113 protein-coding genes, 4 tRNA genes and 1 pseudogene are annotated in these 110964 nt (G+C 70.5%); 22 read left to right on the top strand and 96 right to left on the bottom strand.

The window, feature by feature from the left end; genetic code table 11:
• Nucleotides 1-251: 251 nt before the first annotated feature.
• Nucleotides 252-1310, top strand: a complete 1059-nt coding sequence (locus IG62_RS0117555) for a hydroxyacid dehydrogenase (RefSeq protein WP_078872054.1) — start codon at nt 252-254, stop codon at nt 1308-1310.
• A gap of 323 nt (nt 1311-1633) precedes the next feature.
• On the opposite strand, the gene groL is transcribed toward IG62_RS0117555, so the two are convergent.
• Complete coding sequence (groL, locus tag IG62_RS0117550; protein WP_030803232.1) at nt 1634-3259, bottom strand: chaperonin GroEL; 1626 nt, start codon at nt 3257-3259, stop codon at nt 1634-1636.
• A gap of 133 nt (nt 3260-3392) precedes the next feature.
• A complete protein-coding gene (groES, locus tag IG62_RS0117545) occupies nt 3393-3701 on the bottom strand; it encodes a co-chaperone GroES (protein ID WP_030803229.1) in 309 nt (102 codons plus the stop codon).
• 547 nt (nt 3702-4248) lie between these two features.
• On the opposite strand from groES, the gene IG62_RS0117540 reads away from it, so the two are divergent.
• Both IG62_RS0117540 and IG62_RS0117535 read left to right on the top strand, forming a co-directional pair.
• A complete protein-coding gene (locus IG62_RS0117540) occupies nt 4249-5604 on the top strand; it encodes an FtsW/RodA/SpoVE family cell cycle protein (protein WP_030803222.1) in 1356 nt (451 codons plus the stop codon).
• 582 nt (nt 5605-6186) lie between these two features.
• Nucleotides 6187-7473, top strand: coding sequence for a class I SAM-dependent methyltransferase (locus IG62_RS0117535; protein ID WP_030803220.1), 1287 nt, complete (start codon nt 6187-6189; stop codon nt 7471-7473).
• Nucleotides 7474-7480: 7 nt separating this feature from the next.
• On the opposite strand, the gene IG62_RS0117530 is transcribed toward IG62_RS0117535, so the two are convergent.
• The 4 genes from IG62_RS0117530 to tsaB all read right to left on the bottom strand — a co-directional run bounded on the left by IG62_RS0117530 (nt 7481) and on the right by tsaB (nt 10525).
• Entirely contained in the window at nt 7481-7846 is a 366-nt protein-coding gene (locus IG62_RS0117530) for a hypothetical protein (protein WP_030803217.1), read from the bottom strand.
• 242 nt (nt 7847-8088) lie between these two features.
• Entirely contained in the window at nt 8089-9255 is a 1167-nt protein-coding gene (gene tsaD, locus IG62_RS0117525; RefSeq protein WP_030803214.1) for a tRNA (adenosine(37)-N6)-threonylcarbamoyltransferase complex transferase subunit TsaD, read from the bottom strand.
• A gap of 5 nt (nt 9256-9260) precedes the next feature.
• Nucleotides 9261-9734 (bottom strand): ribosomal protein S18-alanine N-acetyltransferase, encoded by a 474-nt coding sequence (gene rimI, locus IG62_RS0117520; protein WP_051798184.1) that lies wholly within the window; start codon nt 9732-9734, stop codon nt 9261-9263.
• A gap of 80 nt (nt 9735-9814) precedes the next feature.
• Nucleotides 9815-10525: a tRNA (adenosine(37)-N6)-threonylcarbamoyltransferase complex dimerization subunit type 1 TsaB gene (tsaB, locus tag IG62_RS0117515; protein WP_030803207.1), complete on the bottom strand. Its 711-nt coding sequence runs from the start codon at nt 10523-10525 to the stop codon at nt 9815-9817.
• Between the two features lie 89 nt (nt 10526-10614).
• Here tsaB and IG62_RS0117510 point away from each other — a divergent pair, with 89 nt between their 5' ends.
• The gene (locus IG62_RS0117510) at nt 10615-11184 is read left to right on the top strand and encodes a L,D-transpeptidase (protein ID WP_030803204.1); all 570 of its coding nucleotides are present in this window, start codon (nt 10615-10617) and stop codon (nt 11182-11184) included.
• 45 nt (nt 11185-11229) lie between these two features.
• Here the strand turns inward: IG62_RS0117510 and IG62_RS41980 are convergent, their stop codons facing one another.
• From IG62_RS41980 to IG62_RS0117465, 9 genes and pseudogenes are all read right to left on the bottom strand, one after another.
• The gene (locus IG62_RS41980; protein ID WP_420711070.1) at nt 11230-11475 is read right to left on the bottom strand and encodes a hypothetical protein; all 246 of its coding nucleotides are present in this window, start codon (nt 11473-11475) and stop codon (nt 11230-11232) included.
• A 204-nt stretch (nt 11476-11679) separates the two neighbouring features.
• Nucleotides 11680-12213 carry a tRNA (adenosine(37)-N6)-threonylcarbamoyltransferase complex ATPase subunit type 1 TsaE gene (gene tsaE, locus IG62_RS0117500; protein ID WP_030417072.1) on the bottom strand — a complete coding sequence of 178 codons (534 nt, stop codon included), beginning with the start codon at nt 12211-12213 and terminating at the stop codon, nt 11680-11682.
• 119 nt (nt 12214-12332) lie between these two features.
• On the bottom strand, nt 12333-13670 hold the full coding sequence (locus IG62_RS0117495; RefSeq protein ID WP_030803201.1) for an alpha/beta fold hydrolase: 1338 nt from the start codon (nt 13668-13670) through the stop codon (nt 12333-12335).
• A 275-nt stretch (nt 13671-13945) separates the two neighbouring features.
• Nucleotides 13946-15082: pseudogene (gene alr, locus IG62_RS0117490) on the bottom strand (alanine racemase); the annotation flags it as partial.
• 59 nt (nt 15083-15141) lie between these two features.
• A complete protein-coding gene (locus IG62_RS0117485) occupies nt 15142-16005 on the bottom strand; it encodes a L,D-transpeptidase family protein (protein WP_199812488.1) in 864 nt (287 codons plus the stop codon).
• A gap of 267 nt (nt 16006-16272) precedes the next feature.
• Nucleotides 16273-17697: a bifunctional ADP-dependent NAD(P)H-hydrate dehydratase/NAD(P)H-hydrate epimerase gene (locus IG62_RS0117480; RefSeq protein WP_030803189.1), complete on the bottom strand. Its 1425-nt coding sequence runs from the start codon at nt 17695-17697 to the stop codon at nt 16273-16275.
• Between the two features lie 10 nt (nt 17698-17707).
• Nucleotides 17708-18076: a holo-ACP synthase gene (locus IG62_RS0117475; protein WP_030413039.1), complete on the bottom strand. Its 369-nt coding sequence runs from the start codon at nt 18074-18076 to the stop codon at nt 17708-17710.
• Nucleotides 18073-19920, bottom strand: coding sequence for a glutamine--fructose-6-phosphate transaminase (isomerizing) (gene glmS / locus IG62_RS0117470; RefSeq protein ID WP_030803186.1), 1848 nt, complete (start codon nt 19918-19920; stop codon nt 18073-18075). The genes IG62_RS0117475 and glmS overlap by 4 nt, the downstream gene beginning before the upstream one ends.
• Before the next feature lie 24 nt (nt 19921-19944).
• A complete protein-coding gene (locus IG62_RS0117465) occupies nt 19945-20214 on the bottom strand; it encodes a hypothetical protein (RefSeq protein WP_030803183.1) in 270 nt (89 codons plus the stop codon).
• Between the two features lie 167 nt (nt 20215-20381).
• On the opposite strand from IG62_RS0117465, the gene coaA reads away from it, so the two are divergent.
• Both coaA and IG62_RS0117455 read left to right on the top strand, forming a co-directional pair.
• Nucleotides 20382-21371, top strand: a complete 990-nt coding sequence (gene coaA / locus IG62_RS0117460) for a type I pantothenate kinase (protein WP_030803180.1) — start codon at nt 20382-20384, stop codon at nt 21369-21371.
• A gap of 16 nt (nt 21372-21387) precedes the next feature.
• Nucleotides 21388-22335 carry a DUF389 domain-containing protein gene (locus IG62_RS0117455; RefSeq protein WP_030803177.1) on the top strand — a complete coding sequence of 316 codons (948 nt, stop codon included), beginning with the start codon at nt 21388-21390 and terminating at the stop codon, nt 22333-22335.
• Nucleotides 22336-22366: 31 nt separating this feature from the next.
• Here IG62_RS0117455 and glmM read toward each other — a convergent pair whose 3' ends face one another.
• The 4 genes from glmM to IG62_RS0117435 all read right to left on the bottom strand — a co-directional run bounded on the left by glmM (nt 22367) and on the right by IG62_RS0117435 (nt 26808).
• Nucleotides 22367-23725 carry a phosphoglucosamine mutase gene (gene glmM / locus IG62_RS0117450; protein ID WP_030803174.1) on the bottom strand — a complete coding sequence of 453 codons (1359 nt, stop codon included), beginning with the start codon at nt 23723-23725 and terminating at the stop codon, nt 22367-22369.
• A gap of 160 nt (nt 23726-23885) precedes the next feature.
• Nucleotides 23886-24395, bottom strand: a complete 510-nt coding sequence (rpsI, locus tag IG62_RS0117445) for a 30S ribosomal protein S9 (RefSeq protein WP_030803171.1) — start codon at nt 24393-24395, stop codon at nt 23886-23888.
• Nucleotides 24396-24438: 43 nt separating this feature from the next.
• Nucleotides 24439-24882, bottom strand: coding sequence for a 50S ribosomal protein L13 (gene rplM, locus IG62_RS0117440; protein WP_030803167.1), 444 nt, complete (start codon nt 24880-24882; stop codon nt 24439-24441).
• A gap of 297 nt (nt 24883-25179) precedes the next feature.
• Complete coding sequence (locus IG62_RS0117435) at nt 25180-26808, bottom strand: ABC-F family ATP-binding cassette domain-containing protein (RefSeq protein ID WP_030803164.1); 1629 nt, start codon at nt 26806-26808, stop codon at nt 25180-25182.
• A gap of 56 nt (nt 26809-26864) precedes the next feature.
• Between IG62_RS0117435 and IG62_RS0117430 the strand changes: the two genes are divergently transcribed.
• Nucleotides 26865-27737 (top strand): membrane protein, encoded by an 873-nt coding sequence (locus IG62_RS0117430; RefSeq protein WP_030803161.1) that lies wholly within the window; start codon nt 26865-26867, stop codon nt 27735-27737.
• Between the two features lie 24 nt (nt 27738-27761).
• Here the strand turns inward: IG62_RS0117430 and truA are convergent, their stop codons facing one another.
• The 47 genes from truA to IG62_RS0117195 all read right to left on the bottom strand — a co-directional run bounded on the left by truA (nt 27762) and on the right by IG62_RS0117195 (nt 64733).
• Nucleotides 27762-28619, bottom strand: coding sequence for a tRNA pseudouridine(38-40) synthase TruA (gene truA, locus IG62_RS0117425; protein WP_030803157.1), 858 nt, complete (start codon nt 28617-28619; stop codon nt 27762-27764).
• Nucleotides 28620-28707: 88 nt separating this feature from the next.
• Nucleotides 28708-29190, bottom strand: a complete 483-nt coding sequence (gene rplQ, locus IG62_RS0117420) for a 50S ribosomal protein L17 (RefSeq protein WP_030803154.1) — start codon at nt 29188-29190, stop codon at nt 28708-28710.
• A gap of 127 nt (nt 29191-29317) precedes the next feature.
• Nucleotides 29318-30340 (bottom strand): DNA-directed RNA polymerase subunit alpha, encoded by a 1023-nt coding sequence (locus tag IG62_RS0117415; protein WP_003956430.1) that lies wholly within the window; start codon nt 30338-30340, stop codon nt 29318-29320.
• Between the two features lie 133 nt (nt 30341-30473).
• Complete coding sequence (gene rpsD, locus IG62_RS0117410; RefSeq protein WP_030803151.1) at nt 30474-31100, bottom strand: 30S ribosomal protein S4; 627 nt, start codon at nt 31098-31100, stop codon at nt 30474-30476.
• Between the two features lie 27 nt (nt 31101-31127).
• On the bottom strand, nt 31128-31532 hold the full coding sequence (gene rpsK / locus IG62_RS0117405) for a 30S ribosomal protein S11 (RefSeq protein ID WP_004571845.1): 405 nt from the start codon (nt 31530-31532) through the stop codon (nt 31128-31130).
• A gap of 64 nt (nt 31533-31596) precedes the next feature.
• Nucleotides 31597-31977 (bottom strand): 30S ribosomal protein S13, encoded by a 381-nt coding sequence (gene rpsM, locus IG62_RS0117400; RefSeq protein WP_018090888.1) that lies wholly within the window; start codon nt 31975-31977, stop codon nt 31597-31599.
• A gap of 197 nt (nt 31978-32174) precedes the next feature.
• A complete protein-coding gene (gene rpmJ, locus IG62_RS0117395; RefSeq protein ID WP_003956441.1) occupies nt 32175-32288 on the bottom strand; it encodes a 50S ribosomal protein L36 in 114 nt (37 codons plus the stop codon).
• Nucleotides 32289-32348: 60 nt separating this feature from the next.
• Nucleotides 32349-32570, bottom strand: a complete 222-nt coding sequence (gene infA, locus IG62_RS0117390; RefSeq protein WP_003956442.1) for a translation initiation factor IF-1 — start codon at nt 32568-32570, stop codon at nt 32349-32351.
• 171 nt (nt 32571-32741) lie between these two features.
• A complete protein-coding gene (gene map, locus IG62_RS0117385; protein ID WP_030803147.1) occupies nt 32742-33578 on the bottom strand; it encodes a type I methionyl aminopeptidase in 837 nt (278 codons plus the stop codon).
• A 101-nt stretch (nt 33579-33679) separates the two neighbouring features.
• Nucleotides 33680-34333 carry an adenylate kinase gene (locus tag IG62_RS0117380; protein ID WP_030803144.1) on the bottom strand — a complete coding sequence of 218 codons (654 nt, stop codon included), beginning with the start codon at nt 34331-34333 and terminating at the stop codon, nt 33680-33682.
• Nucleotides 34333-35646, bottom strand: coding sequence for a preprotein translocase subunit SecY (gene secY, locus IG62_RS0117375; protein WP_030803141.1), 1314 nt, complete (start codon nt 35644-35646; stop codon nt 34333-34335). The genes IG62_RS0117380 and secY overlap by 1 nt, the downstream gene beginning before the upstream one ends.
• 228 nt (nt 35647-35874) lie before the next feature.
• Entirely contained in the window at nt 35875-36330 is a 456-nt protein-coding gene (rplO, locus tag IG62_RS0117370; protein ID WP_030803138.1) for a 50S ribosomal protein L15, read from the bottom strand.
• 1 nt (nt 36331) lies between these two features.
• Entirely contained in the window at nt 36332-36514 is a 183-nt protein-coding gene (rpmD, locus tag IG62_RS0117365; protein ID WP_030413023.1) for a 50S ribosomal protein L30, read from the bottom strand.
• Nucleotides 36514-37116, bottom strand: coding sequence for a 30S ribosomal protein S5 (gene rpsE, locus IG62_RS0117360; protein WP_030413022.1), 603 nt, complete (start codon nt 37114-37116; stop codon nt 36514-36516). Before rpsE ends, rpmD begins: the two co-directional genes overlap by 1 nt.
• Before the next feature lie 46 nt (nt 37117-37162).
• Nucleotides 37163-37546 (bottom strand): 50S ribosomal protein L18, encoded by a 384-nt coding sequence (rplR, locus tag IG62_RS0117355; RefSeq protein ID WP_030413021.1) that lies wholly within the window; start codon nt 37544-37546, stop codon nt 37163-37165.
• A gap of 3 nt (nt 37547-37549) precedes the next feature.
• Entirely contained in the window at nt 37550-38089 is a 540-nt protein-coding gene (gene rplF, locus IG62_RS0117350) for a 50S ribosomal protein L6 (RefSeq protein ID WP_030803135.1), read from the bottom strand.
• 22 nt (nt 38090-38111) lie between these two features.
• On the bottom strand, nt 38112-38510 hold the full coding sequence (rpsH, locus tag IG62_RS0117345) for a 30S ribosomal protein S8 (RefSeq protein WP_030413019.1): 399 nt from the start codon (nt 38508-38510) through the stop codon (nt 38112-38114).
• A 239-nt stretch (nt 38511-38749) separates the two neighbouring features.
• A complete protein-coding gene (locus IG62_RS0117340; protein WP_003956452.1) occupies nt 38750-38935 on the bottom strand; it encodes a type Z 30S ribosomal protein S14 in 186 nt (61 codons plus the stop codon).
• Nucleotides 38936-38940: 5 nt separating this feature from the next.
• On the bottom strand, nt 38941-39501 hold the full coding sequence (gene rplE, locus IG62_RS0117335) for a 50S ribosomal protein L5 (protein WP_030413018.1): 561 nt from the start codon (nt 39499-39501) through the stop codon (nt 38941-38943).
• Nucleotides 39501-39824: a 50S ribosomal protein L24 gene (gene rplX, locus IG62_RS0117330; protein WP_030413017.1), complete on the bottom strand. Its 324-nt coding sequence runs from the start codon at nt 39822-39824 to the stop codon at nt 39501-39503. The genes rplE and rplX overlap by 1 nt, the downstream gene beginning before the upstream one ends.
• Before the next feature lie 3 nt (nt 39825-39827).
• On the bottom strand, nt 39828-40196 hold the full coding sequence (rplN, locus tag IG62_RS0117325; protein ID WP_003998823.1) for a 50S ribosomal protein L14: 369 nt from the start codon (nt 40194-40196) through the stop codon (nt 39828-39830).
• Between the two features lie 104 nt (nt 40197-40300).
• A complete protein-coding gene (rpsQ, locus tag IG62_RS0117320) occupies nt 40301-40582 on the bottom strand; it encodes a 30S ribosomal protein S17 (protein ID WP_006604882.1) in 282 nt (93 codons plus the stop codon).
• On the bottom strand, nt 40582-40806 hold the full coding sequence (gene rpmC, locus IG62_RS0117315; RefSeq protein ID WP_006604881.1) for a 50S ribosomal protein L29: 225 nt from the start codon (nt 40804-40806) through the stop codon (nt 40582-40584). The genes rpsQ and rpmC overlap by 1 nt, the downstream gene beginning before the upstream one ends.
• A complete protein-coding gene (gene rplP / locus IG62_RS0117310) occupies nt 40806-41225 on the bottom strand; it encodes a 50S ribosomal protein L16 (protein ID WP_004571829.1) in 420 nt (139 codons plus the stop codon). Before rplP ends, rpmC begins: the two co-directional genes overlap by 1 nt.
• 5 nt (nt 41226-41230) lie before the next feature.
• Nucleotides 41231-42058, bottom strand: coding sequence for a 30S ribosomal protein S3 (rpsC, locus tag IG62_RS0117305; RefSeq protein ID WP_018090897.1), 828 nt, complete (start codon nt 42056-42058; stop codon nt 41231-41233).
• The gene (rplV, locus tag IG62_RS0117300) at nt 42058-42405 is read right to left on the bottom strand and encodes a 50S ribosomal protein L22 (RefSeq protein WP_009997296.1); all 348 of its coding nucleotides are present in this window, start codon (nt 42403-42405) and stop codon (nt 42058-42060) included. Before rplV ends, rpsC begins: the two co-directional genes overlap by 1 nt.
• Before the next feature lie 44 nt (nt 42406-42449).
• Nucleotides 42450-42731: a 30S ribosomal protein S19 gene (rpsS, locus tag IG62_RS0117295; protein ID WP_030016988.1), complete on the bottom strand. Its 282-nt coding sequence runs from the start codon at nt 42729-42731 to the stop codon at nt 42450-42452.
• 12 nt (nt 42732-42743) lie between these two features.
• A complete protein-coding gene (rplB, locus tag IG62_RS0117290) occupies nt 42744-43580 on the bottom strand; it encodes a 50S ribosomal protein L2 (RefSeq protein ID WP_006604876.1) in 837 nt (278 codons plus the stop codon).
• A gap of 39 nt (nt 43581-43619) precedes the next feature.
• Nucleotides 43620-43943, bottom strand: a complete 324-nt coding sequence (gene rplW / locus IG62_RS0117285; RefSeq protein ID WP_030413013.1) for a 50S ribosomal protein L23 — start codon at nt 43941-43943, stop codon at nt 43620-43622.
• Nucleotides 43943-44596 carry a 50S ribosomal protein L4 gene (rplD, locus tag IG62_RS0117280; protein WP_030413012.1) on the bottom strand — a complete coding sequence of 218 codons (654 nt, stop codon included), beginning with the start codon at nt 44594-44596 and terminating at the stop codon, nt 43943-43945. The genes rplW and rplD overlap by 1 nt, the downstream gene beginning before the upstream one ends.
• An 8-nt stretch (nt 44597-44604) precedes the next feature.
• Nucleotides 44605-45249 carry a 50S ribosomal protein L3 gene (rplC, locus tag IG62_RS0117275; RefSeq protein ID WP_030413011.1) on the bottom strand — a complete coding sequence of 215 codons (645 nt, stop codon included), beginning with the start codon at nt 45247-45249 and terminating at the stop codon, nt 44605-44607.
• Nucleotides 45250-45267: 18 nt separating this feature from the next.
• Nucleotides 45268-45576: a 30S ribosomal protein S10 gene (gene rpsJ / locus IG62_RS0117270; RefSeq protein WP_003948644.1), complete on the bottom strand. Its 309-nt coding sequence runs from the start codon at nt 45574-45576 to the stop codon at nt 45268-45270.
• A gap of 424 nt (nt 45577-46000) precedes the next feature.
• Nucleotides 46001-47194, bottom strand: a complete 1194-nt coding sequence (gene tuf, locus IG62_RS0117265; protein WP_030803122.1) for an elongation factor Tu — start codon at nt 47192-47194, stop codon at nt 46001-46003.
• A 166-nt stretch (nt 47195-47360) separates the two neighbouring features.
• Nucleotides 47361-49481, bottom strand: coding sequence for an elongation factor G (fusA, locus tag IG62_RS0117260; protein ID WP_030803119.1), 2121 nt, complete (start codon nt 49479-49481; stop codon nt 47361-47363).
• Between the two features lie 39 nt (nt 49482-49520).
• On the bottom strand, nt 49521-49991 hold the full coding sequence (gene rpsG / locus IG62_RS0117255) for a 30S ribosomal protein S7 (protein ID WP_030413008.1): 471 nt from the start codon (nt 49989-49991) through the stop codon (nt 49521-49523).
• 2 nt (nt 49992-49993) lie between these two features.
• Nucleotides 49994-50365, bottom strand: a complete 372-nt coding sequence (gene rpsL / locus IG62_RS0117250) for a 30S ribosomal protein S12 (RefSeq protein WP_003948652.1) — start codon at nt 50363-50365, stop codon at nt 49994-49996.
• A gap of 355 nt (nt 50366-50720) precedes the next feature.
• Nucleotides 50721-51200: a DUF1707 and DUF4190 domain-containing protein gene (locus IG62_RS0117245; RefSeq protein WP_030803116.1), complete on the bottom strand. Its 480-nt coding sequence runs from the start codon at nt 51198-51200 to the stop codon at nt 50721-50723.
• A 209-nt stretch (nt 51201-51409) separates the two neighbouring features.
• On the bottom strand, nt 51410-55309 hold the full coding sequence (locus tag IG62_RS0117240) for a DNA-directed RNA polymerase subunit beta' (RefSeq protein WP_030803112.1): 3900 nt from the start codon (nt 55307-55309) through the stop codon (nt 51410-51412).
• A 97-nt stretch (nt 55310-55406) separates the two neighbouring features.
• A complete protein-coding gene (gene rpoB, locus IG62_RS0117235; protein ID WP_030803109.1) occupies nt 55407-58889 on the bottom strand; it encodes a DNA-directed RNA polymerase subunit beta in 3483 nt (1160 codons plus the stop codon).
• Nucleotides 58890-59513: 624 nt separating this feature from the next.
• Complete coding sequence (gene rplL / locus IG62_RS0117230) at nt 59514-59900, bottom strand: 50S ribosomal protein L7/L12 (RefSeq protein ID WP_030413004.1); 387 nt, start codon at nt 59898-59900, stop codon at nt 59514-59516.
• Between the two features lie 126 nt (nt 59901-60026).
• Nucleotides 60027-60554, bottom strand: coding sequence for a 50S ribosomal protein L10 (rplJ, locus tag IG62_RS0117225; protein WP_030413003.1), 528 nt, complete (start codon nt 60552-60554; stop codon nt 60027-60029).
• Nucleotides 60555-60860: 306 nt separating this feature from the next.
• Nucleotides 60861-61706 (bottom strand): hypothetical protein, encoded by an 846-nt coding sequence (locus tag IG62_RS0117220; RefSeq protein WP_030803106.1) that lies wholly within the window; start codon nt 61704-61706, stop codon nt 60861-60863.
• A gap of 144 nt (nt 61707-61850) precedes the next feature.
• Complete coding sequence (gene rplA / locus IG62_RS0117215; RefSeq protein ID WP_030803104.1) at nt 61851-62567, bottom strand: 50S ribosomal protein L1; 717 nt, start codon at nt 62565-62567, stop codon at nt 61851-61853.
• An 80-nt stretch (nt 62568-62647) separates the two neighbouring features.
• Nucleotides 62648-63082 (bottom strand): 50S ribosomal protein L11, encoded by a 435-nt coding sequence (gene rplK / locus IG62_RS0117210; RefSeq protein ID WP_030803101.1) that lies wholly within the window; start codon nt 63080-63082, stop codon nt 62648-62650.
• A gap of 194 nt (nt 63083-63276) precedes the next feature.
• Complete coding sequence (nusG, locus tag IG62_RS0117205) at nt 63277-64185, bottom strand: transcription termination/antitermination protein NusG (protein ID WP_030803098.1); 909 nt, start codon at nt 64183-64185, stop codon at nt 63277-63279.
• A gap of 72 nt (nt 64186-64257) precedes the next feature.
• Entirely contained in the window at nt 64258-64554 is a 297-nt protein-coding gene (gene secE / locus IG62_RS0117200) for a preprotein translocase subunit SecE (RefSeq protein ID WP_030412997.1), read from the bottom strand.
• Nucleotides 64555-64660: 106 nt separating this feature from the next.
• Nucleotides 64661-64733 (bottom strand) — tRNA-Trp (locus IG62_RS0117195).
• 183 nt (nt 64734-64916) lie between these two features.
• Between IG62_RS0117195 and IG62_RS0117190 the strand changes: the two genes are divergently transcribed.
• Nucleotides 64917-66152: a pyridoxal phosphate-dependent aminotransferase gene (locus IG62_RS0117190; RefSeq protein WP_030803095.1), complete on the top strand. Its 1236-nt coding sequence runs from the start codon at nt 64917-64919 to the stop codon at nt 66150-66152.
• A 127-nt stretch (nt 66153-66279) separates the two neighbouring features.
• Nucleotides 66280-67323 (top strand): adenosine deaminase, encoded by a 1044-nt coding sequence (locus IG62_RS0117185; protein WP_051798176.1) that lies wholly within the window; start codon nt 66280-66282, stop codon nt 67321-67323.
• 88 nt (nt 67324-67411) lie between these two features.
• Here the strand turns inward: IG62_RS0117185 and IG62_RS0117180 are convergent, their stop codons facing one another.
• From IG62_RS0117180 to IG62_RS0117155, 6 genes are all read right to left on the bottom strand, one after another.
• Nucleotides 67412-68476 carry a UDP-N-acetylmuramate dehydrogenase gene (locus tag IG62_RS0117180; RefSeq protein WP_030803091.1) on the bottom strand — a complete coding sequence of 355 codons (1065 nt, stop codon included), beginning with the start codon at nt 68474-68476 and terminating at the stop codon, nt 67412-67414.
• 91 nt (nt 68477-68567) lie between these two features.
• Nucleotides 68568-69002 (bottom strand): MaoC family dehydratase, encoded by a 435-nt coding sequence (locus IG62_RS0117175; protein ID WP_030803088.1) that lies wholly within the window; start codon nt 69000-69002, stop codon nt 68568-68570.
• 1 nt (nt 69003) lies between these two features.
• Entirely contained in the window at nt 69004-69456 is a 453-nt protein-coding gene (locus IG62_RS0117170) for a MaoC family dehydratase N-terminal domain-containing protein (protein WP_030412992.1), read from the bottom strand.
• Between the two features lie 84 nt (nt 69457-69540).
• Nucleotides 69541-69705, bottom strand: coding sequence for a 50S ribosomal protein L33 (gene rpmG, locus IG62_RS0117165; RefSeq protein ID WP_006604855.1), 165 nt, complete (start codon nt 69703-69705; stop codon nt 69541-69543).
• 88 nt (nt 69706-69793) lie between these two features.
• A tRNA-Met gene (locus tag IG62_RS0117160) sits at nt 69794-69866 on the bottom strand.
• Nucleotides 69867-69912: 46 nt separating this feature from the next.
• Nucleotides 69913-69985: transfer RNA gene (locus tag IG62_RS0117155), tRNA-Thr, on the bottom strand.
• 182 nt (nt 69986-70167) lie between these two features.
• On the opposite strand from IG62_RS0117155, the gene IG62_RS0117150 reads away from it, so the two are divergent.
• Entirely contained in the window at nt 70168-71436 is a 1269-nt protein-coding gene (locus IG62_RS0117150; RefSeq protein ID WP_030803085.1) for an amidohydrolase family protein, read from the top strand.
• 101 nt (nt 71437-71537) lie between these two features.
• Entirely contained in the window at nt 71538-72200 is a 663-nt protein-coding gene (locus tag IG62_RS0117145) for an NAD(P)H-binding protein (RefSeq protein ID WP_030803083.1), read from the top strand.
• 89 nt (nt 72201-72289) lie between these two features.
• Here the strand turns inward: IG62_RS0117145 and IG62_RS0117140 are convergent.
• Nucleotides 72290-72371 (bottom strand) — tRNA-Tyr (locus IG62_RS0117140).
• A gap of 190 nt (nt 72372-72561) precedes the next feature.
• Here IG62_RS0117140 and IG62_RS0117135 point away from each other — a divergent pair.
• Together IG62_RS0117135 and IG62_RS0117130 are read left to right on the top strand one after the other, a co-directional pair.
• On the top strand, nt 72562-73050 hold the full coding sequence (locus tag IG62_RS0117135) for a YajQ family cyclic di-GMP-binding protein (protein ID WP_030803080.1): 489 nt from the start codon (nt 72562-72564) through the stop codon (nt 73048-73050).
• 147 nt (nt 73051-73197) lie between these two features.
• Nucleotides 73198-73956, top strand: coding sequence for an antibiotic biosynthesis monooxygenase (locus tag IG62_RS0117130; RefSeq protein ID WP_078872051.1), 759 nt, complete (start codon nt 73198-73200; stop codon nt 73954-73956).
• A gap of 296 nt (nt 73957-74252) precedes the next feature.
• Here IG62_RS0117130 and IG62_RS0117125 read toward each other — a convergent pair whose 3' ends face one another.
• The 17 genes from IG62_RS0117125 to IG62_RS0117050 all read right to left on the bottom strand — a co-directional run bounded on the left by IG62_RS0117125 (nt 74253) and on the right by IG62_RS0117050 (nt 91348).
• Complete coding sequence (locus tag IG62_RS0117125; RefSeq protein WP_030803075.1) at nt 74253-74474, bottom strand: hypothetical protein; 222 nt, start codon at nt 74472-74474, stop codon at nt 74253-74255.
• A gap of 70 nt (nt 74475-74544) precedes the next feature.
• On the bottom strand, nt 74545-74742 hold the full coding sequence (locus tag IG62_RS0117120; protein WP_030803073.1) for a hypothetical protein: 198 nt from the start codon (nt 74740-74742) through the stop codon (nt 74545-74547).
• Nucleotides 74743-75187: 445 nt separating this feature from the next.
• Entirely contained in the window at nt 75188-75637 is a 450-nt protein-coding gene (locus IG62_RS47245) for a hypothetical protein (protein ID WP_158795051.1), read from the bottom strand.
• A 249-nt stretch (nt 75638-75886) separates the two neighbouring features.
• Nucleotides 75887-76279: a YccF domain-containing protein gene (locus tag IG62_RS0117115; protein ID WP_030803071.1), complete on the bottom strand. Its 393-nt coding sequence runs from the start codon at nt 76277-76279 to the stop codon at nt 75887-75889.
• A 124-nt stretch (nt 76280-76403) separates the two neighbouring features.
• Nucleotides 76404-77270, bottom strand: coding sequence for a zinc metalloprotease HtpX (htpX, locus tag IG62_RS0117110; protein WP_030803068.1), 867 nt, complete (start codon nt 77268-77270; stop codon nt 76404-76406).
• A 205-nt stretch (nt 77271-77475) separates the two neighbouring features.
• The gene (locus tag IG62_RS0117105) at nt 77476-78999 is read right to left on the bottom strand and encodes an NADH-quinone oxidoreductase subunit N (RefSeq protein WP_030803065.1); all 1524 of its coding nucleotides are present in this window, start codon (nt 78997-78999) and stop codon (nt 77476-77478) included.
• Nucleotides 78999-80642, bottom strand: coding sequence for a complex I subunit 4 family protein (locus tag IG62_RS0117100; RefSeq protein ID WP_030803062.1), 1644 nt, complete (start codon nt 80640-80642; stop codon nt 78999-79001). Before IG62_RS0117100 ends, IG62_RS0117105 begins: the two co-directional genes overlap by 1 nt.
• Nucleotides 80643-80645: 3 nt before the next feature.
• On the bottom strand, nt 80646-82682 hold the full coding sequence (locus IG62_RS0117095; RefSeq protein WP_030803059.1) for an NADH-quinone oxidoreductase subunit L: 2037 nt from the start codon (nt 82680-82682) through the stop codon (nt 80646-80648).
• Nucleotides 82679-83047 (bottom strand): NADH-quinone oxidoreductase subunit NuoK, encoded by a 369-nt coding sequence (gene nuoK, locus IG62_RS0117090; protein ID WP_030803056.1) that lies wholly within the window; start codon nt 83045-83047, stop codon nt 82679-82681. Before nuoK ends, IG62_RS0117095 begins: the two co-directional genes overlap by 4 nt.
• On the bottom strand, nt 83047-83676 hold the full coding sequence (locus IG62_RS0117085; protein ID WP_030803053.1) for an NADH-quinone oxidoreductase subunit J: 630 nt from the start codon (nt 83674-83676) through the stop codon (nt 83047-83049). The genes nuoK and IG62_RS0117085 overlap by 1 nt, the downstream gene beginning before the upstream one ends.
• On the bottom strand, nt 83673-84287 hold the full coding sequence (locus IG62_RS0117080) for a NuoI/complex I 23 kDa subunit family protein (protein ID WP_030803050.1): 615 nt from the start codon (nt 84285-84287) through the stop codon (nt 83673-83675). Before IG62_RS0117080 ends, IG62_RS0117085 begins: the two co-directional genes overlap by 4 nt.
• Nucleotides 84284-85252: a complex I subunit 1/NuoH family protein gene (locus IG62_RS0117075; RefSeq protein WP_030803047.1), complete on the bottom strand. Its 969-nt coding sequence runs from the start codon at nt 85250-85252 to the stop codon at nt 84284-84286. Before IG62_RS0117075 ends, IG62_RS0117080 begins: the two co-directional genes overlap by 4 nt.
• A complete protein-coding gene (locus IG62_RS41975; protein ID WP_030803044.1) occupies nt 85249-86661 on the bottom strand; it encodes an NADH-quinone oxidoreductase subunit C in 1413 nt (470 codons plus the stop codon). The genes IG62_RS0117075 and IG62_RS41975 overlap by 4 nt, the downstream gene beginning before the upstream one ends.
• A complete protein-coding gene (locus tag IG62_RS0117065; protein WP_030412976.1) occupies nt 86658-87302 on the bottom strand; it encodes an NADH-quinone oxidoreductase subunit B in 645 nt (214 codons plus the stop codon). The genes IG62_RS41975 and IG62_RS0117065 overlap by 4 nt, the downstream gene beginning before the upstream one ends.
• Nucleotides 87293-87694, bottom strand: coding sequence for an NADH-quinone oxidoreductase subunit A (locus IG62_RS0117060; RefSeq protein ID WP_030412975.1), 402 nt, complete (start codon nt 87692-87694; stop codon nt 87293-87295). Before IG62_RS0117060 ends, IG62_RS0117065 begins: the two co-directional genes overlap by 10 nt.
• A gap of 274 nt (nt 87695-87968) precedes the next feature.
• Nucleotides 87969-89498 (bottom strand): hypothetical protein, encoded by a 1530-nt coding sequence (locus IG62_RS41970; RefSeq protein ID WP_234326581.1) that lies wholly within the window; start codon nt 89496-89498, stop codon nt 87969-87971.
• Nucleotides 89499-90199: 701 nt separating this feature from the next.
• Nucleotides 90200-91348, bottom strand: coding sequence for a hypothetical protein (locus tag IG62_RS0117050; protein ID WP_030803038.1), 1149 nt, complete (start codon nt 91346-91348; stop codon nt 90200-90202).
• Between the two features lie 309 nt (nt 91349-91657).
• On the opposite strand from IG62_RS0117050, the gene IG62_RS0117045 reads away from it, so the two are divergent.
• The 7 genes from IG62_RS0117045 to rarD all read left to right on the top strand — a co-directional run bounded on the left by IG62_RS0117045 (nt 91658) and on the right by rarD (nt 101115).
• Nucleotides 91658-92923, top strand: a complete 1266-nt coding sequence (locus tag IG62_RS0117045) for a sensor histidine kinase (RefSeq protein WP_051798172.1) — start codon at nt 91658-91660, stop codon at nt 92921-92923.
• 169 nt (nt 92924-93092) lie between these two features.
• Entirely contained in the window at nt 93093-94412 is a 1320-nt protein-coding gene (locus tag IG62_RS0117040; protein WP_030803032.1) for a sensor histidine kinase, read from the top strand.
• A gap of 163 nt (nt 94413-94575) precedes the next feature.
• Complete coding sequence (locus IG62_RS0117035; RefSeq protein ID WP_030803029.1) at nt 94576-95235, top strand: response regulator transcription factor; 660 nt, start codon at nt 94576-94578, stop codon at nt 95233-95235.
• A 296-nt stretch (nt 95236-95531) separates the two neighbouring features.
• Complete coding sequence (locus IG62_RS0117030; protein ID WP_030803026.1) at nt 95532-97484, top strand: 2-oxoacid:acceptor oxidoreductase subunit alpha; 1953 nt, start codon at nt 95532-95534, stop codon at nt 97482-97484.
• Nucleotides 97477-98571: a 2-oxoacid:ferredoxin oxidoreductase subunit beta gene (locus tag IG62_RS0117025; protein ID WP_030803023.1), complete on the top strand. Its 1095-nt coding sequence runs from the start codon at nt 97477-97479 to the stop codon at nt 98569-98571. Before IG62_RS0117030 ends, IG62_RS0117025 begins: the two co-directional genes overlap by 8 nt.
• A 235-nt stretch (nt 98572-98806) precedes the next feature.
• The gene (locus IG62_RS0117020; RefSeq protein WP_030803020.1) at nt 98807-99673 is read left to right on the top strand and encodes an SDR family oxidoreductase; all 867 of its coding nucleotides are present in this window, start codon (nt 98807-98809) and stop codon (nt 99671-99673) included.
• Nucleotides 99674-99987: 314 nt separating this feature from the next.
• Entirely contained in the window at nt 99988-101115 is a 1128-nt protein-coding gene (gene rarD / locus IG62_RS0117015) for an EamA family transporter RarD (protein ID WP_078872050.1), read from the top strand.
• Here rarD and IG62_RS0117010 read toward each other — a convergent pair.
• From IG62_RS0117010 to IG62_RS0116985, 6 genes are all read right to left on the bottom strand, one after another.
• Complete coding sequence (locus IG62_RS0117010; protein ID WP_030803014.1) at nt 101105-101977, bottom strand: ABC transporter permease; 873 nt, start codon at nt 101975-101977, stop codon at nt 101105-101107. The two genes, rarD and IG62_RS0117010, sit on opposite strands and share 11 nt — an antisense overlap.
• Nucleotides 101964-102977 (bottom strand): ABC transporter ATP-binding protein, encoded by a 1014-nt coding sequence (locus tag IG62_RS0117005; protein ID WP_051798182.1) that lies wholly within the window; start codon nt 102975-102977, stop codon nt 101964-101966. Before IG62_RS0117005 ends, IG62_RS0117010 begins: the two co-directional genes overlap by 14 nt.
• An 85-nt stretch (nt 102978-103062) precedes the next feature.
• On the bottom strand, nt 103063-104343 hold the full coding sequence (locus tag IG62_RS0117000; protein ID WP_030803008.1) for a LolA family protein: 1281 nt from the start codon (nt 104341-104343) through the stop codon (nt 103063-103065).
• A 245-nt stretch (nt 104344-104588) separates the two neighbouring features.
• Complete coding sequence (locus IG62_RS0116995) at nt 104589-105602, bottom strand: polyprenyl synthetase family protein (RefSeq protein ID WP_030803005.1); 1014 nt, start codon at nt 105600-105602, stop codon at nt 104589-104591.
• A gap of 352 nt (nt 105603-105954) precedes the next feature.
• The gene (locus IG62_RS0116990) at nt 105955-107157 is read right to left on the bottom strand and encodes an FAD-dependent oxidoreductase (RefSeq protein ID WP_030803002.1); all 1203 of its coding nucleotides are present in this window, start codon (nt 107155-107157) and stop codon (nt 105955-105957) included.
• The gene (locus tag IG62_RS0116985) at nt 107154-108533 is read right to left on the bottom strand and encodes an ATP-grasp domain-containing protein (protein ID WP_234326579.1); all 1380 of its coding nucleotides are present in this window, start codon (nt 108531-108533) and stop codon (nt 107154-107156) included. Before IG62_RS0116985 ends, IG62_RS0116990 begins: the two co-directional genes overlap by 4 nt.
• 499 nt (nt 108534-109032) lie before the next feature.
• Here IG62_RS0116985 and fahA point away from each other — a divergent pair, with 499 nt between their 5' ends.
• Nucleotides 109033-110259 carry a fumarylacetoacetase gene (gene fahA / locus IG62_RS0116980; protein ID WP_030802996.1) on the top strand — a complete coding sequence of 409 codons (1227 nt, stop codon included), beginning with the start codon at nt 109033-109035 and terminating at the stop codon, nt 110257-110259.
• A complete protein-coding gene (locus IG62_RS0116975) occupies nt 110256-110897 on the top strand; it encodes a GOLPH3/VPS74 family protein (protein WP_030802993.1) in 642 nt (213 codons plus the stop codon). The genes fahA and IG62_RS0116975 overlap by 4 nt, the downstream gene beginning before the upstream one ends.
• Nucleotides 110898-110964: the final 67 nt, after the last annotated feature.

Below are 110964 nucleotides of genomic sequence, written 5' to 3'. Positions count from 1 at the left end.
GCTTTACGCTCCGCTGCGCTCCGCCTTCGCTCCTTATTGAGTCCTTGGAAGCGAAGCCCACACAACCGGCCCCTCCGGCCCGTCCCCTCCCGTTGGGGGGAAAGGGGAAAGGTGAGTGGGGGCGCGCGTTGTTGAGGAGCGCTTTGTAGTCGCCTTCAATGCTCTCCGGCCACACTGGAAGGTGGCTCGCCGCCGGCGGCGGCAAGTGACGGGCCACGACGGGCGACCGTGAAGGAGCACCGTTCATCACTATGCACCCCACCACTGACAATCCCGCCGGACCTGCGGAAACACCGTCGGTGCGGCCCGCGTTGCTGCTGTCGATGGGCCCCGGCATCGCCGACCGGCTGCTCGACGCCCGCCACCGCAGCCGCCTCGCGGCGCTCGCCCGCACCGACCCCCGCCTCGTCGCGCACGAACTGGCCGACCCGTCCCCCGCGGTCGCCGCCGCTCTCGCCGACGCCGAGGTCCTGCTCACCTGCTGGGGCGCGCCGCTGCTCACCGCGCGGGTGCTGGACGCGGCGCCCCGCCTGCGCGCCGTCATCCACGCCGCCGGCTCGGTCAAACACCACATCACCGACGCCTGCTGGGAACGCGGCCTCGCGGTCACCTCGGCCGCCGCCGCCAACGCACTGCCCGTCGCCGAGTACACGCTCGCCGCGATCCTGCTCGCCAACAAGCGCGTGCTGCACTCCGCGCACCGTTACCGCACCCTGCGCGGCCCGCACGACTGGCAGCGGGAACTCGCCGGTGCCGGCAACTACCACCGCACCGTCGGCGTCATCGGCGCCTCCCGCATCGGACGCCGCGTCATCGAACTGCTGCGCCCCTTCGACCTGCGCGTGCTGCTCCACGACCCGTACGTCGACGCCGCCGAGGCCGCCCGTCTGGGCGCCCGGCCGGTGCCGCTGGACACGCTGTGCGCGGACAGCGACGTGGTCACCGTGCACGCCCCTCAGCTGCCCGCGACCCGCCATATGCTCGGCGTACGGGAACTGGCCCTGATGCCCGACGGGGCGACCCTGATCAACACCGCCCGCGGCTCACTCGTCGACGAGACGGCCCTGCTGCCCGAGCTGCTCACCGGCCGCCTCAACGCGGTCCTCGACGTCACCGAGCCCGAACTCCCGCCCGCTGACTCGCCGTTGTACGACCTGCCGAACGTGCTGCTCACCCCGCACGTCGCCGGCTCCCTCGGCACCGAGCTCCACCGCCTGGCCGACCACGCCCTGGACGCCCTCGAACGCTACGCCCACGGCCTCCCGTTCACCGACCCGGTCCACCCGGAACACCTGCACCACTCGGCCTGACCCGCCCGCCCCGGCCGGACCACCGCCCCCGCGCCGGGCGATCGCTCGTGCCCTCCCGGGGCGGGTGCCTGTGCGCTCCCGGGGCGGGTGCCTGTGCGCTCCCCAGGCGGGTGCCCCCTGGGCCCTGCTCTCCCCAGGCGGGTACCCCGCTCCCGCGCCCGCAGGGCCCCGCCTCACCCGCCCGCCCTGAACGCCCACCCCCGAGCTCTGAAGCCCCCGAAACCAAGGCCCCGAAACGCCGAAACCCGGCCCCGCCGAAGCGGGACCGGGTTCCGTGGGTCAGCGAGGGGCGGCGGGGTGCCGCCCCCGGCCCGTACGGCGCGTCAGTGCGCGTGGCCGTGGCCGTGGCCGGCCTCGGCGGCCTCGTCCTCGGCGGGCTTCTCGACGACGAGGGTCTCGGTCGTCAGGAGCAGCGAGGCGATGGAGGCGGCGTTCTCCAGGGCGGAGCGGGTGACCTTCACCGGGTCGATGACGCCGGCCTTGACCAGGTCGCCGTACTCGCCGGTGGCGGCGTTGAAGCCCTGGCCCTTGTCCTGCTCGGCGACCTTCGCGGTGATGACGTAGCCCTCGAGGCCGGCGTTCTCCGCGATCCAGCGCAGCGGCTCGACGACGGCGCGGCGGACGACGGCGACACCGGTGGCCTCGTCGCCCTCCTTGCCGAGGGAGCCCTCCAGCACCTTGGCGGCGTGGACCAGCGCGGAGCCACCACCGGAGACGATGCCCTCCTCGACCGCGGCGCGGGTCGCGGAGATGGCGTCCTCCAGACGGTGCTTCTTCTCCTTGAGCTCGACCTCGGTGGCCGCGCCCACACGGATGACGCACACGCCGCCGGCGAGCTTGGCGAGGCGCTCCTGGAGCTTCTCGCGGTCCCAGTCGGAGTCGGTGGTCTCGATCTCGGCCTTGATCTGGGCGACGCGGCCGGCGACGTCCTCGGCCTTGCCACCGCCGTCGACGATGGTGGTGTCGTCCTTGGTGACGGTCACGCGGCGGGCGGAGCCCAGCACGTCCAGACCGGCCTGGTCGAGCTTGAGGCCGACCTCCTCGGCGATGACGGTCGCACCGGTGAGGGTGGCCATGTCGCCGAGCATCGCCTTGCGGCGGTCACCGAAGCCGGGGGCCTTGACGGCCACCGCGTTGAAGGTGCCGCGGATCTTGTTGACGACCAGGGTCGACAGGGCCTCGCCCTCGACGTCCTCGGCGATGATCAGCAGCGGCTTGGAGCCACCCGCCTGGATGACCTTCTCCAGCAGCGGCAGCAGGTCCTGGATCGAGGCGATCTTGCCCTGGTGGATCAGGATGTACGGGTCCTCGAGGACGGCCTCCATACGCTCCTGGTCGGTGACCATGTACGGCGAGAGGTAGCCCTTGTCGAAGGCCATGCCCTCGGTGAAGTCGAGCTCCAGGCCGAAGGTGTTGGACTCCTCGACGGTGATCACACCGTCCTTGCCGACCTTGTCCATCGCCTCGGCGATGAGCTCGCCGACCTGCTTGTCCTGCGCGGACAGGCCGGCCACGGCGGCGATGTCGGTCTTGTCGTCGATCGGCCGGGCGGTCGCGAGGAGCTCCTCGGACACGGCCTTGACGGCGGCGTCGATGCCCTTCTTCAGGGCGGCCGGGGAAGCACCCGCGGCGACGTTGCGGAGGCCCTCGCGGACCAGCGCCTGGGCCAGCACGGTGGCGGTGGTGGTGCCGTCACCCGCGATGTCGTTGGTCTTGGTCGCCACCTCCTTGACGAGCTGGGCGCCCAGGTTCTCGTACGGGTCGTCGACCTCGACCTCACGGGCGATGGTGACACCGTCGTTGGTGATGGTCGGGGCACCGAACTTCTTGTCGATGACGACGTTGCGGCCCTTGGGGCCGATCGTCACCTTGACCGTGTCGGCAAGCTTGTTGACGCCGCGCTCAAGGGCGCGACGGGCGTCCTCGTCGAACTTCAGGATCTTCGCCATGGGTTGCTTCAAGTCCTCTCATTGCGATCCTCGGCACGCAGTGGGGACCGCTGTCTCAAACGGAACTGCGCCCCTGCCCCGGGTTGTTTAGACGCGGGAACCAGGGGCGCAGATCACGGCAATTCGGGGTGACTTACTTCTCGACGATCGCGAGCACGTCACGCGCCGACAGAACGAGGTACTCCTCGTTGTTGTACTTCACCTCGGTGCCGCCGTACTTGCTGTAGAGCACGACATCGCCGACCTTGACGTCGAGCTCGACGCGCTTGCCGTCCTCGAAGCGGCCCGGGCCCACGGCCAGGACGACGCCCTCCTGGGGCTTCTCCTTGGCGGTGTCCGGAATGACCAGGCCCGAGGCCGTGGTCTGCTCGGCGTCGAGCGGCTGGACCACAATGCGGTCCTCGAGCGGCTTGATGGCAACCTTGGAGCTGGTGGTCGTCACGATCCGACCTCCCCCTTCGGAGATCTCACGGGGTTAACTGTCTGAGGTGGCGACCAGGTGGATCCGTCGTCGCGGGTGCCGGACCTGCCCGTCGCTGTGTCTGGCACTCCCCACTGGAGAGTGCCAACGCTGAGACTATGACGCGGTTAGCACTCGGTCAAGCGGAGTGCCAGCGCGGCGGGGGTGCATCGTGTGACGCGGGTTGACCGCCGGTCCGTACCAGGTGGACGGGCGGCGGGGATCCCTGCCAAATCGGACACACCTTCCCCTTCCCTCGCAACCACGCCACCGGCTGCTTCGTCTACCTCCCCGACTGCCGAGCCGGTGAACCGTGCGCGCGACGCGTGCGACGTCTCCACGCTTGCGACGTGCGATGCGCACCACGCATACGACACGTGAGGCGTGCGCGACGTGCGCGGCGTGCGCGACGACGTGTGCGACCGGTTCCGGGCCGGCGGCCCTGACCATCGATGGCGGAGGAACCGTGCATGGACTGACCAGCGCTTCCCGGGCGGCCGGGGAGCCGGAGAGCGATGCCGAACGCACCATGACGTTCGCCGCGCTCGCCCAGGCACCGAACCGCCGGAGGACCGAGGCCCGGCTGCTCGCCCTCGTCGTCGCGATCGCCGTCTTCGGCTACGCGTACACCGGCCTGTCGATGACCGGCCGGCTGCCCGGCGGACTGCCCGGCTTCGCGATCAGCATGCTCTTCGTGGCGCTGGTCCCGCACCTGGTCCTGCGCCGCTTCGCCCCGCGCGCCGACCCGCTGATCCTGCCGCTGGCGACGCTGCTGACCGGGATCGGCCTGGTCCTGCTGCACCGCCTGGACGTCACGTACGCCCAGACCCGCCACCCGAAGATCGCCGAGGCGGCCAGCGGGCAGCTGGTGTGGACGGTGATCGGGGTGGCGGTCTGCATCGTCATCCTGCTGGTGCTGCGCGACCACCGCATCCTGCAGCGCTACATCTATCTGACGATGGCGGTGGCGCTGGTGCTCCTGATGGCGCCGGCCTTCTTCGGCGCGGACATGTACGGCGCGAAGCGGTGGATCCTGCTCGGGCCGCTGTCACTCCAGCCCGGCGAATTCGTGAAGATCATGATCTCGGTGTTCTTCGCCGGCTACCTCACCGTCAACCGCGACGCCCTGGCGCTGGCCGGCCGCCGCGTCATGGGCATCCAGCTGCCCCCGGGGCGGCAGCTCGGCCCGATCTTCACGATCTGGGCGATCAGCCTGCTGGTGCTGATCTTCGAACGGGACCTGGGCACCTCGCTGATCTTCTTCGGCGTCTTCGTGATCATGCTCTACATGGCCACCGGCCGCACCAGCTGGGTGGTGTGCGGTCTGCTGATGGCCACCGCCGGCGCGGCGGTGGTCGGCTCCCTGGAACCCCACGTCCACGGCCGGGTCACCGCCTGGCTGGACCCGATGCGCGCCTTCACCAAACAGGGCATCGCCGAGGGCATGTCCAACCAGCTGGCCCAAGCACTGTTCAGCTTCGGCAGCGGCGGCATCAGCGGCACCGGGCTGGGCCAGGGCCACCCCGAGCTGATCGGCTTCGCCGGCAACAGCGACTTCATCCTCACCACCGTCGGCGAGGAACTGGGCCTCGCCGGGGTGATGGCCGTCCTGATGCTCTACGTCCTGCTCGCCCAGCGCGGCCTGCGGGTGGGGCTGACCGCCCGCGACCCCTTCAGCAAACTCCTCGCGGTCGGCCTCGCCGGCGCGCTGCTGCTCCAGGTCTTCGTCGTCTCCGGCGGCGTCACCGGCCTCATCCCCCTCACGGGCAAGGCCCTCCCCTTCCTCGCCAAGGGCGGTTCGTCGCTGGTCGCGAACTGGGTGATGGTGGCGGTACTGCTGCGCATCAGCGACCACGCCCAGAAACGGCGCGAGCCGGTGCGGTGACTTTTCTTCCCCACGTACCTGGCTTTCCCGCCGCGGTTGTTGCTCGCCGTTGCGCTTTGCGGCGCCGCGTACGTAGCTGGCTTTTCCCGCCGCGGGGCTCGCTCGCCGTTGCGCGCTTTGCGGCGCCGCGCACGTACCCGTCTGCTGCGCCGCGGGGCTTGCTCGCCGTTGCGCCTGGCGGCGGGCGTTTGTGTGTCGGGTGCGGTGACAGCCCTCCAGACTTCGTCCTCCGGTCTGTCCCCTCCCGTTGGTGGGAGGTGGGAGGCCGGTGGGGGTGGGCGTCGTCGTCCTGGTTGTACGTCGCGTCGTGGGGTGTCCCCCAACGGGAGGGGACGGGCCGGAGGGGCCGGTGTTTGGGACGTAAAGCGACAGCAGTCCCAAACACCGGCCCCGGAGGCCCGTCACCGCACCCACAACAACCCAGCCCGCCGCAGGCGCAACGGCGAGAAACCACCGCGGCGGGACAGACAACTACGTACGCGGCGCCGCAAAGCGCAACGGCGAGACGACCCGCGGCGGAAGAGACGGGTACGTGGGCGGCGCCGCAAACGCAGTGCGTCCGCAGGGGGAGACAATGGCTCCGTGACGGACGACCAGGCCCTCGACGACTTCTCTGCTCTCCTTGCCCCGGAGGGGCAGGCCCTGCTGTGGGAGCTGCGGGACCACGACCCCGCCGACGAGCTGGCGGCAGCCACCCGGCTGCGGCGGGACCACGCCGCACCGCTCGTTTCCGCCGCGCTCACCCAAGCGCGGCTCCGGCAGCGGGCGGCCGTGAAGTTCGGGGCCGACGCGCAGCGGATGTACTTCACGCCGAACGGGGTCGAGCAGTCCACCCGCGCCTCGGTCGCCGCGCACCGCGCGGCACGGCTGGCCGGGCTCGGCGTGCGGACGCTGGCCGATCTGTGCTGCGGGATCGGCGGGGACGCGCTGGCCCTGGCGCGGGCCGGGATCCGGGTGCTGGCCGTCGACCGGGACCCGCTGGCCTGTGCGGCGGCACGGGCGAACGCCGAGGCACTGGGGCTCGCGGAACTGATCGAGGTGCGCTGCGCGGACGTGACGGAGGTGGACACCAGCGGGTACGACGCGGTGTTCGTCGACCCGGCGCGCCGCACCAAGGCGCGCGGGGGCCGGGTCTTCGATCCCGAGGCGTACTCGCCGCCGCTGTCATGGGCCGTCGAGGCCGCCCGTACCGCCCCGTTCGCGGCCCTGAAGATCGCTCCGGGGGTGCCGCACGAGGCGCTGCCCGAGGACGCCGAGACGGAGTGGATCTCCTACGGGGGCGAGGTGAAGGAGGCGGTGGTGTGGTTCGCCCGGCCCGGCGGGAGCCAGGAGCCGGTGCCCGACGGGGACGAGGAGCCGGTGCCCGGCGGGGACGAAGAGTCGGTGCACGGCAGGGATTGCGCGCCGGTAGCCGGCGGGCGTCGGGCCACGCTGCTGCCCGGCGGGGACTCACTGCTCGGGGCCGGTCTGCCGGATCCGGAGCCCGGTCCGGTGGGCCGCTATCTGTACGAGCCGGACGGTGCCGTCATCCGCGCCCACCTCGTCGCGGAGGTCGCCGCCGGTCTCGGCGGGCGGCTGATCGACCCGACGATCGCGTACGTCACCGCCGACACGCTGCGCCCGACCCCCTTCGCCACCGCCTACGCGATCACCGATGTGCTGCCGTTCAACGTCAAACGGCTCAAGGCGCTGCTGCGGGAGCGCGGGGTCGGCGTCGCGGTGATCAAGAAGCGGGGTTCCGCGGTGGAGCCGGAGGAACTGCGCAAGAAGCTGAAGCTGGGCGGCGGCGGCACTTCCTGCACGATCTTCCTCACCCGGGTGGCAGGGGCGCCGACGATGCTGCTGGGGCAGCCGGCGGACGCGGTCTGACGGGTGGTCAGGCCAGGTCGGTGAGGTCCTCGGCGTAGATCTGGGAGAGCGGCTGCGGGCCGACGTACTGCTGGCAGGTGCACTGGCCGGCCTCGTACTGGACCGGTTTGTGGTCGGCGTCCCAGGCGACCGGGATCTCCACCCGCTCATGACACTTGCCCTTTTTGTCATGCTTCGCGAGGTGGTGGGTGCAACCGCACACCGGCTCCGGCGGCTTCTGGGAGGCCTCCAGCGCCTGCCGTGCCTGACGGGCGGACGCCAGCCGCTCCATCTTGCGCTCGTGGCGGGTGCGCAGCGCCGTACGGGCGATGTCCGCGACCTTCGCGAAGCCGCCCGCCATGAAGAAGATGAACACCCACCAGAACCAGTCCACAGCCTGCCGCCTCCCCACGCGCCCGGTGCTGCACCAGGGTAAGACCTCGCGGCGGCCGCGGAGTCCGGGGAGGCGGCGGTTGTCACGGATCCTCAGATGTCGCCGGTCCGGAGGCTGACATTCCGGACCGGCACCCCGTTACGAGGAGGATCCGGCACCCCGTTACAAGGAGGATGACGAGCAGGCCTCACCAGGTGATGAGCAGGGGTTCACGCGATGACGAGCAGGCTCACGAGTAGAGGTCACGAGTAGAGGTTCTGCTTGCTCAGCTCGTGGACGTGGTCGTGGCTGTGGCCGTCACCGTGGCTGTGACCATGGCCGTGGCCGTCACCGTGGTGGCCGTCGTCCTCGGTTGTCTCCGCCGGGACGTGCGGTTCGGTGACCGGGAGTGAGGAGTCCGCGGACAGGTCCCAGGCGGAGGCCGCGCGGCCGCGCGCCACCATCTCGGCGCCGAGGGCCGCGACCATCGCGCCGTTGTCCGTGCACAGCTTGGGCCGCGGCACCCGCAGTGTGATCCCGGCGTCCTCGCAGCGGCGCTGGGCCATCGCCCGCAGCCGGGAGTTCGCCGCGACCCCGCCGCCGATCATCAGGTGCTCGACGCCGTTGTCCTTGCAGGCGCGTACCGCCTTACGCGTCAGCACGTCCACCACGGCCTCCTGGAAGGACGCCGAGACGTCCGCCACCGGCACCTCCTCGCCGGCTGCCCGCTTGGCCTCGATCCAGCGGGCCACCGCCGTCTTCAGACCGGAGAAGGAGAAGTCGTAGGCGGGGTCGCGGGGGCCGGTCAGCCCGCGCGGGAAGCGGATCGCGTCCGGGTCGCCCTCGCGGGCGTAGCGGTCGATGACCGGGCCGCCCGGGAAGCCGAGGTTCAGCACCCGGGCGATCTTGTCGAACGCCTCGCCGGCCGCGTCGTCGATGGTCGAGCCGAGCGGGCGCACGTCGGAGGTGATGTCGGGGGCCAGCAGGAGGGAGGAGTGGCCGCCGGAGACCAGCAGGGCCATCGTCGGCTCGGGCAGCGGGCCGTGTTCGAGCTGGTCGACGCAGATGTGTGAGGCGAGGTGGTTGACGCCGTAGAGCGGCTTACCGAGCGCGTAGGCGTACGCCTTGGCGGCCGAGACGCCGACCAGCAGGGCGCCGGCCAGGCCCGGGCCCGCGGTGACCGCGATGCCGTCCAGGTCGCTCGCCGCGACGCCGGCGTCCTTCAGGGCACGCTGGATGGTGGGGACCATCGCCTCCAGATGGGCGCGGGAGGCCACCTCCGGCACCACGCCGCCGTAACGGGCGTGTTCGTCGACGCTGGAGGCGACCGCGTCGGCGAGGAGGGTGTGGCCGCGGACGATACCGACACCGGTCTCGTCGCAGGAGGTCTCGATGCCGAGGACGAGCGGTCCGCCGCGTGAGTCAGCCATGGTTGTCAGGTTCCTTGTACGGAGGGTGCTTCAGAGGAGGTCTGGGTGGTGCGGCGCATCACCAGGGCGTCGACGTTGCCGGGCTGGTAGTAGCCGCGCCGGAAGCCGATCGGCTCGAAGCCGAAGCGTTCGTAGAGGCGCTGGGCGCGGAGGTTGTCGACCCGCACCTCCAGCAGCACCTCGTGGCATTCGAAGTCCGTTGCGGCGCCGAGGAGTTCGGTCAGCAGCCGGGCGCCGAGGCCGGTGCCCCACTGGTCGCGGGCGGCGGCGATGGTCTGGACGTCGCCGGTGCCGTCGACGGCGGCGAGCCCGGCGTAGCCGACCAGCCGGCCCGCGAGTTCGGCGACCAGGTAGCGGCGGGTGGCCCGCGGGCCACGGGCGTGTGCCAGCTCGGACCAGAACATGCCGCGCGACCAGGCGTCCTCGGGGAACAGCCGGTGCTCCAGCTCCAGCACCGGGGCTATGTCCCACCAGCGCATCTCGCGCAGCTCGGCGGGTTGGGGGGTGCCGCCGCGCAGCGGTGCCCTCAAGGGGCGGTGGTCGGGCGACGGGCGGGAGCTCACTTGGGGGTGACCACCTTGTAGTTGGCGGGCACCTGGGCGTCCGGGCGGCGCAGGTACAGCGGCTGCGGCGGCAGCAGCTCCTCGCCCGCGGCCAGCTTGGCGGCGGCCAGTTCGGCGAGCGCGCCGGCGGACTGGTGCTCGGGGGCGTCGCGCCGTACGCCGGTGAAGACGGAGTCGTAGAGCAGCGCGCCCGCGCCGACGGCCGGGACGCCGGCCACCTGCTCGGCGATGTCGGCGGGGCGGTCCACGGCGGGCTCGGTGATCCGCGTGATCAGGCGGGGCGCGGCGGAGCCGCTCGCCGAGGGGTGGTGGTCGGGCGACGGGCGGGGCTGGTAGCGGGCCCAGTAGACCTCTTTGCGGCGGGCGTCGGTGGCGACCACGAACGGCTCGGTCAGGCCGGAGGCGTGGGCCAGGCCGTCGAGCGAGCACAGGCCGTGGACGGGGACGTCGAGCGCCGCGCCGAACGTGGCGGCGGTCACCAGACCGACCCGCAGTCCGGTGTACGGCCCCGGGCCCACCCCGGCGACGATGGCGCTGACCTCGTCGAGTTTGCGGCCGGCCTCGGCCAGCACCCGGTCGACGGCGGGCAGCAGCAGTTCGCCGTGCCGGCGCGCGTCCACCTGGCGGGACTCGGCGAGGACCCGCTCGCCGTCGTGGAGCGCGACGGTGACGGCGGGGGTGGCGGTGTCAAGAGCTAGCAGCAGCACGTCTTTAAGACTACGGCGCGGCGGGTGGTGCCCGTCGCGGTGCTACCGTCGGCCCGTGGTCCAGGCCCGTACGGAAAGGTGGCACAGCGGTGCCCGCTAAGAGCAGCACGATCGTCACCGCGCTGACCACGGCCGCCGTGGTCGTGGTCGGGGTGCTCGGCTACCAGGCCGCGGCCTCCGCCCCGGACTCCCTCGCCCCGGCCCGTAAGGGTCACCACGACACCGCCAAGGGCCATGAGGACGGCTCCGGCGAGAAGAAGCACCGCGCGCCCGCTCCGGCTCCGGTCCCGGCGGCGTCCGGCACCGGCAAGCGGGTGGTGTACTCGCTCGCCGCGAAGCGGGTCTGGCTGGTCGGCGCGAACGGCAAGGCACTGCGGACGTACCAGGTCGCGCCCAGCACGGTGAGCCCGCCGCCCGGCGCGTACGCGGTGACCTCGCGGTCGGTGAGCATCACCGGCTCGGACGGGGTCGCGATCGAGCACGTGGTGCTGTTCGGCGGCGTCGGCGGCGTCCCGGTCGGCTTCAGCGCGGCCGTCGACGGCTCCCGGCCCGACCCCGCCGCCAAGAAGAAGACCGGCGGCATCCGGGAGTCCCGGGCCGACGGCAAGGCGATGTGGGATTTCGCACTCCAGGGCACCAAGGTCGTGGTGGTGGCCTAGGGGCGTCCCCTGGGTGGGCCCCAGCGGTTTCTTAGCCCGTACGGGCTACGCCGCGGTGCGGCCCGGAGTGGACGCCGGGGTGTCCTCGCCGTCCGCCGGTGACTCCTCCGCGGCGGCGGGCCGGTCCTTGCGGGATTCCGGGCGGTCCTTCCGGGACTCCTCGGGGGCGTCGGGGGGCGTGGAAACGGCGTTGGCCGCGGCGCACGCCGCCAGCAGTTCGTTCATCGTCGGCGTCTCGCGCGCATCGTGCTGGTGGGCCGGCATGGACGCCTCCCGGGGCTCCTGGGGCAAGCGACAGAAGCTAGGCGCCTCCGAGCTCGGCGAGCTCGTTACTTAGGCTGACCTAACTGGGGTCACATCCCATGTGACCACGCCCGGTACCGGGTACGCAACATCTTGCCGACGGCTTGTCGGAAACTACGGGACCCACGGCCGGATATCCGCCCGCCCAAGGGGCCCACCGGCCCGATCGGGTCGGCCGTCTCCTCAGCCGGGTCAGATCCCCAGATCGGCCAGACCGGCGTCCGCCCAGCGCGCGCCGAAACCGCTGACCGTCACCTCACGGACGTCGTCCACGTCGTCCTCCGGGTGCCCGTGGGCGCCACCCGGGGCGTCGGCACCCACGGCCCGCCCGATGACGACGTGCAGCCGGTCCTCGGAGAGCTCCTCGACCTTGCCCTCGCCCCACTCGACGACCACCACCGACTCCGGCAGCGAGACGTCGAGGTCCAGGTCCTCCATCTCGTCCAGCCCGCCGCCGAGCCGGTAGGCATCGACGTGCACCAGCGCGGGGCCGCCGGTCAGGGAGGGGTGCACCCGGGCGATGACGAACGTGGGCGAGGTCACGGCGCCGCGCACGCCCAGGCCCTCGCCCAGCCCGCGGGTCAGTGTGGTCTTGCCGGCGCCCAGCTCACCGGTGAGCAGCACCAGGTCGCCGGGGCGCAGCAGCGGAGCCAGTCTGCGGCCCAACTCCTGCATCTGATCGGGGGACTTGACAGTGACATGCGCAACGGGGGCGGTGGTGCTCATGCCGCAAATGGTACGGCCCACCCGTCGCCCGACCACACCCCTGACCGGCACCGCCACGCCGTGGCGGAAGCCTCCCGCCGCCCCCGGCCGGCACCGCTACGCCGTGGCAGGGCCTCGCCTCACGCCCGTGCGTGGCCCGAACTGCGGGCCGCCGCTGCCGCGCGTTCCACGAGGGCCACCAGATGCTCGTTGACCAGCTCGGGCCGCTCCAGCATCACCAGGTGGCCAGCGCCGGGCACGCACACCAGCTCCGCGTCCGGCAGCACCTCCGCGATCGTCCGGCTGTGGTCGGCGGGGGTGATCAGATCGCTCTCACCGGCGAGCACCAGCGCGGGCACCGCGTCGTACGCCACCAGCGCCTCGGTCTTGTCGTGCACCGCGAACGCCGGGAAGAACTCGGCGACCACATCGATCGGGGTGCCCTCGATCAGCCGCTCGCCGAACCGTGCGATGCCCGGGTCGACGTCCTCCGGCGTGCCGAAGGAATACCGCTTGACCAGTCCGGCGAACAGATCGGCGGTGGCCCGCCGGCCGCGTTCGACCAGATCGGGCTGCCAGCCCAGCGCCTTGAGCACGCCCGGCGCGAGCGCGTGGAAGGCCTTCATGCCCATCGACGGCAGCCCGTAGGTGACCTCGCTGAGCCGGCCCGCGGACGTGCCGATCAGGGCCACGCCGATCACCCGCTCCGCGACGTACTCGGGGAACTGGTCGGCCAGCGCCATCACCGTCATCCCGCCCATCGAGTGTCCGACCAGCACGATCGGCCCCTCGGGCACCGCGGCGTCCAGCACCGCCTTCAGGTCCCGGCCGAGCAGCTCGATGGTGACGTTCTCGGTGCCGTCGATCTGGCCGTGGCCGCGGGCCGAGCGGCCGTGGCTGCGCTGGTCCCAGTGGACGGTGCGCACCGTGCCGCGCAGCGCGGCCCGCTGGAAGTGCCAGGAGTCCTGGTTCAGGCAGTAACCGTGGCTGAAGACGACCGTCGGGGCGGCCGACGGGCGCCGGCCCAGCGCCGCCGTCAGCCGCTTGCGCAGCCCGCCCTGGGCCTCTTGGGCGGCACGGGCCTGCTTGCCGCGGACCGGCCTGGCCGACGGGTCGTTGCGAGCGTGTTTGCCGCCCCGGCGGTCGCCCTTCTCCGGGCGGGCGGGCTCCGCGCCCACCTCGTCGATCTCGAAGTACAGCTCCGTGCCGTCCTCGGAGATCGCCGCGCCGGGGGTGCCGCGCAGTGTGCCGTACGGGCCGGCCGCGTCCAGGGCGAGCCGGGCCCGGCGGCGCATCCCGCGGCCGACCGTCAGCCGCTCTATGGCCACACCGGCCGCCGCCCCGGCCGCGACCACGCCGATCGCGGCTCCGGCGATGCCGGCGTGGCGGCCCGCCTTGGCCCAGTTGGTCGCGGCCTCGGCCGCCACCTCGGCGGCCGTCTCGACCGCCTGCACGGCGGCTTCAGTGCCGTCGGTCATGCCGTACCCCCCGTGAGCGCGGTGTCTCCATCGGCCGTTCCGGCCGTCGCGGTGTCGGATGCGTTGGTCGGTGCGGTGGTCGGTGCGTTGGTCGGTGCGGTGCTGATTGCGGTGCTGGTTGCGCTGTTCACTGCGAGGTCCGTCGTGCTGTTCGCTGCGCTCTCCGTTTCGGCTGCCGTTCCGGCCGCCGTTCCGTTCTCTTCGTGTGCCGCGTGTGCTGCGTGTGTCTCGTGTGCCTCTTCTGCCCCGTGTACCCCGAACACCCCGCCGTCCCTCTCGCTGTCCACATAGACGCGCGGGACGCGGGTTCCGATCCGGGTGACGATTTCGTACCCGATGGTTCCGGCCGCCCGGCCCCAGTCCTCCGCGGTCGGCTCGCCGCGGTCGCCGGGGCCGAAGAGCACCGCGAGATCGCCCACCTCGGCGCTGTCGCCGCCCAGGTCGACGACGAACTGGTCCATCGCGATCCGCCCGGCGACCGTCCGCCACTTCCCGGCGACCAGCACCGGGCCGGTGCCCGAGGCGTGCCGCGGGATGCCGTCGGCGTAGCCGAGCGGGACCAGCGCGAGCGTGGTCTCCCCGGGGGTGAGGTACCGGTGCCCGTACGACACGCCGTGGCCGCCCGGGACCCGCTTGACCGACGCGAGCGCGGCCTCCAGGGTCATCGCGGGCCGCAGCCCGAAGTCCCCGGACGTGCCGACTTCCGGGCTCGGCGAGATGCCGTAGATACCGATACCCGTACGGACCAGGTCGAAGTGGGCTTCGGGGAGGGTGAGCGTCGCCGGGGTGTTGGCGATGTGCCGCACCTCGGGGCGCAGCCCGGCCGACTCCGCCGTCCGCAGTGCCTGGCGGAAGACGTCGAGCTGGGCGGTGATGGAGGGGTGGCCGGGCTCGTCGGCGCAGGCGAAGTGCGACCAGACGCCGGTGACCCGCAGGGCGCCCGCGGCCTCGGCGGCGCGGGCCGCGGCGGTCAGCTCCGGCCAGTCGGCGGGCGGGCAGCCGTTGCGGCCGAGCCCGGTGTCGATCTTGAGCTGGACGCGGGCGGTACGGCCGGCCGCCCGCGCCGCGGCGGTCACCTCGCGCAGCGCCCACAGGCCGCTCACCGAGACATCGATGTCCTGCTCCACCACTCGCTGCCAGGGCCCGCCCGGCGTCCACAGCCAGCACATCAGCCGCCCGGTGTCACCGGCCGCGCGCAGCGCGAGCGCCTCCTCGGGGAGCGCGGTGCCCAGCCAGCTCGCGCCGGCCTCCCGGGCCGCTCGGGCACACGGCACCGCGCCGTGTCCGTAGCCGTCGGACTTGACCACGGCCATCAGCTCTGCCCCGGGGGCACGGTCCCGCAGGGCACGCACGTTCGCCCGCACGGCGGCGAGGTCGACGACGGCACGGGCACGGTTCGCTGTCTCGTTCATCCCCCTCAGTGTCGCAGGCGATCGCGCGGCGCCCCGGGGGACCGGCACGAAAACCGTGCTCACCCGCTGGGTTTCCGCCCCCAGACGTACACGAGGTCGTGCTTCTTGAGCACGTACCACAGGTTGCGGGCGTCCGACCAGGTCAGGTTGATGCACCCGTGCGAACCGGCCCCCTCGTAGATGTCGTCGTCGACGCCGTGGAACGCCTCCCCGCGGTCGAAGAACTGCGCGAACGGCATTGGCGTGTGGTACAGGTTCGAAATGTGGTACTTGCGCCGCAGATAGATCCGGTACGTCCCGGTACGGGTCTCCATCGTCGGCTGCCCGGAACGGATCGGCACCGGATCGAAGATCACCCGTCCGGCCTGCTGCACCCACATCAGCTGCCGGTCCAGGTCGACGCACGCGGTCCGCTCCGCACGGACCGGGCAATGGCCGGCCCGGTTGGGGTCCTTCCTGGCCCGCAGCAGCCGCACCACGGCTCCGGTGACCGGCCCCGCGTAACCGGTCGCCGGGGCGATCCGGTGCGCCTGCTGGAACCGCCGGATCGCCCGGCAGTCCCCCGCGCTCTGCCGCCCGTCCGGCTTCCGCCGCAGATAGCGCTCGGCCTGCCGCTGGAACGGCCCGGTGGACCGGGTGCAGCGCGCCCTCCGGGCGGCGTGCCCCGCCTCGGACCGGGGGACGTACTCGATGTGCAGCCGCCCCCCGGGCGCCGGGCGCCGGGGACCGCGCGGGATCCCGGGGACGAGTTCGGCGGCCGCGGACCGGGTTCGGGCCACGTACCCGGGTGCGTATCCGGCGGAGGGCGCGTACCGGGCGGGGGCCGCGGGCCGGGCGGCTGACGGGGCGACGGCCACCGCGGACGGCCCGGCGAGCGGGAACAGCGAGGCGCCGGCCAGCAGCGCCACAAGCGTGCGTTTCATGCCCTCACGCATGCCGTGACCGAACCCCCGTCCCGCCCGCCCGGCCACGAGGTTCGCCCTGCTGCCCGCGGCATTCCCCCGCGGGGCGTAACGGCGTAACGGTGTAACGGGCGGGGAGGTGGGCGGCGGGAGGCGTCAGGCGCGGGGGCCGCCGGAGCGGGGCACGGGGGCGCGGGGCGCAGGTGACGGTTGGTGGGTGGCGGGTGGCGTTGACGGGGTAACGCGGGGCGGGGATGGGCGGCTTGGGCCCCGACCCCCCCAAACCTTTCACCCCGTCACATCGCGCCAAGCCGCCCCCAGATGGTCCGCCACCTCCGTGGCGAGGATGGGGGCGCCCTCGGGGCCGGCTGCCCGGCGGGCCGCCAGGCCGTGGAGGTACGCGCCGACGGATGCCGCGTCGCGGGCGGGCAGGCCGGCGGCGAGGAGCGAGCCGGTGACGCCCGACAGGACGTCACCGCTGCCGGCCGTGGCCAGCCAGCCGGTGCCCGTGGGGTTCACCCGCACCGGGCCGCTCTCCCGCGCGACCAGCGTCGTCGAGCCCTTCAGCAGGACCGTCGCGGCATAGCGCGCCGCCAGTTCCCGTACGGACGCGAGCCGTTCCGCCTCGACCTCGTCGCGGCCGCGGCCCAGCAGCGCCGCCGCCTCGCCGGCGTGCGGCGTCAGCAGCGTCTCGGCGGTGCGCGCCCGAACCCGTTCCGGCGTCAGGAAGCGCAGCCCGTCGGCGTCCACCAGGACCGGTACGTCGGAGGCCAGCACGTCCTCCAGGGCGTCCGATTCGTCGCCGATGCCGGGGCCGATCACCCAGGACTGCACCCGGCCGGCCTTGTGCGGCGGCCCGGCGTGCACCAACGTCTCGGGGAAGTGGGCCAGCACCGCGTCCGCGGCCGGCCCGACGTACCGGACCGCCCCCGCGCCGCCGCGCAGCGCACCGGCCACCGCCAGCACCGCCGCCCCCGGATAGCGCGCCGACCCGGCGACCACACCGACCACGCCCCGCCGGTACTTGTCGCTCTCCGCCGCCGGGCGCGGCAGCAGTTCCGCCACGTCCGCGTGCTGCAGCGCCTCGAACTCGGCCTCCCCGGGCAGCGTCAGGCCGATGTCCACCAACCGCAGCGCCCCCGCCCGCTCCCGGGCCGGATCGATCAGCAGGCCCGGCTTGTACGCCCCGAACGTCACCGTCGCATCGGCCCGTACCGCCTCGCCGCGCACCTCGCCGCTGTCCGCGTCCACCCCGCTGGGCAGGTCGACCGCCACGACGGGCGCCGACTCCCATGCCGCGCGGGCGAGTTCGGCGGCGTCCGGCCGCAGTCCGCCGCGACCGCCGATGCCCACGATCCCGTCCACGACCAGATCGCACCGGGCGAGGTCCCGCCGCGCGTCGTCCGACACCCGGCCGCCGGCCGCCCGCAGCGCGCCAAGGCCGCCTGGGTGGGCCCGTTCCGGCGAGAGCAGGACGGCCACCACGCCGGCCCCGCGCCGGGCCAGCCGGGCCCCGGCGTAGAGCGCGTCCCCGCCGTTGTCCCCGCTGCCCACCAGCAGCACGACCCGGCTGCCGTAGACCCGGCCCAGCAACTCCCGGCAGGCGGCGGCCAGTCCGGCCGCCGCCCGCTGCATCAGGGCCCCTTCCGGCAGACGGGCCATCAGGTCCCGCTCGGCGGCCCGCACGGTCGATACGCTGTAGGCAGTCCTCATGGCCCCAGTGTCACCCCTCGGCGATCACCACGGCCGAAGCGACCCCCGCGTCATGGCTCAGCGAGAGGTGCCACGACCGCACGCCGAGCCGGGCCGCGCACGCCTCGACCGTGCCGCGCACCCGCAGCCGGGGCCGCCCGCTGTCCTCGACGTACACCTCGGCGTCGGTCCAGTGCAGCCCGGCCGGCGCGCCCAGCGCCTTGGCCACCGCCTCCTTGGCGGCGAACCGGGCCGCGAGCGACGCCGTGCCGCGCCGCTCCCCGCTCGGCAGCAGCAGTTCCGACGCGACGAACAGCCGGTCGGCCAGCTCGGGCGTGCGGTCCAGCGCCGCGGCGAACCGGTCGATCTCGGCGACGTCGATGCCCACCCCGATGATCACTCCACCGTCACCGACTTGGCGAGGTTGCGCGGCTGGTCGACCTCGTTGCCGCGGGCGGTGGCGAGCTCGCAGGCGAAGACCTGCAGCGGGACGGTGGAGACCAGCGGCTGCAGCAGCACCGGTGTGTGCGGGATGCGCACGAGGTGGTCGGCGTAGGGCACCACGGCCTCGTCGCCCTCCTCGGCGATCACGATCGTGCGGGCGCCGCGGGCCCGGATCTCCTGGATGTTGGAGACGATCTTGTCGTGCAGCACGGACCGGCCGCGCGGCGACGGGACCACGACGACGACCGGCAGATCGTCCTCGATCAGCGCGATCGGGCCGTGCTTGAGCTCACCGGCTGCGAACCCCTCGGCGTGCATGTACGCCAGCTCCTTGAGCTTGAGCGCGCCCTCCAGCGCCACCGGGTAGCCGACATGCCGGCCGAGGAACAGCACGGTGTTCTTGTCGGCGAGGCTGCGGGCCAGCTCCCGCACCGGCTCCATCGTGCCGAGCACCTGATCGACCTGGGTGCCGATGGCGGCCAGTTCGCGCACCACCGCCCGGATCTCGTCGCCCCATTTCGTGCCCCGTACCTGCGCGACGTACAGCGCGACCAGGTAGCAGGCGACCAGCTGGGTCAGGAACGCCTTCGTGGACGCCACCGCGACCTCGGGGCCGGCGTGCGTGTAGAGCACCGCGTCCGACTCGCGGGGGATCGTCGAGCCGTTGGTGTTGCAGATGGCGAGCACCTTCGCGCCCTGTTCGCGGGCGTGCCGGAGGGCCATCAGGGTGTCCATGGTCTCGCCGGACTGACTGATCGCGATCACCAGCGTGCGCCGGTCCAGGATCGGGTCGCGGTAGCGGAACTCGCTGGCCAGCTCGGTCTCGCAGGGGATGCGGGTCCAGTGCTCGATCGCGTACTTGGCGATCATGCCGGCGTGGTACGCCGTCCCGCACGCCACGATGACGACCTTGTCGACCTCGCGCAGCACCTCCGGCGGGATCCGCACCTCGTCCAGGGACAGCACCCCCGAACCGTCGATCCGGCCCAGCAGGGTGTCCGCGACGGCCTTGGGCTGCTCGGCGATCTCCTTGAGCATGAAGTAGTCGTAGCCGCCCTTCTCGGCGGCCGAGGCGTCCCAGTCGACGTGGTACTCGCGGACGTCCGCGGGCGCACCGTCGAAGTCGGTGACCGTCACCCCGTCCCGGCGGGCCTCGACGACCTGGTCCTGGCCCAGCTCGATCGCCTCGCGGGTGTGCGCGATGAACGCCGCGACGTCCGAGGCCAGGAAGGCCTCGCCATCGCCGACGCCCACCACCAGCGGGGAGTTGCGGCGCGCGCCGACGACCACGTCGGGCTCGTCGGCGTGCACCGCGACCAGCGTGAACGCGCCCTCCAGCCGCCGGCACACCTGCCGCATCGCCTCGGCCAGCTCACCGCAGGAGGAGTAGCACTCGGCGAGCAGATGCGCCACGACCTCGGTGTCCGTCTCGGACGTCAAGGTGTGGCCCCGCTCGGCGAGTTCGGTGCGCAGCGCGGCGAAGTTCTCGATGATGCCGTTGTGCACCACCGAGACCCGACCGGCGTTGTCCAGGTGCGGGTGGGCGTTCTCGTCGGTGGGCCCGCCGTGGGTGGCCCACCGGGTGTGCCCGATGGCGGTGGAGCCGGCCGGCAGCGGACGGTCCGCCAGCTCCTTGTCCAGGTTGGCGAGTTTGCCGGCCTTCTTCGCCGCGGCCAGCCCGCCGTCGGCCAGCACGGCGACGCCCGCCGAGTCGTAGCCGCGGTACTCCAGCCGCTTCAGCCCGGCCAGGACGACGTCCAGGGCGCTCTGCCCGCCCACATAACCCACGATTCCGCACATGGGGGCAGCCTACGACGCGGCCCCTCAATACCCGCGCGCTATCCGGTGGTGCGCCTCCCGCACCGTCTCCAGGAACTCCTCGTCGGCCTCCGTGTCGGCTCCGGGTCCGCCGGCCGGCTCGTACCGTTCCAGGAAGTCGGCGAGGTCCTCGCCCAGGTCCTCGTCGGGGAGTTCCTCGGCGAGTTCGGCGTGCACCCGGGCGACGAAGAGGTCCGTCGCCGTGCCGTCCGGTCCGTTCTTCCTGCGCCGGTACCGCAGTCCCGGCAGTGCTGGCTTGCGCGTGCGCACAGCCACCCCCTGTGTCTTCTTCGCGGCCCGGATTGCGGGCCGCCCCCGCGCCGACCGTACCGGGCCGCATCCGTCCGGTACAGAGGTGCAGGTGGCGAAGGCCACACGCCGGGCCGGGGTGGCGTATGACACCCCGGCATGAACGGCGTGTGACGGCTGCGCACAATGGGCGCGTGCCCCTGACGACCGATCCGCCCGCGCGCCGCCGCGCCGACAGCTCCCCCTACGTCGATCTGACGCGCGCCCAGTGGAGCGCCCTCAGGGAGAAGACTCCGCTGCCGCTGACCGCCGAAGAGGTGGAGCGGCTGCGCGGCCTGGGCGACGTCATCGACCTGGACGAGGTCCGCGACGTCTACCTCCCGCTGTCCCGGCTGCTGAACCTCTACGTCGGCGCGACCAGCAATCTGCGCGGCGCGCTGAACACATTCCTGGGCGACGCCGGCGACGGCCACGGCTCGCAGCCCGGCACCCCGTTCGTCATAGGGGTCGCCGGCAGCGTCGCGGTCGGCAAGTCGACCACCGCCCGGCTGCTGCAGGCGCTGCTCGCCCGCTGGCCGGAGCACCCGCGCGTCGAGCTGGTCACCACCGACGGGTTCCTGTTCCCCAACGCCGAGCTGCACCGGCGCGGCCTGATGTCCCGCAAGGGCTTCCCGGAGTCCTACGACCGCCGCGCACTGACCCGTTTCGTCGCGGACGTGAAGTCCGGCAAGGCGGAGGTCTCCGCGCCGGTCTACTCGCACCTGATCTACGACATCGTGCCCGGCGAGCGGCTCACCGTGCACCGCCCCGACATCCTCATCGTCGAGGGACTCAACGTCCTGCAGCCGGCGCTGCCCGGCAAGGACGGACGCACCCGTCTCGGTCTGGCCGACTTCTTCGACTTCTCCGTCTACGTCGATGCCCGCACCGAGGACATCGAGCAGTGGTACCTCGGCCGGTTCCGCAAACTGCGCGAGACCGCCTTCCAGAACCCGTTCTCGTACTTCCGCAAGTACACCCAGGTCTCCGAGGAGGAGGCCCTCGACTACGCCCGCATGATGTGGCGCACCATCAACAAGCCCAACCTGCAGCAGAACGTGGCCCCCACTCGCGGCCGCGCCAGCCTGGTGCTGCGCAAGGGTCCGGACCACAAGGTGCAGCGGCTGTCGCTGCGCAAGCTCTAGGAGGGGTGCGCGGACCGTGCTGCATCTGCGACTGATCGTGCCGGCGGACCGTACCGACGCGGCCCTGGAGCTGCTGGAGACGACGGTCGGTACGGCCCATGTGGCGGTGCTGGCCGGGGCCGCCCGGGACCCGCGGGGCGACGTGGTGCTGTGCGACGTCGCCCGGGAGGCCGCCGACGGGCTGCTGGCCGGGCTGCGGGCGCTGGGCCTGCACAAGGACGGCTCGATCGCGATCGAGAACATCGACCTGTCGCTGTCCGTACGGGCCGAACGGGCCGAGGAGGAGGCGCCCGGCGAGGGGGCCGACGCGGTGCTGTGGGAGTCGCTGACCGACGCCACCCACGAGGAGTCCACGCTCTCCGCCACCTACCTGGCGTTCCTGACGGTCGCCACGATGATCGCGGCCTGCGGTGTGGTCCTCGACAACGCGATCCTGATCGTCGGCGCGATGGCGGTGGGCCCGGAGTTCGGCCCGCTGGCCGGTATCTGCACCGCGCTGGTGCAGCGGGCGCCGCGGCTGGCCTGGCGCTCGGTGACGGCGCTGGTCGTGGGCTTCGCCGCGGCCATGGTGCTGACGGTGGGCTTCAGCCTCTTCATGGACGCGATGGGCCTGTTCCACGCCGGGGCGCTGGCGGCGGAGCGGCCCAACACGAACTTCATCTACCGGCCGGACTGGTTCTCGTTCGTCGTCGCCGTGCTGGCCGGGATCGCCGGGGTGCTCTCCCTGACGTCCGCGAAATCGGGCGCCCTCGTAGGAGTGGCGATCTCCGTGACGACCGTCCCGGCCGCCGCCAACGCCGCGGTCGCGCTCGCCTACGGGGCGTACGGCCAGGCCTGGCACTCCATGGAGCAGCTGCTGCTGAACCTGGCGGGCATCATCGTGGCCGGCACCCTGACCCTCCTCGCCCAGAAGCTGCTGTGGGCCCGGCACGACACGGGCCCCGCCCGCCGGCTGCGCCACTGACGGCGCGCCCGGCGAGCGGGGCCCAAGTGCCTTATCCCAGCGCGGACTTGACCACGTCCGCGAGCCGGCCGGCCACCGCCCGCGCCTGCTCCTCGTCGGCGGCCTCCACCATCACCCGGACCAGCGGCTCGGTGCCGGACGGCCGCAGCAGCACCCGCCCGGTGCTGCCGAGCTCCCGCTCCGCCTCGGCGACCGCCTGGGTCAGCTCGGGCGAGGTGGCCACCCGCGACCTGTCGACGTCGGGGACGTTGACCAGGACCTGCGGCAGCCGCTCCATGACGCCCGCCAGGTCCCCGAGCGGACGGCCGGTCGCCGCGACCCGGGCGGCCAGCATCAGCCCGGTCAGCGTGCCGTCGCCGGTGGTGGCGTGGTCCAGCACGATGACGTGCCCGGACTGCTCGCCGCCCAGCGCGAAGCCGTGCGCCTTCATCTCCTCCAGGACGTACCGGTCGCCGACCCCGGTCTGCACGAGGTCGATGCCCTCGCGCTCCATGGCCAGCTTGAAGCCCAGGTTGGACATGACGGTGGCGACCACGGTGTTCTTCCGCAGCGTCCCGGCCTCCCGCATGCCGAGCGCCAGCACGGCCAGGATCTGGTCCCCGTCGACCTCGTTGCCCTCGCGGTCCACGGCCAGGCAGCGGTCCGCGTCCCCGTCGTGGGCGACACCGAGGTCCGCGCCGTGCTCGACGACGGCCGCGCGCAGCAGCGCGAGGTGGGTGGAGCCGCAGCCGTCGTTGATGTTCAGGCCGTCGGGGTCGGTGCCGAGGGTGACGACCTCGGCGCCGGCCCGGGCGAACGCCTCGGGCGAGACCCGCGCCGCCGCGCCGTGCGCACCGTCGATGACGACCTTCAGCCCGTCCAGGCGGTTCGGCAGGACACCGACCAGGTGCGCGACGTAGTTGTCGAAGCCCGCGTCGTAGACGGTGACCCGGCCCACGCCGCCGCCGGTCGGCCGCTCCCACGGCTCGCCGGAGCTGTGCGCGCGGTACGTCTCCTCGATCCGGTCCTCCAGCTCGTCGGCGAGCTTGTGGCCGCCGCGCGCGAAGAACTTGATGCCGTTGTCGGGCATCGGGTTGTGGCTGGCGGAGAGCATCACGCCCAGGTCCGCGCCCAGCGAGCCGGTCAGGTACGCCACCGCCGGGGTCGGCAGCACGCCCACCCGCAGCACGTCCACTCCGGCGCTGGCCAGCCCGGCCACCACCGCCGCCTCCAGGAACTCCCCCGACGCCCTCGGATCCCGCCCGACCACGGCCACCGGCCGGTGACCCTCGAATGTGCCTGCCTCCGCAAGCACATGCGCCGCAGCGACCGAGAGACCGAGCGCCAGCTCCGCCGTCAGGTCCGCATTGGCGACGCCGCGCACACCGTCCGTGCCGAAGAGTCGTCCCACTGGTGTCCTCCGAGTTTCTGAGCTTGGACCAGAGCGTCACGTCCAGGTATACGCCCCTGGACGGGGATCTACGCCGCCCGGTCCCGGATAGCCGAACGCCCCGGCAGCACGGGAAGTGCCACCGGGGCGTACGCCACGAGCTGCATGCTGCAGCGCGTGATTAGCGCTTGCTGTACTGCGGCGCCTTGCGGGCCTTCTTCAGACCGGCCTTCTTGCGCTCGACCGCACGGTCGTCACGCTTGAGGAACCCGGCCTTCTTCAGCGCGGGGCGGTTGTTCTCGATGTCCGCCTCGTTCAGCGCACGGGCCACGCCCAGGCGCAGCGCACCGGCCTGGCCGGAGATGCCGCCGCCGGAGATGCGGGCGATGACGTCGTAGCGGTTGTCGAGCTCGAGCACCTTGAAGGGCTCGTTGACTTCCTGCTGGTGCACCTTGTTGGGGAAGTAGCCCTCAAGGGTGCGGCCGTTGATCTTCCACTGGCCGGTGCCCGGAACGATCCGGACGCGGGCGATGGCGTTCTTGCGGCGGCCCAGGCCGGCGGCCGGCTGCGGGTCGCCGAAGCGGGACGCGAGGGACTCGGAGGTGTACTCCGACTCCACGACCTCGGTCTCGGTGGTGTACTCCTCGACCTCGACCTCGTCCAGCGGGGTCTCGGGGGTGGTCTCAGCCACGATGCTCCTCAGATTCTCTCTGTGTCTTAGGGGGTGGCCGGACTTACTGCGCGACCTGGGTGATCTCGAACGGCACCGGCTGCTGCGCAGCGTGCGGGTGCTCGGCACCCGCGTAGACCTTCAGCTTCGAGAGCATCTGACGGCCGAGGGTGTTCTTGGGGAGCATGCCCTTGATGGCCTTCTCGACGGCCTTCTCGGGGTTCTTGGAGAGCAGCTCGTCGTAACGGACGGAGCGCAGACCACCCGGGAAGCCGGAGTGACGGTAGGCCATCTTCTGGGTCTTCTTGTTGCCGGACAGGTGCACCTTGTCGGCGTTGATGATGATGACGAAGTCACCGGTGTCAACGTGCGGTGCATACACCGGCTTGTGCTTACCCCGCAGGAGGGACGCGGCCTGGCTGGCCAGACGGCCCAGGACAACGTCCTGCGCGTCAATGATGTGCCACTGGCGCTGGACATCGCCGGGCTTGGGGCTGAACGTACGCACGGTCGTAGCCTTCGCTTCTTCAGTGATGGGACCCCCGGGCCGTGAGGACTCGGGGGTGGGTCCTGTACTGGTCACCACGATCGTTCACGCAGCAGGGCGGCACTACGGGTGACGCAACCCGATCGTCTGCCGCTGGTGATCGGTCCGGTGGACCGGCGTAAGGGCCCCTCACGTGAGATAGAGCAAGCCAATACGCATAACGAACCAGCAGAATACCGGGCCGTCCCCGGCGGGGTCAAAACGCCCCCCGAACCGCCTCCCGCGGCCCCTCCCCGACCCCTCCCCCGGGCCTGCCCGCTACCGCTCCCGTTCCACACGGCGCTCGTCCCACACCGGCTCCGCCGTCTCCCGCACCACCCCGTCCGCCCCGAACACCAGGAACCGGTCGAAGGAGCGCGCGAACCACCGGTCGTGCGTCACCGCCAGCACCGTCCCCTCATACGCCTCCAGGCCCTCCTGCAGCGCCTCCGCCGACTCCAGGTCCAGGTTGTCGGTCGGCTCGTCCAGGAGGAGGGCCGTGCTGCCGGAGAGCTCCAGGAGGAGGATCTGGAAGCGTGCCTGCTGGCCGCCGGAGAGACGGTCGAAGGGCTGCTCGGCCTGCTTCTCCAGTTCGTAGCGGCGCAGCGCGGACATCGCCTGGCCCTTGTCCTTGGCGTGTTCGGTCCAGAGGATGTCGAGGAGGGTGCGGCCCATCAGCTCGGGGTGCGCGTGGGTCTGGGCGAAGTGGCCGGGGACGACACGGGCGCCGAGTTTCCAGGTGCCGGTGTGGGCCACCGGGGCGTCGGTGTCCGTGGCCAGCAGGCGCAGGAAGTGCGACTTGCCGGAGCCGTTGGAGCCCAGCACCGCGACCCGCTCGCCGTAGAAGATCTCCAGCGAGAACGGCTTCATCAGGCCGGTCAGCTCCAGGTTCTCGCAGGTCACCGCCCGGACGCCGGTGCGGCCGCCGCGCAGCCGCATCGTGATGTCCTGCTCCCGCGGTGGCTCCGGCGGCGGCCCGGCCTCCTCGAACTTCCGCAGCCGGGTCTGCGCCGCCGCGTAGCGCGAGGCCATCTCATGGCTCACCGCGGCCGCCTGCCGCAGATTGACCACCAGCTTCTTGAGCTGGGCGTGCTTCTCGTCCCAGCGCCGCCGCAGCTCCTCGAAGCGGGCGAAACGCTCCCGGCGCGCCTCGTGGTAGGTGTCGAAGCCGCCGCCGTGCACCCAGACGTCCGAGCCCGCCGGGCCCGGCTCGACGCTGACGATCTTCTCCGCGGCGCGGGCCAGCAGCTCCCGGTCGTGCGAGACGAACAGCACCGTCTTACGGGTCTGCCGCAGCTGCTCCTCCAGCCAGCGCTTGCCCGGCACGTCCAGATAGTTGTCCGGCTCGTCCAGCAGCAGCACCTCGTCCGTGCCGCGCAGCAGCGACTCCAGCACCAGCCGCTTCTGCTCGCCCCCGCTGAGCGTGCGCGCCTGGCGCCACTGCGCCTTCTCGTACGGGACGCCGAGCGCCGCCGTGGTGCAGATGTCCCAGACCGTCTCGGCCTCGTAGCCCCGGGCCTCGGCCCAGTCGCTGAGCGCCTGCGCGTACGCCATCTGCGCGGCCTCGTCGTCCTCGGTCATGAGCGCCAGCTCCGCGGCGTCCACCGCCGCTGCCGCCTCCCGGATCCGCGGCTGGGCCACCGACACCAGCAGGTCCCGCACCGTCCGGTCGTCCCGCACCGAGCCGACGAACTGCGGCATGACGCCCAGCCCGCCGCTGACCGTCACCGATCCGCCGTGCGGCGCCAGCTCACCGGCGAGCAGCCGCAGCAGCGTCGTCTTGCCCGCGCCGTTGGCCCCCACCAGCGCGACCGTGGCGCCCTCCGCCACCCGGAAGGACACGTCCCCCAGCAGAACCCTCCCGTCCGGCAGGTAGTACTCCAGGTGCCCGGCTTCCAGATGTCCCATGAGCGGGATTGTGACCGGCCTATAAGCGTTCCACCAACCGCATTAGGATGCGCGCCATGAGTTTTGGGCAAGGCGGGCCCTTCGACGGCCCCGGGGGATCTTTCTCGTCCACGCCGGACTGGGACGCGCTCGCGGAGGAAAGCGAGGCGCAGTCCCGCCGCAAGCGGTGGATGTGGATCGGCGGCGGAGCACTGGCGACCGTCGCGGTGGCCGGCATCGTCGCCGCCGCGGTGATGGCCGGCGGCGACTCCCCCGGCGGCAACCCGACGGCCGCGCCCACCTCGTCCGGCCAGGCCACGGCCCCGGACGACAAGCCGTCCTTCCCGGACGTCTCCGTACCGCCGCCGCCGAACCCGCAGGACTACATCTCCGACCCCAAGAAGGACACCGCGCCGCTCACCCCGGCCACGCTCTTCCCGCAGAAGACCATGGTCATCGGCGAGCACAGCTACCCGCGGACCAGCACCGCCTCGACCAAGGACTGCACCGCCGCCGCCCAGGGCGCGCTGGTCTCCTCGCTGTCCCACAACGGCTGCAAGCAGCTGCTGCGCGCCACCTACGCCAAGGGCGGAGTGGCGGTCACCATCGGCATCGCGGTCTTCGACTCGCCGGCCAAGGCCACCAAGGTCATGAACGAGAACCGGACCAACCTCATGCCGCTGCCCGGCGGCGGCGTTCCCTCGGACTTCTGCCAGGGCCACAAGTGCCGGATGGCCACCAACGCCACCGGCCGCTACGCCTACTTCACGATCGCCGGCTACCTCAACGGCAAGGACGTCGTCACCTCGGAGACCAAGGCCCGGCAGATCGCCCGGGACGGCGGCTCCTACGCGTTCACCCAGATCACCCAGCGCGGCAAGGACCAGGCCGCCAAGGCCGCCGAACGCCAGCTGAAGGAAGCCCAGAAGAAGGCCGGCCGGTCGTCCTGACCGGCCGGCTCCCCGGCGGGCGGCTCAGCAGCAGCCGCCCGCCGGCAGCGCCCGCTTGTTCCGGGCCTCCTTGTTACGGGCCGCCAGCAGCTCGTCCGCCGGATACCCGACCTCTTCGAGCGTCAGCCCGTGCGGGCGGACCACGTGCACGGCCGAGTCGCGTATGCCGGCCGCGAGCACCTTCCCGGGCCAGTCGGCCGGCCGGTGCCCGTCCCCCACGAACAGCAGCGCCCCGATCAGCGAGCGCACCATGTTGTGGCAGAAGGCGTCGGCCCGCACCGTGGCGGTGATGATCCCGTCGTCGCCCCGCACCAGGCTCAGCTCCTGGAGCATGCGGATGGTCGTCGCGCCCTCGCGCTTCTTGCAGTACGCCGCGAAGTCGTGCTCCCCGAGCAGCCGCCGGGCCGCCTCGTTCATGGCGTCCACGTCGAGCGGCCAGTCGTGCCACAGGACGTGCCCGCGCAGCAGCGGGTCGACCCCGCCGGGGTTGTCGGTGACGCGGTAGGCGTAACGCCGCCAGATCGCCGAGAAGCGCGCGTTGAAGCCCTCGGGGGCCTCGCTGAGGCGCCAGACCCGCACGTCCTTGGGAAGCCGCCCGGCGAGCCGCTTCAGCAGCTTCTCCCGGTGCTCCGCCCACAGCTCCCCGGGCAGGTCCACGTGCGCCACCTGGCCCCGCGCGTGCACCCCGGCGTCCGTCCGCCCGGCCACCGTCAGCTCGTACGTCGTCTCCCCCGACCGCGTCACGGTGCGCAGGGCGTCCTCGATCTCGGCCTGCACGGTGCGCCGGCCGCCGGCCTGCTTGGCCCAGCCGTGGAAGGCGGAGCCGTCGTACGACAGGTCCAGGCGGATCCGGACGTGTCCGGGCCGTACTTCGTCACTCACGGGGAGATCCTCTCAGGGCAGATCCCTTGGGAAAGACGCGAAAGCGGGCCCGCCCTCTCGGACGGACCCGCTTCACGCGAGGTCAACCTCAGGCGTCCTTGGACTCCTCGGCGGGCGCCTCGGCCGGAGCCTCGGTCGCCGCAGCCTCATCGGCTTCCTTCACCGCGCGCTTGGTCGCGGCCTCGGCCTCGGCGACGGTCGCCTTCTTGGCGATCTCGCCCTCGACCAGCTCGATGACGGCCATCGGGGCGTTGTCGCCACGACGGTTGCCGATCTTGGTGATACGGGTGTAGCCACCCGGACGCTCCGCGAACCGCGGCGCGATCTCCGTGAAGAGCGTGTGCACGACGCTCTTGTCCGAGATCAGCTGCATGACCTGACGGCGGTTGTGAAGGTCGCCCTTCTTCGCCTTGGTCACCAGACGCTCCGCGTACGGACGCAGACGACGGGCCTTGGCCTCGGTCGTCGTGATGCGGCCGTGCTCGAAGAGCGCGGTGGCCAGGTTGCGCAGCATGAGACGCTCGTGCGCCGCGCTGCCGCCCAGACGGGCACCCTTGGCGGGCTTCGGCATGGTGTTTCTCCTTCATTGCTGCACCGGCCGTATCAGGTACCGGTGTCAGTTCCCACGAGGCGGCCGCCCCGCGGAAGATGCACACGGCAGGGGCCCGGGAAGGCTCCCGGACCCCTGCCGGTCGAACTCAGTACTGCTCGGTCTCCACGAACCCGGCGTCCGCGTCGTCGTCGGCGCCGAAGGCGTCCGCCGCGGCGGTCGGGTCGAATCCGGGCGGGCTGTCCTTGAGGGCCAGGCCCATGCCGGCCAGCTTCGCCTTGACCTCGTCGATGGACTTCGCACCGAAGTTGCGGATGTCCAGCAGGTCCGCCTCAGAGCGGGCGACGAGCTCACCCACGGAGTGGATGCCCTCGCGCTTGAGGCAGTTGTAGGAGCGGACGGTGAGCTCCAGCTCCTCGATCGGCAGCGCCAGGTCGGCGGCCAGGGCGGCGTCCGTGGGGGACGGGCCCATGTCGATGCCCTCGGCGTCGATGTTCAGCTCGCGGGCGAGACCGAACAGCTCGACCAGGGTCTTACCGGCGGAGGCCATGGCGTCACGCGGACGCATCGCCTGCTTGGTCTCGACGTCGACGATCAGCTTGTCGAAGTCGGTGCGCTGCTCGACACGGGTCGCCTCGACCTTGTACGTGACCTTCAGCACGGGGCTGTAGATGGAGTCGACCGGGATACGGCCGATCTCCTGGCCCACCTGCTTGTTCTGCACGGCGGAGACGTAGCCGCGACCGCGCTCGACGGTCAGCTCCATCTCCAGCTTGCCCTTGCCGTTGAGCGTGGCGAGGACCAGGTCGGGGTTGTGCACCTCGACACCGGCCGGCGGCGCGATGTCCGCGGCGGTCACGAGGCCCGGGCCCTGCTTGCGCAGGTACATCACGACCGGCTCGTCGTGCTCCGAGGAGACGACCAGCTGCTTGATGTTGAGGATGAGGTCGGTGACGTCCTCCTTGACGCCCGGCACGGTGGTGAACTCGTGCAGAACGCCGTCGATGCGGATGGACGTGACCGCCGCACCCGGGATCGAGGAGAGGAGCGTACGACGCAGGGAGTTGCCGAGGGTGTAGCCGAAGCCCGGCTCCAGCGGCTCGATCACGAACCGGGAACGGTATTCGTCCACGACCTCTTCGGTCAGGGAGGGACGCTGAGCGATCAGCATGTTTTTCGGTCCTTCAGTCGTGGGCGCCCGCTATTTGACGCCCGCTGTACTGACAAGGGTACGGGCGGTACGACGCCGAAGCTCCGTACCGCCCACACCCACCGGCCCCCGACGTGACGGGGACCGACGAGCCTTACTTCGAGTAAAGCTCGACGATCAGCTGCTCCTGCACCTGGGTGTCGATCACCTGGCGCTCGGGCAGGCTGTGCACGAGGATCCGCAGCTGCGAGGGGATCGCCTCCAGCCACGCCGGAACGGTCTTCTCGCCGGCCTCGGCCTTGGCCACCTCGAAGGGGGTCAGGTTCCGAGAGCCCTCGCGGACCTCGACGATGTCGTTCACTGCCACACGAGCCGACGGGATGTCGGTCTTGCGGCCGTTCACGGTGATGTGTCCGTGACGGACCAGCTGACGGGCGTGGTCACGGGACTTGGCGAAGCCGGCCCGGTAGACCACGTTGTCGAGGCGGGTCTCAAGGATGCGCAGAAGGTTCTCACCGGTCTTGCCGGACTTCTGGTTCGCTTCCTTGTAGTAGTTCACGAACTGCTTCTCAAGGACACCGTAGATGCGGCTGCACTTCTGCTTCTCACGAAGCTGGAGCAGGTACTCGCTGTCCTTGGTGCGCCCGCGACCGTGCTCACCCGGGGGGTAAGGACGGATCTCGATCGGGCACTTCGCGCTCTCGCACTTGCTCCCCTTGAGGAAGAGCTTCTGCTTCTCCCGACGGCAACGCTTGCAGTCGGCCCCGGTGTAACGCGCCATTGTCTAGTTGTCTCCTACTTCAGATGGTCAGACGCGGCGGCGCTTGGGCGGGCGGCATCCGTTGTGCGGGGTGGGGGTGACGTCCTGGATCGAACCCACCTCAAGGCCGGTGGCCTGGAGGGAGCGGATCGCGGTCTCACGGCCGGAGCCGGGACCCTTGACGAAGACGTCGACCTTGCGCATGCCGTGCTCCTGCGCGCGGCGGGCGGCCGACTCGGCGGCCATCTGCGCGGCGAAGGGGGTGGACTTGCGCGAGCCCTTGAAGCCGACGTGGCCGGCAGAGGCCCAAGAGATCACGTTCCCGGTCGGGTCGGTGATCGAAACGATCGTGTTGTTGAACGTGCTCTTGATGTGAGCGTGCCCGTGGGCGACGTTCTTCTTCTCCTTGCGGCGCACCTTCTTGGCGCCGGCCGTACGGCCCTTCGGAGGCATGAATTTCTCCCGTGGAGGTGGTCGGTCCTACAGCGAAGACCGCTGGTGAGCGTCCTGCTGAGGACTACTTCTTGCCCGGCTTCTTCTTGCCGGCGATCGCGCGACGCGGACCCTTGCGGGTACGGGCGTTCGTGCTGGTGCGCTGACCGTGCACCGGCAGACCGCGACGGTGACGCAGACCCTGGTAGCAGCCGATCTCGACCTTGCGGCGGATGTCGGCCTGGATCTCGCGACGGAGGTCACCCTCGGTCTTGAGGTTGTTGTCGACGTACTCGCGGATCTTGACGAGGTCTTCCTCGGCCAGGTCGCGGACCCGGGTGTTCGGGTTCACGCCGGTGGCGGCGAGGGTCTGCTGCGAGAGCGTCCGCCCGATACCGAAGACGTAGGTGAGGGCGACCTCCACACGCTTTTCGCGCGGGAGATCAACGCCTGCGAGGCGTGCCATTGATGTGGCTCCTGATGGCTATTCGGAGGTCTTCCGCAGCACCGTTCCCGTAAGACTCTGCAGAATTACGAGCCGGGTCCCCGGCCTCCGAGCCGGGGGTGTCGTCCCCACGCCGCTGGTGCGGGGGGTCGGGTGACTGCGTATGACGTGTGGTGCTTGCGTCGCGCGAACTGCGAAATGCAGGTGGTCGGCGTGCGTCAGCCCTGGCGCTGCTTGTGGCGCAGGTTGTCGCAGATGACCATGACCCGGCCGTGGCGGCGGATCACCTTGCACTTGTCGCAGATCTTCTTGACGCTCGGCTTGACCTTCATGGGATGTGAGGTTCTCCGGGTCAGTGCCGTCACCCCACGGGAGCGGGGTGCCGACAAGATCTACTTGTAGCGGTAGACGATCCGCCCACGCGTCAGGTCGTAGGGAGAGAGCTCCACCACGACCCGGTCATCCGGAAGGATACGGATGTAGTGCATCCGCATCTTGCCGCTGATGTGCGCGAGGACCTTGTGACCGTTCTGAAGCTCCACCTTGAACATCGCGTTCGGGAGGGACTCGATCACGGTGCCCTCGATCTCGATGGCACCTTGCTTCTTGGCCACGCTTCGCCCTTCGAATCGGCTACCTTATGGCGGCTGTCATTCACAGGTGAAACACCTGTGACGCGTCCGGACCCTTTAACAGGCATACGGATGCACGAGAGCCGACGCGTCAGTCTACGTCAGGGTCCGGGAAAAGACGAATCCAGGATTATTGCCCATGCCGGGTGATCCTTACGCCAGCGGGTCCGGCGCGGCGGTGATCCCGAGCTCCGCGAGCCGGGCCTTGCCGCCGTCGGGCGCGGTCAGCACCAGCGGGCCCTGCTCGGTCAGCGCGACCGAGTGCTCCCAGTGCGAGGACCAGCTGCCGTCGTTCGACTTCACGGTCCAGTCGTCCTCGAGGACGTGGGTCTTCGGGGTGCCGAGGTTCACCATCGGCTCGATCGCGATGCAGAAACCGGGCACCAGCTTGGGGCCGCGGCCGCGCTTGCGGTCGACGTAGTTCAGCAGGTGCGGGTCCATGTGCATCTGCGAGCCGATGCCGTGGCCGCCGTAGTCCTCGACGATGCCGTACTTGCCACTGGCCGGGCGGGGCTGGCGGCGGATGTAGCCCTCGATCGCCTTGGAGATGTCGACCAGCCGGTTGCCCTTGGCGACCGCGGCGATACCCGCCCACATCGAGCCCTCGGTGACCCGGCTGAGCTCGATCAGCTCCGCGGAATGACCGGAGCCGACGAACGCGGTGTACGCGGCGTCGCCGTGCCAGCCATCCACGATCGCGCCGCAGTCGATGGAGATGATGTCGCCGTCCGCGAGCACGGTGTCGGTGTCCGGGATGCCGTGGACCACGACATCGTTCACCGAGGTGCAGATCGTCGCGGGGAAGCCGCCGTAGCCGAGGAAGTTCGACTTCGCGCCGTGCTCGGCGAGCACCTTGCGCGCCGCGTCGTCCAGGTCCTTGGTCGTGGCGCCCGGCACCGCGACCTCCCGGGTCGCGGCGTGGATGGCGGCGACCACCAGCCCCGCCTCGCGCATCTTCGCGATCTGCTCGGGGGTCTTGATCTCCACCATCGCGGCTTACGCCCTTCCGTCCGTGCTGTCTGACGTTGTACCCGACCAACAGTACGGCCGCGGTGCCCGTGCTGGACACCGCGGCCGTACGGAGCTGTCGGCTACTCGCCGCCCTGGAGCGCGGCCATCGCGCGCTCCGTGACCTCTTCGACCTTCCCGAGTGCCGGGATGGTCACGACCAGGTCCTGGGCCTTGTAGTAGTCGATGATCGGCTCGGTCTGCGTGTGGTAGACCTCCAGCCGCTTGCGGACGGTCTCCTCGCTGTCGTCGTCGCGCTGGTACAGCTCGCCGCCGCAGACGTCACAGACGCCTTGCTGCTTCGGCGCGCTGTAGGACACGTGGAAGACGTGGCTGGAGTCGTTGCGGCAGATGCGGCGGCCGGCGATGCGCTTGACCACCTCTTCCTCGGGGACCTCCAGGTCCAGGACCGCGTCGAGCGTGACGCCGTCCTCCTTGAGGGCCTCGTCGAGCGCCTCCGCCTGCGAGACGTTGCGGGGGAAGCCGTCCAGCAGGAAGCCGCCGGCGGCGTCCGGCTGGTTCATCCGGTCGCGGGCCATGCCGATGGTGACCTCGTCGGGAACGAGTTCACCGGCGTCCATGAACGCCTTGGCCTGCTTGCCGAGGTCGGTGCCCTGGCTGATGTTGGCCCGGAACAGGTCCCCCGTGGAGATGTGCGGGATCACGAGGTTCTTGGCAAGGTACGCAGCCTGCGTACCCTTGCCGGCCCCCGGGGGCCCGACGAGGACGATTCGCATCAGCGGAGGAACCCTTCGTAGTTGCGCTGCTGAAGCTGGCTCTCAATCTGCTTCACGGTCTCCAGGCCCACACCCACGATGATGAGGATGCTCGTCCCGCCGAACGGGAAGTTCTGGTTCGCGTTGAACAGCACCAACGCCACTGTTGGTACGAGCGCGATCAGCCCCAGGTACAGCGAGCCCGGCCACGTGATCCGGTTGAGCACGTAGCTGAGGTACTCGGCCGTCGGGCGACCAGCCCGGATACCCGGGATGAAGCCACCATACTTCTTCATGTTGTCGGCAACTTCTTCGGGGTTGAAGCTGATGGCGACGTAGAAGAAGGCGAAGAAGACGATCAGCAGGAAGTACGTAACGATGTAAACCGGGTGATTTCCCTTGGTGAAGTTGGTGGCGATCCAGGTCGCCCATGCCGCCTTCGACCCGCTGAACTGTGCAACCAGGGCTGGAATGTAGAGCAGCGACGACGCGAAGATGACGGGAATCACACCCGCCTGATTCACCTTGAGCGGGATGTACGTGGACGTACCGCCATAGGACCGGCGGCCGATCATCCGCTTCGCGTACTGCACCGGGATGCGCCGCTGGGCCTGCTCGACGAAGACCACCAGCGCGACCATCGCCAGACCCACCGCGATCACCGAGAAGAACTCGATCCAGCCGTCCGCGAGCTTGCCGGTGAGCTTGATCTGCCACAGGGCGCCCGGGAAACCGGCGGCGATCGAGATGAACATCAGGATGGACATGCCGTTGCCGATGCCGCGGTCGGTGACGAGCTCACCGAGCCACATGATCAGGCAGGTGCCGGCGGTCATGCAGATGACCATCGTGATGGTGGTGAAGATCGAGTCGCTGGGCACGATCTCGCTGGCGACCGGGCAGCTCTGGAAGAGCGCGCCGCTGCGGGCGGTGGCCACCAGGCCGGTGCCCTGCAGGATCGCGAGCGCCACGGTCAGATACCGGGTGTACTGGGTGATCTTCCCCTGGCCCGACTGCCCCTCTTTCTTGAGGGCCTCCAGCCGGGGGATGACCACGGTGAGCAGCTGGAGGATGATGCTTGCCGTGATGTACGGCATGATCCCCAGCGCGAAGATCGTGATCTGCAGCAGCGCACCACCGCTGAACATGTTCACCAGGGCGAACAACCCGCTGTTGCCGCCGGCCTGCTTCATGCAGGTCTCGACGTTCGCGTAGTTCACCCCAGGGACCGGGACGTGCGCTCCGATCCGGTAGAGCACGATGATGCCCAACGTGAACAGCAGCTTCTTGCGCAGGTCGGGCGTCTTGAACGCTCGGGCGAACGCGGTGAGCACGGTGCCTCCTGCGCCCCCCGCCCCACGGGCGAGAGGTAACGGTCTTGAGGATCGACGAATACGTAACAGCCGGAAACCGCACGGGCACGGCCCACGCGGCGGGGGCCCGGGGCATTGGCCCCGGAAAACAACAGTGCATGCCACCTTACCGGCGACCGTACCCCCGTGGAACGACCAACCGGGGATGCCCCAATCGATGGGCATCCCCGGTCAGTTGAACCAGCGAACTCAGATGAGCTCGGTGACGGTGCCGCCGGCGGCGGCGATCTTCTCCTTGGCGGAGCCGGAGACGGCGTCAACCGAAACCTGCAGCGCCACGGAGACCTCGCCCTGGCCCAGGACCTTGACGAGCTCGTTCTTGCGCACCGCGCCCTTGGCGACCAGGTCGGCCACCGTGACCTCGCCACCCTGCGGGTACAGCGCGGCCAGCTTGTCCAGGTTCACGACCTGGAACTGCTTGTGGGCGGGGTTCTTGAAGCCCTTCAGCTTCGGGAGGCGCATGTGGAGGGGCATCTGCCCACCCTCGAAGCGCTCCGGAACCTGGTAGCGGGCCTTGGTGCCCTTGGTACCACGACCGGCGGTCTTACCCTTGGACGCCTCACCACGACCGACACGGGTCTTGGCGGTCTTGGCGCCCGGGGCGGGCCGGAGGTTGTGGACCTTCAGCGGGTTCTGCTCCGCCATGTCAGTCGACCTCCTTGACCGACACGAGGTGGCGGACGGTGTGCACCATGCCGCGGAACTCGGGGCGGTCCTCCTTGACAACCACGTCACCCAGCCGCTTCAGGCCGAGCGAACGCAGCGTGTCGCGGTGGTTCTGCTTGCTGCCGATGTAGGACTTGGTCTGCGTGATCTCCAGGCGAGCCATTACGCGCTCACCCCTGCACGCGCCCGCAGCAGAGCGGCGGGAGCCACGTCCTCCAGCGGCAGGCCACGACGTGCCGCGATCTCCTCGGGGCGCTGCAGGCCCTGAAGCGCGGTCACCGTGGCGTGCACGATGTTGATCGGGTTCGACGAACCGAGCGACTTGCTCAGCACGTCGTGGATGCCCGCGCACTCCAGAACGGCGCGCACCGGGCCACCGGCGATCACACCGGTACCGGGGGAAGCCGGCTTGAGCAGGACGACGCCCGCAGCCTTCTCGCCCTGGATGGGGTGCGGGATGGTGCCCTGGATACGGGGGACCTTGAAGAAGTTCTTCTTGGCCTCTTCCACGCCCTTGGCGATGGCAGCCGGAACTTCCTTGGCCTTGCCGTAACCGACACCCACGGTGCCGTCACCGTCGCCCACCACGACCAGCGCGGTAAAGCTGAAGCGACGACCACCCTTGACAACCTTGGCGACGCGGTTGATCGCGACTACGCGCTCAACGTACGCGGTCTTCTCGGCGGCAGCGCCACCGTCGCGACCCTTCCGGTCCCGCCGCTCGCCGCCACCGGCACCGCTTCCGCGGCGCTGGGGTCCAGCCATTGGATTTACCTCTCTCTGTTACGTCCGCTAGCTCCGGAACCGGGGCTTAGAACTTCAGCCCGGCTTCGCGGGCGGCGTCGGCCAGAGCGGCAATCCGCCCGGCGTACTGCTTGCCACCGCGGTCGAACACGACGGCCTCGACACCGGCGGCCTTGGCACGCTCGGCAACCAGGGCGCCGACCTTCTGGGCCTGGGCGCTCTTGTCGCCCTCGCCACCACGGATGGACGCGTCCAGGGTCGACGCCGAGGCCAGGGTGTGGCCCTGGATGTCGTCGATGACCTGAGCGGTGATGCCGCGGTTGGACCGCGTCACGACCAGACGCGGACGCTCCGGGGTACCCGAAATCCGCTTACGGATGCGGATGTGGCGACGCTTCGCAGCGGCGCGCTTGTACGCGTTGCCCTTAGCGATCTTCACACCGTATGCCATGGCTTACTTACCAGCCTTTCCGACCTTGCGGCGGATGACCTCGCCGGCGTACTTGACGCCCTTGGCCTTGTACGGGTCAGGCTTGCGCAGCTTGCGGATGTTCGCCGCCACCTCGCCGACCTTCTGCTTGTCGATGCCCTCGACGCTGAGCTTGGTCGGGGACTCGACCTTGAACGAGATGCCCTCGGGGGCCTCGATCAGGATCGGGTGGCTGTAGCCCAGGGAGAACTCCAGGTTGGAGCCCTTCGCCTGGACGCGGTAACCGACACCGCTGATCTCGAGCGCCTTGCTGTATCCCTGGGTCACGCCGGTGATCATGTTCGCCACCAGCGTGCGGGACAGGCCGTGCAGGGCCTTGTTCTGACGCTCGTCGTTCGGGCGGGTGACGCTGATGACGCCGTCCTCACCCTTGGCGACCTCGATGGGAGCCGCGACGGTGTGCGAAAGGGAACCCTTGGGGCCCTTCACGTTGACCGTGCGGCCCTCGATGGTGACGTCCACGCCAGCGGGAACCTGGATGGGCAGCTTGCCAATACGCGACATTAGCTCTTCCTCCGTTCCCGGGTTACCAGACGTAGGCGAGGACTTCCCCACCCACGCCCTTCTTCTGCGCCTGCTGGCCGGTGAGGAGACCGTGCGACGTGGAGATGATCGCCACGCCCAGGCCGCCGAGCACCTTCGGCAGGTTGGTGGACTTTGCGTAGACCCGCAGGCCCGGCTTCGAGATCCGCTTGATGCCGGCGATCGAGCGCTCGCGGTTCGGGCCGAACTTCAGCTCGAGGACGAGGTTCTTGCCGACCTCGGCGTCCTCGACGCGCCAGCCGGTGATGTAACCCTCCTGCTGGAGGATCTCCGCGATGTGCGACTTGATCTTGCTGTGCGGCATCACGACGGTGTCGTGGTACGCCGAGTTCGCGTTCCGCAGACGGGTCAGCATGTCTGCGATGGGGTCAGTCATGGTCATGAATTGGCCTTCGGCCTCTCTCGCCGGGGTTTCCTATGTGCGCCATCCCTCTCCCCGATCAAGGTCGGGACGGGTGCGGCGCGGGGACCTACGGCGTAGTAAGCGACGTTATGCGGGCACGGCCCGCGGTCGGTCTCGGGCGGCGGGACACCCAAACCCCTCCACCCTACGGGAAAAGGGGGCAGGTGCCCGCCGACCGACTGCTTACCGAGAGTCTCCGGGGAATCCCAACTGGGGGATTACCAGGAGCTCTTGGTCACGCCCGGCAGCTCGCCACGGTGAGCCATCTCACGAAGGCACACGCGGCACAGGCCGAACTTGCGGTACACGGAGTGCGGACGGCCGCAGCGCTGGCAGCGGGTGTACGCGCGCACACCGAACTTCGGCTTGCGAGCAGCCTTGGCAATCAGAGCCTTCTTCGCCATCTCGCTCACGCCTCCTTGAACGGGAAGCCGAGGTGACGAAGGAGAGCGCGGCCCTCATCGTCGTTGGTCGCCGTGGTGACCACGGTGATGTCCATACCCCGGGTACGGTCGATCTTGTCCTGGTCGATCTCGTGGAACATGACCTGCTCCGTGAGACCGAAGGTGTAGTTGCCCCGACCGTCGAACTGCTTCGGGGACAGACCACGGAAGTCGCGGATGCGCGGGAGCGCGAGCGACAGCAGACGGTCCAGGAACTCCCACATGCGGTCACCGCGGAGGGTGACGTGGGCACCGATCGGCTGGCCCTCACGCAGCTTGAACTGCGCGATGGACTTACGGGCCTTGGTGACGGCCGGCTTCTGGCCGGTGATCGTGGTGAGGTCGCGGATGGCGCCCTCGATCAGCTTGGAGTCGCGGGCGGCGTCGCCCACACCCATGTTGACCACGATCTTGGTCAGACCGGGGATCTGCATGACGTTCTCGAACGAGAACTCGTCCTTCAGCTTCCCGGCGATCTCTTCGCGGTAGCGCGTCTTGAGACGCGGCGCGTTGGTGGTGGCAGTCATCAGATGTCCTCACCGGTCCGCTTGGCAACGCGGATCTTGTTGCCCTCGTCGTCGAAGCGGTATCCGACGCGGGTGACAACCTTCTGGCCGTCCTTCTCCACCACGAGCTGAACGTTGCTCACGTGGATCGGGGCCTCGGTCGTCACGATGCCGCCGGTCTTCGAACCACGAGCGGTCTGGCCGGCCTTGGTGTGCTTCTTGACCCGGTTGACACCCTCGACCAGGACACGGTCCTCGCGGGGGAAGGCCTGGATGACCTTGCCCTGCTTGCCCTTGTCCTTACCGGTGATGACCTGGACCAGGTCGCCCTTCTTGATCTTCATCGGTTACAGCACCTCCGGCGCGAGCGAGATGATCTTCATGAACTTCTTCTCGCGCAGTTCCCGGCCCACGGGGCCGAAGATGCGGGTGCCGCGGGGGTCGCCATCGTTCTTGAGGATGACGGCCGCGTTCTCGTCGAAGCGGATGTACGAGCCGTCCGGACGGCGGCGCTCCTTGACGGTGCGAACGATGACGGCCTTGACGACGTCACCCTTCTTCACGTTGCCACCGGGGATCGCATCCTTGACGGTGGCGACGATGACGTCACCGATGCCCGCGTAGCGGCGACCGGAACCACCGAGAACACGGATGCAAAGGATCTCCTTCGCACCAGTGTTGTCGGCGACACGCAGTCGCGACTCCTGCTGGATCACGTCTATCTCCTGAATGTCTGCCGGTTCCCGGCGAGAAGCGCGAGTGGATCGCGCTTCTCGCCGAGCCTGGCGGAACTGTTCCTAGGGGGTCCCCCTAGGAGGGATTACTTGGCCTTCTCGAGGATCTCGACGATGCGCCAGCGCTTGGTGGCGGACAGCGGCCGGGTCTCCATCAGGAGGACGCGGTCGCCGACACCGGCAGCGTTCTGCTCGTCGTGCGCCTTGAGCTTGTTGGTACGGCGGATGACCTTGCCGTACAGCGCGTGCTTGACGCGGTCCTCGACGGCGACGACGACGGTCTTGTCCATCTTGTCGCTGACGACGAGACCCTCACGGGTCTTGCGGAAACCGCGCTCGTTCGTCTCAGTCACATTCTTCTCGCTCATCAGGCGCTCTCCACCGTCTCGATGCCCAGCTCACGCTCACGCATCAGGGTGTAGATCCGGGCGATGTCCTTGCGGACGGCCTTCAGCCGGCCGTGGTTCTCGAGCTGTCCGGTCGCCGCCTGGAAGCGGAGGTTGAACAGCTCCTCCTTGGCCTCACGAAGCTTGCCGACGAGGTCCTCGTCATTCAGCTCGCGCAGCTCGGTCGCCTTGGTACCGGCCGCCATCACGACTCACCTGCCTCGCGCCGCACGATGCGGCACTTCATCGGAAGCTTGTGGGCGGCGCGGGTCAGCGCCTCCTTGGCAACCTTTTCGTTCGGGAAGGACAGCTCGAACATCACCCGACCGGGCTTGACGTTCGCGACCCACCACTCCGGAGAACCCTTACCGGAACCCATGCGGGTCTCGGCCGGCTTCTTCGTCAGCGGACGGTCGGGGTAGATGTTGATCCACACCTTGCCGCCACGCTTGATGTGACGGGTCATGGCAATACGAGCGGACTCGATCTGCCGGTTCGTCACGTAGGCCGGGGTGACGGCCTGGATTCCGTACTCACCGAAGGCCAGCTCGGTGCCACCCTTGGCCATGCCGTTGCGCTTCGGGTGGTGCTGCTTGCGGTGCTTGACCCTGCGAGGGATCAGCATGTCGGTCAGGCCTCCGTTCCGGGGGTCTCCGCCGGAGCAGCGGCAGCGGCCTCGGCCTTGGGGGCCTCGGCAGCGGCGGTCTGCTGCTGCGGCTTGCGGCCACCGCGGCCGCCACGCTCGCCACCGCGGCGCGGGCGGTCGTTGCCGCCACCGCGGGCCGGGCGGTTACCCGCACGGGCGGCAGCGTTCTCGGCACGCACCTCGGCGATGTTCTTGACGTCGCCCTTGTAGATCCAGACCTTCACGCCGATGCGGCCGAAGGTGGTCTTGGCCTCGAAGAAGCCGTAGTCGACGTTCGCGCGGAGCGTGTGCAGGGGCACACGGCCCTCGCGGTAGAACTCCGAGCGGGACATCTCGGCGCCGCCGAGACGACCGCCGCACTGGATCTTGATGCCCTTGGCGCCGGCCTTCATCGTCGACTGCATGCTCTTACGCATGGCGCGACGGAAGGAGACGCGGGAGGACAGCTGCTCGGCGACGGCCTGGGCGACCAGCTGAGCATCGGTCTCGGGGTTCTTGACCTCGAGGATGTTCAGCTGGACCTGCTTGCCGGTCAGCTTCTCGAGCTCACCGCGGATGCGGTCGGCCTCGGCGCCGCGGCGGCCGATGACGATGCCCGGGCGAGCGGTGTGGATGTCAACGCGGACGCGCTCACGGGTGCGCTCGATCTCCACCTTCGAGATACCGGCGCGCTCCATGCCCTTCGTCATCATGCGACGAATGGCGACGTCTTCCTTGACGTAGTCCTTGTACAGCTTGTCGGCGTACCAGCGGGACTTGAAGTCCGTCGTCACGCCGAGGCGGAACCCGTGCGGGTTTACCTTCTGGCCCATTACCGGGTTCCTTCCTTGCTGCTGACGACCACGGTGATGTGGCTGGTCCGCTTGCGGATCCGGTAGGCACGGCCCTGGGCACGCGGACGGAACCGCTTCAGGGTCGGGCCCTCGTCGACGTACGCCTCGCTGATGACCAGCGTAGAGGCGTCCGTGTGGTCGTAGTTGTGCGCGGCGTTGGCAATGGCGCTGTCCAGCACCTTGCCCACCGGCACGCTCGCGGCCTGCGGGGCGAAACGCAGGACCGCCTGAGCCTCCGTGGCATCCATGCCACGGATAAGGTCCACCACGCGGCGGGCCTTCATGGGCGTGACGCGGATGTACCGCGCCTGGGCCCTGGCTTCCATGGTTGTCCCTTCGGTGTCAGTCATAGTCTTCGCACTCCGGTCGATCAGCGACGACGCGACTTGCGGTCGTCCTTCTCGTGGCCGCGGAAGGTGCGGGTCGGCGCAAACTCGCCGAGCTTGTGGCCGACCATCGACTCGGTGACGAACACCGGGACGTGCTTGCGGCCGTCGTGCACCGCGATCGTGTGGCCGAGCATGGCCGGGACGATCATGGAGCGGCGGGACCAGGTCTTGATGACGTTCTTGGTGCCGGCTTCGTTCTGCGTGTCCACCTTCTTGGAGAGGTGGTCGTCGACGAAGGGCCCCTTCTTGAGACTGCGCGGCATCTAAACCCGCTCCTAGCGCTTCTTGTTCGTCTTGCGGCGGCGGACGATGTACTTGTTGCTGGCCTTCTTCGGCGAGCGAGTACGACCCTCCTTCTGGCCCCAGGGCGAGACCGGGTGGCGACCACCGGAGGTCTTGCCCTCACCACCACCGTGCGGGTGGTCGACCGGGTTCATCACGACACCACGCACGGTCGGGCGGACGCCCTTCCAGCGCATACGGCCGGCCTTGCCCCAGTTGATGTTCGACTGCTCGGCGTTGCCGACCTCGCCGACGGTGGCGCGGCAGCGCACGTCGACCAGGCGGATCTCACCGGACGGCATACGAAGGTGGGCCATCGCGCCCTCCTTCGCCAGCAGCTGCACGGAGGCACCGGCCGAGCGGGCGAACTTCGCACCGCCGCCCGGACGCAGCTCGATCGCGTGGATCGTCGTACCCACGGGGATGTGGCGCAGCGGCAGGTTGTTGCCCGGCTTGATGTCGGCGCCAGGGCCGTTCTCAATCCGAGCACCCTGGGCCAGGCCACGGGGCGCGATGATGTAGCGCTTCTCGCCGTCTGCGTAGTGCAGCAGCGCGATGCGCGCGGTGCGGTTCGGGTCGTACTCGATGTGCGCGACCTTGGCCGGCACGCCGTCCTTGTCGTGACGACGGAAGTCGATCACGCGGTAGGCGCGCTTGTGGCCACCGCCCTGGTGGCGAACGGTCACACGACCGGCGTTGTTACGGCCGCCCTTGCTGTGCAGCGGGCGGACCAGCGACTTCTCCGGCGTGGACCGCGTGATCTCGACAAAGTCGGCGACGCTGGAGCCACGACGGCCCGGGGTCGTCGGCTTGTACTTGCGGATACCCATTTCTCAGTCCTCGTCCGATTCCGGACGACTCGGACTCCGTTAGGAGACCGGGCCGCCGAAGATGTCGATACGGTCGCCCTCGGCGAGGGTCACGATGGCGCGCTTGGTGTTCGCGCGCTTGCCGTAACCGGTGCGGGTGCGCTTGCGCTTGCCCTGCCGGTTGATCGTGTTGACCCCGGTGACCTTGACCGAGAAGACCGCCTCGACGGCCTGCTTGATCTGGGTCTTGTTTGCACGCGGGTCGACGACGAACGTGTACTTGTTCTCGTCCAGCAGCGCGTAGCTCTTCTCGGAAACCACCGGCTTGACAAGAATGTCACGCGGGTCCGTGAAGGTCTTGCTGGTGACGACGGCCTCAGTCATCAGGCGTCGCTCCCTTCGGTCTCAGCGTTGGCCTTGGGGCCGGACACGAAGGACTCGAAGGCGGCCTTGGTGAAGACCACGTCGTCGGAGACGAGCACGTCGTACGTGTTCAGCTGGCCCGGCTCCAGGATGTGAACCTGGGGCAGGTTGCGGGCGGACAGCCACGCGGCCTCGTCGCTGCGCTCGGCGACCAGGAGCACGTTCTTGCGCTCGCTGACCTTGCCGAGGAGAGCCTTGGCGGCCTTGGTGGAGATGTCGCCCTCGACCACGCCGGAAACGACGTGGATGCGGCTGTTGCGGGCCCGGTCGGTGAGGGCACCGCGCAGGGCGGCGGCCTTCATCTTCTTCGGGGTCCGCTGGCTGTAGTCACGCGGCACGGGGCCGTGGACGATGCCACCGCCGGCGAACTGCGGCGCACGGGTCGAACCCTGGCGCGCGCGGCCGGTGCCCTTCTGGCGGTACGGCTTCTTGCCACCGCCGCGGACCTCGCCACGGGTCTTGGTCTTGTGCGTGCCCTGACGGGCCGCGGCCAGCTGTGCAACAACGACCTGGTGGATCAGCGGAATGCTGACCTTGGCGTCGAAGATCTCCGCAGGGAGCTCGACGGACCCGGCCTTGTCGCCAGCAGGCGAAAGGATGTCAATGGTGCTCATCGGTTACCTCAGGCCCCCTTGGCCGCGGTACGGACCAGGACGAGGCCGCCGTTCGGACCAGGAACTGCGCCCTTGATGAGCAGCAGACCCTTCTCCGCGTCAACGGCGTGGACGGTCAGGTTCTGGGTGGTGACCCGCTCATTGCCCATACGGCCGGCCATCCGCATGCCCTTGAACACGCGGCCCGGGGTGGCGCAGCCACCGATGGAGCCCGGCTTGCGGTGCACGCGGTGGGCACCGTGCGAGGCCTTGCCGCCGCCGAAGCCGTGACGCTTCATGACACCGGCGAAGCCCTTGCCCTTGCTCTTGCCGGTCACGTCCACCTTGACGCCGGACTCGAAGGTCTCAGCGGTCAGCTCCTGGCCGAGGGTGTACTCACCGGCGTCGGGAGTACGGACCTCGACGAGGTGACGGCGGGGGGTGACGTCGGCCTTCGCGAAGTGGCCCTTGAGGGGCTTGTTCACCTTGCGCGGGTCGATCTCGCCGAAGGCGATCTGGACGGAGTCGTAGCCGTCCTGGTCATTGGTGCGCACCTGGGTAACGACACAGGGCCCGGCCTTGACGACGGTGACCGGAACAACACGGTTGTTCTCGTCCCACACCTGCGTCATACCGAGCTTCTCGCCCAGGATGCCCTTGATCTGCTTAGCCATCTCTCAGATCACCGGCCCTCAGAGCTTGATCTCGATGTCGACACCGGCCGGGAGGTCGAGTCGCATCAGGGAGTCAACGGTCTTCGGCGTCGGGTCGAGGATGTCGATCAGGCGCTTGTGCGTGCGCATCTCGAAGTGCTCGCGCGAGTCCTTGTACTTGTGCGGCGACTTGATGACGCAGTACACGTTCTTTTCAGTGGGCAGCGGCACCGGGCCCGCGACCGACGCACCAGTGCGGGTCACCGTCTCGACGATCTTCTTCGCCGAGGAGTCGATGACCTCGTGGTCGTAGGCCTTGAGCCGGATGCGGATCTTCTGTCCCGCCATGGCTACTTCGTAGTCCTGTCTCTCGTAACGCTCTGGGACCCGGGAGGTTCGCGTCCTTCTCCGACCCACGCGGTCGGGCGTGTCGCACCCCTTCTCGTAAATCTCCGCACGGAAGATCCCTCAAGAAGGAGGAGGCGGGGGAAGGACACCCACCGGGCGCCTGGCCGAGGCACCCCGCTGACGCTTCCCGGAAGATTCCCGTACTTCCGCCCCTGAAAAGGGACGACGAATACCTGGGACTCGCTTCCGGTCCTCCCGGCGGGAGGCGCGCAGCATCGGCACTCAACCGAGCAACCTGGACAGTGTGCCATACGCCCGGCACCCAAGGCCAATCGATCCCCAACTGTCAAGGAGCCCCGCCCACCTTGCGGTGTGCGGGGCTCCTTGGGGTGCTCCGGGGAGCTACCAGGTCGAGCGGACCGTCTTACTTGACGATCTTGGTGACCTGGCCGGCGCCGACGGTCCGGCCACCCTCACGGATGGCGAACTTCAGGCCCTCCTCCATGGCGACCGGCTGGATCAGCGAGACGGACATCTCGGTGTTGTCGCCGGGCATGACCATCTCGGTGCCCTCGGGGAGGGTCACAACGCCCGTCACGTCCGTGGTACGGAAGTAGAACTGGGGACGGTAGTTGTTGAAGAACGGCGTGTGGCGGCCACCCTCGTCCTTGGAGAGGATGTAGGCCTGCGCCTCGAACTCGGTGTGCGGGGTGACCGAGCCCGGCTTGATGATGACCTGGCCGCGCTCGACGTCCTCGCGCTTGATGCCACGAAGCAGCAGACCGACGTTCTCACCGGCCTGGCCCTCGTCGAGGAGCTTCCGGAACATCTCGATACCGGTGACCGTGGTGGTGGTCTTCTCGGTCTTGATGCCGATGATGTCGACGGTCTCGTTGACCTTCAGGACACCGCGCTCGATACGACCGGTGACGACGGTGCCACGACCGGTGATCGTGAAGACGTCCTCGATCGGCATCAGGAACGGCTTGTCGACGTCACGCTCGGGCTGCGGGATCGACTCGTCGACGGCCTTCATCAGGTCGAGGACGGACTTGCCCCACTCGGCGTCGCCCTCGAGCGCCTTGAGCGCCGAGACCTTGACGACCGGAACGTCGTCGCCGGGGAACTCGTACTCGGAGAGGAGCTCACGGACCTCGAGCTCGACGAGCTCCAGGATCTCCTCGTCGTCCACCATGTCGGCCTTGTTCAGGGCGACAACGATGTACGGAACGCCGACCTGGCGGGCCAGGAGCACGTGCTCCTTGGTCTGCGGCATCGGGCCGTCGGTCGCGGCGACCACGAGGATGGCGCCGTCCATCTGCGCCGCACCGGTGATCATGTTCTTGATGTAGTCCGCGTGACCGGGGCAGTCGACGTGCGCGTAGTGACGCGACTCGGTCTGGTACTCGACGTGCGCGATGGAGATGGTGATACCGCGCTGGCGCTCCTCAGGAGCCTTGTCGATCTGGTCGAAGGCCGAGGCCTCGTTCAGGTCGGGGTACGCGTCGTGCAGCACCTTGGTAATGGCGGCCGTGAGGGTCGTCTTACCGTGGTCAATGTGACCGATGGTGCCGATGTTGACGTGCGGCTTAGTCCGCTCGAACTTCGCCTTCGCCACTGGGGTCCTCCTGTGGAGTGGTTCTGTACGCCTTACTCATCGGCGCCAGGTGATCTTTGCTGGGGTGCCGGCTGACGGGGGCAATCCTCACGGTTTGCGGGGATTACCCCCATCAGACGGTGTCAAGCCTAAAGCGTGTTGCGCTCCGGTTCTTACGGGACCGGAGTTACTCGCCCTTGGCCTTCGCGATGATCTCCTCGGCGACGTTCCGCGGAACCTCGGCGTAGGAGTCGAACTGCATCGAGTAGCTCGCGCGACCCGACGTCTTGCTGCGGAGGTCTCCGACGTAGCCGAACATCTCCGAGAGGGGAACCAGGCCCGTGACGAGCTTGGCGCCGCTGCGGTCCTCCATGGACTGGATCTGACCACGGCGGGAGTTGATGTCGCCGATCACATCGCCCATGTAGTCCTCGGGCGTGGTGACCTCGACCTTCATCATCGGCTCAAGCAGGGCCGGGGAGGCCTTGCGGGCGGCCTCCTTGAAGGCCATCGAACCGGCGATCTTGAAGGCCATCTCGGACGAGTCGACCTCGTGGAACGCACCGTCGAGCAGCGTGACCTTGACACCGGTCAGCGGGTAGCCGGCGAGAACACCGAACTCCATGGCCTCCTGGCAGCCCGCGTCCACGGACGGGATGTACTCCCGCGGGATGCGGCCACCGGTGACCTTGTTCTCGAACTCGTACCCGTCGCCCTCGAGGGGCTCCAGCGCGATCTGGACCTTCGCGAACTGACCGGAACCACCGGTCTGCTTCTTGTGCGTGTAGTCCAGGCGCTCGACCGCCTTGCGCAGGGTCTCGCGGTAGGCGACCTGCGGCTTGCCGACGTTGGCCTCGACCCGGAACTCACGCTTCATACGGTCGACCAGCACGTCGAGGTGCAGCTCGCCCATACCCGCGATGATGGTCTGGCCGGTCTCCTCGTCGGTGTGCACCTGGAACGAGGGGTCCTCTTCGGCGAGACGCTGGATGGCGACACCCAGCTTCTCCTGGTCGCCCTTGGACTTGGGCTCGATGGCGACCTGGATGACCGGGGCCGGGAACTCCATCGACTCCAGGATGACCTGGTTGGCGGAGTCACAGAGGGTCTCACCGGTGGTGGTCTGCTTCAGACCCATGACGGCGACGATGTCACCGGCACCCACCGAGTCGATCTCCTCACGCTTGTTCGCGTGCATCCGGTAGATCTTGCCGATGCGCTCCTTCTTGCCCTTCACCGAGTTCTGCACCTGCGAGCCGGCCTCAAGGCGGCCCGAGTACACCCGGATGAAGGTGAGCTTGCCCAGGTGGGGGTCGCTCGCAATCTTGAACGCGAGGGCGGCCAGCGGCTCGTCCTCGGACGGCTTGCGCTTGACGACCTCCTCCGGGTCGTTGACGGCGTGGCCCTCGATGGCCTCGACGTCGAGCGGGGAGGGGAGGTAGCGCACGACCGCGTCGAGCAGGGGCTGGACGCCCTTGTTCTTGAACGCGGTACCGCAGAACACCGGCGTGACGGTGGTGACGTCAGCCTTGCCGGAGGCGATGGTGATCCGGCGGATCGCCGCGTAGAGCTGCTCCTCGGTGGGCTCCTGGCCCTCGAGGTAGAGCTCCATGATCTCTTCGTCGTTCTCGGCGACGACCTCGAGGAGCTTGCCGCGCCATTCGTCGGCGGCCTCGATGTGCGTGTCCGGGATGTCGACGATGTCGTACATCTCGCCCTTGGCGGCCTCGGCCGACCAGACGAGAGCCTTCATCTTGACGAGGTCGACGACACCCTTGAAGTCCATCTCGGTACCGATGGGCAGCTGCATCACGATCGGGGTCGCGCCGAGGCGGTCCGTGATCATGTCGACGCAGCGGTGGAACTCGGCGCCCGTACGGTCGAGCTTGTTGACGAAGCAGATGCGCGGAACGCCGTAGCGGTCCGCCTGACGCCAAACGGTCTCGGACTGGGGCTCCACACCGGCAACACCGTCGAACACCGTCACCGCACCGTCGAGCACGCGCAGCGAGCGCTCCACCTCGACGGTGAAGTCGACGTGGCCCGGGGTGTCGATGATGTTGATGGTGTTGTCGACGTTGTCCAGCGGCCAGTGGCAGGTCGTCGCGGCAGACGTGATCGTGATGCCGCGCTCCTGCTCCTGCTCCATCCAGTCCATCGTGGCAGCGCCGTCGTGGACTTCACCGATCTTGTACGAAACACCGGTGTAGAACAGGATCCGCTCGGTGGTGGTCGTCTTGCCCGCGTCGATGTGGGCCATGATCCCGATGTTGCGGACCTTGGCCAGGTCAAGCGAAGTGGTAGCCATAGTGGCTCAATCTTCTCTCGGTCTCGATGTGGGTTGCGACTACCAGCGGTAGTGCGCGAAGGCCTTGTTGGACTCGGCCATCTTGTGCGTGTCCTCACGCTTCTTGACCGAAGCGCCGAGGCCGTTGGAGGCGTCGAGCAGTTCGTTCATGAGGCGCTCGGTCATGGTCTTCTCGCGACGGGCGCGCGAGTAGCCCACGAGCCAGCGGAGCGAGAGGGTGGCGGCACGGCCGGGCTTGACCTCGACCGGGACCTGGTAGGTCGCGCCACCGACGCGGCGGGACTTGACCTCGAGGGTCGGCTTGATGTTCTCGAGCGCGCGCTTGAGGGTGATGACCGGGTCGTTGCCGGTCTTCTCGCGCAGCCCCTCCATGGCGCCGTAAACGATGCGCTCAGCGGTGGAGCGCTTTCCGTTCAGCAGCACCTTGTTGATGAGGGAGGTCACCAGAGGAGAGCCGTAGACCGGGTCGACGATGACCGGGCGCTTCGGGGCGGGGCCCTTACGAGGCATTCTTACTTCTCCTTCTTGGCGCCGTAGCGGCTGCGAGCCTGCTTGCGGTTCTTGACGCCCTGCGTGTCGAGGGAGCCGCGGATGATCTTGTACCGAACACCCGGCAGGTCCTTCACACGGCCGCCACGCACGAGCACGATCGAGTGCTCCTGGAGGTTGTGGCCCTCACCCGGAATGTAAGCGGTGACCTCGATCCCGCTGGTCAGACGCACACGCGCGACCTTACGCAGGGCCGAGTTCGGCTTCTTCGGGGTGGTGGTGAAAACACGCGTGCAGACGCCGCGGCGCTGGGGGGAACCCTCGAGTGCGGGCGTCTTGTTCTTCTCGACCTTGTCCTGCCGGCCCTTGCGGACCAGCTGCTGGATCGTAGGCACCGTTTCTCCGGTTTCTGTGTGCCAGTCTCGGTAAAGCTAACCTGGAACGCTCCCGACCCACGCGGTCGGGTGTGTCGAATACTGCAGTCCGGTCCCCGCTGGAACGAGAAGGCGGCAGATTGCGGTGTCGAGACCCGGCTTCCGTGCTGGTGGCCTCCCGGCCGGTGGCTTGGGGAGATTGCGCGCACGGCAGCCCAGGGACACCCCAGGCACAAGGTCAGAGCGTACCTACCGCATTGGCTGCGGTCAAAACAAATGCACACGCGAAGGACACGCCGGACTCGTCACGGCGTTGCCGCCACCGTAGTGCGCGAGCGGCCCGGACGGAAGAAGGCGCGGGCGCCCCCGCGGCACGTCAGAGGTTGACCGCCGCGAGCAGGATCCACACCAGGAACATCAGCGCCCAGCCACCGATCGCCAGCCAGCCCAGGATCAGTCCGGTGAGCGCCTGCCCGTCCCCGCGCTCCCCGGAGCGGCGGATCTCGGCGCGTGCCTTGTGGCCCAGGATCACCGCCGGGATCGCGGTCAGCCCCCAGGTCACCGGCGTCATCAGCCCGCAGACCAGCGCACCGGTCGCCGAGCCGTTCGTCACCTGCGGCGGCGGCATCTGCATCGGCATGAACGTCGCCGGCACCGGCCGCTGCGGTACGAACTGCGCCTGCGGCACCGGCCCCATCGGCAGGTCCGAGACCAGCATCTGCAACTCGGTGTGGGTCTGTGCCTTGTACGCCCGGGTCAGCCGCTGCTCGTACTCCGGCTGCGACAACCGCCCCTCGGCGAACCCCGCCTTGAGCACATCGACCGCCCGCTCACGATCGGCGTGCGAGGCACGCATGGCAGGCACCTGATTCCACGGCTGAGCGGGCTGCCCGCCCTGCCACGGCTGGAATGCCACGTCGCGACCCTCCCCCCGCTCGACAGTTCTCCCCATCTTCTCATCAGAGACGCAGGGATGGGAGGACAAGTTCCCCCGCGCGGCCCCCAATGCCGCAGGGCGGCCCCCCCCGGAGGGTGGCCGCCCTGTGGACGGTGTACGGACCAGGACTACTGGTTGTACGGGCCGTAGTCGTAGTCCTCCAGCGGGACCGCCTGGCCGGAGCCGGTGCCGAAGGGCGAGTAGTCGATGTCGTCGTAACCGACGGCCGAGTACATCGCGGCCTTGGCCTCCTCGGTGGGCTCGACCCGGATGTTGCGGTAGCGGGACAGGCCCGTACCGGCCGGGATGAGCTTACCGATGATGACGTTCTCCTTGAGGCCGATGAGGCTGTCGGACTTGGCGTTGATCGCCGCGTCCGTCAGGACTCGGGTCGTCTCCTGGAAGGAGGCGGCCGACAGCCAGGATTCCGTCGCCAGCGAAGCCTTGGTGATACCCATCAGCTGCGGACGGCCGGAGGCCGGGTGGCCGCCTTCCGCCACGACACGACGGTTCTCGCTCTCGAACTTCGTGCGCTCCACGAGCTCGCCCGGCAGCAGCTCCGCGTCGCCGGACTCGATGATCGTCACGCGGCGCAGCATCTGCCGGATGATGATCTCGATGTGCTTGTCGTGGATCGCCACGCCCTGGCTGTTGTAGACCTTCTGGACCTCGCCGACCAGGTGGACCTGGACGGCGCGCTGGCCGAGGATCCGCAGCACGTCGTGCGGGTTGATCGCACCCACGGTCAGCGGCTGGCCGACCTGGACGTGGTCACCCTCGGCCACCAGCAGGCGGGCGCGCTTGGAGACGCCGTAGGCCGTCTCGTCGCTGCCGTCGTCCGGCGTGACGATGACCTTCTTGGTCTTCTCGGTCTCCTCGATCCGGACGCGGCCGGCCGCCTCCGAGATCGGGGCGACGCCCTTGGGCGTACGGGCCTCGAAGAGCTCGACGACACGCGGCAGACCCAGGGTGATGTCGTCACCGGCCACACCACCGGTGTGGAAGGTACGCATCGTCAGCTGGGTGCCGGGCTCACCGATGGACTGGGCGGCGATGATGCCGACCGCCTCACCGATGTCGACCAGCTTGCCGGTGGCCAGCGAACGGCCGTAGCAGAAGGCACAGGTGCCGACCGCGGACTCACAGGTCAGGACCGAGCGGGTCTTGACCTCCTCGACGCCGGCGTTGACCAGCGCGTCGATGAGCACGTCACCGAGGTCGACGTTCGCCGGCGCGACGACCTTGCCGTCGACGACGACGTCCTCGGCCAGCATGCGGGCGTAGACGCTGGACTCGACGTCGTCCGCCTTGCGCAGGACACCGGCGGCGTCCTTCGAGGCGATCCGCAGCTTGAGGCCGCGCTCGGTGCCGCAGTCCTCCTCGCGAATGATGACGTCCTGGGAGACGTCGACCAGACGACGGGTGAGGTAACCGGAGTCGGCGGTACGAAGGGCGGTGTCCGCCAGACCCTTACGGGCACCGTGCGTGGAGATGAAGTACTCCAGCACGGACAGACCCTCGCGGAACGACGCCTTGATCGGACGCGGGATGGTCTCGTTCTTCGCGTTCGACACCAGACCACGCATACCGGCGATCTGCCGCATCTGCATCATGTTTCCTCGGGCACCCGAGTCAACCATCATGAAGATGGGGTTCGTCTTGGGGAAGTTCTCGTTCATCGCCTCGGCGACCTCGTTGGTCGCCTTGGTCCAGATGTTGATCAGTTCCTGAGTGCGCTCGTCCTTGGTGATCAGACCGCGCTCGTACTGCTTCTGGACCTTCTCGTCCTGGGCCTCGTAGCCCGCGACGATGGCCTTCTTGGCCTCCGGCACGACGATGTCCGAAACGGCGACGGTGACGCCGGAACGGGTCGCCCAGTGGAAGCCGGCCGCCTTCAGGTTGTCGAGCGTCGCCGCCACGATGACCTTCGGGTAGCGCTCGGCCAGGTCGTTGACGATCGCGGAGAGCTGCTTCTTGCCCACCGAGTAGTCGACGAACGGGTAGTCCTCGGGCAGCAGCTCGTTGAAGAGCGCACGGCCCAGGGTCGTCCGCAGCCGGAAGCTGTCACCCTGCTGCCACTCGGGCTCGCCCTCCTCCGGAACCGGCGGGGTCCAGCCACGCGGCGGGACGGTGCCGATCGGGAAGCGGATGTCGACCTTCGCCTGGAGCGAGAGCTCGCGGGCGTCGAAGGCCATGATCGCCTCGGCGACCGAGCCGAAGGCCCGGCCCTCGCCCTTGACCTCGCGCTCCTCTTCATCCGTGGTGAGGAAGAAGAGGCCGAGCACCATGTCCTGGGTCGGCATGGTGACCGGACGCCCGTCGGCCGGCTTGAGGATGTTGTTCGAGGACAGCATCAGGATGCGGGCCTCGGCCTGCGCCTCCGCGGACAGCGGGAGGTGGACGGCCATCTGGTCACCGTCGAAGTCCGCGTTGAACGCGGTGCAGACGAGCGGGTGGATCTGAATGGCCTTGCCCTCGACCAGCTGCGGCTCGAAGGCCTGGATGCCGAGGCGGTGCAGGGTGGGCGCACGGTTCAGCAGCACCGGGTGCTCGGCGATGACCTCTTCGAGGACGTCGTACACGACGGTGCGGCCGCGCTCGACCATGCGCTTGGCCGACTTGATGTTCTGCGCGTGGTTCAGGTCCACCAGGCGCTTCATCACGAACGGCTTGAAGAGCTCCAGCGCCATGGCCTTGGGCAGACCGCACTGGTGCAGCTTCAGCTGCGGGCCGACGACGATGACGGAACGGGCGGAGTAGTCGACGCGCTTACCGAGCAGGTTCTGACGGAAGCGGCCCTGCTTGCCCTTGAGCATGTCGGACAGCGACTTCAGCGGACGGTTGCCGGGGCCCGTGACCGGACGGCCGCGGCGGCCGTTGTCGAAGAGCGCGTCGACGGCCTCCTGGAGCATGCGCTTCTCGTTGTTCACGATGATCTCGGGCGCGCCGAGGTCGAGAAGCCGCTTCAGGCGGTTGTTGCGGTTGATGACACGGCGGTACAGGTCGTTCAGGTCGGAGGTCGCGAAGCGGCCACCGTCCAGCTGCACCATCGGACGAAGGTCCGGCGGGATCACCGGGATGCAGTCCAGCACCATGCCCTTGGGGCTGTTGCGGGTCTGCAGGAAGGCGGAGACGACCTTCAGGCGCTTGAGCGCACGGGTCTTCTTCTGGCCCTTGCCGGTCCGGATGATCTCGCGGAGGCGCTCGGCCTCCTCCTCCAGGTCGAAGGTCTCCAGGCGCTTCTGCAGCGCCGCGGCACCCATCGAACCGTCGAAGTACGTGCCGAAGCGGTCACGCAGCTCGCGGTAGAGCAGCTCGTCGCCCTCCAGGTCCTGGACCTTGAGGTTCTTGAAGCGGTTCCAGACCTCGTCGAGGCGGTCGATCTCGCGCTGCGCACGGTCGCGCAGCTGCTTCATCTCACGCTCGGCACCCTCGCGCACCTTGCGGCGCACGTCGGCCTTGGCACCCTCGGCCTCCAGCTCGGCCAGGTCGGTCTCGAGCTTCTTGGCGCGGGCCTCCAGGTCGGAGTCGCGGCGCTGCTCGATCTGCTGGCGCTCGACGGAGACGTGGGCCTCCAGCGAGGGCAGATCGCGGGTGCGGCGCTCCTCGTCCACGTACGTGATCATGTACGCGGCGAAGTAGATGACCTTCTCGAGGTCCTTGGGCGCGAGGTCCAGCAGGTAGCCCAGCCGGCTCGGCACGCCCTTGAAGTACCAGATGTGGGTGACGGGAGCGGCCAGCTCGATGTGGCCCATCCGCTCACGGCGCACCTTGGCGCGAGTGACCTCGACGCCGCACCGCTCGCAGATGATGCCCTTGAAGCGGACGCGCTTGTACTTACCGCAGTAGCACTCCCAGTCCCGGGTCGGGCCGAAGATCTTCTCGCAGAAGAGTCCGTCCTTTTCGGGCTTGAGGGTGCGGTAGTTGATGGTCTCCGGCTTCTTGACCTCACCGTGGGACCACTGACGGATGTCGTCAGCGGTGGCGAGGCCGATCCGCAGCTCGTCGAAGAAGTTGACGTCGAGCACTATGCGTCAATCCCTCTCAGGGTCGTATCTAGATGGTCTGTACGGGGTCCGGGGCGGGGCCGGGATCTCTCGTGAGGGGAGATCCCGGCCAGACCCGTCAGACCTCTTCGACGCTGCTCGGCTCGCGCCGGGACAGGTCGATGCCGAGCTCCTCCGCAGCGCGGAAGACGTCCTCGTCGGTGTCGCGCATCTCGATGGACATGCCGTCCGAGGACAGCACCTCCACGTTGAGGCACAGGGACTGCATCTCCTTGATGAGGACCTTGAAGGACTCGGGGATGCCGGGCTCCGGGATGTTCTCGCCCTTGACGATGGCCTCGTAGACCTTCACGCGGCCGGTGACGTCGTCGGACTTGATCGTCAGCAGCTCCTGGAGGGCGTATGCGGCGCCGTAAGCCTCCAGCGCCCACACCTCCATCTCACCGAAGCGCTGGCCACCGAACTGGGCCTTACCACCCAGCGGCTGCTGGGTGATCATCGAGTACGGACCGGTCGAGCGGGCGTGCAGCTTGTCGTCGACCAGGTGGTGGAGCTTGAGGATGTACATGTACCCGACCGAGATCGGGTCCGGGAACGGCTCACCGGAGCGGCCGTCGAAGAGCTGGGCCTTGCCGGTGCTCTTGACCATCCGCTCGCCGTCGCGGTTGGGGAGCGTCGACTCGAAGAGGCCGGCGAGCTCGTCCTCGCGCGCACCGTCGAAGACCGGGGTCGCGACGTTGGTGCGCGGCGCGACGTCGTCGGCGCCGATCGCCTGGAGCCGCTGCTGCCACTCCTCGCCGCCCTCGACCTTCCAGCCCTGGCTGGCGAGCCAGCCGAGGTGGATCTCCAGGACCTGTCCCGGGTTCATTCGGGACGGGACACCCAGCGGGTTGAGGATGATGTCGACCGGGGTGCCGTCCTCCAGGAACGGCATGTCCTCGACCGGCAGGATCTTCGAGATGACGCCCTTGTTGCCGTGACGGCCGGCGAGCTTGTCACCGTCGGTGATCTTGCGCTTCTGCGCGACGTAGACGCGGACCAGCTGGTTCACGCCCGGGGGCAGCTCGTCGCCCTCCTCGCGGTCGAAGACGCGGACGCCGATGACCTTGCCGATCTCACCGTGCGGCACCTTCAGCGAGGTGTCGCGCACCTCGCGCGCCTTCTCACCGAAGATCGCGCGGAGCAGGCGCTCCTCCGGGGTCAGCTCGGTCTCACCCTTGGGCGTGACCTTGCCGACGAGGATGTCGCCGGCGACGACCTCGGCACCGATCCGGATGATGCCGCGCTCGTCGAGGTCGGAGAGGACCTCCTCGGAGACGTTCGGGATGTCCCGGGTGATCTCCTCGGGGCCGAGCTTGGTGTCACGGGCGTCGACCTCGTGCTCCTCGATGTGGATCGAGGAGAGGACGTCGTCCTGCACGAGGCGCTGCGACAGGATGATCGCGTCCTCGTAGTTGTGGCCCTCCCACGGCATGAACGCGACGAGCAGGTTCTTGCCGAGCGCCATCTCGCCCTGGTCCGTGGACGGACCGTCGGCGAGGACCTGGCCCTCGATGACCCGCGCGCCCTCGTCCACGACGACCTTCTGGTTGAAGGAGGTGCCCTGGTTGGAGCGGGTGAACTTGGCGACGCGGTACGTGGTGTACGTGCCGTCGTCGTTGGCGACGGTGATGTAGTCCGCGGAGACCTCCTGGACCACACCGTCCTTCTCCGCCTTGATGACGTCGCCGGCGTCGACCGCGCAGCGGTACTCCATGCCGGTGCCGACCAGCGGCGACTCCGCCTTGATCAGCGGAACGGCCTGGCGCATCATGTTCGATCCCATGAGCGCGCGGTTGGCGTCGTCGTGCTCGAGGAACGGGATCATGGCGGTCGCGGCCGACACCATCTGGCGCGGCGAGACGTCCATGAAGTCCACCTCGTCGGCGGGGACGAGGTCGACCTCGCCGCCACGACGGCGGACCAGCACACGCTGCTCGGAGAACCGCATGTCCTCGGAGAGCTTCGCGTTGGCCTGCGCGATGAGGAAGCGGTCCTCCTCGTCGGCGGTGAGGTAGTCCACCTCTTCGGTGACCTGACCGTCGACGACCTTGCGGTACGGGGTCTCGATGAAGCCGAAGACGTTGACCCGGCCGTAGGAGGCCAGCGAGCCGATGAGACCGATGTTGGGACCTTCAGGGGTCTCGATCGGGCACATGCGGCCGTAGTGCGACGGGTGAACGTCACGGACGTCCAGGCCGGCCCGCTCACGGGAGAGACCACCCGGGCCCAGCGCCGACAGACGGCGCTTGTGGGTCAGACCCGACAGCGGGTTGGTCTGGTCCATGAACTGGGACAGCTGGCTGGTGCCGAAGAACTCCTTGATGGAGGCGACGACCGGCCGGATGTTGATCAGGGTCTGCGGCGTGATCGCCTCGACGTCCTGGGTGGTCATGCGCTCGCGCACGACGCGCTCCATACGGGCCAGACCCGTGCGGACCTGGTTCTGGATGAGCTCGCCGACGTTGCGCAGACGACGGTTGCCGAAGTGGTCGATGTCGTCGGTCTCGACGACGATCGAACGCCCGGACTCGCCGATCGTCTCGGTCTCGCCGGCGTGCAGCTTCACCAGGTACTTGATCGTGGCGATGATGTCGTCGGTGGTGAGCACACCGGCGTCCAGCGGCTCGTCGCCACCGAGCTTCTTGTTGACCTTGTAGCGGCCGACCTTGGCGAGGTCGTAGCGCTTCGGGTTGAAGTAGAGGTTCTCCAGCAGCGTCTGCGCGGCCTCACGCGTGGGGGGCTCGCCCGGACGCAGCTTGCGGTAGATGTCCAGCAGCGCGTCGTCCTGGCCCTGGGTGTGGTCCTTCTCCAGGGTGGCGCGCATGGACTCGTAGTCGCCGAACTCCTCGAGGATCTGCTCGGTGGTCCAGCCGAGCGCCTTGAGCAGGACGGTGACGGACTGCTTGCGCTTGCGGTCGATGCGCACACCGACCATGTCGCGCTTGTCGATCTCCATCTCCAGCCAGGCACCCCGGGACGGGATGATCTTGGCGGAGAAGATGTCCTTGTCGGACGTCTTGTCGATGGAGCTGTCGAAGTACACGCCCGGCGAGCGGACCAGCTGCGACACCACGACACGCTCGGTGCCGTTGATGACGAAGGTGCCCTTGTTCGTCATGAGCGGGAAGTCGCCCATGAAGACCGTCTGGGACTTGATCTCACCGGTCTCGTTGTTGGTGAACTCCGCCGTGACGAAGAGCGGGGCGGCGTACGTGAAGTCGCGCTCCTTGCACTCGTCGATGGAGTTCTTCGGGGGCTCGAAGCGGTGGTCGCGGAACGTCAGCGACATCGACCCGGAGAAGTCCTCGATCGGGGAGATCTCTTCGAAGATCTCTTCGAGACCGGACTTGGTGGGAACTTCCTGCCCACTCTCCAGCGCAGCCTCGACGCGACCCTTCCATGCGGCATTGCCGAGCAGCCAGTCGAAGCTTTCGGTCTGCAGCGCAAGGAGGTTCGGAACCCCGAGGGGCTCCTTGATCTTCGCAAAAGAGATGCGCAGCGGGGCGGTGCTGTCGCCGTTGTTCGTATTGGCAGTCGAGGCGTTGCGCGAGGCGGCCAAGAGGGGGTCCTTCCGAGGGCTCGGACTCACTACGCGCGTACCGGTCCCGAATCGAGCAGACTGAGGGAAAGCCCAGGTCAGGGCGGATCATCCAGCTTTGCTCGGGCTCGGATATGCCCCTGGTGACGGGCAGGGAGCAGCTAACAGGCAGCGCAAAGGGTCAGTGTAGCCACAAGGCCCACTGATGTCCAGGGCGAGATTCCGGAGACCGGTTCAGCACCGTGATACCGATCTTCTCCCTCCGGAAAGTCGCGTCCTCCGTCGTACCGGAGGAGCCCCTCGTTTGTTCTTCTCATGCCCTGCGCCTGCCGAAAGCCCTGCGCCAGTGGCGCACACCGATGCTTCCCTCTTCGTCGGCGATCCATGCCTCGAACCCTGGATCGCTTCAGCGTCGCGTCCCGAGAATTGCGCGCCGCGTCCGGTTCGTCAAGGCCCCCCACCTCTGCGAGATCGTCACATGGGAGCACGTCCGGGCAACGAAGATCACCATACTCGCACTCCGGCCGGAGGCAACGCAGCCCGGGCGAGCACGCCGAAGGGCGACCACCCGTATGGGTGATCGCCCTTGGCTTGGTGTCCGTTACACCTCAGGTGCTGCGGACGTGAGTCAGAGACTCAGCGGGGTCACTTGACCTCGACGGAGGCGCCGGCGCCCTTGAGGGCCTCGGCGGCCTTCTCGGCGGCGTCCTTGGCGACCTTCTCCAGGACCGGCTTCGGGGTGCCGTCCACGAGGTCCTTGGCCTCCTTCAGGCCCAGGGAGGTCAGCTCACGCACGACCTTGATGACCTGGATCTTCTTGTCGCCGGCACCGGTGAGGATGACGTCGAACTCGTCCTTCTCCTCCTCGGCGGCGGCGGCCGGGGCACCCGGGGCACCGGCGGCGACGACGGCGGCCGGGGCGGCGGCGGTGACGTCGAACTTCTCCTCGAACGCCTTCACGAACTCGGAGAGCTCGATGAGGGTCATCTCCTCGAACTGCGCGAGCAGGTCTTCCTGGCTGAGCTTCGCCATGATGGGCGATCCTTCCACTATTTCGGCAGGTGCCGGATGTACATGTGAGGCGGGCGTACGTTCGGGCCCGCTGTGGCCTCCCGGCCTAGGCGTACCTGGGCGCGGGGTGCCAATGTGCGAGCCGAATTACTCGGCACCGCCCTGCTCGGCCTGCTTGGCGCGAAGCGCTTCCGCGGTGCGGACGAACTTCGACGGCAGCGCCTGGAAGAGCGCGGCAGCCTGCGACTGCTTGCCCTTCATGGCACCGGCCAGCTTGCTGAGCAGAACCTCGCGGGACTCGAGGTCCGCAAGCTTCTTGATCTCGTCGGCGGACAGCGCCTTGCCTTCAAGGACACCGCCCTTGATGACGAGAGCGGGGTTGTCCTTGGCGAAGTCACGAAGACCCTTCGCCGCCTCGACCGGGTCACCGGTCACAAAGGCGACAGCCGTCGAGCCACTGAGGTGCTCGTCCAGCTGAATCCCGGCCTCATTGGCCGCGATCTTGGTCAGCGTGTTCTTCACCACACGGTACTGAGCGTTCTCGCCGAGCGAACGACGCAGCTGCTTGAGCTGCGCCACAGTCAGTCCGGTGTAAGAGGTCACAACAGCCGCGTTGGAGTTACGGAGCTTCTCCGTGATCTCCTCAACAGCTGCGATCTTGTCGGACGTCGCCATGAGCCTCGGCCTCCTTCCGGGTGATGAGGACCGCGCAGAAGGGGCTGGGCAAAACAAACGCCCCGGCGCAGGCGCACGGGGCGAGAACTCGACCAGGCTGACGCCCGGGAGCTTTCTTCCACAGTCACCTGCGCAGGTCGTCCGCAGCTAGCGGATCCTTCGGCCTCCACACGCCCGGGGTTCGGACGCGCAGCGACAACCAGCGGTCTTTGGCTTCCCGCATACGGTACGGGAGCGGCCCGCGTCAGGCAAATCGACCGACAGGGGGCGCCGGCCGCGCCCCCCGCCCGCCGTTCAACGGCACACTTACGGCTTGCCGACCTTGTCGAAGTCCACCGTGTCACCGGCCGGCGGCACCTGGTCGGGGACCTTGGTGCCGTAGTCCGAGTAGAAGACCGTGGAGTCGTACGGAACCTTGCCGCCGACCAACTGCTCACGCTTCTTGACCAGCAGGTTGTCCGAGCCGATCCACAGGTCGATGGCCTCCTGGCCCGCACCGGACGCCTTGAGCTGCTGCTCCAGCGCCTTCATGTCCGACTCGCTGACGTTCTTCGACTGCATGCGGGTCAGCTCGGAGATCGAGAGGGTGCCGGTGTAGTGGGTTGCCTGGGTGCCGCGGACGTCCTCCTTGCCGACCTCCTTGACCTTGCCGGAGGCGATCAGCAGCTCCATCGCCCGGGTCGGGTTGTTGTTGTTCATCTGGTCCTTGATCAGGGCGCCGGCCGGGCCCATCTTCTTGGCCAGGGCGTCGTAGTCGTACTTGATCCAGGACTTGCCGCCCATCGGCATGCCCATGTTCATGTACATCGCGTCGGACGTGTACACCGCCTTCGCGGGCTTGCCGGCCATCATCCCCGCGGACTGCGTGATGTCGAGGTTCATCCGCATGCCCTGGGACCAGTCCATCGCGCCCTTCATCGACGCGGTGGAGGTGGCGTTCTTGAGCGTGCCGTCGACCTGGGCGGACTTCTTGCCGCCCGTCTGCTGTGCCGCCGTCTTCAGCGACGCCAGCGCGGCCTGGAGCGGGGACTGGCCGGAGCCCGATCCGCCGCCGCTGCCACCGGCGTCGTCGCTCTTGCCGCCGTTACAGGCGGTCAGGCCGGCCATCATGACAACTCCCGCCACCACGGCGGTCATACGCGTGCTGCGCACTGGGCTCCCCCTTAGAAATCCCGTACTGGGCGTCGGGAGGACTTTAGACCAGAGGGGTGACACCGCATGCGTCAGGCCCCGCCCTCCGTGCGGGAGAGCGGGGCCTGACGGCGTTACGCGCGCTGTGAGACGTCGATCAGGAGATCAGACGGCCTCGTCCTCGACGAGGAGGTTGCGGGTGCGGTTGCTGTCCACCGGGATGCCGGGGCCCATCGTGGTGGTGATGGTGGCCTTCTTGATGTACCGGCCCTTGGCGGCGGACGGCTTGAGGCGGGTGATCTCCTCAAGAGCCGCGGCGTAGTTCTCCACCAGCTTGGTCTCGTCGAAGGAGACCTTGCCGATGATGAAGTGGAGGTTCGCGTGCTTGTCCACGCGGAACTCGATCTTGCCGCCCTTGATGTCGGTGACAGCCTTGGCGACATCCGGGGTGACGGTGCCGGTCTTCGGGTTCGGCATCAGACCACGCGGACCGAGCACGCGGCCGAGGCGGCCGACCTTGCCCATGAGGTCCGGGGTGGCGACGACGGCGTCGAAGTCCAGACGGCCCTTGGAGACCTCGTCGATCAGTTCGTCCGAGCCGACGATGTCGGCGCCGGCGGCTTCCGCGGCCGCAGCACGGTCACCGGTCGCGAAGACCAGGACCCGGGCGGTCTTACCGGTGCCGTGCGGGAGGTTCACGGTGCCACGGACCATCTGGTCGGCCTTGCGCGGGTCGACACCCAGACGCATGGCGACCTCGACGGTCGCGTCGAACTTGGCGGACGAGGTCTCCTTGGCGAGACGGACGGCCTCGAGCGGGGCGTACAGACGCTCCCGGTCGATCTTCGCGTCCGCGTTGCGAAGAGTCTTGCTGCGCTTCACTTCTGCTCCTGATGCAGTGGGATGGAGTCGTGGTCCGGACCAGCGCCTGGTCCTGCCACGGGGTGCCAAAGGGGCTGGGATCAGCCCTCGACCGTGATGCCCATGGAACGGGCGGTGCCGGCGATGATCTTCTCGGCGGCGTCCAGGTCGTTGGCGTTCAGGTCGGGCATCTTGGTGGTGGCGATGTCACGGACCTGGTCGCGGGTGATCTTGGCGACCTTGGTCTTGTGCGGCTCGCCGGAGCCCTTCTCCACGCCCGCGGCCTTCAGGATGAGCTTCGCGGCCGGGGGGGTCTTGGTGACGAAGGTGAAGGAACGGTCCTCGTAGACCGTGATCTCCACCGGCACGACCATGCCACGCTGCGACTCGGTCGCGGCGTTGTAGGCCTTGCAGAACTCCATGATGTTGACGCCGTGCTGGCCCAGCGCGGGGCCGACCGGCGGAGCCGGGTTTGCGGCGCCGGCGCTGATCTGGAGCTTGATAAGCCCCGTGACCTTCTTCTTCTTGGGAGGCATGCTCTCTCCGGGTCCTAGTGAGAGGTGTTTCGCCAGTCCATCCGGTCATCCGGATGGAGGCATACCGCACAACGATAACGGGTATGGTCGCGCGGCCAAAAACCGACAGGTCAGACAGGCTGGCGCCCGTCTGACCTGGCCGGTGGCTGGTGGTCCGGAAAGGCCCTGCGGCCCTCCGGATCAGAGGAACTCGATCAGTTCTTCTGGATCTGGTCGAAGGACAGCTCGACCGGGGTCTCCCGGCCGAAGATCTCGACCAGGCCCTTGACCTTCTTCGAGTCGGCGTTGATCTCGTTGATCGTCGCCTGGAGCGTCGCGAACGGACCGTCGGTGACCGTGACGGAGTCGCCCACCTCGAAGTCCAGGACCTGGACCTCGACCTTGCGGGACGGCGCCGGCTTGCCCTCGGCCGCGGCGGCCTCCTTGGCGGCCTTCTCCTCGGCCTCCGGGGCGAGCATCTTGACGATCTCGTCCAGCGTCAGCGGGTAGGGGTCGTAGGCGTTGCCGACGAAGCCGGTGACGCCCGGGGTGTTGCGGACCACGCCCCAGGACTCGTTCGTCAGGTCCATGCGCACGAGCACGTAGCCCGGGAGCTTGTTCTGGCGGACGGTACGGCGGTCGCCGTTCTTGATCTGGACGACCTCTTCCTGCGGCACCTCGGCCTGGAAGATGTAGTCCTCGACGTTCAGCGAGACGGCGCGCTGCTCAAGGTTGGTCTTCACGCGGTTCTCGTAGCCCGCGTAGGTGTGGATGACGTACCACTCACCGGGCAGACCGCGCAGTTCGTCGCGGAGGGCGGCCACCGGGTCGACCGGCTCCTGCTCCTCGGCCGACTCGTCCTCGGCGGCCTCGTCCTCGGCGGCGGCCTCGTCCTCGGCGACCTCGGCGGTGGCCTCGGCGTCCTCCTCGACGTGCACCGCGGCCTCTTCGGCGGGCTCGCCGGCAGCGGCTTCCTCGGCGTCGAGCTCGTCGACGGTGTCGGCGCCCTCGACGATCTCCTGCGCGGTGTCTTCGCCCTCGACCTCGGCCGAGGCAGCCGCGTCAACGTCGGCCGCTGCCGTCTCGGCGGATTCGGCGGCGTCGTTCAGGTTCGGGTCAGACACGGTGGCTGCTTCTTCCTGGCTTCAAGGGGTTGAACATGCGAAATGGCGCCCGCGCAGGCGCCCTCCGCGGGATCAGCCGAAGACGTACCCGACGACTCGGTTGATTCCCAAGTCAATCACGGTTACGAGACCGATGATGATGACAACGAAGACGATCACCACACTGGTGTACGTCGACAGCTGGCTGCGCGTGGGCCAGACGACCTTGCGGAGCTCCGCGATGACCTGGCGGTAGAAAAGCGCAAGACGCGCGAAGGGACCCTTCTTGCCGCGCTTGCCGCCGCGCCGGGGCTTCTTCTGGGACTCAGCGGCCTCGTCCTCGGAGCGACCGCGCTCAGGCATGTCGATGGAGCCCAGGGCGTCCGTCACTCGTCCTCACCTGAATCCGGTTCGTGGCCGTGCCGCGCCCTGCCCTGCCGCACGGCGGTGCATTTCATACGTACACGTGCACGCACTGCGGTGAGAGTGCGTGTAGCAGGGCCGGAGGGACTTGAACCCCCAACCGCTGGTTTTGGAGACCAGTGCTCTACCAATTGAGCTACGACCCTTTGTGGTTCCCCCAACCTACCGCATGCGAGCGACTGCACTAAGTGCGTTCGCCGTGCCTGCCTGTTGAGGGCCAACGGTCAGCGAGTGTACGTGTTTCCGGGCCGGGCGTCGAACACGATCCCCCAGGGTGGTGCCCGCAAACCCGCGTATCGGGCCCGGCGGAGGTCTGCAACGATGCATGTATGAGCGCTGCGAACCCTTCCGTTTCGTCCCCCGCCGACCGCCGGGTCTCGGCCCGCGTCGGTTCGATCTCCGAGTCCGCGACCCTCGCCGTCGACGCCAAGGCGAAGGCCCTCAAGGCCGCCGGACGCCCGGTGATCGGCTTCGGCGCCGGTGAGCCCGACTTCCCCACGCCCGACTACATCGTCGAGGCGGCCGTGGAGGCCTGCCGCAACCCGAAGTACCACCGCTACACCCCGGCCGGCGGCCTCCCCGAGCTGAAGTCCGCGATCGCCGCGAAGACGCTGCGCGACTCGGGCTACGAGGTAGAGGCCGCGAACGTCCTGGTGACGAACGGCGGCAAGCAGGCGATCTACGAGGCGTTCGCGGCGATCCTCGACCCGGGCGACGAGGTCATCGTGCCCGCTCCGTACTGGACCACCTACCCGGAGTCGATCCGGCTGGCGGGCGGTGTGCCGGTCGACGTGGTCGCGGACGAGACCACCGGCTACCGCGTGACCGTCGAACAGCTGGAGGCGGCGCGCACGGAGCGCACGAAGGTGCTGCTGTTCGTCTCGCCGTCGAACCCGACCGGTGCGGTCTACTCCCGCGAGCAGGTCGAGGCGGTCGGCCGCTGGGCCGCGGAGCACGGCCTGTGGGTCCTCACCGACGAGATCTACGAGCACCTGGTCTACGGCGACGCGCAGTTCGCGTCGCTGCCGGTGGTAGTGCCCGAGCTGCGCGACAAGTGCATCGTCGTCAACGGCGTGGCCAAGACGTACGCGATGACCGGCTGGCGGGTGGGCTGGGCGATCGGCCCCAAGGACGTCATCAAGGCCGCGACCAACCTCCAGTCGCACGCCACCTCCAACGTCTCCAACGTCGCGCAGGTGGCGGCCATCGCGGCCGTCTCCGGCGATCTGACGGCCGTCGAGGAGATGAAGGTCGCCTTCGACCGGCGCCGCAGGACGATCGTGCGGATGCTCAACGAGATCGACGGGGTGCTGTGCCCGGAGCCCGAGGGCGCGTTCTACGCGTACCCGTCGGTGAAGGAGCTGCTGGGCAAGGAGATCCGCGGCAAGCGCCCGCAGAGCAGCGTGGAGCTGGCCGAGCTCATCCTGGAGGAGGCGGAGGTCGCCGTCGTCCCGGGTGAGGCCTTCGGCACCCCCGGCTACCTGCGGCTTTCCTACGCGCTGGGCGACGAGGACCTGGTCGAGGGTGTGTCCCGGATCCAGAAGCTGCTGGCGGAGGCCAAGTAGGACCTCCCCGTTTGGGCAGGTGAGCGGGCGGCCGGACGCGTTCCGGCCGCCCGCTCGTGCGTTCTTCCGGACACCCCTTCGGGAAAGGGCCTACCGGCGTGCCGCCCTGATACGGCAAGATCCTCGAATGGAGAGCTCCCGTGCCCGCGACGGGGCCGCCGCCCGAGACCTGCGCCGGCTGCCGAAGGCCCATCTGCACCTGCACTTCACCGGTTCGATGCGGTCCGCGACCCTGCTGGACCTCGCCGACAAGTACGGCGTCCATCTGCCCGAGGCCCTGCGCAGCGGTGAGCCGCCCCAGCTGCGTGCCACGGACGAGCGGGGCTGGTTCCGCTTCCAGCGGCTGTACGACATCGCGCGCTCGTGCCTGCGCGCGCCCGAGGACATCCAGCGGCTGGTGCACGAGGCCGCGGAGGAGGACGTCCGGGACGGCTCGCGCTGGCTGGAGATCCAGGTCGACCCGACCTCGTACGCGCCCCGGCTGGGCGGGCTGATCCCGGCCCTGGAGATCATCCTGGACGCGGTGCGCACCGCCTCCCGGGACACCGGCCTCGGTATCCGCGTACTGATCGCGGCGAACCGCATGAAGCACCCGCTGGACGCCCGGACGCTGGCGCGGCTGGCGGTGCGCTACGCGGACCAAGGGGTGATCGGTTTCGGTCTCTCCAACGACGAACGCCGGGGTTTCGCCCGGGACTTCGACCGGGCCTTCGCGATCGCCCGAGAGGGCGGTCTGCTGGCGGCGCCGCACGGCGGTGAGCTGTCCGGGCCGGCCAGCGTCCGGGACTGCCTGGACGATCTGCACGCCGGCCGGGTGGGGCACGGCGTGCGGGCCGCGGAGGATCCCACGCTGCTGCGCCGGCTGGCCGAGCGCCAGGTGACTTGCGAGGTGTGCCCGGCCTCCAACGTTGCGCTGGGCGTCTACGAGAAGCCCGAGGACGTACCGCTGCGGACGCTCTTCGACGCCGGGGTGCCGATGGCGCTGGGGGCGGACGACCCGCTGCTGTTCGGCTCCCGGCTGGCCGCGCAGTACGAGCTCGCCCGTACCGCGCACGGCTTCAGCGACGCGGAGCTGGCCGAGCTGGCCCGGCAGTCCGTCCGCGGCTCGCGCGCCCCCGAGGACGAGCAGCGGCGGCTGCTGGCGGAGATCGACGCCTGGCTGGCCGCGTAGGCGCCGGCGGCCTTCGTGGGGGCCCGGCGGGGGGAGCCTGCGGGCTCGTACTGCCTCAGCGGCCCGTCGCGGCGCCCTGGCGGCCTGCCTAGAGGCTGACGCCGACCGTCACGGGTTCGTTGACGAGGGTGATGCCGAAGGCCGCGTGGACGCCGTCCCGGACCTCGCGGGCCAGGGCGAGCAGGTCCTCGGTGGTGGCCTCGCCGCGGTTGGTGAGCGCGAGGGTGTGCTTGGTGGAGATGCGGGCCGGGCCGCTGCCGTAGCCCTTGGTGAAGCCGGCGCGGTCGATGAGCCAGGCCGCGGAGGTCTTCACCAGGCCGTCGCCGGCCGGGAAGGCGGGCGGGGCGGTGTCGGGACCGAGGCGGTCGCGGACGCGCTCCAGGAAGGCGGCGTGCTCTGCCTCGGTGAGGATCGGGTTGGTGAAGAAGGACCCGGCCGACCAGGTGTCGTGGTCGTCGGGGTCCAGCACCATGCCCTTGCCGGCGCGCAGGGCCAGGACGGTCTTGCGGGCGATGTCCAGCGGGACCCGGTCGCCGACCTCGACGCCGAGGGCGCGGGCGGTCTCGGCGTACTTCAGGGGCGCGGAGAGGCCGCCGGCGTCCTCCAGGGCGAAGCGGACCCGCAGGACCACGAAGCGGTCGGGGTGCTGCTTGAAGCGGCTGTCGCGGTAGGCGAAGCCGCACTCCTCGTTGCTGAGGGTGACGGTCTCGCCGGCGCGGCGGTCGTAGGCGACGACCTCGGTGATCGTGGTGGCGACCTCCTGGCCGTACGCGCCGACGTTCTGCACCGGGGTGGCGCCGGCCGAGCCGGGGATGCCGGCCAGGCACTCGACGCCGGCCAGTCCGGCCGCGACGGTGCGGGCGACCGCGTCGGACCAGTTCTCGCCCGCGGCGAGGGTGAGGGCGGTGCCGTCCAGCTCGAAGCCGGTGGTGGCGATGCGCAGGGCCGTGCCGTCGAAGCCCTTGTCGCTGATGACGAGGTTGCTGCCGCCGCCGATGATCAGCAGTGGCGTGCCGGCGTCGTCGGCCGCGCGGACGGCGGTGATCACCTCGTCGTCGGTGGTGGCCGTGACGAGGCGGTTCGCCGGTCCGCCGAGCCGGAAGGTGGTCAGCGGGGCGAGCGGGGCGTTTGCTTCTCCGTGGCGTTCCTGCACGCGCACAAGGGTACGGGGGCGGTCGGACAATCCCGTCCGGCCGCCCCCGGCTCCGCTTCTGCCGCCCCCTTGACCTGCTTCTTCGGCGGGCTCAGGCCAGGCGGACGACCGCGCGGGACATGCCCAGCACCTTCTGGCCCGCGCTCATCGCGGTGAGGTCGACCCGGACCGTGCGGGCGTCGTCGTCGAGCTTGGCCGCGACCTTGGCGCTGACCTCGATCAGCGCGCCCTGGTCGTCGTTGGGGACGATCACGGGCTTGGTGAAGCGCACGCCGTATTCGGCGACCGCGCCGGGGTCGCCGGCCCAGTCGGTGACCACCCGGATCGCCTCGGCCATGGTGAACATGCCGTGGGCGATGACGTCGGGCAGGCCGACCTCCTTGGCGAACTTCTCGTTCCAGTGGATCGGGTTGAAGTCGCCGGAGGCGCCCGCGTAGCGGACGAGTGTGGCGCGGTTCACGGGGAAGGTCTGCGCCGGGAGTTCGGTGCCGACCTCGACGTCGTCGTAAGAGATCTTCGCGGTCATCTCAGGCCTCCTCGGCGCGCCGGGCCACCAGCTTGGTGAAGGCGGTCACGACGTGTTCGCCCGCCTCGTCGTGCACCTCGCCGCGGATGTCGATGATGTCGTTGCCCGCCATGGTCTTGATCGCCTCGATCGTGGAGGTGACGGCCAGCCGGTCGCCGCTGCGCACCGGCCGGGTGTAGGCGAACTTCTGGTCGCCGTGCACCACCCGGCTGTAATCCAGGCCCAGTTGCGGGTCCTCGATAACCTGCCCCGCGGCCTTGAAAGTGATCGCGAACACAAAGGTCGGTGGTGCGATCACATCGGGATACCCGAGCGCCTTGGCGGCATCCGCGTCGGTGTAGGCGGGGTTGGGGTCCCCGATCGCCTCGGCGAATTCGCGGATCTTTTCCCGGCCGACCTCGTACGGGTCGGTGGGCGGGTACGTGCGTCCGACAAAAGACTGGTCGAGCGCCATGGGCTCGCAACCTCCGTGTACTGATGGTGCTAACGCCGTGAGGCCGCCCCCAGGAATGGGGACGGCCTCACGGACGAGCCTGTGTTATCGCGTCTCGCGGTGCGCGGTGTGCGAGTTGCAGCGCGGACAGTGCTTCTTCATCTCAAGACGGTCCGGGTCGTTGCGCCGGTTCTTCTTGGTGATGTAGTTCCGCTCCTTGCACTCCACGCAGGCCAGCGTGATCTTCGGGCGGACGTCGGTGGCAGCCACGTGAGTGCTCCTTGACGGACGGATGGACGGATGAACGCAGAAAAGAGTAGCCGATCGAAGGACCGACCCCACAATCGGCTACTGTTAGTAGCGGTGACCGGACTTGAACCGGTGACACAGCGATTATGAGCCGCTTGCTCTACCGACTGAGCTACACCGCTGCGATGCACGCGGTGCCCGCCCGAAGGCGGGAACCTCACACATCAGAGCCCCAATACGGAATCGAACCGTAGACCTTCTCCTTACCATGGAGACGCTCTGCCGACTGAGCTATTGGGGCGAGCGATGAAGACATTACACGGCCCGCCGCCAAACGTGAAATCCGTATCCGCTCCGCGCCCCAACGGCCCCGCGCACCACACCGGTACGACTATTTCGCGCCTGCGCGAAGCTCCCCCGGCGGCGCCCTACGCTCGGGTCAACGCTGCGTGATCTTGCACGCCCGTGGCTTCGAGGAGCGCGATGTCCGAGAGCAGTTCGCCGCAGCCGCACCCCCAGCCGGGAAAGCCCGGCGGCCCCGGCCGGTACATCAGGTCGGACGGTGGCGCGCTGGTCCTGTGCGGCGCCCGGCTCGCCGACGGCCGCACCGTGGACGTGCGGCTCGGCGGCGGACGCATCGAGGCCGTGGGCACGGCCGGCAGCCTCGCCCCCCAGGGGGCCCGCGTCGACCTGGCCGGCTATCTGCTGCTGCCCGCCCCAGCCGAGCCGCACGCGCACTGCGACACCGCCCTGACGGCGGACTCCGACGGCCCGGCCTCCGGCTCCCCGGAGGACGTCCAGCGGCGCACCACGGAGGCCGCGCTGCTCCAGCTGGGGCACGGGGCCACCGCGTCCCGGAGCCACGTCAGGATCGGCGACGTGCAGGGCCTGCGCTCGCTGGAGGCGGTGCTGCAGGCCCGCCGGTCGCTGCGCGGGCTGGCGGACGTGGCGGCGGTGGCGGTGCCGCGGGTGCTGACCGGGCTCGCCGGGGCCGACGGGCTGGCGATGCTGCGGGACGCCGTCAAGATGGGTGCCTCGGTCATCGGCGGCTGCCCGGACCTGGACCCCGACCCGGCCGGGTACGTCGAGACGGTCCTGGAGCTGGCCGGGGAGCACGGCTGCCCGGTGGACCTGCACACGGACGGTGACGACCCGGCCCGGCTGGCCCGGTTCGCGGCGATGTCCGGCGGGCTGCGGTCCGGCGTCGCGCTGGGCCCGTGCGCCGGGATGGCCCGGATGCCGCGCAGCGTGGCCTCGCGGGTCGCCGAGCAACTGGCCGCGGCCGACGTCACCGTGGTCTGTCTGCCGCAGGGCGACTGCACCGGCCTGGAGCGGTACGGCTCGCGGGTGTCGCGGCCGGCTCCGGTGCGGCTGCTGCGGGCGGCCGGGGTGCGGGTGGCGGCAGGTAGCGGGGCGCTGCGGGACGTGGCGAACCCGGTGGGGCGCGGCGACCCGTTGGAGGCCGCGTACCTCCTGGCGTCCCTCGGGGAGGCCACTCCGGAGGCGGCGTACGAGACGGTGAGTTCGGCGGCGCGGACCACGCTGGGGCTGCCCGAGGTGCGGGTCGAGGCGGGCTTCCCGGCGGAGCTGCTGGCGGTGCGCGGCGAGCGGATCGCGGGGGTGCTCTCGCTGGCGTACAGCCGGATCGTGATCCACCGGGGGCGGGTGGTGGCCCGGACCAGCGCGGTGCGCGAGTACTGCGACTCGGCGGCCGAGGTGGCGCTGGAACTTCCCCGGCAGTCACAGCGCTGACGCCGCGGGGCCGGTCCGCCCTTCGAGAACGCGGTGAGAAGCGCCGCTCCCCCGGCCGGGTCCCCCGCGCCGCGGCGGACCTTCGGCGTACGGTCGGCACCATGCGCATTGTCATCGCAGGTGGACATGGTCAGATCGCGCTGCGGCTGGAGCGGCTGCTCGCCAAGCGCGGGGACGAGGTCGCGGGCATCATCCGCCGGCCGGAGCAGGCCGGCGATCTGCTGGCCGCGGGCGCCGAACCGGTGGTCTGCGACCTGGAGTCGGCGTCGGTCGAGGACGTCGCCCGGCACCTGGAGGGCGCCGACGCGGCCGTCTTCGCGGCCGGTGCCGGCCCGGGCAGCGGCACCGAACGCAAGGACACGGTGGACCGCGGTGCGGCGGCGCTCTTCGCGGACGCGGCCGAGGCAGCGGGCGTGCGCCGCTTCCTGGTCATCTCGTCGATGGGCGCCGACCGCGAGCCCCCGGAGGGCACCGATCCGGTCTTCGCCGCGTACCTGCGGGCCAAGGGCGCCGCGGACGCCGACGTACGGTCCCGGGCCGGTCTGGACTGGACGATCCTGCGGCCGGGCCGCCTGACGGACGACCCGGGCACCGGCCTGGTCACCCTGGCCGACGCCACCGGCCGCGGCGATGTCCCCCGCGACGACGTGGCGGCCACCCTGGTGGAACTCCTCGACGAGCCCCGCACCACCGGCCGCACCCTGGAGCTGATCGGCGGCGATGTGCCGGTGGCGGACGCGGTGAGGACGGTGGCGGCGCACTGAGGGGCGGCGGGGGCGCGCCCCCGCGAAGCTCCCGCACACACGAGAAAACCCCCTCCCTGCTGATTCGCAGGAGAGGGGGTTCCTCACTGTGGCGGCGCCAGGATTCGAACCTGGGAAGGCTGAGCCGGCAGATTTACAGTCTGCTCCCTTTGGCCGCTCGGGCACACCGCCGGGGTTTGCTGCCGGGAGAGCCGCTTTTCGGCGGTGCTCCGTGGCAACGACGTAAACCATACCCGATGGCTGGGGGTGGTTCGCCACTCGATTCGCGAGCGCTGGATCTTGGTCGGGTGACTAGGCTTGGCAAGCGGTCCGGGGACGGTCCGCACCCCTGACGGATCTACGCACGAGGAGCCAACTCAACATGGCCGACTCCAGTTTCGACATCGTCTCGAAGGTAGAGCGGCAGGAGGTCGACAACGCACTCAACCAGGCCGCCAAGGAGATCTCGACGCGCTACGACTTCAAGGGCGTCGACGCCTCGATCGCATGGTCGGGCGAGAAGATCGAAATGCGGGCCAACGCCGAGGAGCGGGTCAAGGCCGTGCTCGACATCTTCCAGTCCAAGCTGGTCAAGCGCGGGATCTCGCTGAAGGCCCTGGATGCCGGTGAGCCGCAGGCCTCGGGCAAGGAGTACAAGATCTTCGCCTCCCTCCAGGAGGGGATCTCGCAGGACAACGCGAAGAAGGTCGCCAAGATCATCCGCGATGAGGGCCCGAAGGGCGTCAAGGCGCAGGTGCAGGGCGACGAGCTGCGGGTCAGCTCCAAGAGCCGGGACGACCTGCAGGCGGTGCAGCAGCTGCTGAAGGGGAAGGACCTGGACTTCGCCCTCCAGTTCGTGAACTACCGGTAGCCGGTAGGCAGGGCTTCGGCCTTCGGGATGGGGCGGCGCGCCACGGGCGTGCCGCCCCACCGGCGTTTCGGCCCCTCGCCACACGTCATCCGCTCCCTCAGAGATCTCTCTTGACCTCAAGCTTGGTCGAGATTGCAGGCTCCTCGCATGACTTCTCACATCACTTCTCAGAAGAACGTGCAGAGCGGCGAGAGCCTCGGGACCGGTCCCCGCGCGGGCTTTCGCGCAGACGTGTTTCCGCAGGTCAGGCGGGCGGGCGTGGGGACCGTGCTGATCAGTGAGTGGGACGCCGGGGGCCCGGAGGGCCAGCGGGCCGTCCTGGACGGCGTGGCCCGGGCGTGGGAGGGGGCGCCACTGCCGGCGGGCTTCGTGTCGCGGGTGCTGTTCGCCGGGACGGACGGGCGCAGCGTGCTCGACTACGCGCAGTGGACGGGCGATGCCGCGCACGAGGAGTTCATGCGCGGCGAGGACACCGGACTGCGGGAACAGATCGCGGGCGGCGCGCCGGCCGCCGTGGGGGACGGCGGCGACACCGGTCCGACCCGTTACCGGCTCTACGGCAGTCTGCTGCCCCAGGGCGAGCCGGAGGACCCGGGCTGCGTCGTGCGGGTCGCCTTCCGTACGGCGGGGCACGAGGCGGCTCGGGCGCTCGTGGACGGGCTGCTGGACCTGATCGGCGGCGTCCAGCCGGGCGAGGGCGGGATCGCCTCACACTTCCACATCAGCGAGGACGGCACCCGGGTCGTCAACTACAGCGAGTGGACGACCGCCGAGGCCCACGAGCGGGAGATCGCCGGGAGCCTCACGCGCGGCGGGCCGGTGATGTCCTTCATCGAGGGCCTGGCCGGTGTGAAGCCGCTCGGCTTCCGGCGGTACGTGGGGCCGCGGGGGCTGGTGCGGGTGTGACCGCCGGTTGCGTAGCTACTCCGCGGTGCGTAGCTACTCCGCGGTGCCGGGGTGCACGGCCGCGGCAGCGGACGGTCCGGCCGGGGCCTCGTCGACCGGGCTCCGGAACGGGTCCGTCGTCGGCGGTGGCGGCGGTGTCGTGACCCGCGGGAGCACCGTTTCGGGTGCGGAGAAGAGCGACGTGGTGTCGATGGGTCGTCTCCCTTTCGGTTTATGGCCCGCAGCAACGTGCGGAGAGGTGGTTGCGGCGCCGGGGCGGGGAGGAGCATCCGCCGCGCCCCGACGGCCGCCTTGGCTCAGAGTTTGGTCAGCTTCGCGTACGGACTCACGATCCGTGCCTGGAGCGAACCGAAGTCGACAAGTACCGCGACCTCGTCCTCGATACCGATCACGCGGCCGAGGCCATACTCATCGTGTGTGACCCGGTCGCCGCTCGCGAAGTGCTTGAGCGGTGGCGTGACCGGGGGCTTGAAGGGACTTGACGACAGATGACGCCGGGCTGCGGCTGGCTTTGTCATTGTCGCCAGTATGCGCCCAGGAACGCGCGGCTGGTCGACGCAGGCGGTGCCACTTCCGGGAAGAACCGGCTCAGGACGCGCCTTCCCACTGGCGTATGCGCTGGTCAGGGCGGGTGACCGGAGCACCCGCCCGGCATGCTCGGCGGGCCGCGAAAGGCTGGTCCGTGGGCACGATCTCGCGGCCGAGCGGCAGCAGGGAGATCGGGATCATCGTGAAGTTGGCGATGCCGAACGGGATCGTTCTCGGGCGGGCAGCATCGGGCAACACGGCCGATCCGCCTCCGGCTCTCCCTCCGACCCGATCCGCTTCCGGTTCTCCCTCTCATGGGACTCGGGCTGTTAGCTCATAGCCGGGCCGTGGGACCTGCGGCCGAGGGGGAGGAGACGGTACGGGGCCTGGGCCGTTGTTGTGATCGGCGTCGCGTCGATCGTCGCTGCCAGGGGGGCGCGCTGGGTTGCGGCTTCGTTTGCATGCCCGCTCGGCAGCGCCGGATTCTCTGGCGGAGCTTCCCCTCGGGACGTCATGAACTTCAAGAGTGATGTGCTCGTAGTCGCGCAGCTTTGTGGCGGATACTTTCGCAGACACCTCTCCCATGTCGCCTTTGAAATCCGTGCTGGCTTCCCGTTGTGGAAACGATGTTACGGCCTGGTTCCTTGCTTCGACTCGCGCAAGGAGATTGCAGGTTGCCCAGGTCGACGAATTACCCATGCGACTATCCCGGTGATGGCGAGCGCTGTGAGGAGCAGGCCGCATCCAAGAATCCAGCCGCGTCCCCAAATTGCGTTTTCGGTATCCTGACTACATAGATACAAACGCAGAGATGGCTAGCAGGAAAGATGTCGCGGCGCCAGTGATCCAAAGGTGTACTGGGGTAGCTCATTTCTGTAAAGATGCTGGAAATGGCGCAGATCAGCGCACCGAGCAACAGAACGGACGCAAGCCCTACCAGGATTCCTTGATGACGAAGGATTGCGGCCAGTTCGGCGCTGCGCAGGCCAACCAGATTCGCTGCTCCCGCGAAGCCCGCAAGTAGCAATCCGAGGAGACCTCGAATATCAATGAGACGTTCGACCGTATGGGGGCGGGGTGGCTGCGCTTCGCTCTGCGACGGGTCCACATTCACTCCCGAGAAGGGGAAAGGTTTCGCCAGTTCCGCATCCATAGGGGTTGGCGCCTTGACTCGTCCTCGACGAGCGACATGAGCGTGTACCCGATTCTCTATCGAGTCGACCGGCAACCCATCGGGGACCATTCTCACCGCCTACGCCGCGACCCTCCACGACCTGATGGACCTGCTCGCCAAGAAGGCGCCGACTATCCAGTTGCCAGCCCAGACCGACCGATGCGCAGAAGGCCGGGGATTCACGTTCCCCGGCCCCCACCATGGGCCTTCGCCGGCCCAACCACTTGATCAACGAGTGGCGAACGGCTGGTCCGTGGGCACGATCTCGCGGCCGAGCGGCAGCAGGGAGATCGGAATCATCTTGAAGTTGGCGATGCCGAACGGGATGCCGATGATCGTCACGCACAGGGCGAGGCCGGTGACGATGTGGCCCAGGGCCAGCCACCAGCCCGCGAAGATGATCCAGATGACGTTGCCGATGGCGGAGCCGGCGCCGGCGTCGCGCCGGACGACGGTCGTGCGGCCGAAGGGCCAGAGGGCGTAGCCGGCGATGCGGAAGGACGCGATGCCGAACGGGATCGTGATGATCAGGATGCAGCAGATGATGCCCGCGAGGAGGTAGCCGAGGGCGAGCCAGAACCCGCTGAGGATCAGCCAGAGGACGTTGAGGATGAGCTTCATGATCGGCAGCCTTCCACGGGCACGGCGAACGGGGTAACTGCCGTGCTAGACGCACCGGGGCCGGTGGAGCGTTGCGTTCATGATGCGCCGGTGCCCGAGGGGCGGCCAGCGGTGTCCGCGGGGGTCAGGGGCGGTGGTGGCCGGCCATCTGCTCCAGGCGGGCGATGCGTTCGTGCATCGGGGGGTGGGTGGAGAACAGCTTGGACATGCCCTCGCCGGCCCGGAACGGGTTGGCGATCATCATGTGGCCGGCGGTCTCCAGCCGCGGCTCGGGCGGGAGCGGCAGCTGCTGGGTGCCGATCTCCAACTTGCGCAGGGCGGAGGCCAGGGCGAGCGGGTCGCCGGTGAGCTGGGCGCCCGAGGCGTCGGCCTGGTACTCGCGGGAGCGGCTGACCGCCAGCTGGATGAGCGAGGCCGCGATCGGGCCGAGAAGCGCGATCAGCAGCATGCCCAGCAGACCGGGTCCCTCGTCGTCCTCGGACCGGCCTATGGGGATCAGCCAGGCGAAGTTGACCAGGAACATCACGACGGAGGCCAGCGCGCCGGCGACGGACGAGATGAGGATGTCGCGGTTGTAGACGTGGCTGAGCTCATGGCCGATGACGCCGCGCAGCTCGCGCTCGTCGAGGAGGCGGAGGATGCCGTCGGTGCAGCAGACCGCGGCGTTGCGCGGGTTGCGGCCGGTGGCGAAGGCGTTCGGCGCCTGGGTCGGGGAGATGTACAGCCGCGGCATGGGCTGGCGGGCGGCCGTCGACAGCTCGCGGACCATGCGGTAGAGCTGCGGCGCCTCGAACTCGCTCACCGGGCGGGCCCGCATGGCGCGCAGGGCGAGTTTGTCGCTGTTCCAGTACGCGTAGGCGTTGGTCGCCAGGGCGACGAGAACGGCGACGATCAGGCCCGTACGCCCGAAGAAACTGCCGATGAGGATGATGAGTGCGGACAGTCCCCCGAGGAGTACGGCGGTTCTGAGCCCGTTGTGCCGGCGGTGCACGGTACGCCCTCCAAGCGGTGCGGCAGGGGAACCCTGTGCTGCGTTGCTCCACTCTTCAGTGGACCCTTACTCACTGGTCAACGCGAGATGAACGGGCCGGGTTCCCGCTGCCCGGGCGAGGGGGCCGGGGACGGGCGTCGGGGACCCGTCCGTGGAGTGGTGGGCGCCGTACCGCCGTATGGGTGGCCCGGATCGGCCGCGTCGGTCAGAGGAGCGCGCCGGAGGCGAAGCGCAGGACGAGCTGGGGCGCGCCGGAGAGGGCGAGACCGAGGACGGTGGCGAGGGCGATGGCGGTGGCCAGCGGGGCCGGGATCCGGGGGGCGGGCGGCCGCGGCCCGGCGGGTGCGGGTTCCTCGGCGCCCCGGAAGAGCACCGCCGTCCACTGCAGGTAGTAGTAGAGCGCGATCACGACGTTGACGGCCATGACCACGGCGAGCCAGGCCAGCCCGGCGTCGACGGCCGCGGAGAACACCGTGACCTTGGCGAACAGCCCGATGATGCCCGGCGGAAGACCGGCCAGGCAGAGCAGGAAGAAGCCCATGGCGAGCGCGACGAGCGGCCGGCGGGCGTACAGGCCCCGGTAGTCGGTGACGCGGTTGGCGGGGCGCGTACGGGCCACCAGGGCGGCGACGGCGAACGCGCCGAGGTTCACGGCCGCGTACATCAGGGCGTAGACGACGGTGGCGCCGATGGCGTGCGCCGGCCGGTGGGTGTAGCCCGCGGCGGCCAGCGGCACCAGGAGGTAGCCGGCCTGGCCGACCGACGACCAGGCGAGCAGGCGGACCGCGCTGTGCTCGCGGCGCGGGTCCTGGCGGAGGGCGGCGACGTTGCCGACGGTCATGGTGAGCGCGGCGAGGACGGCCAGCGCCGGGCCCCAGACGTCGGCGTACGCCGGGAAGCCCTGGACGGTGACCAGGATCAGACCGGAGAAGCCGACTGCCTTGCCGACCACGGAGAGGTAGCCGGCGATCGGCAGCGGGGCGCCGACGTAGGTGTCGGGCACCCAGAAGTGGAACGGGGCGGCCGCCGTCTTGAAGGCGAAGCCGACCAGGGTGAGCGCGACGCCGGCGCTGGCCAGGGTGGCGAGGCGGGCGTCGGGGAGGTCGGTGAGGGCGTGCGCCACCCGGGAGAGGTAGAGGCTGCGGGTGGCGGCGTAGACGAAGCTGACGCCGAGCAGCATCACGGCGGTGGCGGCCACCGAGGAGAGGAAGAACTTCAGCGCCGCCTCGGAGGAGAGCCGGTCGCCGCGGCGCAGGCCCACGAGGGCGAAGGCCGGCAGGGAGGCGACCTCCAGGGCGATGACGAGGGTGGCCAGGTCCCGGGAGGCGGGCAGCAGGGCGGCGCCGGCGGCCGAGGACAGCAGCAGGAACCAGTACTCGCCGGCGGGCAGGTCGTGGTCCTTGATGGTGTCGAGGGACAGCAGGGCGGTCAGCAGCGCGCCGCCGAGCACCAGGAACTGGATGACCAGGGCGAACGGGTCGGCGACGTAGCTGCACACGTCGGGGTGCCCGGGGAGGCAGAAGGTGCGGCGGTCGCCGCCCAGGAGGGGCAGCAGGGACAGCGCGGCGAGGACGAGGCCCGCGGTGGCGGCCCAGCCCAGCAGCGGCTTGCGGGCCGGGGGCACGAACAGGTCGGCGACCAGCACCGCCAGGGCGACGACCGCGGTGATCGTGGGCGGGGCGACGGCGACCCAGTCGACGGACTGGACCAGAGAGGTGATCGAGCTCATCACTTACCGCCTCCGAGGAGCTGCTGGACGGCCGGGTCGGTGAGGCCGAGGAGGGCCGCGGGCCACAGTCCGGCGAGGACGGTGAGGGCGGCCAGGGGGGACCAGGCCGCGTACTCGTAACCCGCGAGGTCGGGGACGGCCGGGGCGGGGGCGGGGGTGGCCGCCGCGGGCCGCTCCGGGTCGCCGTCGACGCCGCCGAGCGGGGCGGTGGGGGCGAGGTGCGGGGTGCCGCCCATGCAGACCCGGCGGACGACCAGGAGGAGGTATGCGGCGGTCAGCAGGGTGCCGAGGCCGGCCAGCACCATGAACGTCAGGAAGGCGGGGCGGCTCAGGCCCGCGGCGGGCCGGAAGGCGCCGAACATGGCGAGCATCTCGCCCCAGAAGCCGGCCAGTCCGGGCAGGCCGAGCGAGGCGACCGCCCCGAAGGCGAGCAGGCCGCCGAAGCGGGGGGCCTTGCCGTAGAGGGCGGCGCCGGTGGTGCCGGCCAGGGCGTCGAGGTCGGTGGTGCCGGTGCGGTCCTTGAGGGCACCGACGAGGAAGAACAGCAGGCCGGTGATCAGGCCGTGCGCGATGTTGGCGAACAGGGCGCCGTTGACGCCGGTGGGGGTCATGCTGGCGATGCCGAGCAGGACGAAGCCCATGTGGCCGACGGAGCTGTAGGCGATCAGGCGCTTGAGGTCGCCCTTGCCACCCTTGCGGACGAGGGCGAGGCAGGCGAGCGAGCCGTAGATGATGCCGACGGCGGCGAACGCGGCGAGGTAGGGCGCGTAGGTGTGCATGCCCTCCGGGGTGATGGGCAACGCGATCCGGACGAACCCGTAGGTGCCCATCTTCAGCAGGACGCCGGCCAGCAGGACCGAGCCGACGGTGGGTGCGGCGGTGTGCGCGTCGGGCAGCCAGCTGTGCAGCGGCCACATCGGGGACTTGACGGCCAGTCCGATCCCGATCGCGAGCACCGCGAGGAGCTGGACGGTGTGGCTGAGCTGGGCTTTCGGGCCGTTGTCAGTGGCGAGTGCGACCATGTCGAACGTGCCGGATTTCACGCCGATGAGGAGGAGGCCGAGCAGCATCACGACGGAGCCGAGCAGCGTGTAGAGGATGAACTTCCATGCCGCCGCCTGCTTCCCCGCACCGCCCCAGCGGGCGATGAGGAAGTACATCGGGATGAGGACCATCTCGAAGGCGAGGAAGAAGAGCATCAGGTCCAGGACGGCGAAGGTGGCGAGGGTGCCGGCCTCCAGGACGAGCAGCAGGGCCACAAATGCCTTGGGAGACGGGCCCGTTGGCATGTGGAAGTAGGAGTAGAGCGCGCAGAGGAAGGTCAGCAGCGCGGTCATGACGACGAGGGGGAGCGAGATGCCGTCGACGCCGAGGTGGATGCGGATGCCGAGCGCCGGGATCCAGCTGATGTCGGTGGTGGCCTGCATACGCGCCGGCTGAGCGTGGTCGAAGCCGGCGGCCAGCGCGACGCTGGCGGCGAGCACGACGCCGGTGACGGTCACGCCGTGGCGCAGTACGGCCTGGTCGGGGTTCTTGCCCTTCAGACCGGGCGGCGCGGGCAGCAGCGCGGCGAGCGCGCCGAGGAGGGGGAGGGCGACGACGCCCACGAGGAGGATCTGCAGGGTGGTCTGAGTCAGGTGCATCGGTCAGGCTCCCGTGCCCGTGGCGACGAGGACGGCGGCGATCGCCAGGACGAGTGAGCCCGCCAGCAGCGCGCCGAGGTAGGTCTGCACGTTCCCGGTCTGGGCGCGGCGGACGGCGGCGCCCAGCCAGCGCGGGGCGGTGCCCGCACCGCGGACGTAGGTGTCGACGACCTCGCGGTCCAGGAAGCGGACGAGCGTGGCGGCGGCGCGTACGGGCCGGACGAACAGCGCGGAGTAGACGGCGTCCAGGTGGAAGCCGACGGCGGCGTGGCGGTGCAGCGGGCCGAGGAGGAGGCGGCCCGGGTCGGCCGGGTCCGCGGCGCCGGCGTTGTCGCCGTAGACCGGGGCGTGGGTGGCGATGGCCGTCTCCTCGGCGAGCCCGGGAGCCGCGTCCGGGTCGACGACGACCGCGCCGATGGGGGTGCGGGCGGCGAGCGCGGTGGTGTGGCGCCAGGTGGCGTAGGTGACCAGGCCGCCGACGACGGCGATACCGGTGCCGACGACGGAGGTGGTCAGGGTCGGAGCGAGCGAGCGCCCGTCGAACCACTCGGGCAGGAGGGGGGCGGAAAGGCCCAGTGCGACGGTGGGGACGAAGAGCACCCACAGGACGGCGTTCATCACGACCGGCTGGGGACTTGGGGTCTCCCCTGCTCGAACGGAGTTGAGAGCTTGGGGAAGGTCGGGGGCCTCGACGCCCCGGCCCTTGAAGGCGAGCAGCCACAGGCGGGCGGCGTAGGCCGCGGTGAGGAGGGCGGTGAGCAGTCCGGAGACCAGGACGGTCCAGCCGGCCGCGCCGGGGATGCCGTGGGCGGCGCCGGTGGCGGCGTGCTCGGCTGCGCCGAGGACGGCTTCCTTGGAGAAGAAGCCGGCGAACGGCGGGATCGCGGCGAGCGCGAGCAGCGCCACCGTCACGGTCCAGTAGGCGTCCGGGATGCGCCGGGACAGGCCGCTCATCCGGGACATGGCGGCGAGCGAGTTGGTGCCCGCGGCGTGGATGATCACGCCCGCGCCGAGGAAGAGGAGGGCCTTGAACGCACCGTGCGCCAGGAGGTGGAAGACGGCGGCGCCGCGGTCGCCGACGGCGAGCGCGCCCAGCATGTAGCCGAGCTGGCCGACCGTCGAATAGGCCAGTACGCGCTTGATGTCGTCCTGGGCCAGCGCGGCGAGGCCGGAGCCGACCATGGTGATCGCGGCGATGACGGCCATCACGACCAGTGCGGCCGCGGAGGCCGCGAAGACCGGCAGGAGCCGGGCCACGACGTAGATGCCGGCCGCCACCATCGTCGCGGCGTGGATCAGCGCGGAGACCGGCGTCGGACCGGCCATCGCGTCCGGGAGCCAGGTGTGCAGCGGGAACTGCGCGGACTTGCCCGCGACGCCGGCCAGCAGCAGCAGCGCGATCAGCGTCGGGTGGTCCAGGCCGCGGTTGACGACCGAGCCGAGGATGCCGGTGATCCGGAAGGTGCCGGTGTCGGCGGCCAGCGCGAAGATGCCGAAGAGGAAGGGGACGTCACCGAGCTTGGTGACCAGGAACGCCTTGAGGGAGGCGGCCCGGGCGGTCTCGGTCTCCCAGTAGTGGCCGACGAGGAAGTACGAGCAGATGCCCATGACTTCCCAGCCGACCAGCAGCACCATCAGGTCGCCGGTGTAGACGACCAGCAGCATCGCGGCGGTGAAGAGCGAGACCAGCGCCGCGTAGGACGGGTAGCGCGGATCGTCGCGCAGATAGCCGGTGGAGTAGATCTGCACACAGGTCGCCACGACGCCGACGAGTACGGCGATCAGCGCGGCGAAGCCGTCGATGTGCAGCGCCAGGTCGATCGGGATCGACCCGGTCGGGGTGAGCCGGGTGGCGACGTCGGTGGCCGGCCCGCCGCCCTGGCCGACGGCGACCGCCACGGTCAGCCCGGCTGCGGCGAGCGTCGGCAGCACGGCCAGCGGCCGTACGAAACCGGGCGTGCGCCGCCCCAGGAGGAGACCGGCGACGGCCCCGAGGAAGGGCAGGAGAGGAACGAGAACGGCGGTGGTCGTGAGGGTCACGCGGTGGCCTCCGCCTGGGTGTCCGGCTGCGGGGTCCCGTCGGCGTCGGCGCCGTCCGGCCGCTCGGCGAGGTCACGGAGCCGGTCGATGTCGGAGCTGCCGCGGTTGCGGTAGACGAGCAGCACGATCGCCAGGCCGATGCCGATCTCGGCGGCGGCGATGGCGATGGTGAAGAGGGTGAGCGCCTGGCCGGAGTGCAGGGTGTCGCGCAGCCAGACGTCGAAGGCGACGAGGTTGAGGTTGACGGCGTTGAGCATCAGCTCGACGGACATCAGCACCAGGATCGCGTTGCGGCGGGCGAGCACGCCGTACAGCCCGGTGCAGAAGAGGAGGACGGCGAGGACGGCCGGATAGGCGAGATGCATCAGCGCTGCTCCTCTCGTGGGGCGGTGGCGGGTGCCGCGGAGGCGCGGGCCGCGGCGTCCGGCAGGGCGGCCGCCGGGGCCCTGCCCTCACCGCCCCGGCGGGACAGCACGATCGCCCCGACGAGCGCGGCGAGCAGCAGCACGGACAGCGCCTCGAAGGGCAGCACCCAGTACTGGAAGAGGCTGCGGCCGGAGGCCTCGGCGGAGCCCTGGACGGGCCCGTCGAAGGAGATCCAGGTGGCACGGAAGGCGTCGACGACGACCCAGACCAGGGCGCCGGCCGCGGCGAGCGCAACCACGAGCGCCGCCCAGCGGTTGCCGGAATCGGCGTCCGGGGAGCGTCCGATGGGCGCCTTGGTCAGCATCAGCCCGAAGAGCAGCAGGACGACCACGGATCCGACGTAGATGAGCACCTGCACCCAGGCGATGAACTCGGCCGTGAGCAGGAGGTATTCGACCGCGACCCCGCCGAGCGCGACGACCAGCCAGAGGGCGGCGTGCACCAGCTGCCGGGTGGTGACGGTGATGACGGCCGCGCCCAGGGTGCCGATGCCGACGAGCAGGAACGCGATCTCGACGCCGGTGGGCGACAGGAAGCCGTGCCCGGCGGCCGTGGCGGCGAGCGTCACGTCCCCTCCTCCTCGGTGTCCTGGGCCTGGTTCTGGTTCTGGTTCGGGTTCTCGGTCTGGTTCTCGTTCTGCGCCGCGGCCTCGGCCGCCTGCTGGGCGGCGAGTTTGTCCGCGGCCTTACGGGCGGCGGCGATCTCCTTGGGCTCCTCGGCCGCCGGGTCGAGCGCCGGCGGCTCGGGCACCGTCCACATCCACTCGCGGAGCTTGTCGCGCTCGTGGGTGAGGTCGTGGATGTCCGTCTCGGCGTACTCGAACTCCGGGGACCAGAAGAGCGCGTCGAAGGGGCAGACCTCGATGCAGATCCCGCAGTACATGCACAGCGCGAAGTCGATGGCGAAGCGGTCGAGCACGTTCCGGCTGCGCTCACGGCCTCCGGGCGCGGCCGGCGGCACCGTCTCCTTGTGGGAGTCGATGTAGATGCACCAGTCCGGGCACTCACGGGCGCACAGCATGCAGACCGTGCAGTTCTCCTCGAACAGCCCGATGACGCCACGGGTGCGCGGCGCGAGATCGGGCTGGACGTCCGGGTACTGCGCGGTGACGGAACGCTTCGTCATCGTCCGCAGGGTGACGGCCAGGCCCTTGGCGAGACCGGAACCGGGGAAGCTCATGACGAGATCACCACCTTGACGACGCCGGTGAGGGCGATCTGGGCCAGCGCGAGCGGGATGAGCCCCGTCCAGGCGAGCTTCTGCAGCTGGTCCTCACGCAGCCGCGGGTAGGTGACCCGCAGCCAGATGACACCGAAGGCGAGCAGCGCGGTCTTCAGCAGCGTCCACAGCCAGCCCAGGCCGTCGGCGCCGAACGGGCCGTGCCAGCCGCCCAGGAAGAGCACCGAGGTCAGCGCGCAGAGGACGACGATGCCCGCGTATTCGGCGAGCAGGAAGAGCGCGAACCGCAGTCCGGTGTACTCGGTGTACGCGCCGAAGATGATCTCCGAGTCGGCGACCGGCATGTCGAACGGCGGCCGCTGCAGCTCGGCGAGGCCCGCGGTGAAGAACACCACGCCGCCGACGATCTGCCACGGCACCCACCACCAGTGGAACGCCTCGACGATGCCGGGCAGCGAGAGCGTGCCGGCCGCCATCGCGACGGAGGCCGCGGCGAGCAGCATCGGCAGCTCGTACGCGAGCAGCTGCGCGGCCGTCCGCAGGGCGCCGAGCAGCGAGAACTTGTTCGCGGAGGCCCAGCCGGCCATCAGCGAGCCGAGCACGCCGACGCCCATGACGGCGAGCACGAAGAAGATGCCCGCGTCCAGGGCCTGCCCGACGGCGTTGTGCGGCCCTATCGGGATGGCGACCAGGACCAGCAGGTACGGGAGCAGGGCGACGGCCGGGGCGAGCTGGAAGATCCGCCGGTCGGCGCCGGCCGGCACGATGTCTTCCTTCTGCGCGAACTTCACGCCGTCGGCGACCAGCTGCGCCCAGCCGTGGAACCCGCCCGCGTACATCGGACCGAGCCGGCCCTGCATATGGGCCATGACCTTGTGCTCGGTCTGCCCGATGACCAGCGGGAGCACCAGGAACACGGCGAAGACGGCGAGGAGGCGCAGCGCGATGTCGAGCGCGTCGCTCATGGTGTGTCGCCTCCTGCCGGGTCGTGGGGCTCGTGCGGGGCCTGGGGGCCGTGCGGGCCCTGGGGGTCGTCGGTCTGGGGCTTCGCCTCGGGCTTGGCTTCGGGCTTGGCTTCGGGGGCGGGGGCCGGCTTCGGCTCGGGGGCGGGCTCGGCTCCCGGTTCCGGCTTCGGCTCGGCCTCGGGCTGCTTCTGCGGCTCGTCGAAGGCCGGGCGGGCGTGGTGCCACGGTGCGTCGGAGGAGCGCGGGGCCGCCGGAGCCTCGGGGGTCGTCTCGGCGTTCGCCGGGGGCTCGGCGTTCGCCGGGGGCTCGGCGTTGGCCGAAGGCTCGGCGTTGGCCGGGGGCTCGGTGGTCGCCGGGGGCTCGGTGGTCGCCGGAGGCTCGGTGGTCGCCGGGGGTGCCGCCGTCTCCGCCGCCTGCTGCTGGCTGGCCGAACCCTGGCTCGCGGACCGGGTACGGCGTGCCGGACGCTCGGCGCGTGTCGGGGCCGCCGGTGCCTCAGGAGTCGCAGGAGCCCCGGACGGCGTGGCTCCGGACGACGTGGCTCCGGACGACGTGGCCTCCGCCGCCTGCTGGCTGGCCGAGCCCGCGCTCGCCGACCGCGCACGCCGTACCGGACGCTCGCCCGCCGCGCCGCCGGCCGCCCGCGCACCCCGCGCCGGACGTGCCGGCGCGGGCGGCAGCTGGCCCTTGAGCGGACCCCACTCGTTCGGGTCCGGGACGCCCGGCGGCAGCATCTGACGCCGCTTGGGCCCACCGTGTTCGGACTCCCCCGGCTCCTTGGCCCCCGGCCACGCCTTGGCCACCCGGGCCGCCAGCACGAAGTCCTTGCGCAGCGGGTGCCCCTCGAAGCCCTCCGGGAGGAGCAGCGGTACGAGGTGGGGGTGGCCGGTGAAGTCGACGCCGAACATCTCGTGCGTCTCGCGCTCGTGCCAGCCCGCGCCCGCGTACACGCCGACGGCGGTGGGCAGCGCGGCCGCGTCGTGCGGAACCGTGGTCCGGACGACCAGCCGGTGAACGGTCCCCGGGCGGGCCACGTCCACGAGGTGTGCGCAGATACGGAAGCCGGTGCCGGGCTCGTCCACGGCGCTGAGCCAGTCGAAGTAGCGGCAGCCGAGGTCGTCCCGGGCGGCGGTCAGCGCGGTGAGCCAGCCGTCCACCGGGACGTCGACGGTCAGCAGGTCGTACGCCAGCTCCGCGGTGGCACCGGCGCCGAAGATCTCGCTCGCGGGCCGCGGCAGCCACCCGACGACCGGCTCGGCCGGCTCGGTGGGCTCCGCGGGCTCGGCGGACCCGACCGGCTCGACCGGCTCGACGGCCTCAGGCCGCTGCTCCGGCCGGCCCGCCGGCTGGGGCTGATCGGGCCGCTGGGACTGCTGGGACTGATCCGGCTGCTGGGGCTGGTCGCTCATCGGGGCTCCTCCCCCGCGGGCGCCGGCGCGGGCGGCGTCACCAGGCCGCTGCGCAGGGCGGCCGCCGAAGGCCGGGCCGCGCCGCCCTTCGCGTACCGCTCGCCCAGGGACTCGCGCGCGATCTTCTCCTGCAGCTTGAGGATGCCCTGGAGCAGCGCCTCCGGGCGCGGCGGGCAGCCCGGCACGTACACGTCGACCGGGATGATCTGGTCGACGCCCTTGGTGACCGAGTACGAGTCCCAGTAGGGGCCGCCGCAGTTGGAGCAGGCCCCGAAGGAGATGACGTACTTGGGCTCGGGCATCTGCTCGTAGAGGCGCTTGACGGCCGGGGCCATCTTGTCCGTCACGGTGCCGGACACGACCATCAGGTCGGCCTGGCGCGGGCCGGGCGCGAACGGGATCACCCCGAGCCGGATGAAGTCGTGGCGGGCCATGGAAGCGGCGATGAACTCGATCGCGCAGCAAGCCAGCCCGAAGTTGAACACCCACAGGCTGTAGCGGCGGCCCCAGTTGAGGACCACCTTCATCGGTTCGGGCGCGAGCCGGGCCAGGGTGCCCAGGCGGCGCGGCTCCGGAAGGAATTCCGGGGCGGCGCCCCCGGCCGCAGCCGCGGAGCTGTTGGCGGCGGGGGTCACGTCCATTCCAGGACGCCCTTCTTCCATGCGTAGAGCAGGCCGACGGTGAGGAAGCCGAGGAAGATGAACATCTCCACGAGCGTCGTGCCGCCGAAACCAGGGGCAGCGAAGATCGTCGCCCAGGGGAACAGGAAGATCGAGTCGACGGCGAAGATGACGTAGAGGAAGGCGTACACGTAGTAGCGGACCTGGGTGTGCGCCCAGCCTTCGCCGACCGGGTCCACGCCGCACTCGTACGTCAGCATCTTCTCGGGCGTCGGCACGACAGGCCGCAGCAGCCGCCCGGCCCCGAAGGCCACGGCCACGAAGAGCACACCGATTACGGCGATGAGCCCGACGACCGAGTAGCCCTGGAAGTAGTCCGCGGCGACGGTGGTGCGTACGGTCGCGTCCGGCACGTCCGCCCCTCGCTCCCTGACTGCGCTTGTTCAACGACTTCGACGAAACGACTTCGACGATCTGCGATCTGTACGAACCGGAGTCTAGGCCCTGGTCGGCCTGCCCCGAGAAGCCGCGTCGTCGCCGACGGTGAGCTTGTCCGTACTTCGCCCTACCTGGGCGGCTGGCAGCGTAAACGGCGGGCCCGGTTGTCTCAGAAGCTGTCTCACGGACCGGACGAACGGGCCCCCGGGTCACGAAGATCCCGGGACATGAAGGTCCCGATGGTCCCGATCAGTGGATCGGGCCACCGTCGAAGGGGCTGCGCCGGTCGGGGGCGGGGGGCGCCGGAGCGGGGCTCGGGGGCGCGGCCGGCGCTGCGACCGGGGCCGGGGCCTGGACCGGGGGTGCCGTAGGGGGCGCGGCAGGGGGTGCGTACACCGATGGCGGCTGGTGGGGCGCAGCTGCTTGTTGCGGCTGAGGCGGCGCCGGATGCCGGTGCTGCGTGTGCCCGTTCTGCTGCGGCGGCTGCTGGCTCAGCTGTTGTGCCTGCTGGTTCGGCTGGCTCGGCTGGTGGGCCGACTGGCTCGGCTGGCCCGGCTGGTGGGCGGGCTGCCGTGCCTGGTGCTGGCGGCGTACCGGGTCCCGGGACACCGCGCGGTCCATCGCCTCGGCCGCGATCCGGGCCGCCGCCTCCCGCGTCCGCTCCCCGAGCAGTTCGGTCCGGATGGCACCGCCGGCCGCCAGATGGCGGTCGTACGGCAGCGGCAGCACCGCCGCCCCACCGGCTCCGAGGTGGTCGGCGGCCTTGCGCACGTCGACGCCACTGTCGGGCGAGGAGTGGGTGAGCACGACGACCGTGGTGGGCAGCAGGCCGGGGTGCAGCCCGCCGACCCAGTTGAGTACGGAACGGGTGGCCGCGACGCCCTCCGGGGTCGCCGGGGTGACCAGCACCCGCGCCTGCGTCGTCACCAGCGCCGTACGCGCCACCTCGGCGGGCAGCGTCTCGCAGTCCACCACCGTGGCCGCGAAGTGCCGTCGCAGGGAGGTCATCACGATGCGGTACGTGTCGAGGTCCAGGCGGGCGCCGATGGAGCCCTGGCTGCCGGGCAGCAGCCAGCCGCCGCCCGCGAACGGCAGCAGATAGCCGGTCAGGTCGGTGATCAGCATCGACGGATCGACGATCTGTGCCAGGTCCGTCCCGGACCAGCGCACCTCGCGGGCACCGAGGCGGTGGGGCAGCGTGCCGAGCGCGGGGTCGGCCTCCACGGCGAGCACGGGGTCGGGCCGGTAGTGGGCGTAGGTGAGCGCCAGGAGGGCGGCGACGGTGGACTTGCCGGCGCCCCCACGGATGCTGGACACGGCTATCTGCCGGCCGGTCGTCACCGGCTGCTGGATGGCGTAGGCGGCCTGCGTGACGGCGGCCGTCTCGGCGGCCGGCGAGGAGGCGAACACGCGGCGCAGCGCACGGCCCGCACGCCGGGCCAGCGGGTCGCCACGGCGCGGCCGCGGCCCGCCGTCGGCCAGTTCCGGCGGCAGGAGCGGCACGGAGACCGGCGTCCGCGCCGGCAGCCCGGGCCCCGACCGCCCGTACCGTCCGGGAGCAGGAGCAGGAGCAGGCGCAGCCGCAGGCGCGGAAGCGGGGGCCTGGTCGGTGGTGGGGGCGGGCGTGGGTGTGGGGCTGTGGCCGGGAGTGGGGGTGTAAACGGGAGTGGGGCTGTAGAGGGGAGTGGGGGTGTAGACGGGGCTGGTGCCGGGGTTGGCGACCGGGTCGGAGGTGGTGTCAGCGGTCGGCTGCACCGGCATCGGGCCGGTGGCAGACACCGGCCCGGAAGCGTGCGCCGTCCCGGAAGCGTGCGCCATCCCGGAAGCAGGCATGGGGCCGGGCGCAGTCATCGCCCCGGACACCGGCATCGGCCCAGGCGCCTGCGGGGGTGCTGTGGGCGCGTGTGGGGGTGCGGCGGGCGCGTGAGGGGGTGTGGTGGGCATCTGCGGGGATGCTGCGGACAGTGACGGGGCTACGGCAGGCTGCGCCGGGGCAGGCATCGGCCCGGCACCCGCGGCACCACCAGGAGCCTCCCCGCCGCCCGGCACCTGCCCGCCCGCAGCCGCCTGACCATGTCCCGCTCGCTGTTCAGCCACCGGCACGGGCCCGGCCGCCGGCACGGACTCAGCCCCCGGGACGGACTCGGCCGTCAGCCCGGACCCGGCCGCCGGAAGGGCGCCGGTACTCGCCCCCGCAGCCCCTTCCCTCGTCGTCACCGCGTCCACGTCCCCTCCTGCTTGCCGTCCGGTCCCGCCCCCGTGCTCCCCCGCTCCCCCAGCTCCCCCGACTCTCCGCGCCCCCGTCTCCTGATAGATGCCCGCATACATGCCCGCATCCGCAGCCGGTCCCGCATCCGCGCGCAGGCCCGCACCCGGCCACGGGCACCCATCCGCCCCCGCCTCCCCGCCCGCCCCCGCAGGCCCGCCCGTAGGCGCTCCCGAGGGCGCTCCCGAAGCCGACATGTCGTCATCCCTCCGGATCAGGACGCGCCGGACAGCAGGCCGTAGAGCCCGAAGGCGCCCAGGGCCACCGGGATCAGCGCCGCCATGCTCAACGACTCGACCAGGTCCAGCCAGCGCCGCAGCCGGGTCCGCAGCGGCTCCGGCATCCGTATCGCCGGGACCACGGCGGGCAGCACCGCCAGCAGTCCGAGGGCGGCCAGCGCGGGCGCCGGGGCGCCGCCGTCGGTGGCCCAGAGCAGCACCAGCCGGACGGCTGTCGCCAGGCCGGCCGCGAGCAGCGCGACGACCTCCACCGCCAGCGGGTACGCCCGCGCCCGCGAGCACAGGACGACGCTCAGCAGCAGCGCCGCGAGCACCGTCCACAGGCCGGGGGTCTGCACCGCGAGCACCCCGCCCGCGCCCGCCGAGACGGCCGTCGCCACCGTGACCAGGGAGAGCTCCCGGTGTGCGCCGCCGAGTGCGGCTCCCACCTGGTGGCGGCTGACCGGGGTGCCGCCGGAGCGCTGGTCGTCGAGCCGGGTCAGTCCGGCCGTCATCAGGGCGAGCCGGGGGAGGTACCCGAGGACCAGTACGGAGACGAAGGCGAGCGCAACTCCCGTACGGGCGGGGGTGGTCAGCGCCAGTCCCAGCTCCCACCCGCCGACCGCGAGCACCACCGATGCGGCGCCCGTCAGGGCCGCGCGGCCCGCGGCCGTAGAGAGTCCGAGGAGCGCGAGCACGGCCGCGGCGGTGAGGCCGACGGCGGCGAGCCGGGCGCCGCCACCGGGGGCGGCCTGCCAGGCGGCGGCCACCCCGAGGGTGCCGCCGAGCAGCAACAGGGCGGCCGCGGGCCCGTGCTGCCCGCTCCGTACGGCACCCGGGGAACGCTGGCCGTCCTTCCCGGCGAGCGCGCCGACGGCCGCTCCGGCCCCGGCGATCACGACAGCGGCGATACCGGTCACCGATGCGGCGCCGTCCCCGAACCAGCTGTGCGCACAGACCCCGGCGACCGCCGCGAGCAGCACGCTCGCCGTCGCCGCCGTCCACGTCCTGCTGCGGTCGCCCCAGCCCCAGCCGCGGACGTCGAGGGAGGCGGCCACCGTGCCTGTGGCGTGCGGCGCCGCGTCAGCCGGCTGCCGTACGGCGGATCCCGGCGTCACCACCAGGCCGTCGTCGCCCCGCGCCATCGCCACTCGCCCCTCCCGTTGTGCATCGCCACACAATAAGGTCCCGCCGGCGCGCCGTGTCCACCGCTGTGGATAACGAGACCGGCATCAACCTGCACCAACGCCCCGTACCGGCTCGCGGATCGGGTCGCGGATCGGGTCGCCTTCCCGCTCGCTCCCTGCCTCGCGCCGATGACCTGCGGGAAGGTCCGCGGCACGAGACGCGCGGCGGTCCGTCGCCCGGCCCGGCCCGCGGGGTGGGGAAAACCCCACCGCCACCGCCCCGGCCACCCCATGGCACGGCGGGCCGCGGCCGGGCAGGCTGGGCGCATGACCGTGAGTTCCCGACCCCGTGCCGCCGACGACGCCCTTGACGAGGTGTCACCTCCGCCGCCGCGAGCGCCGTTCGACGCCGCGACCTGGCGGGAGATCGGCCATCTGCTGGCCAACTTGCCGCTGGGCGTCGCGGCGTTCGTGGTGCTGGCGGTGTGGCTGACGCTGGGCACCGGGCTCTCGGTGACCGTCATCGGGCTGCCGCTGCTGGCTCTCGGCCTGAAGGCGTGCCGCCGGTACGGGAGGCTGGAGCGGGCCCGGGCGCGGGCGCTGCTCGGGGTGCGGGTCGCCGAGCCGAGCCCGCTGCGCCCGCTCGACAACGGGTTCTTCCCGTGGTTGCGGGCCGGCCTTGCGGACCCGGTCGCCTGGCGGCACGCGCTGTTCGCGTTCGTCCGGCTGCCGTGGTCCGTGCTCACCTTCGCGGTCGTGCTGGTCTCGCTCGTCGTGGGCTGGCCGGTGCTGCCCTGGGTGGCGCGCGGGCTGGCGAACGTGGACCGGGCGATGGTGCGCGGGCTGCTGTCGCCCTCGGACGAGCTGGAGCGGCGGATCGCCGAACTGGAGGTGGACCGGATGACGGTCACCGACACCGCGGCCGCCGATCTGCGGCGTATCGAACGGGACCTCCACGACGGTGCGCAGGCCCGGCTGGTGGCGCTCGCGATGGGGCTCGGCCTGGCGAAGGAGAAGCTGCTGGAGGGCCGGGCCGACGAGACCGTGGCGTCGATGGTGGACGAGGCGCACGGCGAGGTGAAGCTGGCACTGCAGGAGCTGCGGGACCTGGCGCGCGGCATCCACCCGGCGATCCTGACCGACCGCGGGCTGGGGCCGGCCCTGACCTCGCTGGCCGGCCGCTGCACGGTTCCCGCGACGGTGGCGGTGGATCTGGACGAGCGGCCCGCGCCGGCGATCGAGGGCATCGCGTATTTCACCGTCTCGGAACTGCTGCAGAACGTCTCCAAGCACAGCGCGGCCCGGCAGGCGTCCGTGGAGGTGTGGCGGTCCGCGGACCGGCTGCTGATCCAGGTCGGGGACGACGGCAAGGGCGGGGCGCGGCTGGACGGCGGCAGCGGGCTGGCCGGGCTGGCCGAACGGCTGGGGGCGGTGGACGGGGTGTTCCTGCTCAGCTCACCGGACGGCGGGCCCACCCGGGTGACCGCGGAACTGCCGTGGCGGGACCGGCCGGGCGCGGGCGCACGGCCCGCGTCCGCGACCGGAGGGGCGGCGTCCGGGCCGCCCGCCGAGCGGGCGCGGAAGCCCCGCTGACCTGCGGATCGTGCCGGGCCCGCGGCCCGGGGGTGGGGATATCCCCCGGAACGGACTGCGAGCAGCCTCATGGTGGGAGGAGGGGCGGGTCGCGGACGCTGGTCACGGCGGAATCAGGCGTGCTGAAGCGGAAAGAACCCGGCCCCCCGGCAGAACGGACGACGAGACGATGGACCTCGCACACACCCCGCAGTCCCGCCACCGCCCCTCCCGGGTGCCGGTGGCGCTGCGCGCCCCCTTTTCCGGGCGCACCTGGCGGGAGTTCCTGTACCTCCTCCTCGGCTATCCGATCGCCTGCCTGCTGTTCGTCTACGCGGTCGGGGTGCTCGCGGTCGGCGCCGGCCTGCTGGTCACGTTCCTCGGCATCCCGGTGCTGGCCGGCGGTCTGGCCGGGGCCCGGGGGCTGGGCGGCCTGGAGCGGGCGCGGGCCCGGGCGCTGCTGGGGCTGGAGGTGGCCACCCCGGAGCCGGTGCGTCCCGCGAAGCCGGGCCTGATGGCGTGGATCGGGGCCGTCCTGAAGAGCGGGGTGTCCTGGCGGCACCTCCTGTACTGCCTGCTGCGCTTCCCGTGGGCGATCTTCGCCTTCATCGTCTCGCTGACGTTCTGGACGCTCGGCTGGACGCTGCTGACGTACCCGTTGTGGCGGTGGACCTTCCCCGCGTACCTGGGGCGGCCGGGCATCCAGCTGTGGGGCGACGGCCTGGGCAACGGCCGCTACGTCGACACCCCGGTGGAGATCGGGCTGGTCAGCGGGGCCGGGCTGCTGCTCGTGCTGGCCGGGCCGTGGGTGATCCGCGGGCTGACCCAGGTGGACCGACTCCTGGTGCACGGTCTGCTGGGGCCCTCGTCCCTCGCCACCCGGGTCTCGCAGCTGGAGTCGGACCGCGGTGTGGTGGTGGACACCGCGGCCGCCGATCTGCGGCGCATCGAGCGGGATCTGCACGACGGGGCGCAGGCCCGGCTGGTGTCGCTGGCGATGGACCTGGGCCTGGCCAAGGAGAAGCTGGCGGAGGATCCGCAGGCCGCCGCGAAGATGGTCGACGAGGCGCACGGCGAGGTGAAGATCGCCCTCCAGGAGCTGCGTGACCTGGCCCGCGGCATCCACCCGGCGATCCTCACCGACCGGGGGCTGGGCCCGGCGCTGTCGGCGCTGGCCGCGCGCTGCACGGTCCCGGTGACGGTGACCGTGGACCTGGACCACCGGCCGGCCGCGGCGATCGAGGGCATCGCGTACTTCACCGCGTCCGAGCTGCTGCAGAACGTCTCCAAGCACGCCCGGGCCACCGGCGCCACGCTGGACGTCTGGCGCACCGGGGACCGGCTGATGGTCCTGGTGACGGACGACGGCCGGGGCGGCGCCCATACGGACGACGGGACCGGGCTGGCCGGACTCGCCGAACGCCTCGCCGCCGTCGAGGGCCTGCTGATCGTCGATTCCCCGGTCGGGGGCCCGACGCACATCACCGCCGAACTGCCCTGGCGCGGCTGACCCCGGCCCGCCGCCCCGGGAGCCGCGCCCGCCCCGGGCCCACACCGGTCGCCCCACCCACCTCGTACGCCCCGCCCACCTCCCCCACCCCGTCCGGATCCTGAGATGCTGGGGCCCGACAGGGCGGGCGCTTATGAGGCATGGGGGATCCGTGGAGGACAAGGTGCGGGTGGTCATCGCCGAGGATTCGGTGCTGCTCCGGGAGGGCCTGACCCGGCTCCTCACCGACCGGGGGCACGAGGTCGTGGCGGGTGTGGGGGACGCCGAGGCGCTGATCAAGGTGATCGGGGAGCTGGCGGACGAGGGCGCGCTGCCGGACGTGGTGGTGGCGGACGTGCGGATGCCGCCGACGCACACCGACGAGGGCGTACGGGCCGCGATCCGGCTCCGCCGGGACCACCCCGACCTGGGGGTTCTGGTGCTCTCGCAGTACGTCGAGGAGCAGTACGCCACGGAGCTGCTGGCCGGGTCGACCCAGGGGGTGGGCTATCTGCTGAAGGACCGGGTGGCCGAGGTCCGTGAGTTCGTCGACGCGGTGGTGCGGGTCGCCGGGGGCGGTACGGCCCTGGACCCGGAGGTGGTGGCACAGCTGCTGGGCCGCAGCCGCAAGCAGAACGTGCTGGCGCGTCTGACGCCGCGGGAGCGGGAGGTGCTGGGGCTGATGGCCGAGGGCCGGACGAACTCCGCCGTCGCCCGTCAGCTGGTGGTCAGCGACGGCGCGGTCGAGAAGCACGTCAGCAACATCTTCCTGAAACTGGGCCTGGCGCAGAGTGACGGGGATCACCGCAGAGTGCTCGCCGTCCTGACCTATCTCAATTCCTGAGTACCTGACAGGCTGTCAGACGTCCAGTTCACGGGGTGTTCACCGCCGGACCGGGGCCCTGGGGCGGAGAACCGGGGGCGGAGTCCGGAGCGTCATGAAGAAGGGGTCACGGGGGCGGTGATTTCATGACAAAACGCACCAGATCGGTGTCTCATGGTGACGTCCACCATGTGATCGACCCAGGGAAGGGCACCCTTACCCACGTACGATGGTTATGGGACAACCGGTCGGTACGACACGTCCCGAGCCCTGCCTCCGGCGGGGACGCCGCACCCCTTAGAGGGAGGTCCGAAGCAGTGACCAGCCAGGTCAGTAGCCCAGCCGAGCAGGCCGACGCAGCGCTCGTCGGGGGACAGCGCTCCTCCGGCAGTGGCGGCGAGGGCAAAGAAGTCCGGCGCCTGGACCGGGTGATCATCCGGTTCGCCGGTGACTCCGGTGACGGAATGCAGCTCACCGGGGACCGGTTCACATCGGAGACGGCGTCGTTCGGTAACGACCTGTCGACGCTGCCGAACTTCCCCGCCGAGATCCGGGCTCCCGCCGGGACTCTGCCCGGTGTCTCCAGCTTCCAGCTGCACTTCGCCGACCACGACATCCTCACGCCCGGTGACGCTCCGAACGTGCTGGTCGCGATGAACCCGGCCGCGCTGAAGGCGAACCTCGCGGACGTCCCGCGGGGCGCGGAGATCATCGTCAACACCGACGAGTTCACCAAGCGCCCGATGGCGAAGGTCGGCTACGACACCAGCCCGCTGGAGGACGGCTCGCTGTCGGCGTACAACGTCCACCCGGTGCCGCTGACGACGCTGACCATCGAGGCGCTCAAGGATTTCGGGCTCTCCCGCAAGGAGGCCGAGCGCAGCAAGAACATGTTCGCGCTGGGGCTGCTGTCGTGGATGTACCACCGGCCGACCGAGGGCACCGAGAAGTTCCTGCGGGCCAAGTTCGCCAAGAAGCCGGACATCGCCGAGGCGAACGTCACGGCGTTCCGGGCGGGCTGGAACTTCGGCGAGACGACCGAGGACTTCGCGGTCTCCTACGAGGTCGCGCCGGCCACCAAGGCGTTCCCGACCGGCACCTACCGCAACATCTCCGGCAACCTCGCGCTGTCCTACGGCCTGGTCGCCGCCTCCCAGCAGGCCGACCTGCCGCTGTACCTGGGCTCGTACCCGATCACCCCGGCCTCCGACATCCTGCACGAGCTGTCCAAGCACAAGAACTTCGGTGTGCGGACGTTCCAGGCGGAGGACGAGATCGCCGGTATCGGCGCGGCGCTGGGCGCGGCGTTCGGCGGCTCGCTGGCGGTGACGACCACCTCCGGCCCGGGCGTGGCGCTGAAGTCCGAGACCATCGGGCTCGCGGTCAGTCTCGAACTGCCGCTGCTGATCGTCGACATCCAGCGCGGCGGCCCCTCGACCGGTCTGCCGACCAAGACCGAGCAGGCCGACCTGCTGCAGGCGATGTACGGCCGCAACGGCGAGGCGCCGGTGCCGATCGTGGCGCCGAAGACGCCCGCCGACTGCTTCGACGCGGCACTGGAGGCGGCCCGCATCGCGCTGACGTACCGGACCCCGGTCTTCCTGCTCTCCGACGGCTACCTGGCCAACGGCTCCGAGCCCTGGCGGATCCCCGAGGTCACCGAACTCCCCGACCTGCGCGTGCAGTTCGCCTCCGGCCCCAACCACGTGGCGGTGGACGGCACCGAGGTGTTCTGGCCCTACAAGCGCGATGAGCACACCCTCGCGCGCCCCTGGGCAGTCCCCGGCACACCGGGCCTGGAACACCGCATCGGCGGCATCGAGAAGCAGGACGGCACCGGCAACATCTCCTACGACCCGGCCAACCACGACTTCATGGTGCGCACCCGCCAGGCGAAGGTGGACGGCATCGAGGTCCCCGACATCGAGGTCGACGACCCCACCGACGACGGCGGCCGCGGCGCCGGCACCCTCGTGGTGGGCTGGGGCTCGACGTACGGCCCGATCACCGCCGCGGTACGGCGCGTACGGGGCGCAGGGGAGCGCATCGCGCAGGCCCATCTGCGCCACCTCAACCCCTTCCCGCGGAATCTCGGCGAGGTGCTGGCGCGTTACGACAAGGTGATCGTGCCGGAGATGAACCTCGGACAGCTCGCCACCCTGCTGCGCGCCAAGTACCTCGTCGACGCGCGGTCGCACACCCAGGTCAGCGGAATGCCGTTCAAGGCCGAGCAGCTCGCGGAGGTCTTTAAGGAGGCCATCAATGACTGAGACGATCTCGGAGCGGGCCTCACACCCCGAGGCGCTCTCCCTGGTGCCCAAGGCCGAGGCCAAGCAGTCCATGAAGGACTTCAAGTCCGACCAGGAAGTGCGCTGGTGCCCCGGCTGCGGTGACTACGCCGTCCTCGCCGCCGTGCAGGGCTTCATGCCCGAGCTCGGCCTGGCGAAGGAGAACATCGTCTTCGTCTCCGGCATCGGCTGCTCCTCCCGCTTCCCGTACTACATGAACACCTACGGGATGCACTCCATCCACGGCCGCGCCCCGGCCATCGCCACCGGCCTGGCCTCCTCGCGGCGCGATCTGTCCGTCTGGGTCGTCACGGGTGACGGCGATGCGCTCTCCATCGGCGGCAACCACCTCATCCACGCCCTGCGGCGCAACGTCAACCTCAAGATCCTGCTGTTCAACAACCGGATCTACGGCCTGACCAAGGGCCAGTACAGCCCCACCTCCGAGGTCGGCAAGATCACCAAGTCGACCCCGATGGGCTCCCTGGACGCGCCGTTCAACCCGGTCTCGCTGGCCCTCGGCGCCGAGGCGACCTTCGTGGCCCGCACGATCGACTCCGACCGCAAGCACCTCACCTCGGTGCTGCGCGCGGCCGCCGACCACCCCGGCACCGCCCTGATCGAGATCTACCAGAACTGCAACATCTTCAACGACGGCGCCTTCGAGGCGCTCAAGGACAAGGAGCAGGCCCAGGAGGCCGTCATCCGCCTGGAGCACGGCCAGCCGATCCGCTTCGGCACGCCGGCCGAGGACGGTCTCGGCTCCAAGGGCGTGGTCCGCGACCCGGCCACCGGCGACCTCAAGATCATCGACGTCGCCGAGGAGGGCGCCGACGGCGTGCTGGTGCACGACGCCCACAGCCCCTCCCCCACCACCGCCTTCGCGCTGTCCCGGCTCGCCGACCCCGACACCCTGCACCACACCCCCATCGGTGTGCTGCGCAACGTCGACCGGCCGGTCTACGACACGCTGATGGCGGACCAGCTGGACACCGCCGTCGAGCAGAAGGGCAAGGGCGACCTGGCCGCCCTGCTGACCGGCACCGACACCTGGACGGTCGTCGGCTGAGGACCTGCCCGGAGAGTTGTTCCTGCCCGGAGAGTTGTTGAAGAGCTGCGGAGGACCTGCGGCTGCTCAGCAGCTGCTCGGGACCTCTTGCGGGTGCCCGTAGGGGAGGCGTCGTACGGCGTCCCGCCTACGGGCACCCGCCGTTCCGGGGCTCGGCTCCGGCTTCCGGCGCGCGTCCCTTCTGCGCGTCCGGTACGGGTGCCATGCTGGCGGCCTCCGAACCAGGGGGCAGAACATGAGCATCGTCGTCACCGGCGCCACCGAAGCGCTCGGCCGGCTCGTCATCGAGGAACTGCTCACCCGCACCGCCCCGGCCGGCATCGTCGGCCTCACCCGGGAGCCGGCCAGAGCCGCCGATCTTCAGGCGCGCGGCATCGAGGTCAGGGCCGCGGACTACGGCCGGCCCGACACCCTGGAGGGCGTCTTCGCGGCCGGCGACCGGCTGCTGCTGATCTCCGGGAACGAGGCCGGGCAGCGGGTCACCCAGCACCGCCCGGTGATCGACGCGGCCCGGGAGGCCGGTGTGGCGCTGCTGGCGTACACCAGCGTGCTGGGCGGCCCCACCGCCACCTTCTCCCTCGCCGAGGAACACCTCGCCACCGAACAGGCGCTGCTCGCCTCGGGTGTGCCGTACTGCCTGCTGCGCAACGGCTGGTACCACGAGAACTACACCGGGGCGCTCGCCACCACGCTCAAGAACGGCGCGGTGTTCGGCTGCGCCGGCGAGGGCCGGGTGGCCACCGCCGCCCGCCGGGACTATGCCGAGGCGGCCGCCGTGGTGCTCACCGGCACCGGCCACGAGAACACCGTCTACGAGCTGAGCGGCGACACCGCCTGGTCGATGGCCGAGTACGCCGCCGAGGTGTCCCGGCAGACCGGCCGCCGGATCCCGTACCGCGACCTGCCGCAGAAGGAGTACGTGGCGCGGATGATCGAGGCAGGCATGCCGGCGCTGGGCGCGCGGACGGCCGCCGAGGCGGACGCCGCGATCGCCCGCGGCGAACTGGCGGCCACCCCCGGCGACCTCTCCCGACTCATCGGCCGCCCCACCACCCCGATCACCGAGGCCATCGCGGAAGCACTGGCGCGGCTGGAGGGTTGAGAGGGGCTGCGCGGCTGCGGGGGTGCTGCGGCTTGCGCGGCTGGCCGATGCGGCTGCGGGGCCGCTGCGGTTTGCGCGGCTGCGGGGTCGCTGGGGCTTGCGCGGCTGCGGGCCGCTGCGGGCGGCCCTCTCGCGCCCACCCCCTGCCCACCCCACGCCCATCCCGCGTGACCTGAGTCCGACCTGCATCCGAGCTGCGGCGTTGTCTGTCATCACCGTTTTTTGCATACACACATGACACGCGGCCCGTTCCGGCGCTACCTTCACAAGGTCGACCGTCACCTGAGCCGGCGCAGCACAACCAGGAGGGCCTCTTGCAGTCTCGAAGCGATCAGCGCGCCGGCCTCGTCTTCGGCATCGCCGCCTACACCATGTGGGGCCTGCTGCCCCTCTACTGGCATCTGTTGGACGCCGCCTCGCCGTCGGAGATCCTGGCGCACCGCATGGCGTGGTCGCTCCCCGTCGCGGTCGTCATCCTGGCCGCGATGCGCCGCTGGGCCTGGATACGGCCGCTGCTGCGGCAGCCCAGGCGGCTGGCGCTGGTGCTGGTCTGCGCGCTGGTGATCTCGACGAACTGGTTCCTCTACATCTGGGCGGTCAACTCCGGTCATGTCCTGGAGGCTTCGCTCGGCTACTTCATCAACCCGCTGGTCAGCATCGCTTTCGGCGTCTTCTTCCTGCGCGAGCGGCTGCGGCCGCTGCAGTGGACGGCGGTGGGCGTCGGGGCCCTCGCCGTCGTCGTGATGACCGTCGCCTACGGCAAGATGCCCTGGATCGCACTCGGCCTCGCCTTCACCTTCGCGACGTACGGGCTGGTCAAGAAGGGCATCAAGCTCGACGGCATCGAGGGCTTCAGCGCGGAGACGGCGATGCAGCTGCTGCCCGCGCTGGGCTTCCTGATCTACCTCGGGGCGCGCGGTGAGTCGGTCTTCGTCAGCGGCGGGGTGGGCCAGGCGCTGCTGCTGGCCGGCTGCGGGGTCGCGACCGCGGTGCCGCTGATCTGCTTCGGTGCCTCGGCGGTCCGGCTGCCGCTGACCGTGATCGGGATGATGCAGTACCTGGCGCCGACGTTCCAGTTCGCGCTGGGTCTCACCGTCTTCCACGAGGAGATGCTGGCCGAGCGCTGGGCCGGCTTCGGGCTGGTGTGGGTCGCGCTCGCGGTGCTGACCTGGGACGCGTTGCGCACGGCGCGGCGGGCCCGGGTGGCGCTGGCCGATGCCGCGGCCCGCGCGGGCGAGGCGGCCGCGGAGCAGGCCCGGGCGGCGCGGATCGCGCAGTCCGGTGCCCCGCAGTCCGGTGGCCCTCAGTCCGGTGCACCTCAGGCCGAGACCGCAGCGACCGGACCCGCGCCGGCCGGGCCTCCGCCGGCCGGGGCCGCGCGGGCGTCGGCGACGGAGACCGCGGCCACCGGGCCGGCGGACGCCACCGGCCCTACGCCGTGATGTCGCGGGTGGTGAACCGCGCCCAGGCCGCCGAGCCGAACACCGCGGCGTAGAGCGCCTGCAGGCCGAGGTTCTTCTGCAGCTGGTCCCAGTAGACCGGGTCCCGGAGCAGGTCCGCGAACGACAGCCAGTAGTGCGGGAAGAGATACGGCTGGACGGCGCTGAGCTGCGGGATGGTGTCCAGGATCTGCACCGTGATCAGCAGGCCGACCGTGGTCGCCATCGCGGCGATACCGCTGCTGGTGAGCGTCGAGACGAACAGGCCCACGGCGGCCAGGCCTATCAGGGACAGCGCCACCACCACGGCGATGGCCAGCGCCCGCAGCAGCCCCTCGCCGAAGGATATGGACGTCCCGGACAGCAGAGTGACCTCGCCCAGCGGGAAGAGCAGCGCCCCGGTGGCCAGCGCGGAGAGCGCCACGACCAGGGTGGCCACCAGGCAGAACGTCAGGGTGGTGGCGTATTTGACCAGCAGCAGGCGGGTGCGGCCGGCGGGTGCGACGAGGAGGTAGCGCAGGGTGCCGCCGTGGGCCTCCCCGGCCAGGGAGTCGCCGGCGATCACGCCGATGGACATCGGCAGGAAGAACGGCAGCGTCACCGCGAGCGAGGTGAACACCAGGAAGAGGCCGTTGTGGGTGACCTGGGAGATGAACGCCGGGCCGCCCTGGCCGCCCCCGCCGCCCGGACCGCCGTCCCCCGTCTCGATCTTGACGGCGATGCCGACCAGCACCGGTACGCCCGCGAGCACCGCCAGCAGGGCGAGCGTCCGCCAGCGTCGGAAGGTCGTGGTGATCTCGCTGCGCAGCAGGCCCAGCGACCACAGCGGTCGGGGCCGGCGCAGCACGCCCTCAGCCTGCGACATCGAAGCCCTCCCCGGTCAGCTGCACGAACACGTCCTCCAGCGTGGCCCGTTCGGTGCCGAAGCCGCGCACCCGGACCCCGGCGTGCACCAGCGCGGCGTTGATGTCGGCGAGCTCCGGCGGGCCGGTCCCGTCGTCGGCTTCCGGCAGCTCGCCCGTGACCCGGTCGTCGGTGGTCTGAAGGCCGGTCAGGCCGTGCTCCTTCAGCACCCGGACCGCGTCCGCCGGGTCCGGGGTGGTGACGGTCAGCCGGCCGGGTCCGGGCGAGCCGAGGACCGTGGCGGAGAGGTCCGCGACCGTGCCCTGGGTGATCAACCGGCCGCGGGCCATCACCGCCGCGTGGGTGCAGACCTGCTCGATCTCGTCGAGGAGGTGCGAGGAGAGGAAGACCGTGGTGCCGTCCGCGGCCAGCTCACGGACCAGCGCGCGGATCTCCCGCATGCCCTGCGGGTCCAGGCCGTTGGTCGGCTCGTCCAGCACCAGCAGCTCCCGGGGCTGCAGCAGCGCCGCGGCCAGTCCGAGCCGCTGCTTCATGCCGAGGGAGTAGGCCCGCGCCTTCTTCGACGCCGCCGCTCCGAGGCCGACCCGCTCCAGGGCGCGGTCCACCCGCGCGTCGCGGGTACGCGGATCGGCGTCCGGGTCGGCGGCGTCGAAGCGCCGGAGGTTCTCCCGGCCGCTGAGGTAGCCGTAGAGCGCCGGGCCCTCGATGAGCGCTCCCACTTTGGGCAGTACCCGGCGGCCCGCGGCGGGCATCGGCTGCCCGAGCACCCGGGCGCTGCCGGCGGTCGCGTCGATCAGGCCCATCAGCATCCGGATGGTGGTGGTCTTGCCGGAGCCGTTGGGCCCGAGGAACCCGAAGACGCTGCCGCGCGGCACGACCAGGTCGAGCCCGTCGACCGCGAGCTGACCCCCTCGGTACGCCTTGGTCAGCCCCCGCGTCTCGATCGCCCACTCCCCTGCGGGCGGCATGCCGCCGGGGCCCGTGGCGGGCTGCTGTGGCATCGGCTCCCCCATGTCGTACGGCTGGGCCACGGGCCACCGCCCCGCCCGGGCGGGCGGCACGGCGGTCCCGCGCTTGAGGGGCCCGTTACTTCGCGGCGTCGGCCGCGTGGATCAGGGCCTGCTTGTCGACGGCACCGACGTAGACCGTGCCGTTGTCCGTTATCAGGGCGTTGACCAGGCGGGTGCTGAACATCCGGCCGGAGCCGAACGACCCGCTGACCTTCTCGCCGAGGCTGTCCAGGAACTTCCCGGCGTCACCGGCGGTGGCCTGGTCCTTGCCGGAGGGCAGTCCTCCGCCGGCGCCCTTGATGGTGGCGATGGACGTCCAGCCCTTGCCGATGACGTTCAGCCCGCCGAAGTCCTTCCGCAGGTCCTTCGCGTCCTTCCGGGACCCGAAGTCCTTGAACCTCTTGCCGTGTTCGCGCTGGGCCGTCGCCCGCTGCTTGTCGCCGTCGACGACCTTGGCGCCCTTGGGCGGCGTGAAGGAGAAGAGGTCCGCGGCCGGCTTGGCGAAGTCGACGTTGGTGTAGCCGACGTCGATGGCGGCCGCGCCGCCGCTCTTCGGGGTCAGGGTGAACTTCAGCGGGACGCCGTTGGCGGCGTCCACCGCGACCCGGATCGAGCCGACCGTCGAGGCGGCCTGCTTGGGCTTGATCAGCAGCTGGTAGGCGTCCCGTCCGGCGACCCGGGCGGTGCCGTCGACGGTGACCGAGGTGGTGTCACCGGCGGCCTGGAGGACCTTCTTCGCCAGGTCCTGCGGGGTGGCGTTCTTCAGGTCGCCCGGAAGGCCCTTAGGGGCCCGCTTGTGCGTGCCGTGCCGGCCGGCGTCGGGTGCGGTGCTGTGCACCGCGGTGTTGCTGCCGCTGTCGTACGCCCAGACCTCGTTACCGTTGTGGACGAGGCTGTACTCGGCGGCCTTGTCGACGATGGACACCCGCTGCTTCTCGGGCCCGTCGGCGGCGACGCGGAGCGTGTGCGCACCGGACGCCAGCTCCATCAGCTTGCTTTGGGGGGCCGCGGACGCGCCGTCCTGGCCGTGCCCGCCCTTCTCGCCGCCCTGGCCGCCGCCGAAGCCGCCGGCCGCCATACCGCCGGGCAGGGACGGCAGGCCGAGGTCCGTGCTGACCCGGACCGTGCCGGACAGCTGCTGGACGTCCGACTTGGCGATCTTGGCTATGAGGTCCTGGGCCGAGATCTTCGGCAGGTCCGGGGAACCCGATCCGGCGAATGCCGGGACCAGCCCGATCGTCGCCGCCGCCACCCCCGCCACCGCGACCGGTACGGCGTACCGCACCGCTTTCCGGCGCTTCGGGGAGCGTCCCCCGTCCGTCTCGCCGGTGACCTCTGTCGGTTCGTACCGTGGCATCTGCCTACCTCCGTCGTCTGCGGCGGCCGCCGAGCTGTCCACTCGCCCTCCCCTGGGGCTCATTGTGGCCTGACCGCCGCGCTGTGGTGTCTCCCATCTCACCAATTCGCGCGGCGCATCGCGTCAGCCCGCGGGTCCAACTCGTCCTACTGCTGAGGTATGACGCCCGGTCACCGCACGACGCAACCCGTACGACCTGGGGTTGACCGAACCCTGAGAAGAGGGGGGCGAACCCTTAGGGGGTGTCAGCCCGCCCGGTGGACCACCGCGTCGCAGAGGCCCTCCAGGGCCACCTTGGACGTGCACGACGGGAGCGGCGCCAGCGTCGCGCGGGCCTCCTCCGCGTAGCGGACGGTGTCCCGGCGGGCCTCTTCGAGGGCCGGGTGGGCACGCAGCCCGGCGAGCGCCTCGGCGTGCCGGACGTCGTCGGTGAGATCGCCGGCGAGCAGTTCGCACAGCGCCCGGTCCTCGGGCGTGCCGGCGTCGCTCTCGGCGCGGGCCCGCAGCCGCAGTACCGGCAGCGTCGGGATGCCCTCGCGGAGGTCCGTCCCGGGCGTCTTGCCCGATTCGTGCGAGTCGCTGGCGATGTCCAGGACGTCGTCGGCCAGCTGGAAGGCGGTGCCCAGCCGCTCGCCGTACTGGGTGAGGATGTTGGCCATGGACTCCTCGGCGCCCGACATCATGGCGCCGAAGCGGCAGGCAACGGCCACCAGGGAGCCGGTCTTGCCCGCGAGGACGTCGAGGTAGTGGTCGATGGGGTCGCGGCCGTCGCGCGGTCCGGCGGTCTCCAGGATCTGGCCGGTCACCAGGCGCTCGAACGCCTCGGCCTGGATCCGGACGGCCTCGGGCCCGAGGTCGGCGAGGATGTGCGAGGCGCGGGCGAAGAGGAAGTCGCCGGTCAGCACCGCGACGGAGTTGCCCCAGCGGGCGTTGGCGCTGGCCACCCCGCGGCGCACTTCCGCCTCGTCCATCACGTCGTCGTGGTAGAGCGTCGCCAGATGCGTGAGCTCCACGACGACGGCGGAGGGCACCACGCCCGGGCTGTAGGGGTCACCGAATTGGGCGGCCAGCATCACCAGCAGCGGCCGGAACCGCTTGCCGCCCGCGCGCACGAGATGCTGCGCGGCTTCGGTGATGAACGGCACGTCGCTCTTGGTGGCCTCCAGCAGGCCCTCCTCGACAGCCGCCAACCCGGCCTGGACATCGGCCTCAAGAGCCTGGTCCCGCACGCTCAGCCCGAAGGGCCCGACGACGGTCACGAGGGGTACTCCTGTCTGCTGACGATCAAACTGAATGTCGATCTGTCGCTGTCTCCACCATTGGCCAGCGTATCCGGTCGCAGTTCGATCACCGTGAGCGCCCGCCCCCCGAACCGCCCGGGAAGCACAGCAACGCCCGGCCCGACACCTTGTTGATCACCGTTGATCACGCTTTGGCGTGGCTTTGACGTCGGAGTGCGGGCCCGGCGGAGGCCGGCGGAACCCCGCGAATCCCAGCAGGCACACGGGTTACCGATGAGCCGGATATCCACCCGGACCACACGCACTTCAGCCATCTTCGCGACCCGCGCACCTCACCGGCGACGCGACGCCACCGGCCCCCCACGGGCCGTCAGCCGTATGCCCGCGCCACCGCCCTGGCCAGCCGCGGCCCGGCGAAGGCCGTCCCGCACACGAAGCGCATCACCGGGCCGAACGACGCGGCGGCCGGCAGCCCCGTGAAGTACAGCCCCGGTACCGACGAGCCGAACCCGGCATCCAGAAGAGGACCGCCGGCCCGCGCGACGATCCCGGTACGCAGCCCCGGCCCGAGGAAGTCCAGCGCCGCCAGGTCCATCCGGTAGCCGGTCGCCGCCAGCACGTGGTCCGCGGCCAGCTCGCCCCCGTGCCCGTCGGCCCCGCGCAGCGCCAGTACGGGGCGGCCGTCGCGGACCGTGGCCCGTACGATCCGCCGGCCCTGCGTGACCCGCACCCGGCCGGTGAACCGGTCCCGCAGCCACCACGCGCCGAGCGGACCGAGCACCCGCCGCACCAGGGCGCGCCGCACCGGCGGAGGCAGAAACCGGAATGCCCCGGCGTGCCGCGTCAGCGCGTACAGCGACCAGGCGTTGCCGAACGGCGAGGCGGGCCGCAGCCGCGGCTGGCGGTCCGGCGGCGCCCCGAAGCCCACCGCGGCGGGCCCGCGCGCCACGACCCGTACGGAGGCCGCGCCCGCCTCGGCCAGCAGGACCGCGCTCTCCAACGCCGACTGCCCGGCACCGACCACCACCACGTCCCGGCCCGCCAGCGCGGCCAGGTCGTGGTGCTGGGAGCTGTGCGAGACCGGCCCGGTGGCGGACGGCCCGTCCGGAACCGCGGCAGCCAGGCGGCGGGGCAGATGCGCCAGCCCGCTCAGCCCGGTGGCGACGACCACGGCCCGGGCAGCCACCTGGTCGCCGCTGTCCAGCTTGAGTTCAAAACCGTCCGCCCGCCTGTCCACCGACACCACCCGGACCGGCTCCACATCGGGCAGCAGCCGCCGCTGCACCCACCGCCCGTAACGGACGAACGTCTCGACGGGCAGGAGGTCCCAGTCCGACTCGTACCGCGGCTCGCCCACCGCGGCGCAGTAGTCGGCGAGGGCATGGCCCTCCAACGGGACGTCGATGCTCGACGCCACGGGTGTCGACTTCAGCAGCATGCCCGCGGGCATCTGCTCCTGCCAGCTGGCCATCGGGCGGCCGAAGACCCGCACCGGCACGCCCTGCGCCCGCAGATGGGTCGCCGTCGACAGGCCGTAGGGACCGGCCCCGATGACCGCTACCGGAGTGCTCACTGCGGTTCCTCCCCTTGCCTCGGTGGTGCCTCGTGCCCAGGTGGTGGCTCGTGCCTCGGGGGTGCCTGCCGGGGTGGGGCGTCGCGCCTCGGGGGCCGACCAGGTGGTGCGTCGCGCCTCGGGGGCGGGGTGGTGGCCGCCCGGCGGGCCGCCCGGTGCAGTTGCCACAGGTGCCGGGCGCCCGGCACGGCGGACCGCGCCAGCATGGCGAGGAACGGCAGCGGATCGTCGGCGGCGAACCACGCCGTCTCGGTACCGCGCGGCCGCGCCGGTACGTGCGGCCCACCGCCACCGCCACTCCCGTAGGCGAGACGGGCCGGCAGATCGACGTTCTCGACGACGAAGCGGCGCCCGGCCCGCTGGACGCCCTCGGGAACGGCGCGCCCCGTGAGGTGCAGATGCTGGGCGCGGACGACATCGATACCGGCCGTGGTTTCGAACAGCCGGAACTGCGCGCCCATACGGGGGTTGAAGTCCAGCAGCTTGTACCGGCCGTCGCGCCGGTCGAACCGCCAGTCCAGGTCGGCGGTCCCGGCGAACCCGATCCGGCGGGCGAACCGCGCGGCCTGCCGCGCCAGTTCGGGATTGTCGACCACCCACGCACAGGCCGTCATGCCCGCGTGCGGCGGCCACGAGCGCACCTTGACCCCGGTGAACAGGGCCAGCGGCGCGCCGTCCGCCGCGAAGCAGGCGTGCACGATCCAGTCCTCGGCCTGCTCCCGCGGCAGGTACTCCTGCAGGACCACGGCGGGCCGCGGGCCCCAGTCCCGGGCCAGATCGAGCAGATGCTCCGGCCCTGCGATCCGGGTGGTACCGGCGACCGCGGGCCGGCTGCGCCGGACGAACGCCTCCCGGTTCTTCGCCACCACGGGGAAGCGCGCCCGCCCGGCGTACGCCTCGACGTCCGCGTACGACGCGGGGAAGAAGGCGGCCGGCGACGGGACGCCGTGCGTGGCGCACAGTTCGTGCAGCCCCTGTTTGCTGGCCAGCCGGCGCGCCAGGCCGGGTGCCGGCCGGGGGAACAGAAACGATCCGGCGAGCGATTCGGCGTGCTCGGCGATCAGCACGGCCGCCTCGTCGTCGGTGGGCAGCAGCACCGCCGGCCGGCCGATCCGGCGCCCGATCCGCAGCAGCCCCGCGACCAGCCGCTCCGGCTCCTCACGGCCCGTGGTCGGCCAGACGAAGCGGCCGCACAGATAGCGGCAGGCCGCAGCGGGCGTGAAACGGTCCTCCGTCACCGCGTACATGGGGACGCCCAGCCGGCCCAGGCTGCGGATGGCGCCCACACCGCCGTGATGCAGGGGGTAGGCACCGATCTTCACGATCAGGCCCGGAACGCTCCGGTCGACCGCGAGCCGTGCGCCACTGCGAGCCACGTGTCCCCCCTCGGAACGGTCCCGCCCCGGCCCGTGCCAGGAAAGGAAGCTAGGCCCGAATTGCGCAGTGCGGCAAGGCTTTTCAGGACATTGCCAGGAGTTGGGGCGTGCGGGACCACGTGCCCGTCCACCACCCCACCACGCCGCGCGCCGTTCACACCCCCCGCGGACCCGACGCGCCGGGCCTCCCCCGCTGCCGTGACGCCGCCTCGCCTCCCGCCTCCCCACTCGGGCTGGTCCCGGCCCGCCCCGCCGGCGCCCTCACCCGCCCGCCGGTCCGGCATGTCCGCCGGAGGCGTCCGACGGGCCTTCCTGAGCCGCGCAAGGGCCGTCCCCGCCCTACCGCTCACCGCGCCGACCACGCCTTTCGGAAGTTATCCACAGGCTCCTTCGCCGCGCCGCCCCCAGCCGTACTCTGATCACCGAGCCACCGGCCCGGGGCCCCTCGCCCCGGCCGGACCGGCCGCTCACCGGCGACGACGAACGCGAGGAGCTGTCCATGCCCGAGCAGAGCCCGTTCGACCTGGCGGAAGGCGATCCCTTCGGCCCGCACAACCTCCCCTACGGCGTCTTCAGCACCACCGACGCACCCGGACAACACCGGATCGGCGTCCGCTACGGCAGTCACGTCCTCGACCTGAGCGCACTGCCCAGCGCCCTGCCCGCCGCCATCCACCCGCACGCCGAGCTGCTCACCGCACCCACCCTCAACCCGCTGCTGGCGGCCGGCCGGCCCGTATGGCAGCAGATCCGCGCGGCCGTCCACAGCGCGGTCACCGACCCCACGCACCGCGACGAGGTCGCCCCCCTGCTCCACCCGCTGGCCGAGGTCACCCTGCACCTCCCCTTCGAGGTCGCCGACTACGTCGACTTCTACTCCAGCGAGCACCACGCCACGAACGTCGGCCGGATCTTCCGCCCCAACGGCGCGGCCCTGCCGCCCAACTGGAAGCACCTGCCGATCGGTTACCACGGCCGCGCGGGCACCGTCGTCGCCACCGGCACCCCGGTCGTCCGCCCCAACGGGCAGCGCAAGGACGCCACCGACGACGCCCCCGTCTTCGGCCCGTCCACCCGCCTCGACATCGAGGCCGAGGTCGGCTTCGTCGTCGGCACCCCCTCCGTCCTCCACGAACCCGTCGGCCTCGACACCTTCCGCGACCACGTCTTCGGCGTCTGCCTCGTCAACGACTGGTCAGCGCGCGACATCCAGGCCTGGGAGTACCTCCCGCTCGGCCCGTTCCTGGGCAAGTCCTTCGCCACCTCCGTCTCCGCCTGGATCACCCCGCTCGACGCCCTCGACCACGCCCGTACGCCCCCGCCCACCCGCGACCACCCACTGCTGCCCTACCTCGACGACGCAAGCGTGGAACCGGGCGGCATCGACATCCGGATCGAGGTGCGGATCAATGACGAGACGGTCTCCCGCCCGCCCTTCTCCGCCATGTACTGGACCGCCGCCCAGCAGCTGGCCCATATGACGGTCAACGGCGCCTCGCTGCGCACCGGCGATCTGTTCGCCTCCGGCACGGTCTCCGGCCCGGAGCCCGACCAGCTCGGCTGCCTGCTCGAACTCACCCAGGGCAAGGGCCCCTACCTCCAGGACGGCGACGAGGTCACCCTCACCGCCTGGGCGCCCGGCCCGGACGGCGCCCGGATCGGTCTGGGCGAGGTCACCGGCCGCATCCTGCCCGCGCCCACGCTCCCGGCCCGCGACGCGACATGACCGGCGCCCCGCTCACCCTCCCCGAGGAACTGCTCCTCCTCGGCCTCGACCCGGTGCGCGGCCGCCCCCTGACCAACCCGAAATACCTGCACTACGGGCTGGCCGGCGCGGCGCTGGCGGACCTGGAGGCGGCCGGGCGGATCACCGTGGAGCGCGGTGACCGGATCACGGTGACCAATCCGCTGCCGCTGGGCCACGCGATATGGGACGGCGCACTGGCGGCACTGCCCGCCCCTGCCAAGGGCGGCAAGGGCGTCAAGGCGCACCGCTGGGTCCACGGCGCGGGCCGCTCCCTGCACGAGCTGTGCCTGCGCGTGCTGGAGAAGCGCGGCGCACTGCGCAGGGAGACCCACCGGGCCCTGGGCCTGTTCCCCTACGAGCGGTTCCCCGTGGGGCCGGTGGACCTCACGGGGCCGGCCCGGGCCCGTTTCACGGCAGCCGTCGAGGCCGGGCTGCCCGGGTGGCGTGACCGGCTGCTGGCCGCGCAGGTGGCGGCCTGTGACCTGGACGCCAGGCTCCTGCCCGGCGCGGCCGGACGCCCGCACCGGCGTGCCCTGCGCGGCCTGGCCAAGGAGTGCTGGACGTCCCGCGCCGTCCACCACGCGGTACAGCAGGACAAGAGCGCGGCGGGGGGGTAGGGCTGTCTCTTATACACATCTCCGAGCCCACGAGACGGACTCCTATCTCGTATGCCGTCTTCTGCTT

The sequence above is a fragment of the Streptomyces sp. NRRL S-337 genome (assembly GCF_000720175.1).
Classification (GTDB): domain Bacteria; phylum Actinomycetota; class Actinomycetes; order Streptomycetales; family Streptomycetaceae; genus Streptomyces; species Streptomyces siderophoricus.
This window is presented reverse-complemented; position numbering and strand designations above follow the sequence as displayed.

What these genes read in the sequence shown, in the direction of transcription:
- IG62_RS0117555 (WP_078872054.1), top strand. Translation starts at nt 252, where the DNA reads ATGCACCCCACCACTGACAATCCCGCCGGACCTGCGGAAACACCGTCG.
- groL (WP_030803232.1), bottom strand. Translation starts at nt 3,259, where the DNA reads ATGGCGAAGATCCTGAAGTTCGACGAGGACGCCCGTCGCGCCCTTGAG.
- IG62_RS0117540 (WP_030803222.1), top strand. Translation starts at nt 4,249, where the DNA reads ATGACGTTCGCCGCGCTCGCCCAGGCACCGAACCGCCGGAGGACCGAG.
- tsaD (WP_030803214.1), bottom strand. Translation starts at nt 9,255, where the DNA reads ATGGCTGACTCACGCGGCGGACCGCTCGTCCTCGGCATCGAGACCTCC.
- rimI (WP_051798184.1), bottom strand. Translation starts at nt 9,734, where the DNA reads ATGCGCTGGTGGGACATAGCCCCGGTGCTGGAGCTGGAGCACCGGCTG.
- tsaE (WP_030417072.1), bottom strand. Translation starts at nt 12,213, where the DNA reads ATGAGCACCACCGCCCCCGTTGCGCATGTCACTGTCAAGTCCCCCGAT.
- IG62_RS0117495 (WP_030803201.1), bottom strand. Translation starts at nt 13,670, where the DNA reads ATGACCGACGGCACTGAAGCCGCCGTGCAGGCGGTCGAGACGGCCGCC.
- IG62_RS0117485 (WP_199812488.1), bottom strand. Translation starts at nt 16,005, where the DNA reads ATGAAACGCACGCTTGTGGCGCTGCTGGCCGGCGCCTCGCTGTTCCCG.
- IG62_RS0117480 (WP_030803189.1), bottom strand. Translation starts at nt 17,697, where the DNA reads ATGAGGACTGCCTACAGCGTATCGACCGTGCGGGCCGCCGAGCGGGAC.
- glmS (WP_030803186.1), bottom strand. Translation starts at nt 19,920, where the DNA reads ATGTGCGGAATCGTGGGTTATGTGGGCGGGCAGAGCGCCCTGGACGTC.
- IG62_RS0117435 (WP_030803164.1), bottom strand. Translation starts at nt 26,808, where the DNA reads ATGGGACATCTGGAAGCCGGGCACCTGGAGTACTACCTGCCGGACGGG.
- IG62_RS0117430 (WP_030803161.1), top strand. Translation starts at nt 26,865, where the DNA reads ATGAGTTTTGGGCAAGGCGGGCCCTTCGACGGCCCCGGGGGATCTTTC.
- rplQ (WP_030803154.1), bottom strand. Translation starts at nt 29,190, where the DNA reads ATGCCGAAGCCCGCCAAGGGTGCCCGTCTGGGCGGCAGCGCGGCGCAC.
- IG62_RS0117415 (WP_003956430.1), bottom strand. Translation starts at nt 30,340, where the DNA reads ATGCTGATCGCTCAGCGTCCCTCCCTGACCGAAGAGGTCGTGGACGAA.
- rpsD (WP_030803151.1), bottom strand. Translation starts at nt 31,100, where the DNA reads ATGGCGCGTTACACCGGGGCCGACTGCAAGCGTTGCCGTCGGGAGAAG.
- rpsK (WP_004571845.1), bottom strand. Translation starts at nt 31,532, where the DNA reads ATGCCTCCGAAGGGCCGTACGGCCGGCGCCAAGAAGGTGCGCCGCAAG.
- rpsM (WP_018090888.1), bottom strand. Translation starts at nt 31,977, where the DNA reads ATGGCACGCCTCGCAGGCGTTGATCTCCCGCGCGAAAAGCGTGTGGAG.
- rpmJ (WP_003956441.1), bottom strand. Translation starts at nt 32,288, where the DNA reads ATGAAGGTCAAGCCGAGCGTCAAGAAGATCTGCGACAAGTGCAAGGTG.
- map (WP_030803147.1), bottom strand. Translation starts at nt 33,578, where the DNA reads ATGGTGGAGATCAAGACCCCCGAGCAGATCGCGAAGATGCGCGAGGCG.
- IG62_RS0117380 (WP_030803144.1), bottom strand. Translation starts at nt 34,333, where the DNA reads ATGCGAATCGTCCTCGTCGGGCCCCCGGGGGCCGGCAAGGGTACGCAG.
- rplO (WP_030803138.1), bottom strand. Translation starts at nt 36,330, where the DNA reads ATGGCGGAGCAGAACCCGCTGAAGGTCCACAACCTCCGGCCCGCCCCG.
- rpmD (WP_030413023.1), bottom strand. Translation starts at nt 36,514, where the DNA reads ATGGCTCGCCTGGAGATCACGCAGACCAAGTCCTACATCGGCAGCAAG.
- rpsE (WP_030413022.1), bottom strand. Translation starts at nt 37,116, where the DNA reads ATGGCTGGACCCCAGCGCCGCGGAAGCGGTGCCGGTGGCGGCGAGCGG.
- rplR (WP_030413021.1), bottom strand. Translation starts at nt 37,546, where the DNA reads ATGGCATACGGTGTGAAGATCGCTAAGGGCAACGCGTACAAGCGCGCC.
- rplF (WP_030803135.1), bottom strand. Translation starts at nt 38,089, where the DNA reads ATGTCGCGTATTGGCAAGCTGCCCATCCAGGTTCCCGCTGGCGTGGAC.
- rpsH (WP_030413019.1), bottom strand. Translation starts at nt 38,510, where the DNA reads ATGACCATGACTGACCCCATCGCAGACATGCTGACCCGTCTGCGGAAC.
- IG62_RS0117340 (WP_003956452.1), bottom strand. Translation starts at nt 38,935, where the DNA reads ATGGCGAAGAAGGCTCTGATTGCCAAGGCTGCTCGCAAGCCGAAGTTC.
- rplE (WP_030413018.1), bottom strand. Translation starts at nt 39,501, where the DNA reads ATGACTGCCACCACCAACGCGCCGCGTCTCAAGACGCGCTACCGCGAA.
- rplX (WP_030413017.1), bottom strand. Translation starts at nt 39,824, where the DNA reads ATGAAGATCAAGAAGGGCGACCTGGTCCAGGTCATCACCGGTAAGGAC.
- rpsQ (WP_006604882.1), bottom strand. Translation starts at nt 40,582, where the DNA reads ATGAGCGAGAAGAATGTGACTGAGACGAACGAGCGCGGTTTCCGCAAG.
- rpmC (WP_006604881.1), bottom strand. Translation starts at nt 40,806, where the DNA reads ATGGCGGCCGGTACCAAGGCGACCGAGCTGCGCGAGCTGAATGACGAG.
- rplP (WP_004571829.1), bottom strand. Translation starts at nt 41,225, where the DNA reads ATGCTGATCCCTCGCAGGGTCAAGCACCGCAAGCAGCACCACCCGAAG.
- rpsC (WP_018090897.1), bottom strand. Translation starts at nt 42,058, where the DNA reads ATGGGCCAGAAGGTAAACCCGCACGGGTTCCGCCTCGGCGTGACGACG.
- rplV (WP_009997296.1), bottom strand. Translation starts at nt 42,405, where the DNA reads ATGGAAGCCAGGGCCCAGGCGCGGTACATCCGCGTCACGCCCATGAAG.
- rpsS (WP_030016988.1), bottom strand. Translation starts at nt 42,731, where the DNA reads ATGCCGCGCAGTCTCAAGAAGGGGCCCTTCGTCGACGACCACCTCTCC.
- rplB (WP_006604876.1), bottom strand. Translation starts at nt 43,580, where the DNA reads ATGGGTATCCGCAAGTACAAGCCGACGACCCCGGGCCGTCGTGGCTCC.
- rplW (WP_030413013.1), bottom strand. Translation starts at nt 43,943, where the DNA reads ATGACTGAGGCCGTCGTCACCAGCAAGACCTTCACGGACCCGCGTGAC.
- rplD (WP_030413012.1), bottom strand. Translation starts at nt 44,596, where the DNA reads ATGAGCACCATTGACATCCTTTCGCCTGCTGGCGACAAGGCCGGGTCC.
- rplC (WP_030413011.1), bottom strand. Translation starts at nt 45,249, where the DNA reads ATGGCTAAGCAGATCAAGGGCATCCTGGGCGAGAAGCTCGGTATGACG.
- rpsJ (WP_003948644.1), bottom strand. Translation starts at nt 45,576, where the DNA reads ATGGCGGGACAGAAGATCCGCATCCGGCTCAAGGCCTACGACCACGAG.
- fusA (WP_030803119.1), bottom strand. Translation starts at nt 49,481, where the DNA reads ATGGCTACCACTTCGCTTGACCTGGCCAAGGTCCGCAACATCGGGATC.
- rpsG (WP_030413008.1), bottom strand. Translation starts at nt 49,991, where the DNA reads ATGCCTCGTAAGGGCCCCGCCCCGAAGCGCCCGGTCATCGTCGACCCG.
- IG62_RS0117245 (WP_030803116.1), bottom strand. Translation starts at nt 51,200, where the DNA reads ATGCGTGCCTCGCACGCCGATCGTGAGCGGGCGGTCGATGTGCTCAAG.
- rplL (WP_030413004.1), bottom strand. Translation starts at nt 59,900, where the DNA reads ATGGCGAAGCTCAGCCAGGAAGACCTGCTCGCGCAGTTCGAGGAGATG.
- rplJ (WP_030413003.1), bottom strand. Translation starts at nt 60,554, where the DNA reads ATGGCGACGTCCGACAAGATCGCAGCTGTTGAGGAGATCACGGAGAAG.
- rplK (WP_030803101.1), bottom strand. Translation starts at nt 63,082, where the DNA reads ATGCCTCCCAAGAAGAAGAAGGTCACGGGGCTTATCAAGCTCCAGATC.
- IG62_RS0117190 (WP_030803095.1), top strand. Translation starts at nt 64,917, where the DNA reads ATGAGCGCTGCGAACCCTTCCGTTTCGTCCCCCGCCGACCGCCGGGTC.
- IG62_RS0117185 (WP_051798176.1), top strand. Translation starts at nt 66,280, where the DNA reads ATGGAGAGCTCCCGTGCCCGCGACGGGGCCGCCGCCCGAGACCTGCGC.
- IG62_RS0117175 (WP_030803088.1), bottom strand. Translation starts at nt 69,002, where the DNA reads ATGACCGCGAAGATCTCTTACGACGACGTCGAGGTCGGCACCGAACTC.
- IG62_RS0117170 (WP_030412992.1), bottom strand. Translation starts at nt 69,456, where the DNA reads ATGGCGCTCGACCAGTCTTTTGTCGGACGCACGTACCCGCCCACCGAC.
- IG62_RS0117150 (WP_030803085.1), top strand. Translation starts at nt 70,168, where the DNA reads ATGTCCGAGAGCAGTTCGCCGCAGCCGCACCCCCAGCCGGGAAAGCCC.
- IG62_RS0117145 (WP_030803083.1), top strand. Translation starts at nt 71,538, where the DNA reads ATGCGCATTGTCATCGCAGGTGGACATGGTCAGATCGCGCTGCGGCTG.
- IG62_RS0117135 (WP_030803080.1), top strand. Translation starts at nt 72,562, where the DNA reads ATGGCCGACTCCAGTTTCGACATCGTCTCGAAGGTAGAGCGGCAGGAG.
- IG62_RS0117130 (WP_078872051.1), top strand. Translation starts at nt 73,198, where the DNA reads ATGACTTCTCACATCACTTCTCAGAAGAACGTGCAGAGCGGCGAGAGC.
- IG62_RS0117125 (WP_030803075.1), bottom strand. Translation starts at nt 74,474, where the DNA reads ATGACAAAGCCAGCCGCAGCCCGGCGTCATCTGTCGTCAAGTCCCTTC.
- IG62_RS47245 (WP_158795051.1), bottom strand. Translation starts at nt 75,637, where the DNA reads ATGGATGCGGAACTGGCGAAACCTTTCCCCTTCTCGGGAGTGAATGTG.
- IG62_RS0117115 (WP_030803071.1), bottom strand. Translation starts at nt 76,279, where the DNA reads ATGAAGCTCATCCTCAACGTCCTCTGGCTGATCCTCAGCGGGTTCTGG.
- IG62_RS0117105 (WP_030803065.1), bottom strand. Translation starts at nt 78,999, where the DNA reads ATGAGCTCGATCACCTCTCTGGTCCAGTCCGTCGACTGGGTCGCCGTC.
- IG62_RS0117100 (WP_030803062.1), bottom strand. Translation starts at nt 80,642, where the DNA reads ATGCACCTGACTCAGACCACCCTGCAGATCCTCCTCGTGGGCGTCGTC.
- nuoK (WP_030803056.1), bottom strand. Translation starts at nt 83,047, where the DNA reads ATGCATCTCGCCTATCCGGCCGTCCTCGCCGTCCTCCTCTTCTGCACC.
- IG62_RS0117080 (WP_030803050.1), bottom strand. Translation starts at nt 84,287, where the DNA reads ATGAGCTTCCCCGGTTCCGGTCTCGCCAAGGGCCTGGCCGTCACCCTG.
- IG62_RS0117075 (WP_030803047.1), bottom strand. Translation starts at nt 85,252, where the DNA reads ATGAGCGACGCGCTCGACATCGCGCTGCGCCTCCTCGCCGTCTTCGCC.
- IG62_RS41975 (WP_030803044.1), bottom strand. Translation starts at nt 86,661, where the DNA reads ATGAGCGACCAGCCCCAGCAGCCGGATCAGTCCCAGCAGTCCCAGCGG.
- IG62_RS0117065 (WP_030412976.1), bottom strand. Translation starts at nt 87,302, where the DNA reads ATGGACGTGACCCCCGCCGCCAACAGCTCCGCGGCTGCGGCCGGGGGC.
- IG62_RS0117050 (WP_030803038.1), bottom strand. Translation starts at nt 91,348, where the DNA reads ATGGCGCGGGGCGACGACGGCCTGGTGGTGACGCCGGGATCCGCCGTA.
- IG62_RS0117045 (WP_051798172.1), top strand. Translation starts at nt 91,658, where the DNA reads ATGACCGTGAGTTCCCGACCCCGTGCCGCCGACGACGCCCTTGACGAG.
- IG62_RS0117040 (WP_030803032.1), top strand. Translation starts at nt 93,093, where the DNA reads ATGGACCTCGCACACACCCCGCAGTCCCGCCACCGCCCCTCCCGGGTG.
- IG62_RS0117025 (WP_030803023.1), top strand. Translation starts at nt 97,477, where the DNA reads ATGACTGAGACGATCTCGGAGCGGGCCTCACACCCCGAGGCGCTCTCC.
- IG62_RS0117020 (WP_030803020.1), top strand. Translation starts at nt 98,807, where the DNA reads ATGAGCATCGTCGTCACCGGCGCCACCGAAGCGCTCGGCCGGCTCGTC.
- IG62_RS0117010 (WP_030803014.1), bottom strand. Translation starts at nt 101,977, where the DNA reads ATGTCGCAGGCTGAGGGCGTGCTGCGCCGGCCCCGACCGCTGTGGTCG.
- IG62_RS0117005 (WP_051798182.1), bottom strand. Translation starts at nt 102,977, where the DNA reads ATGCCACAGCAGCCCGCCACGGGCCCCGGCGGCATGCCGCCCGCAGGG.
- IG62_RS0117000 (WP_030803008.1), bottom strand. Translation starts at nt 104,343, where the DNA reads ATGCCACGGTACGAACCGACAGAGGTCACCGGCGAGACGGACGGGGGA.
- fahA (WP_030802996.1), top strand. Translation starts at nt 109,033, where the DNA reads ATGCCCGAGCAGAGCCCGTTCGACCTGGCGGAAGGCGATCCCTTCGGC.
- IG62_RS0116975 (WP_030802993.1), top strand. Translation starts at nt 110,256, where the DNA reads ATGACCGGCGCCCCGCTCACCCTCCCCGAGGAACTGCTCCTCCTCGGC.